The 82,390-nt window shown below is 61.6% G+C and carries 75 protein-coding genes and 4 tRNA genes; 42 read left to right on the top strand and 37 right to left on the bottom strand.

The genetic code is table 11. The annotated features are described in order from the left end of the window. Nucleotides 1-17 precede the first annotated feature (17 nt). Nucleotides 18-1,094 carry an S-methyl-5-thioribose-1-phosphate isomerase gene (gene mtnA, locus J5M56_RS18890; RefSeq protein ID WP_186476564.1) on the bottom strand — a complete coding sequence of 359 codons (1,077 nt, stop codon included), beginning with the start codon at nt 1,092-1,094 and terminating at the stop codon, nt 18-20. A 112-nt stretch (nt 1,095-1,206) separates the two neighbouring features. Between mtnA and ubiG the strand changes: the two genes are divergently transcribed. The 3 genes from ubiG (at nt 1,207) to J5M56_RS18875 (ending at nt 3,476) form a co-directional block, all read left to right on the top strand. After that, complete coding sequence (ubiG, locus tag J5M56_RS18885; protein WP_060480518.1) at nt 1,207-1,905, top strand: bifunctional 2-polyprenyl-6-hydroxyphenol methylase/3-demethylubiquinol 3-O-methyltransferase UbiG; 699 nt, start codon at nt 1,207-1,209, stop codon at nt 1,903-1,905. A 2-nt stretch (nt 1,906-1,907) separates the two neighbouring features. Then, on the top strand, nt 1,908-2,579 hold the full coding sequence (gene mupP / locus J5M56_RS18880) for an N-acetylmuramic acid 6-phosphate phosphatase MupP (RefSeq protein WP_060480519.1): 672 nt from the start codon (nt 1,908-1,910) through the stop codon (nt 2,577-2,579). Nucleotides 2,580-2,735: 156 nt separating this feature from the next. After that, the gene (locus tag J5M56_RS18875) at nt 2,736-3,476 is read left to right on the top strand and encodes a YciK family oxidoreductase (protein WP_060480520.1); all 741 of its coding nucleotides are present in this window, start codon (nt 2,736-2,738) and stop codon (nt 3,474-3,476) included. Nucleotides 3,477-3,593: 117 nt separating this feature from the next. On the opposite strand, the gene J5M56_RS18870 is transcribed toward J5M56_RS18875, so the two are convergent. The 7 genes from J5M56_RS18870 to J5M56_RS18840 all read right to left on the bottom strand — a co-directional run bounded on the left by J5M56_RS18870 (nt 3,594) and on the right by J5M56_RS18840 (nt 11,388). After that, entirely contained in the window at nt 3,594-4,379 is a 786-nt protein-coding gene (locus tag J5M56_RS18870) for an iron-containing redox enzyme family protein (protein WP_060480521.1), read from the bottom strand. 39 nt (nt 4,380-4,418) lie between these two features. Then, on the bottom strand, nt 4,419-6,875 hold the full coding sequence (locus J5M56_RS18865; RefSeq protein WP_186476562.1) for an EAL domain-containing protein: 2,457 nt from the start codon (nt 6,873-6,875) through the stop codon (nt 4,419-4,421). Between the two features lie 169 nt (nt 6,876-7,044). Continuing rightward, nucleotides 7,045-8,877: an ABC transporter ATP-binding protein gene (locus J5M56_RS18860; protein WP_207937533.1), complete on the bottom strand. Its 1,833-nt coding sequence runs from the start codon at nt 8,875-8,877 to the stop codon at nt 7,045-7,047. Further along, a complete protein-coding gene (locus tag J5M56_RS18855) occupies nt 8,870-9,502 on the bottom strand; it encodes a DsbA family protein (RefSeq protein WP_060480524.1) in 633 nt (210 codons plus the stop codon). Before J5M56_RS18855 ends, J5M56_RS18860 begins: the two co-directional genes overlap by 8 nt. Before the next feature lie 3 nt (nt 9,503-9,505). Then, entirely contained in the window at nt 9,506-10,438 is a 933-nt protein-coding gene (locus J5M56_RS18850) for a rhodanese-related sulfurtransferase (protein WP_207937532.1), read from the bottom strand. Nucleotides 10,439-10,556: 118 nt separating this feature from the next. Continuing rightward, on the bottom strand, nt 10,557-10,853 hold the full coding sequence (locus J5M56_RS18845; RefSeq protein WP_060480526.1) for a BolA family protein: 297 nt from the start codon (nt 10,851-10,853) through the stop codon (nt 10,557-10,559). A 10-nt stretch (nt 10,854-10,863) separates the two neighbouring features. Then, nucleotides 10,864-11,388, bottom strand: a complete 525-nt coding sequence (locus J5M56_RS18840; RefSeq protein ID WP_060480527.1) for a DUF2059 domain-containing protein — start codon at nt 11,386-11,388, stop codon at nt 10,864-10,866. Nucleotides 11,389-11,541: 153 nt separating this feature from the next. On the opposite strand from J5M56_RS18840, the gene J5M56_RS18835 reads away from it, so the two are divergent. Further along, complete coding sequence (locus J5M56_RS18835; RefSeq protein WP_207937531.1) at nt 11,542-12,936, top strand: class II fumarate hydratase; 1,395 nt, start codon at nt 11,542-11,544, stop codon at nt 12,934-12,936. Between the two features lie 105 nt (nt 12,937-13,041). On the opposite strand, the gene J5M56_RS18830 is transcribed toward J5M56_RS18835, so the two are convergent. Continuing rightward, nucleotides 13,042-13,995: a DMT family transporter gene (locus J5M56_RS18830; protein WP_207937530.1), complete on the bottom strand. Its 954-nt coding sequence runs from the start codon at nt 13,993-13,995 to the stop codon at nt 13,042-13,044. A gap of 119 nt (nt 13,996-14,114) precedes the next feature. Then, a complete protein-coding gene (gene pap, locus J5M56_RS18825) occupies nt 14,115-15,608 on the bottom strand; it encodes a polyphosphate:AMP phosphotransferase (protein ID WP_060479750.1) in 1,494 nt (497 codons plus the stop codon). A gap of 106 nt (nt 15,609-15,714) precedes the next feature. Between pap and mnmC the strand changes: the two genes are divergently transcribed. The 5 genes from mnmC to J5M56_RS18800 all read left to right on the top strand — a co-directional run bounded on the left by mnmC (nt 15,715) and on the right by J5M56_RS18800 (nt 22,976). Continuing rightward, nucleotides 15,715-17,682 (top strand): bifunctional tRNA (5-methylaminomethyl-2-thiouridine)(34)-methyltransferase MnmD/FAD-dependent 5-carboxymethylaminomethyl-2-thiouridine(34) oxidoreductase MnmC, encoded by a 1,968-nt coding sequence (mnmC, locus tag J5M56_RS18820; protein ID WP_207937529.1) that lies wholly within the window; start codon nt 15,715-15,717, stop codon nt 17,680-17,682. A 185-nt stretch (nt 17,683-17,867) separates the two neighbouring features. Then, complete coding sequence (locus J5M56_RS18815; protein WP_207937528.1) at nt 17,868-19,655, top strand: N-acetylglutaminylglutamine amidotransferase; 1,788 nt, start codon at nt 17,868-17,870, stop codon at nt 19,653-19,655. Between the two features lie 3 nt (nt 19,656-19,658). After that, nucleotides 19,659-21,404 (top strand): N-acetylglutaminylglutamine synthetase, encoded by a 1,746-nt coding sequence (ngg, locus tag J5M56_RS18810; protein ID WP_060478826.1) that lies wholly within the window; start codon nt 19,659-19,661, stop codon nt 21,402-21,404. A gap of 105 nt (nt 21,405-21,509) precedes the next feature. Continuing rightward, nucleotides 21,510-22,694 (top strand): osmoprotectant NAGGN system M42 family peptidase, encoded by a 1,185-nt coding sequence (locus J5M56_RS18805; RefSeq protein ID WP_060478825.1) that lies wholly within the window; start codon nt 21,510-21,512, stop codon nt 22,692-22,694. Between the two features lie 54 nt (nt 22,695-22,748). Beyond that, nucleotides 22,749-22,976: a YheU family protein gene (locus J5M56_RS18800; protein WP_186476552.1), complete on the top strand. Its 228-nt coding sequence runs from the start codon at nt 22,749-22,751 to the stop codon at nt 22,974-22,976. A 33-nt stretch (nt 22,977-23,009) separates the two neighbouring features. On the opposite strand, the gene csrA is transcribed toward J5M56_RS18800, so the two are convergent. After that, on the bottom strand, nt 23,010-23,192 hold the full coding sequence (gene csrA, locus J5M56_RS18795) for a carbon storage regulator CsrA (RefSeq protein ID WP_060478823.1): 183 nt from the start codon (nt 23,190-23,192) through the stop codon (nt 23,010-23,012). A gap of 130 nt (nt 23,193-23,322) precedes the next feature. Next, nucleotides 23,323-24,132, bottom strand: coding sequence for an SDR family oxidoreductase (locus J5M56_RS18790; protein ID WP_060478822.1), 810 nt, complete (start codon nt 24,130-24,132; stop codon nt 23,323-23,325). 202 nt (nt 24,133-24,334) lie between these two features. On the opposite strand from J5M56_RS18790, the gene J5M56_RS18785 reads away from it, so the two are divergent. Then, the gene (locus tag J5M56_RS18785) at nt 24,335-24,487 is read left to right on the top strand and encodes a DUF3309 family protein (RefSeq protein ID WP_081016659.1); all 153 of its coding nucleotides are present in this window, start codon (nt 24,335-24,337) and stop codon (nt 24,485-24,487) included. A 51-nt stretch (nt 24,488-24,538) separates the two neighbouring features. Here J5M56_RS18785 and J5M56_RS18780 read toward each other — a convergent pair whose 3' ends face one another. From J5M56_RS18780 to J5M56_RS18770, 3 genes are all read right to left on the bottom strand, one after another. After that, nucleotides 24,539-26,203 (bottom strand): cation acetate symporter, encoded by a 1,665-nt coding sequence (locus tag J5M56_RS18780; protein ID WP_060478821.1) that lies wholly within the window; start codon nt 26,201-26,203, stop codon nt 24,539-24,541. Further along, nucleotides 26,200-26,511 carry a DUF485 domain-containing protein gene (locus J5M56_RS18775; RefSeq protein WP_110639578.1) on the bottom strand — a complete coding sequence of 104 codons (312 nt, stop codon included), beginning with the start codon at nt 26,509-26,511 and terminating at the stop codon, nt 26,200-26,202. The genes J5M56_RS18780 and J5M56_RS18775 overlap by 4 nt, the downstream gene beginning before the upstream one ends. Before the next feature lie 239 nt (nt 26,512-26,750). Further along, a complete protein-coding gene (locus J5M56_RS18770) occupies nt 26,751-27,611 on the bottom strand; it encodes a glycine betaine ABC transporter substrate-binding protein (RefSeq protein ID WP_186476551.1) in 861 nt (286 codons plus the stop codon). 196 nt (nt 27,612-27,807) lie between these two features. On the opposite strand from J5M56_RS18770, the gene J5M56_RS18765 reads away from it, so the two are divergent. Further along, complete coding sequence (locus tag J5M56_RS18765) at nt 27,808-29,373, top strand: beta (1-6) glucans synthase (RefSeq protein WP_207937534.1); 1,566 nt, start codon at nt 27,808-27,810, stop codon at nt 29,371-29,373. A gap of 49 nt (nt 29,374-29,422) precedes the next feature. Here J5M56_RS18765 and J5M56_RS18760 read toward each other — a convergent pair whose 3' ends face one another. Further along, a complete protein-coding gene (locus tag J5M56_RS18760; RefSeq protein ID WP_186476550.1) occupies nt 29,423-29,776 on the bottom strand; it encodes a hypothetical protein in 354 nt (117 codons plus the stop codon). A gap of 190 nt (nt 29,777-29,966) precedes the next feature. On the opposite strand from J5M56_RS18760, the gene J5M56_RS18755 reads away from it, so the two are divergent. Together J5M56_RS18755 and J5M56_RS18750 are read left to right on the top strand one after the other, a co-directional pair. Then, on the top strand, nt 29,967-31,265 hold the full coding sequence (locus J5M56_RS18755) for a serine/threonine protein kinase (RefSeq protein WP_207937527.1): 1,299 nt from the start codon (nt 29,967-29,969) through the stop codon (nt 31,263-31,265). Continuing rightward, nucleotides 31,258-32,088: a VacJ family lipoprotein gene (locus J5M56_RS18750; protein ID WP_186476548.1), complete on the top strand. Its 831-nt coding sequence runs from the start codon at nt 31,258-31,260 to the stop codon at nt 32,086-32,088. Before J5M56_RS18755 ends, J5M56_RS18750 begins: the two co-directional genes overlap by 8 nt. A gap of 64 nt (nt 32,089-32,152) precedes the next feature. On the opposite strand, the gene J5M56_RS18745 is transcribed toward J5M56_RS18750, so the two are convergent. Both J5M56_RS18745 and J5M56_RS18740 read right to left on the bottom strand, forming a co-directional pair. After that, on the bottom strand, nt 32,153-33,295 hold the full coding sequence (locus tag J5M56_RS18745) for a patatin-like phospholipase family protein (RefSeq protein ID WP_207937526.1): 1,143 nt from the start codon (nt 33,293-33,295) through the stop codon (nt 32,153-32,155). A 43-nt stretch (nt 33,296-33,338) separates the two neighbouring features. Further along, nucleotides 33,339-34,274, bottom strand: a complete 936-nt coding sequence (locus tag J5M56_RS18740) for a lipid A biosynthesis lauroyl acyltransferase (RefSeq protein ID WP_207937525.1) — start codon at nt 34,272-34,274, stop codon at nt 33,339-33,341. 111 nt (nt 34,275-34,385) lie between these two features. Here J5M56_RS18740 and minC point away from each other — a divergent pair, with 111 nt between their 5' ends. The 7 genes from minC (at nt 34,386) to J5M56_RS18705 (ending at nt 41,023) form a co-directional block, all read left to right on the top strand. Continuing rightward, nucleotides 34,386-35,144: a septum site-determining protein MinC gene (gene minC / locus J5M56_RS18735; protein WP_186476545.1), complete on the top strand. Its 759-nt coding sequence runs from the start codon at nt 34,386-34,388 to the stop codon at nt 35,142-35,144. A gap of 100 nt (nt 35,145-35,244) precedes the next feature. Further along, entirely contained in the window at nt 35,245-36,057 is an 813-nt protein-coding gene (minD, locus tag J5M56_RS18730; protein WP_054893840.1) for a septum site-determining protein MinD, read from the top strand. 3 nt (nt 36,058-36,060) lie between these two features. Beyond that, nucleotides 36,061-36,315 (top strand): cell division topological specificity factor MinE, encoded by a 255-nt coding sequence (gene minE, locus J5M56_RS18725; protein WP_021782476.1) that lies wholly within the window; start codon nt 36,061-36,063, stop codon nt 36,313-36,315. Between the two features lie 151 nt (nt 36,316-36,466). Next, nucleotides 36,467-37,102: an RluA family pseudouridine synthase gene (locus J5M56_RS18720; RefSeq protein WP_186476544.1), complete on the top strand. Its 636-nt coding sequence runs from the start codon at nt 36,467-36,469 to the stop codon at nt 37,100-37,102. 44 nt (nt 37,103-37,146) lie between these two features. After that, a complete protein-coding gene (locus tag J5M56_RS18715; protein ID WP_060478810.1) occupies nt 37,147-38,436 on the top strand; it encodes a M18 family aminopeptidase in 1,290 nt (429 codons plus the stop codon). Between the two features lie 221 nt (nt 38,437-38,657). Further along, nucleotides 38,658-38,825, top strand: a complete 168-nt coding sequence (locus J5M56_RS18710) for a hypothetical protein (RefSeq protein ID WP_207937524.1) — start codon at nt 38,658-38,660, stop codon at nt 38,823-38,825. A 44-nt stretch (nt 38,826-38,869) separates the two neighbouring features. Next, the gene (locus J5M56_RS18705) at nt 38,870-41,023 is read left to right on the top strand and encodes a mechanosensitive ion channel family protein (RefSeq protein ID WP_207937523.1); all 2,154 of its coding nucleotides are present in this window, start codon (nt 38,870-38,872) and stop codon (nt 41,021-41,023) included. A 4-nt stretch (nt 41,024-41,027) separates the two neighbouring features. Here the strand turns inward: J5M56_RS18705 and J5M56_RS18700 are convergent, their stop codons facing one another. Then, nucleotides 41,028-41,741, bottom strand: a complete 714-nt coding sequence (locus J5M56_RS18700; protein ID WP_186476542.1) for a UTRA domain-containing protein — start codon at nt 41,739-41,741, stop codon at nt 41,028-41,030. Between the two features lie 317 nt (nt 41,742-42,058). Between J5M56_RS18700 and J5M56_RS18695 the strand changes: the two genes are divergently transcribed. From J5M56_RS18695 to J5M56_RS18670, 6 genes are all read left to right on the top strand, one after another. Next, nucleotides 42,059-43,123 carry an ABC transporter substrate-binding protein gene (locus J5M56_RS18695; RefSeq protein ID WP_060478807.1) on the top strand — a complete coding sequence of 355 codons (1,065 nt, stop codon included), beginning with the start codon at nt 42,059-42,061 and terminating at the stop codon, nt 43,121-43,123. 88 nt (nt 43,124-43,211) lie between these two features. After that, on the top strand, nt 43,212-44,018 hold the full coding sequence (locus J5M56_RS18690) for an alkaline phosphatase family protein (RefSeq protein ID WP_186476540.1): 807 nt from the start codon (nt 43,212-43,214) through the stop codon (nt 44,016-44,018). Then, complete coding sequence (locus J5M56_RS18685) at nt 44,015-44,854, top strand: ABC transporter permease subunit (RefSeq protein WP_186476539.1); 840 nt, start codon at nt 44,015-44,017, stop codon at nt 44,852-44,854. The genes J5M56_RS18690 and J5M56_RS18685 overlap by 4 nt, the downstream gene beginning before the upstream one ends. After that, nucleotides 44,844-45,638, top strand: a complete 795-nt coding sequence (locus tag J5M56_RS18680) for an ABC transporter permease (RefSeq protein WP_207937522.1) — start codon at nt 44,844-44,846, stop codon at nt 45,636-45,638. The genes J5M56_RS18685 and J5M56_RS18680 overlap by 11 nt, the downstream gene beginning before the upstream one ends. Nucleotide 45,639: 1 nt before the next feature. Next, nucleotides 45,640-46,629: an ABC transporter ATP-binding protein gene (locus J5M56_RS18675; RefSeq protein WP_207937521.1), complete on the top strand. Its 990-nt coding sequence runs from the start codon at nt 45,640-45,642 to the stop codon at nt 46,627-46,629. Nucleotides 46,630-46,643: 14 nt separating this feature from the next. Continuing rightward, entirely contained in the window at nt 46,644-47,297 is a 654-nt protein-coding gene (locus J5M56_RS18670; RefSeq protein ID WP_207937520.1) for an HAD family hydrolase, read from the top strand. 107 nt (nt 47,298-47,404) lie between these two features. On the opposite strand, the gene J5M56_RS18665 is transcribed toward J5M56_RS18670, so the two are convergent. After that, entirely contained in the window at nt 47,405-48,367 is a 963-nt protein-coding gene (locus J5M56_RS18665) for an NAD(P)H-quinone oxidoreductase (RefSeq protein ID WP_207937519.1), read from the bottom strand. 144 nt (nt 48,368-48,511) lie between these two features. On the opposite strand from J5M56_RS18665, the gene J5M56_RS18660 reads away from it, so the two are divergent. Both J5M56_RS18660 and J5M56_RS18655 read left to right on the top strand, forming a co-directional pair. Beyond that, complete coding sequence (locus J5M56_RS18660) at nt 48,512-50,593, top strand: carboxy terminal-processing peptidase (protein WP_186476535.1); 2,082 nt, start codon at nt 48,512-48,514, stop codon at nt 50,591-50,593. A gap of 114 nt (nt 50,594-50,707) precedes the next feature. Continuing rightward, nucleotides 50,708-51,685, top strand: coding sequence for an EAL domain-containing protein (locus tag J5M56_RS18655; RefSeq protein ID WP_207937518.1), 978 nt, complete (start codon nt 50,708-50,710; stop codon nt 51,683-51,685). Here J5M56_RS18655 and J5M56_RS18650 read toward each other — a convergent pair. From J5M56_RS18650 to J5M56_RS18625, 6 genes are all read right to left on the bottom strand, one after another. Beyond that, nucleotides 51,667-52,035: a hypothetical protein gene (locus J5M56_RS18650; protein ID WP_060478798.1), complete on the bottom strand. Its 369-nt coding sequence runs from the start codon at nt 52,033-52,035 to the stop codon at nt 51,667-51,669. The two genes, J5M56_RS18655 and J5M56_RS18650, sit on opposite strands and share 19 nt — an antisense overlap. Further along, nucleotides 52,032-52,370: a helix-turn-helix transcriptional regulator gene (locus J5M56_RS18645; protein ID WP_060478797.1), complete on the bottom strand. Its 339-nt coding sequence runs from the start codon at nt 52,368-52,370 to the stop codon at nt 52,032-52,034. The genes J5M56_RS18650 and J5M56_RS18645 overlap by 4 nt, the downstream gene beginning before the upstream one ends. A 100-nt stretch (nt 52,371-52,470) precedes the next feature. Beyond that, the gene (locus J5M56_RS18640) at nt 52,471-52,911 is read right to left on the bottom strand and encodes a YkvA family protein (protein ID WP_060478796.1); all 441 of its coding nucleotides are present in this window, start codon (nt 52,909-52,911) and stop codon (nt 52,471-52,473) included. A gap of 277 nt (nt 52,912-53,188) precedes the next feature. Next, a complete protein-coding gene (locus J5M56_RS18635) occupies nt 53,189-53,947 on the bottom strand; it encodes an FKBP-type peptidyl-prolyl cis-trans isomerase (protein ID WP_060478795.1) in 759 nt (252 codons plus the stop codon). Nucleotides 53,948-54,163: 216 nt separating this feature from the next. Beyond that, the gene (pcaQ, locus tag J5M56_RS18630) at nt 54,164-55,096 is read right to left on the bottom strand and encodes a pca operon transcription factor PcaQ (RefSeq protein WP_186476533.1); all 933 of its coding nucleotides are present in this window, start codon (nt 55,094-55,096) and stop codon (nt 54,164-54,166) included. Nucleotides 55,097-55,106: 10 nt separating this feature from the next. Next, nucleotides 55,107-56,036, bottom strand: coding sequence for an AraC family transcriptional regulator (locus J5M56_RS18625; protein WP_060478793.1), 930 nt, complete (start codon nt 56,034-56,036; stop codon nt 55,107-55,109). A gap of 291 nt (nt 56,037-56,327) precedes the next feature. On the opposite strand from J5M56_RS18625, the gene J5M56_RS18620 reads away from it, so the two are divergent. The 4 genes from J5M56_RS18620 (at nt 56,328) to J5M56_RS18605 (ending at nt 60,222) form a co-directional block, all read left to right on the top strand. After that, complete coding sequence (locus tag J5M56_RS18620; RefSeq protein ID WP_186476532.1) at nt 56,328-57,668, top strand: MFS transporter; 1,341 nt, start codon at nt 56,328-56,330, stop codon at nt 57,666-57,668. A gap of 92 nt (nt 57,669-57,760) precedes the next feature. Next, nucleotides 57,761-58,471, top strand: coding sequence for a fumarylacetoacetate hydrolase family protein (locus tag J5M56_RS18615; protein WP_207937517.1), 711 nt, complete (start codon nt 57,761-57,763; stop codon nt 58,469-58,471). Nucleotides 58,472-58,487: 16 nt separating this feature from the next. Then, nucleotides 58,488-59,246, top strand: a complete 759-nt coding sequence (locus J5M56_RS18610) for an SDR family oxidoreductase (protein WP_186476530.1) — start codon at nt 58,488-58,490, stop codon at nt 59,244-59,246. A 25-nt stretch (nt 59,247-59,271) separates the two neighbouring features. Beyond that, a complete protein-coding gene (locus J5M56_RS18605; protein ID WP_207937516.1) occupies nt 59,272-60,222 on the top strand; it encodes a 2-hydroxyacid dehydrogenase in 951 nt (316 codons plus the stop codon). Nucleotides 60,223-60,251: 29 nt separating this feature from the next. Here J5M56_RS18605 and J5M56_RS18600 read toward each other — a convergent pair whose 3' ends face one another. Further along, nucleotides 60,252-60,428: a hypothetical protein gene (locus J5M56_RS18600; protein WP_186476528.1), complete on the bottom strand. Its 177-nt coding sequence runs from the start codon at nt 60,426-60,428 to the stop codon at nt 60,252-60,254. Between the two features lie 53 nt (nt 60,429-60,481). On the opposite strand from J5M56_RS18600, the gene map reads away from it, so the two are divergent. Further along, nucleotides 60,482-61,258: a type I methionyl aminopeptidase gene (gene map / locus J5M56_RS18595; RefSeq protein WP_186476527.1), complete on the top strand. Its 777-nt coding sequence runs from the start codon at nt 60,482-60,484 to the stop codon at nt 61,256-61,258. A gap of 78 nt (nt 61,259-61,336) precedes the next feature. On the opposite strand, the gene J5M56_RS18590 is transcribed toward map, so the two are convergent. From J5M56_RS18590 to J5M56_RS18575, 4 genes are all read right to left on the bottom strand, one after another. After that, nucleotides 61,337-61,413 (bottom strand) — tRNA-Asp (locus J5M56_RS18590). Nucleotides 61,414-61,431: 18 nt separating this feature from the next. Further along, nucleotides 61,432-61,507, bottom strand: a tRNA-Val gene (locus tag J5M56_RS18585). Between the two features lie 169 nt (nt 61,508-61,676). Beyond that, a tRNA-Asp gene (locus tag J5M56_RS18580) sits at nt 61,677-61,753 on the bottom strand. A gap of 13 nt (nt 61,754-61,766) precedes the next feature. Continuing rightward, nucleotides 61,767-61,842 (bottom strand) — tRNA-Val (locus J5M56_RS18575). A gap of 217 nt (nt 61,843-62,059) precedes the next feature. On the opposite strand from J5M56_RS18575, the gene rdgC reads away from it, so the two are divergent. The 3 genes from rdgC to sugE all read left to right on the top strand — a co-directional run bounded on the left by rdgC (nt 62,060) and on the right by sugE (nt 64,510). Continuing rightward, nucleotides 62,060-62,980 (top strand): recombination-associated protein RdgC, encoded by a 921-nt coding sequence (gene rdgC, locus J5M56_RS18570; protein ID WP_060478788.1) that lies wholly within the window; start codon nt 62,060-62,062, stop codon nt 62,978-62,980. A gap of 151 nt (nt 62,981-63,131) precedes the next feature. Continuing rightward, nucleotides 63,132-64,097: a bile acid:sodium symporter family protein gene (locus J5M56_RS18565; RefSeq protein WP_060478787.1), complete on the top strand. Its 966-nt coding sequence runs from the start codon at nt 63,132-63,134 to the stop codon at nt 64,095-64,097. 95 nt (nt 64,098-64,192) lie between these two features. Beyond that, on the top strand, nt 64,193-64,510 hold the full coding sequence (gene sugE, locus J5M56_RS18560) for a quaternary ammonium compound efflux SMR transporter SugE (RefSeq protein ID WP_060478786.1): 318 nt from the start codon (nt 64,193-64,195) through the stop codon (nt 64,508-64,510). Nucleotides 64,511-64,520: 10 nt separating this feature from the next. On the opposite strand, the gene J5M56_RS18555 is transcribed toward sugE, so the two are convergent. Next, the gene (locus J5M56_RS18555) at nt 64,521-66,398 is read right to left on the bottom strand and encodes a 1-acyl-sn-glycerol-3-phosphate acyltransferase (protein WP_207937515.1); all 1,878 of its coding nucleotides are present in this window, start codon (nt 66,396-66,398) and stop codon (nt 64,521-64,523) included. A gap of 266 nt (nt 66,399-66,664) precedes the next feature. On the opposite strand from J5M56_RS18555, the gene J5M56_RS18550 reads away from it, so the two are divergent. Beyond that, complete coding sequence (locus tag J5M56_RS18550; protein ID WP_207937514.1) at nt 66,665-68,584, top strand: methyl-accepting chemotaxis protein; 1,920 nt, start codon at nt 66,665-66,667, stop codon at nt 68,582-68,584. Nucleotides 68,585-68,640: 56 nt separating this feature from the next. On the opposite strand, the gene J5M56_RS18545 is transcribed toward J5M56_RS18550, so the two are convergent. The 3 genes from J5M56_RS18545 to J5M56_RS18535 all read right to left on the bottom strand — a co-directional run bounded on the left by J5M56_RS18545 (nt 68,641) and on the right by J5M56_RS18535 (nt 71,713). Further along, nucleotides 68,641-69,942, bottom strand: a complete 1,302-nt coding sequence (locus tag J5M56_RS18545; RefSeq protein ID WP_207937513.1) for an SLC13 family permease — start codon at nt 69,940-69,942, stop codon at nt 68,641-68,643. 31 nt (nt 69,943-69,973) lie between these two features. Next, a complete protein-coding gene (locus J5M56_RS18540; RefSeq protein WP_186476522.1) occupies nt 69,974-70,807 on the bottom strand; it encodes an amidohydrolase family protein in 834 nt (277 codons plus the stop codon). Between the two features lie 174 nt (nt 70,808-70,981). Then, a complete protein-coding gene (locus J5M56_RS18535; RefSeq protein WP_186476521.1) occupies nt 70,982-71,713 on the bottom strand; it encodes a GntR family transcriptional regulator in 732 nt (243 codons plus the stop codon). Between the two features lie 187 nt (nt 71,714-71,900). Here J5M56_RS18535 and J5M56_RS18530 point away from each other — a divergent pair, with 187 nt between their 5' ends. Together J5M56_RS18530 and J5M56_RS18525 are read left to right on the top strand one after the other, a co-directional pair. Beyond that, entirely contained in the window at nt 71,901-73,079 is a 1,179-nt protein-coding gene (locus tag J5M56_RS18530; RefSeq protein ID WP_186476520.1) for an MFS transporter, read from the top strand. 108 nt (nt 73,080-73,187) lie between these two features. Continuing rightward, nucleotides 73,188-76,664, top strand: coding sequence for a hybrid sensor histidine kinase/response regulator (locus J5M56_RS18525; RefSeq protein ID WP_207937512.1), 3,477 nt, complete (start codon nt 73,188-73,190; stop codon nt 76,662-76,664). On the opposite strand, the gene rmuC is transcribed toward J5M56_RS18525, so the two are convergent. Beyond that, nucleotides 76,636-78,009, bottom strand: a complete 1,374-nt coding sequence (gene rmuC / locus J5M56_RS18520) for a DNA recombination protein RmuC (protein ID WP_186476892.1) — start codon at nt 78,007-78,009, stop codon at nt 76,636-76,638. The two genes, J5M56_RS18525 and rmuC, sit on opposite strands and share 29 nt — an antisense overlap. 155 nt (nt 78,010-78,164) lie before the next feature. Further along, nucleotides 78,165-78,524 carry a sel1 repeat family protein gene (locus J5M56_RS18515; RefSeq protein ID WP_186476518.1) on the bottom strand — a complete coding sequence of 120 codons (360 nt, stop codon included), beginning with the start codon at nt 78,522-78,524 and terminating at the stop codon, nt 78,165-78,167. 954 nt (nt 78,525-79,478) lie between these two features. Between J5M56_RS18515 and J5M56_RS18510 the strand changes: the two genes are divergently transcribed. The 3 genes from J5M56_RS18510 (at nt 79,479) to J5M56_RS18500 (ending at nt 81,845) form a co-directional block, all read left to right on the top strand. Further along, nucleotides 79,479-79,703, top strand: a complete 225-nt coding sequence (locus tag J5M56_RS18510; RefSeq protein ID WP_186476517.1) for a hypothetical protein — start codon at nt 79,479-79,481, stop codon at nt 79,701-79,703. Between the two features lie 248 nt (nt 79,704-79,951). Next, nucleotides 79,952-80,434 (top strand): hypothetical protein, encoded by a 483-nt coding sequence (locus J5M56_RS18505; protein ID WP_186476516.1) that lies wholly within the window; start codon nt 79,952-79,954, stop codon nt 80,432-80,434. Nucleotides 80,435-80,579: 145 nt separating this feature from the next. After that, the gene (locus J5M56_RS18500; protein WP_186476515.1) at nt 80,580-81,845 is read left to right on the top strand and encodes an outer membrane protein transport protein; all 1,266 of its coding nucleotides are present in this window, start codon (nt 80,580-80,582) and stop codon (nt 81,843-81,845) included. Nucleotides 81,846-82,390 lie beyond the last annotated feature (545 nt).

Genomic DNA, 82,390 nt, shown 5'->3' with positions numbered 1-82,390 from the left:
CTCCCGCCCTACCCTGATCAATGCAGCCGCTTACGGCACACCAACTGAGCCAGCTTGGCGGTGTCTGGCCGCTCGACGATGCCGCGCTCGGTAACAATCACATCGATCAAATCAGCCGGCGTCACGTCAAAAACCGGGTTGAACGCCTCGACCTGCGGCGCCACACGGGTGCCGGCGTAATCCAGCAACTCGTCCGCTTCGCGCTCTTCCAGTGGAATGTCTTCGCCGGTGGCCAGATTGAGATCGATACTGGTGCTCGGTGCCACCACCATGAAGCGTACGCCGTGGTGCATGGCGCTGACGGCCAGCTGGTAAGTACCGATCTTGCTGGCCACATCGCCGTTGGCAGCAACGCAATCGGCCCCTACCACCACCCAGGTGATGCCCTTGGTCTTCATCAGATGTGCCAGCGCCGAATCGGCGCACAGGGTGACCGGGATGCCTTCGTGGGCCAACTCCCAGGCGGTCAGGCGCGAGCCTTGTAGCCACGGGCGGGTTTCGCCGGCATACACCCGCTCCACCATGCCTTCGAGATACCCGGCGCGGATCACCCCCAGGGCCGTGCCGATACCGCCGCTGGCCAGGGCCCCAGCGTTGCCGTAGGTCAGCAGGGTCTGGGCGTTGCCTTGGTGGCGACGGATCAGCTCGGTGCCGAGTTGGGCCATGGTCAGGTTGGCTTCGCGGTCGCTTTCATGGATTGCGATCGCCTCGGCTTCCAAGGCGGCCAGCACGCTCTGCTCGCCACGCACGCGCTGCAAACGCTCGCGCATGCGGTTCAGCGCCCAGAACAGGTTGGCCGCGGTGGGACGGGCTTCGGCCAAGGTGAGGAAGTCTTCTTCCAGGTCCATCTCCCAATCCCCACCCTGGGCCAGGCGCTCCTCCAGGGCCAGCACCAGGCCGTAAGCCGCGGCAATGCCTATGGCTGCGGCGCCGCGCACCGCCATGTCGCGGATCGCCTGGGCCACCTGTGTAACCGTGTCGCAGGTCAGCCAACGCTCTTGCGACGGCAGCGCACGCTGGTCGAGCAGGTGCAGGGCGCCGCCTTGCCAGCGCATCCCGGTCACCTTCTCTGCTCCCAAAAGTCGCTCGCGCATCGCCTCTCCCCGTCGTTCAGATATCAAAAGCCGGCGATTATAGCGACCCTGGCCCGCAGACGCTCGGTTATACTGCGCCCCATTTGAAGTGCAAGTTCCAGAGGATTGTTCAATGAGCAACGTCGACCACGCCGAAATCGCTAAATTCGAAGCCCTGGCCCACCGCTGGTGGGACCGCGAGAGCGAGTTCAAGCCGCTGCACGACATCAACCCGCTGCGCGTCAACTGGATTGACGAGCGCGTGGGCCTTGCGGGCAAGAAAGTGCTGGACGTCGGCTGCGGCGGCGGCATCCTCAGCGAGGCAATGGCCTTGCGTGGTGCTCGCGTTACCGGTATCGACATGGGCGAGGCGCCGCTGGCTGTGGCCCAGCTGCACCAGCTGGAGTCGGGCGTCGAGGTCGAGTACCGGCAGATCACCGCTGAGGCGCTGGCCGAAGAAATGCCCGAGCAGTTCGATGTGGTCACCTGCCTTGAGATGCTCGAGCACGTACCCGACCCCTCTTCGGTCATCCGCGCGTGCTGTCGCATGGTCAAACCTGGTGGCCAGGTGTTCTTCTCGACCATCAACCGCAACCCCAAGGCCTACCTGCTGGCCATCGTCGGTGCCGAATACATCCTCAAGATGCTGCCGCGCGGCACCCACGACTTCAAGAAATTCATTCGCCCGTCCGAGCTTGGCGCCTGGAGCCGCAGCGCAGGCCTTGAGGTCAAGGACATCATCGGCCTGACCTACAACCCGCTGACCAAGCACTACAAGCTGAGCAGCGATGTAGACGTCAACTACATGATCCAGACCCTGCGCGAGGAATGAGCATGCGTTTGCGAGCAGTACTCTTCGACATGGACGGCACCCTGCTGGACACGGCGCCGGACTTCATCGCCATCTGCCAGGCCATGCTCGCCGAACGGGGGCTGCCGGCCATCGATGATCAGGCGATTCGCGACGTGATCTCCGGCGGCGCACGCGCCATGGTCGCAGCGACTTTTGCAATGAACCCGGAAGATGAAGGCTTCGAAGCCCTGCGCCTGGAATTCCTCGAGCGGTACCAGCGTGATTGCGCAGTGCACAGCAAGCTGTTCGACGGGATGGGCGAGCTGCTGGCCGACCTCGAGAAGGGCAAGCTGCTATGGGGCGTGGTCACCAACAAACCGGTGCGCTTCGCTGAGCCGATCATGCAGCAGTTGGGCCTGGCCGAGCGTTCGGCGCTGCTGATCTGCCCGGACCACGTGAAGAACAGCAAGCCCGACCCAGAGCCTCTGATTCTGGCCTGCAAAACCCTGAACCTGGACCCTGCCAGCGTGTTGTTCGTCGGCGACGACCTGCGCGACATCGAATCTGGCCGCGACGCTGGCACCCGCACGGCTGCGGTGCGCTACGGCTATATTCATCCAGACGACAACCCTAACCACTGGGGCGCCGATGTGGTGGTGGACCACCCATTGGAGTTGCGCAAGGTCATCGACAGCGCCCTGTGCGGCTGCTGAACTCCGGTCGATGCCCCGGCCCTGAACCCTGCGTGAGCGGGTTCACCCGCGAAAGCGTCAGGCCGGGCAATACCGCCGCCTGATCATGCACAGTCGCGGGTATACCTGCCCCCACAAGGGGCCAGGGACGCCCCGACGAATTCAAAGGACAGAACCATGTTCGATTACACCGCCCGCCCCGGCATGCTCGCCGGCCGCGTCATCCTGGTTACCGGTGCCGGCCGTGGCATTGGCGCCGCCGCCGCCAAGGCTTACGCCGCGCTGGGGGCCACTGTGCTGCTGCTAGGCAAGACCGAAGCCAACCTCAACGAGGTTTACGACCAGATCGAGGCTGCTGGCCACGCGCAGCCTGTGGTCATCCCGTTCAACTTGGAAACCGCCCTGCCCCATCAATACGATGAGCTGGCGGTGATGATCGAGGAGCAGTTCGGCCGGCTGGACGGGTTGCTCAACAATGCCTCGATCATCGGCCCACGTACGCCGCTGGAGCAACTTTCAGGCGAGAATTTCATGCGGGTGATGCATATCAATGTGGATGCCACCTTCATGCTCACCAGCACCCTGCTGCCACTGCTCAAATTGTCCGAAGACGCTTCTGTGGTGTTCACCTCCAGCAGTGTCGGGCGCAAGGGCCGGGCTTACTGGGGCGCCTACGGCGTTTCGAAATTCGCCACCGAGGGGCTGATGCAGACCCTGGCTGACGAACTGGAAGGTGTCGCCCCAGTGCGCGCCAACAGCATCAACCCAGGCGCCACACGCACCGCGATGCGGGCGCAGGCTTACCCTAGCGAAAATCCGCAGAACAACCCGTCGCCCGAAGAAATCATGCCGGTTTACCTGTACCTGATGGGGCCAGACAGCAAGGGCGTGAACGGGCAGGCTTTCAACGCGCAGTAAGTATTGCGTCGCCTGCACCGGACGCTTGGCGGGTAACTCCGCTCCCAAGGCCTATACCGCCGTAAAGGCTTGTGTATTTGCTGTAGGAGCGGGTTAACCCGCGAACAACGCAGGGTTTCAGCCAGCTGCCAGAGCCGGGCGCAGGCGCCCTTGCTGGCGCCCTTCGAGCTGCATGCAGCGTTCCAGGAACAGGTACATGCAGTCGTAGCTTTTGCAGATTGCCTTGCGCAACTCGTTGCGCAACCCCTGGGTCGGGTTCTCGCCGGCCAGCGTGCAGATGATTTCCAGCGCCTCCCAGGGGTGTGCATCATCATACTGGGCATGCATCTTCAACCACTTCATCGCCCGCTTACGCTGATCCTCGGGGAACCCCATGGCGTAGGTATCTTCGGCGCACACTACCGCCGACCATTCGCCGGTCGCCCCCTCGATTGCATAGTTGGTCGCTGCCATGGCAATGGCCAGCGATTCGGTGGTGCACACGCGCCAGCACCAGTCGTTCAGGCCATTGAGTTCAGGCGGCACGTCCTGGGCCTGCAGATCGTGCAAGTGAACACCATGGGCCTGGCACCAATGTACCCAGTAATCGGCATGGTTGAGCTCTACGCGAATGTTACGCATCAGCCAACGCCGCGCCATGTCCTCGCCGGGGTGGCGAGCGTAGCGGGTCTTGGTGAGGTTGTAGGCCATGTACAGGGAAAACTGCTCGACCACCGGCCAACCACCGATCAGGTACTGGCGGATCGTCGACTGACGCAGCTGGCCATCACGCAGGCGCTGATAGAACTCGTGCTCGACCACCCGACGCTTGCTTTCGCGGCAGTCCTCGATCAACTGCTGGGCCCACTGGGGATAACTGGCCGGGTCCATCAAGGGCCCGATACGTACGAATGCGTCAATCACTTTCAGCTCCTTGATCCTTGTGATTTAGCGGACGTGTATTCAGCGAAATGTTCCTGGCGCCCGATGCAGCAAGGGCCGCGCAGCAATCCGTTGGCGCTGCAGACTGTCACAGGTGAACACCTGTGGTCGTTCAATCAAATAGCCCTGGGCGTAATCCACGCCGATCTCCTGCAAGGCCTGCTCGATCAACGGTGTTTCGACGAACTCGGCGATGGTCCGCTTGCCCATGACATGACCGATGTGATTGATCACCTCGACCATGGCACGATTGACCGGGTCGTCGAGCATATCTTTGACAAAACTTCCGTCGATCTTCAAGAAGTCGACGGGTAAATGTTTCAAATAAGCGAATGACGACATCCCGGCACAGAAGTCGTCCAGCGAGAACTTGCAACCTAGGCCTTTCAATTCGTTGATAAAGCGGATGGCACTACCCAGGTTGGCGATGGCACTGGTTTCGGTGATCTCGAAACAGATCATTCGGGGCGGAATGGCGTATTCGACGAACAACCGCTGCAGGTACTCGAGGAATTTGTCATCGCCGATGCTGGTACCCGACAGATTGATCGCGCACATCGCCAGAGGCCCGTCCCGGCCCTCGTCCAGGCACTGGCGAATGACCTGGAACACGCTGCGGACCACCCAACGGTCCAGCGCCGTCATCAACCCGTACCGCTCGGCCGCCGGGATGAAACTGTCCGGGAGGATGGTTCGGCCACTTTCGTCGTGCAGGCGTATCAATATCTCGATATGGCCGGGCCCTTCGCCGGGGTTGAGTGCGGCGATCTCCTGGCAATAGAGGCAGAAGCGGTTTTCTTCCAGAGCCACATGCAGGCGCTGTATCCAGGCCATTTCGCCAAAGCGCATGGACAGCTCGCTGTCGTCGGCATGGTACACCTGCACCCGGTTGCGGCCCTTTTCCTTGGCCATGTAGCAGGCCATGTCGGCAGCGCGCAGCGATGCCTCCAATGTGCACGGCGCCTGGGCCATGTGCACCAGCCCGATACTGACAGTGGTTACGAAGGGCCTGCCTTTCCACACGAAATGCAGGCTCTGCACGGCTTGGCGCAGGCTTTCGGCCAAGCGCTCGGCTTGCTCGGCCGGGCAGTTCTCCAGCAACACCCCAAATTCATCGCCCCCCAGACGGGCCAAGGTATCGCCTTCACGCAGCCCCGACTGCAACACTGCGCAGATGTGCCTGAGCAGTTCGTCGCCAGCGGCATGGCCGCAGGTGTCGTTGACCAATTTGAACTGGTCAAGATCGAGGAACATCAACGAGTGCCTGCCGGTCTGGCGCGCCAGGCCATTGAGGGCCTGTTCGAGGCGATATTCGAACTCGCGGCGGTTGGCCAGCCCCGTCAGGGCGTCATGGGTCGCCTGCCATGACAGGTTGGCGATGTACTGACGCTCCTGGGTCATGTCGTGCAGCACCAGCACGATGCCGGCGACCTGATCGTTATTGATGATCGGCGAGCCGACCAGGTTGACCGACACGGTACTGCCATCCAAGCGCTGGATCAGCCGGGCATGCTCGGCGCCACCTTTGAGGCTGCCGCTGAGCACCTGCTCGACCAACGAGCCGCTCTCGCATTGCTCCTGCTCGTCAAGCAGGCTGAACAGCGCTCCGAGCGGCAGGCCATGGGCCTGGTCAGATTGCCAGTTGGTCAACTGTTCCGCGGCCGGGTTCATGTAGCCGATGTTGCCATCGACATCGGCCGTGATCACCGCATCGCCAATCGACTCCAGGGTGATCTGCGCCCGCTCCTTTTCCTCGCGTAAGGCACTGGCGAACGCCTGCCGCTGGGCCAACAACTTGCTGGAACGGCGCCAGGCAATGGCAATCAGAAACAGCGCGGTCAGCAGATTGGTCACCAACAGTACCCGCAACAGCATGCGCGAGCCTTCGCCCAAGGCATCACTGAATGCTTTGGCAGCCGGCGTGACGCCTTCATTGATTGCCACGATGCGGGCTTTCCATTCGTCGAGCCGAGCTTGGCCAACGTTCCCGGCGGCGAAACCGCTGTGCATCTCGTCAGCCAGAACGTCGAGCTTGTTCAGGTACGCATCGCCAATGTTCCAGTAGTCGATCGCCGTCTGCATGTAGCTGACATGCCGGAAGTTGCGATAGAACCAGATGATGCTGTCGGCATCGTCAGGGTGATTGCCACCTTTGAGCACGGCCTGCCGAGCGCCTGCCAGGTCCGGGCTTGCCTGGTCGAGCAGCTCGCGCAACTCGTGGTCGCCCTGGGGAATGGTCATGACCTGGCGGTAACGCTGGTAGGTACCCTCGTCACGGTCATCGGCATACAGGTTGAGGTAGTAGATCGCGTCTTTCTGGGCCTTGGACCACAGGCTTTCCCCGGCCACATAGGCACGCACAGCCGAAAGCGCATAGAGGCTGAGGCTTCCCAAAAGCACCTGGAAGACGACGACGGCGATGAAGGGCCAAATGATACCCACCAGTCTTGGCGCTTCTAGAGTGCGATTTCCCTTCATTGAGTCCCTGTCACAGAGCAGATAAGACTTGAATCAACCCAGACCAGTTCAGCGTAGGCCATTTGCCATCGACAAGGAGAGGAATATTTAGACCTAAAAGCTGCGGTGCCGCGCAGCCGCAACACCGGGAGCGGGTCCACCCACCAACTGGCCCGCACCGGCCACGCTGTCAGGTCTGCTGCAAGTGCCCATACAACTTGGCATAAAGGCCGCCCTCGGCAATCAGCTGCTGATGGTCGCCATCTTCGGCCACACGCCCACCGTCGAACACCAGCACCCGATCGGCCTGCTTAACCGCCGACAAGCGGTGGGCAATGATCAGTGTGGTCCTGCCACTGAGAAAACGCGCCAGAGCCTGGTGCAAGTTGTACTCGGTAGCGGCATCCAGCGCAGAAGTGGCTTCATCGAGAATCACCACCTTTGGCTCGGCCAGCACCATCCGGGCAATCGCTAAGCGCTGGCGCTGGCCACCGGACAGACGCACCCCGGAACGCCCGACCACGCTGTCCAACCCCTGGGGCAAGGCGGCGATGGTGGCGTCCAGCTGGGCAATACGCAGCGCCTGCCAGCAGGCTTCATCGGTGCACTCGCGCCCCATGGTCAGGTTGGCACGCACGCTGTCGTTGAACAACGAGGGGTGTTGCAGCACCACGGCGACGTTTTCGCGCAGAGTTTCAAGGCCGATTTCCTGCAGGCTGGCCCCGCCAAAGCGGATGGTTCCCGCCTGGGCGCTGTAAAGGCCAAGCAGTAGTTGCACCAAGGTACTCTTGCCACCGCCACTGGCCCCGACGATGGCCACCTTCTCGCCGGGGGCAATGGTGAGATCCAGCTGGTCGAGCACCGGCTCATCGGCATAGGCAAAGCGCAGGTCGCGCACTTCGATGCCCACCGTTTCGCGACCGACGAACGGGTCGCAAGCGGCCGGGTACTGCGGCTCGTCAGCGCGCGACAGCAGCTCGTTGAGCCGGCTCAGGGCGCCGCCTGCGGCGTAGTAGGCGTATTGCAGGTTGAGCAGCTGCTCCACCGGGCCGATCATGAACCAGAGGTAGCTGAATACCGCCAGCATCTGGCCGATCGACAGGTCGGAGAACAACACGGTCAGCATCGCCGCCGCCCGGAAGATATCGATACCGAACTGGAACAGCAGGCCACTGGCGCGGCCGCTGGCATCGCTTTTCCATTGCGATTCCACGGCATAATCGCGCACTTCACGGGCGCGCAAGCCAAGACGGCCTAGGAAGTAGCCCTGGCGGTTGCCCGCGCGGATCTCCTGGATGGCATCCAGGGTTTCCGACAACGCTTGGGTAAAGCGCGAGGTGCTGTCGTTTTCGAGCTTTTTCAAGTGCTTCACACGCTTGCCCAACTGCACGGTGAAGTAGATCACCAGCGGGTTGAACAACAGGATCAGCAGCGCCAGTTTCCAATGCATCCAGATCAGGATCGCGGCGGTGCCGGTCAGCGTCAGCATGGCCACCAGAAAGCGGCTCAGGGTTTCCCCAACGAACTTGTCGAGGGTATCCAGGTCGGTGACCAGGTGCGTGGTCACGGTACCGCTGCCCAGGCTTTCGTACTCTTTCAGCGAAATGCGCTTGAGCCGCTCGATCAGGCGGATGCGCAGACGGTAGACGATATCCTTGGCAAGGCCCGCGAACAGCTTGGCCTGCACCACGTTGAACGCCAGCGCCGCAAGGCGCAGGCTCAAGGTGGCCGCGAGCATCAGGCCGATGTAGCCGGCCGCGACCTGCCACCCGCTGGGCAACAGATGGTTCATCCATTTCAGTGCGGCATCACCATGGCCCAGCAGCACTTCGTCGACCAGCAGTGGCAACAGAAGCGGAATTGGCACGCTGCAGCAGGCGGCCAGCACGGCCACCAAATTGGCAGCCCAGAGGTTTTTCTTGTGGTGCAGGGCCAGGCGGCGTATTTCTGCCCAGCTCAGACGATCAGCCGCAGCCGCAGGCTTCCCTGGCACAGGGTCTGGCGACCCTGGAAGGTCAAGCACAAGCAGCCTGCTGCAGCCAACGGCCCAGCAGCGGTTGCAGGGTGGCCTGTGACTGGTAGCCGTTGGTCAGCAGTGCCAATTGGCCATTGCGCTCAGCCAGCAAGGTTGGGAACCCAGCGATGCCCAAATCTTGCACCCAGGTGAAATCGGCGGCGGTGGCGGCGCGGATGTCGTGGCTGGCGAACTGCACAGCGAAGCGCTCGCGATCGAACCCCACCTGCTGGGCCAGCTCCACCAGTTGCGGCGCGCGGGTCACATCAACACCCTGCTCGTAGAAAGAACGCTGGATCAGCGTCAGCAGCGGCCACACCCGTTCGGCATCCAGCTCACGGGCGGCAACCAGGGCACGGCAGGCAGGCTCGGTATCGTAGACGAAGCCGTCAGGCATGGCGCCGTCGTAACGAAACGGCTGCCCCGTGGCCTCAGCCACGGCCTGCCAATGTTCCAGGATGTACTTGCGGGTCGAGCCATCCAATGCGTTGCCGCCCCTGCGCAGCCCACCTGGCACCACCCGCGTGGCGACGCCCGCCGCGGCGGCCTGGGCGATCAGGGCCTGGGCAACCGGCGCGAAACCCCAGCACCAGGAGCACATCGGGTCCATCACGTAGAGCAGGCGGGCAGTCATGGGTCAGGCCTCGGCTTTGTAGTTGTAACCGATCGGGTGTGGCAGGTTGCGGGCCTTGGCCAGTTCGATCTGCTTTTGCCGATCGATGGCGCTACGCCGGGTCTTTTCGCTCAGGGTGTCCCAGCAGTGTGGGCAGCTCACGCCTGGTGAATAGTGCTCGGACTCGCGATCCTTGGCATCGACCGGGTGGCGGCAGGCATGGCACTGGTCGTACTCGCCTTCGCTCAGGTCATGACGCACCGTGACGCGGTTGTCGAAGACGAAGCAGTCGCCGTCCCAGAGGCTTTCTTCCTGAGGCACTTCCTCGAAGTATTTCAGGATGCCACCCTTGAGATGATAGACCGCCTCGAAGCCTTCACCGAGCATATAGCTGGAAGCTTTTTCGCAGCGGATACCGCCGGTGCAGAACATCGCCACCTTCTTGTGCTTGCTCGGGTCGAAGTTGGCTTTGATGTAGTCGGGAAATTCGCGGAAGGTTTCGGTCTTGGGGTCGATCGCACCTTTGAAGGTGCCGATGGCCACTTCATAGTCGTTACGGGTATCGATCAGCAGCACTTCAGGGTCGCTGATCAGCGCATTCCAGTCTTTGGGCTCGACATAAGTGCCTACCGCCTGGTTAGGGTCGACGCCTGGCACGCCAAGGGTGACGATCTCTTTCTTGAGCTTGACCTTGGTGCGGTAGAACGGCTGCTCGTCGCAGTAGGATTCCTTGTGGTCGACATCCACCAGGCGCGGGTCGTTGCGCAGCCACGCGAGCAGGCCGTCGATGCCTTCGCGGGTGGCCGAAACGGTACCATTGATGCCTTCGTGGGCCAGTAGCAAGGTGCCTTTGACGCCGTTGTCGAGCATGGCCTTGAGCAACGGCTCACGCAGCTCGACGTAATCTTTCAGGGTGACGAACTTGTACAGCGCCGCCACGACGATAGCTTGGGACATTCAGGTGGATCTCCAGGTGGTTGCCCTCGTAAGGGGCAGACCGGGTTTGACGAAAAACGCGAGGGCCGCATAGCGGCCCCCGGATGTTGCAGAATTGTACCAGAACGAAAAAGCGGTTTCAGTGGCCACCACCGGCACACACCGGCGAGGCCGGTGCTACGCCCACCTTGGCCCACTCCTCGGCCGTATAGGTGTGAATCGCCAGGGCATGGATCTGGCCCATCAGCTCACCCATGGTGGCGTACACCTTCTGGTGCCGCTTGACGCTGTTGAGCCCGGCGAACTGCTCGCTGACGATCACGGCCTTGTAGTGGGTCTGCTGGCCACGGCTGTGCATGTGGCTCTCGTCGATCACTTCAAGGTGCTGTGGGGCCAGCGCGGCCAGTTGCTGCTCGATGCGTTGCTGCATGCTCATTGGCTGAAACTCACTTTTTCGCAGGGGCCGCGGCCTTGCCAGCGTTCGGGTCCAGCTCCTTGGTCATGTCGTCGAGCAGCTTGTTGACCACAGGGACCGCTGGTTCCAGGCTGGTCTGGGTCAACTGCGCCGATTGCTGGGTGACCTTGGGCATTTCACGCAGCACTTTCTTGCCCAGTGGCGACTCGTAGAACTTGACCAGGTCCTTGAGCTCCTGCTCGGTGAAGGTCTGAGTGTACAGGTCGACCATCTTCGGTTTGAGCTTGTTCCAGCCGATGGCGTTGTCCAGCGCGGCGTTGGCCTTGGCCTGGTAGCTCTCGAGCACCGCCTGCTTGGAAGCAGGAGCTTTGGTCTGGGCGAAGCGCTGAGCAAACATCTGCTGCACCTGCATGTACACCGGGGTGCCCAGTTTGTCGGCATTGGCCAGGGCCAGGAATTTCTCGGCGGCAGCGTTGTGGCTGGCGGTGGCAGCGAGCACCTGGCCGCTGGCACAAGCCAGGGCAACGGCAGCGCAGAGGACACGGAGACGGGTCATTGCATTTCCTTCAGGGAGGGAGGCGGTACCTCAGAGTGGAGCATTCTGCTCCCGCAGAGGCATAGCGCTCAAGTGGCACGACGAGCGAATGAACCGCTCGCCCATATGAGGGCCTAAACTGCTGATTCTGACTGACAATGGAGTGAATGCAGCATGAGCCGTATCGAGACAGACAGCCTGGGCCCGGTCGAAGTTCCTGAGGACGCCTATTGGGGCGCCCAGACCCAGCGCTCGCTGATCAACTTTGCCATTGGCAAGGAACGCATGCCGCTCGCGGTGCTGCACGCCCTGGCGCTGATCAAAAAAGCCGCCGCGCGGGTCAACGACCGTAACGGCGACCTGCCCGCCGACATCGCCCGGCTGATCGAACAGGCCGCCAACGAAGTGCTCAACGGCGAACATGACGACCAGTTCCCACTGGTGGTGTGGCAGACCGGCAGCGGCACCCAGAGCAACATGAATGTCAACGAGGTGATCGCCGGGCGTGCCAACGAGCTGGCCGGCCAAGGCCGCGGCGGCAAGGCGCCTGTGCACCCCAACGACCACGTCAACCGCTCGCAGAGCTCCAACGATTGCTTCCCCACCGCCATGCACATCGCCGCTGCCCAGGCGGTGCATGAAAAGCTGTTGCCGGCTGCCGCCGAGTTGTCCGCGGGGCTGGCCGAGCTTTCGGCGCGCCACAGCAAGCTGGTCAAGACCGGCCGTACGCACATGATGGACGCCACCCCGATCACCTTCGGCCAAGAAGTCTCAGCTTTCGTCGCCCAACTCGAGTACGCCCAGCGCGCCATCCGCGCCACCTTGCCGGCAGTGTATGAACTGGCGCAAGGTGGCACTGCTGTGGGCACGGGGCTGAACGCCCCGCATGGCTTTGCCGAAGCGGTTGCCGCTGAGCTGGCCGCTCTGTCAGGCCTGCCCTTCGTCACCGCCCCCAACAAGTTCGCGGCTCTGGCTGGGCACGAGCCGCTCACCAGCCTGGCCGGTGCGCTCAAAACCTTGGCGGTGGCGTTGATGAAAATCGCCAACGACCTGCGCCTGCTCGGCTCCGGCCCACGCGCAGGGGTGGCCGAAGTACGTCTGCCGGCCAATGAGCCGGGCAGCTCGATCATGCCAGGCAAGGTCAACCCGACTCAGTGCGAAGCGCTGTCGATGCTGGCCTGCCAAGTGCTGGGCAACGATGCGACGATCGGTTTTGCTGCAAGCCAGGGGCATCTGCAGCTGAACGTGTTCAAGCCGGTGATCATCCACAATCTGTTGCAGTCGATCGAACTGCTGGCCGATGGCTGTCGCAACTTCCAGCAGCACTGCGTGGCGGGGATCGAACCGGACGCCGAGCAGATGGCGGCGCACCTGGAACGGGGCCTGATGCTGGTGACGGCGTTGAACCCGCATATTGGCTACGACAAAGCAGCCGAGATTGCCAAGAAGGCCTATGCCGAGGGTAAGACGCTGCGCGAAGCGGCCCTGGAGCTGCAGTACCTGACCAACGAGCAGTTCGACCAATGGGTGCGGCCGGAGAACATGCTGGCGCCAGGCAGCAAGGGCTGAATGATAGTGCGCTTGTGCCCGCCTCTTCGCGGGTACCCCCGCTCCTACCGGCTGTGTGAGCTTTCGGGAGCTGCGGATTCATCCCTGAGGAGATAACCGACCCACTCAGGCCAGGCGCGCCCGCCTGGCCTTCCACCCCGCCACCAGCGATGGCCCAAGCGCCACCAAGCTCGAACCCGCCACCACCGTCACCGCACCCACATACCCCAGGGCATTGATATCTTCGGCGTGGACGTACTCAGGCCATGCCAAGGCCGCCAGCGCCACCGCAACGAAGGTCACCAGCGGTGTCAGCGCCAGGGTGGCACTGACCCGCGATGCCTCCCAGTGCGCTAGCGCCTCAGCGAATGCGCCATAGGCCACCAGGGTGTTCAAGCAACAGGCCAGCAGCAGCCAACCCTGCACCCCAGTCAGTTGCAACACCTGCAACGGGTGTACCCAGGGCGTCAGCAGCACTGCGCAGCTCAGGTAAATGACCATCATCACCTGCTGCGAATGCCACACCGTCAGCAACTGCTTCTGGCTCAAGGCGTAGAACACCCAGATACTGGTCGCCAGCAGAATGGTCAGCACGCCGGTGGTGTAGGTGCCCAAGGAGGTCAGGAGCTCCTCGAGCCGCTGGTTGAAGAACAAGCCAAACCCGCACAGCAATACGACCAAACCAATGCCCTGCCCCAGGGTGAACCGTTCCTTGAACACGAACACGCTGGTCACCAGCAACAGTACGGGGCCCATCTGCACCACCAGTTGGGCGGTGCCTGGGCTGAGCAACTTCAAGCCGATCAGGTACAGCACATAGTTGCCCATCAGGCCGAGCACAGCTAACGCTACCAGGCCTTTGCCCTTGCGCCCCAGCTTGCGGGCCAATGGCAAGCGGCGCTGGGCCGCCAGCCAGGCGAACAGCAACCCGCCAGAGACCAGCAACCGATACCAGGTGACGGTCAGTGGATCGACCACCTGCAACACCTGCTTGAGCTTGATCGGCAGGATGCCCCAGAGCAGTGCTGTCAGCAGCGCCAGGAATAGGCCATAGCCCCAGCGGCCGGAAGTTGTGTGCATACAGTCCTCGAACCAGAGCCCTTGATGGGTTTAGGCCGATTCTAAGGGCTCAGCGCTAGGCCCCGGTGGAAAATGCCGGGAAATAAATTCATAGGGTCATTCCGTGGCGGCATGCTGGGTCATTTCTTGCCTTTGGCGAAAGCGCCCTCCAGCGCCTCGTTGATCGTGCGCAGCACCTTCACCCGCGCCCAGCGCTTGTCATTGGCCTCAACCAGGGTCCAAGGGGCAATTTCGCTGCTGGTGCGGTCGACCATGTCACCCACCGCCTGGGTATAGTCGTCCCACTTCTCGCGGTTGCGCCAGTCGTCCTCGGTGATCTTGTAGCGCTTGAACGGAATCTGCTCGCGTTCTTCGAAGCGTTCGAGCTGGGTCTGCTGATCGATTGCCAGCCAGAACTTGACCACCACCACACCGGCATTGACCAGTTGCTCTTCGAAATCGTTGATTTCGCTATAAGCGCGCATCCAGTCGGCCGGGCTACAAAAGCCCTCCACCCGCTCCACCAACACGCGGCCATACCAGGAGCGGTCGAAGATGGTGAATTTGCCGCGCGCCGGGATATGCCGCCAGAACCGCCACAGGTAGGGCTGGGCGCGCTCCTCTTCGGTGGGCGCGGCAATTGGCACGATCCGGTACTGGCGAGGGTCCAGCGCGGCGGCGACCCGGCGGATGGCACCGCCCTTGCCGGCGGCGTCATTGCCTTCGAACACCGCCACCAAGGCGTGCCGGCGCATGCGTTTGTCGCGCAGCAGGCCAGCCAGACGCGCTTGTTCGGTGACCAGCTGTTCCTGGTAGTCGTGTTTGTCCAGGCGCAAGGTCATGTCCAGCGCGCCCAGCAGGCTGCGATCGTCGATGCTGTGACTGAGCGGGGCGACGTTGCCCTGGTGCTTGCCCTTCGGGTTGTTCGCCAGTGCCGCCTGCAGGCTCTCGAGCAGGATGCGCCCCACCGCCAGGCTGCGATAGTTCGGGTCGACGCCTTCGATGATGTGCCATGGCGCGTAGTCACGGCTGGTGCGGCGCAGCACGCGCTCGCCAAAACGCACGAAACGGTCGTAGGTTTGCGACTGCTGCCAGTCCAAGGGGCTGATCTTCCAGCTGTGCAGGGGGTCGTCCTTGAGCGACTTGAGCCGCGCCTTCATCTGCTTCTTGGACAAGTGGAACCAGAACTTGATGATCAGCGCCCCTTCGTCGCAGAGCATCTGTTCCAGCCGCTCGGCACCGGTGATGGCCTGGTCGAGCACGGCATCCTTGAACACACCATGTACCCGCCCCTGCAGCATCTGGCTGTACCAGTTGCCGAAAAACACGCCCATCCGCCCCTTGGGCGGCAAGGCCCGCCAGTAGCGCCAGGCCGGTGGCCGAGCCAGCTCCTCGTCGGTCTGCTGGTCGAAGGTGAGCACGTCGATCATGCGCGGGTCCATCCACTCGTTGAGCAGCTTGACCGTTTCGCCCTTGCCGGCACCTTCGACGCCGTTGATCAGCACGATCACTGGGAAACGTGCCTGCTGCTTGAGTTCGTACTGTGCATCAAGCAGTGCCTCGCGTAACGCGGGGACCTCTGCGTCGTAGGTGTCCTTGTCGATGCTGTGGCCGATTTGCGCGGATTCGAACATGCACTGGCTCCTTGATTGGATAAGCAAGACTAGCGGATTTGCGTTGTGCCTGTGCAAACCCTGCAGATGACATAAAATCCGCACATCCGCTGCAACCGAGCCAACCATGTCCACCCTTCTTCAGCATGCCCAGATCGACTGGGACGACCAGGGCCGCCCTCACTCGCGGCAGTACGACGACGTCTACTTCTCGAAAAACGAAGGCACCGACGAAACCCGCTACGTATTTCTCGAGCAGACCCGCCTGGCGCAACGCTTCGCCGAGCTTGAGCCACAGGCGTGCCTGGTGATCGGGGAAACCGGCTTCGGCACCGGCATGAACTTCTTCTGCGCCTGGCAGCTGTTCGCCGAAACGGCAGATCCCGATGCACGGCTGCATTTCATCAGCGTCGAAAAGTACCCCCTGGCCCATGACGACATGGCCCGCGCTGCGCGCCTATGGCCGCAGATGGCCGGTTTCACCGAACCTTTCCTGGCTCAGTATGTGGCGGTTCACCCAGGCTTCCAGCAGTTCAGCTTTGATAACGGCCGGGTAACCCTGACCTTGCTGATCGGCGACGTACTGGAACAACTGCCGCAACTGGATGCGCGCATCGATGTGTGGTTCCTCGACGGTTTCGCGCCCGCGAAAAACCCCGACATGTGGACCCCCGAGCTGTTCTCGCAGTTGGCGCGGCTGGCCCATGCAGGCACGGCGCTGGCGACCTTCACCACTACCGGGTGGGTGCGCCGGGGGCTGATCGAGGCCGGTTTCGCCATGAAGAAAATTCCTGGCATCGGCAAGAAATGGGAAGTGATGAATGGCCTGTACGCCGGGCAACCTCCAGCCACCGACAGCGCCCCTTGGTATGCCCGCCCGGCACCGCTAGTCGGGCCGCGCCAGGCACTGGTGATCGGGGCAGGCCTGGCGGGCAGTGCCACTGCCGCCAGCCTGGCCAGGCGAGGTTGGCAGGTGACGGTGCTGGAGCGCCACTGGGCTGCGGCCCAGGAAGCCTCCGGTAACCCTCAAGGGGTGCTGTACCTGAAACTGTCTGCCCATGGCACCGCCCTGTCGCAACTGATCCTGTCCGGTTTCGGTTATACCCGGCGCCAGCTCGAGCGCTTGCAGCGCGGCGAACAGTGGGACGCCTGCGGGGTTCTGCAATTGGCCTTCGACGGTAAGGAAGCCGAACGTCAGGCCAAGCTTGCCCAGGCCTTCGACAGCGGGTTGCTACAGGCATTGGAGCAGGCTGAGGCCGAGGCAGTTGCGGGGGTGGCGCTGCCAGCGGGCGGGCTGTACTACCCGGAAGGTGGCTGGGTGCACCCGCCGTCTTTGTGCCAGGCACAGTTGCAACACCCCAACATCCGCGTCCAGCCTCACCAGCATGTGCTGCAGCTGCGCAAAGTCCAAGGCCTCTGGCAAGCGTGGGACGGCGAGCGCCAGCTGGCCAGCGCGCCGCTGGTGGTGCTGGCCGCGGCTGCCGATGTACGCAGGTTCCCCGCCTGCTCGCAGTTGCCGCTCAAGCGCATTCGCGGGCAGATCACCCGCCTGCCGGCAACCTGCGCCAGCCGAGCACTGCGCACCGTGGTCTGTGCCGATGGCTACGTTGCGCCGCCCCGACAGGATGAACACACCTTGGGCGCCAGCTTTGACTTCAGCAGCGACGACCTGACGCCCACGGTAGCCGAGCACCAAGGTAATCTGCGGTTATTGAATGGGATTTCCGTTGACCTGGCATCTCGCCTGGGCGCAGACACACTGGACCCGACGCAGTTGCAGGGGCGTGCGGCGTTTCGCTGTACCAGCCCGGATTACCTGCCGATCGTCGGGCCCCTGGCAGACCCTGCCCTGTTCACAGAGGCCTATGCCGTGCTTGCCAAGGATGCCCGGCAGGTGCCCGATGTAGCTTGCCCTTGGTTGGACGGGCTGTATGTGAATAGCGGGCACGGCTCACGTGGGTTGATCACCGCGCCGCTCAGTGGCGAGCTGATTGCGGCCTGGGCCAGCGGGGAGCCACTGCCTTTGCCTAAAGCGGTGGCCGAGGCGTGCCATCCGAATCGATTCATGCTGCGACAGCTGATTCGAGGAAAGTGATCGGCAGAACTCAGAGCCGCTGCCAACCGGCGGATGCTCATGAACATCGATCGGTGAACATGACCTGCCACTTCGTCATTTATAACCAATCGATCTAAAACTCACACAAAGCGCATAGGTCAGTTCCTTACAGGGTGCCCTAATCCGGGGCACTCATTCCCCAACGGAAAAACCGGTAAGGACCTATGTGCGGATTAGCAGGAGAGTTGCGTTTCACCCCCATCGATCAAGCCCCTCGCCCAGCCGACTTGGCTGCGGTAGAGCGCATGACCCATCATCTGGCGCCGCGCGGCCCCGACGCCTGGGGCTTCCATAGCCTAGGCCCGATTGCCCTAGGCCACCGCCGGCTGAAGATCATGGACCTGTCCGACGGCTCGGCGCAGCCGATGGTCGATAACACCCTTGGCCTGTCGTTGGCGTTCAACGGCGCCATCTACAACTTCCCCGAACTGCGCCAGGAGCTGCTGGACCTGGGCTACAGCTTCTGGTCGGACGGCGACACCGAAGTGTTGCTCAAGGGCTACCACGCCTGGGGTGCAGCCTTGCTACCCAAGCTCAATGGCATGTTCGCCCTGGCCATCTGGGAACGTGACAACCAGCGCCTGTTCCTGGCCCGCGACCGCCTTGGCGTCAAGCCGCTGTATCTGTCGCGCAACGGCGAGCGACTGCGCTTCGCCTCAACCCTGCCAGCGCTGCTCAAAGGCGGCGACATCGACCCAATGATCGACCCGGTAGGGCTCAATCACTACCTGAACTTCCATGCTGTGGTACCTGCGCCACGCACGCTGCTGGCCAATGTCCAGAAGCTCGAACCCGGCACTTGGATGCGTGTGGACCGGCATGGCGAGGTCGAGCGCCAGACGTGGTGGCAACTGCAATATGGCCCGAACCCCGACGAGCGCGACCTCGACCTGGAAGGCTGGACCACCCGCGTACTCGACGCCACCCGCGACGCCGTGGCAATCCGCCAACGTGCCGCCGTGGATGTGGGTGTGCTGCTGTCTGGCGGAGTTGACTCAAGCCTGCTGGTCGGCCTGCTGCGTGAGGTGGGTGTGGATGACCTCTCCACCTTCTCCATCGGCTTCGAGGACGCAGGCGGCGAGCGTGGCGATGAGTTCCAGTACTCTGACCTGATTGCCAAGCATTACGGCACCCGCCATCACCAGCTGCGCATCGCTGAGCATGAAATCATCGAGCAACTGCCGGCCGCATTCCGCGCCATGAGCGAACCGATGGTCAGCCATGACTGCATCGCCTTCTACCTGCTATCGCGAGAGGTGGCCAAGCATTGCAAGGGCGTGCAAAGCGGCCAGGGCGCTGACGAGCTGTTCGCCGGCTACCACTGGTATCCGAAAGTGGACGGCGCTCAGGATGCTTTCGCAGCCTACCGTGATGCCTTCTTCGACCGCAGCCACGCTGAGTATCGCGACACGGTCCAAGCGCCATGGCTGCTGGAAACCGACGTGGCCGGCGACTTCGTGCGCGAGCACTTCGCCCAGCCGGGTGCACCGGAGGCCGTAGACAAAGCCCTGCGCCTGGACAGTACGGTGATGCTGGTGGACGACCCGGTCAAGCGCGTGGACAACATGACCATGGCCTGGGGGCTGGAAGCACGCACGCCGTTCCTCGATTACCGCCTGGTAGAGCTGTCGGCGCGTATTCCGGCACGTTTCAAGCTGCCTGACGGCGGCAAGCAGGTGCTCAAGCAGGCGGCCCGGCGGGTGATCCCACACGAAGTCATCGACCGCAAGAAGGGCTATTTCCCGGTGCCCGGCCTCAAGCACCTGGAAGGTGCGACATTAGGCTGGGTGCGCGAGCTGCTGACTGACCCCAGCCAGGATCGCGGCCTGTTCAACCCGACCATGCTCGACCGCTTGCTGAGCAACCCACACGGTCAGCTCACCCCATTGCGCGGCTCCAAGCTGTGGCAGTTGGCGGCACTGAACCTGTGGCTCAGCGAACAAGGAATCTGACCGATGAAAGCCCATGAAATCGCTTACGGTCAGCGTTTGCTGCGCGGCCAGGCACCGTCCTACGAGCGCCTGCAGGCGCGCCTGGCCGGTGATGGCAGCGAACCCCACGACCAGCCGCGAGCCTTGCACTGCGGTTGGGGGCGCCTGTTGATCGGCCACACCTACCCGGACCCTGCCAGCCTGGCAGCGGAGCTGCTGGACGAGCGCCCCGGCGAGCGCGACATCGCGCTGTATGTGGCCGCCCCCCAGCAGCTGCTGGCCCAAGCGCCGCAGCAGCTGTTTCTTGACCCCTCCGACACCCTGCGCCTGTGGTTCACCGACTACCGCCCAGCGCAGCGGGTGTTTCGTGGGTTCAGGGTGCGCCGGGCGCAAAATGCGGGCGACTGGCAGGCCATCAATACGTTGTATCAGGCGCGTGGCATGCTGCCAGTTGACCCAGACCTGCTCACCCCTCGTCACCTCGGCGGCCCGGTGTACTGGCTGGCAGAAGACGAAGACAGTGGTGCGGTGATCGGCAGCGTGATGGGCCTGAACCACAGCAAGGCCTTCGACGACCCCGAGCATGGCAGCAGCCTATGGTGCCTGGCAGTAGACCCACAATGCACCCGCCCAGGCGTCGGTGAGGTGCTGGTACGTCACTTGATCGAACATTTCATGAGCCGTGGCCTTGCCTATCTGGACTTGTCGGTACTGCACGACAATCGCCAGGCCAAGCGCTTGTACGACAAACTCGGCTTTCGCAATTTGCCAACGTTCGCCGTCAAACGCCGCAACGGTATCAATCAGCAACTGTTCCTTGGCCCGGGGCCTGCGGCCGGGCTCAACCCCTATGCCCGGATCATCGTCGACGAGGCGCTGCGCCGGGGGATCGAAGTGCAGGTCGACGATGCTGCAGGCGGCTTGTTCACCCTCAGCCTGGGCGGGCGACGCATTCGCTGCCGCGAATCGCTGAGCGACCTGACCAGTGCCGTGACCATGACCCTGTGCCAGGACAAACGCTTGACTCAACATGCCCTGCACAACGCCGGGTTGCAGGTTCCGGCGCAACAGTTGGCAGGCAACGCCGACGACAACTTGGCGTTCCTGGATGAGCATGGCGCAGTGGTGGTCAAGCCGGTCGATGGCGAACAGGGCCAGGGTGTCGCGGTGAATCTTACCTGCATCGAGGAAGTGACCCAGGCCGTAGAGACCGCCCGCCGCTTCGACAGCCGCGTGCTGTTGGAGAGCTACCATGCCGGTAGCGACTTGCGCATTGTGGTGATCGGTTATGAAGTCGTGGCTGCAGCCATCCGCCATCCTGCCCACGTGGTGGGTGATGGCAAGCACAGCATCCGCCAGCTGATCGAAGCGCAAAGCCGTCGCCGCCAAGCGGCCACCGGAGGCGAGAGCCGTATTCCGCTGGATGATGAAACCGAGCGCACACTGCAGGCCGCAGGCCTGGGCTATGAAGACATTTTGCCTGCGGGTAACCGCCTGGCGGTAAGGCGCACAGCCAACCTGCACACCGGCGGCACCCTGGAAGATGTGACCGACCGCCTGCACCCGGTGCTCGCCGATGCGGCTGTGAGAGCAGCGCGGGCGCTGGAAATTCCGGTGGTAGGCCTGGATTTCATGGTGCGCGATGCTGAGTGCCCAGAGTACGTGATCATCGAGGCCAACGAACGAGCTGGCTTGGCCAATCACGAGCCGCAGCCTACTGCGGAGCGGTTCGTCGATCTGCTGTTCCCCCAGAGCCGGCCGTTGGCTTAAGACAGTAAAGGCCCGTACACGGGTTAATCCGCTCGCATGGCCTTCGGCTTGCCGTGCGAGCGGGTTCAGCCGTGAACAGACCCGCAGAAGAACCAAGGAGTACCCATGTCTGAACGACTCCCCGAACCCGACCTCGATTACCTAAAGCGCGTGCTTCTGGAGATGCTCGCCATCCCCAGCCCGACTGGTTTCACCGATACCATCGTGCGCTATGTGGCCGAGCGCCTGGATGAACTGGGCATTCCCTATGAGCTGACTCGCCGTGGCACCATACGCGCTACCCTCAAAGGCCGGCAGAGTTCGCCTGACCGCGCCGTCTCGGCTCACCTCGATACCATTGGCGCCAGCGTGCGTCAGTTGCAGGACAACGGGCGCCTTGCCCTGGCCCCGGTCGGCTGTTGGTCGAGCCGCTTCGCCGAAGGCAGCCGGGTCAGTGTGTTCACCGACACCGGAGTATTTCGCGGTAGCGTACTGCCGCTGATGGCCAGCGGGCATGCGTTCAACACCGCCATCGACCAGATGCCGGTGAGCTGGGAGCACGTGGAGGTCCGCCTGGACGCGTACTGTGCCACCCGTGCCGATTGTGAAGCGCTGGGCATTTCCATCGGCGACTTCGTCGCCTTCGACCCACTTCCGGAGTTTACCGATAGCGGTCACATCAGTGCCCGCCACCTGGATGACAAGGCGGGTGTGGCAGCATTGCTGGCGGCACTGAAGGCAGTGGTTGAAAGTGGCCAACAGCCGCTGATCGATTGCCACCCGCTGTTCACCATTACCGAAGAAACCGGCTCGGGTGCGGCCGGCGCCCTGCCCTGGGATGTCAGTGAGTTCGTCGGCATCGACATCGCCCCGGTAGCGCCGGGCCAGGCCTCCAGCGAACATGCGGTGAGTGTGGCCATGCAGGATTCGTCCGGGCCTTACGATTACCACTTGTCACGCCACCTGCTGAAGCTGGCGGGCGATCAGGATGTACCGGTGCGCCGTGACCTGTTCCGCTATTACTTCAGTGACGCCCACTCGGCTGTGACGGCCGGGCATGACATACGCACCGCACTGGTCGCGTTTGGCTGCGACGCAACCCACGGCTACGAACGCACCCATATCGACAGCTTGTCCGCCCTCAGCCGATTACTAAGTGCCTACCTGCTCAGCCCACCGGTATTTGCCAGCGACTCGCAACCGGCCAATGCATCGCTGGAGCGCTTTAGCCACCAACTGGAGCACGATGCGCAGATGGAGAGCGACACCCGGGTGCCGGCCGTGGACAGCCTGCTAGGAAATAAAAGCTGATGGCACCGCAATCGCGTAGCATGCAGCGCTCATGACTTGGACTGTGCGCTGCCCATGCTGATCCCCTACGACCAACTGCAAGCTGAAACCCTCACCCGCCTGATCGAGGACTTCGTGACCCGCGAAGGCACCGACAATGGCGATGACACGCCACTGGAAACCCGCGTATTACGGGTTCGTCAGGCGCTGGCCAAAGGCCAGGCGTTCATCCTGTTCGATGTGCAAAGCCAGCAGTGCCAACTGCTGGCCAAGCATGACGTGCCACGGGAATTGCTCGACTGACCTCGGGCCTTGAAGCCACGCGGCCGAGGCAGGTCAATCAGCCTTGCGCTCGGCCTGCTCTTTGATGCGCCGATAGACCTCCGCCCGGTGCACCGGCACTTTGCGCGGCGCATCCACGCCAAAACGCACCAGCCCATTGTGGGTATCCACCACCTTGATTCGAATATCGTCACCTATGGTGATGACTTCGCCGACTTCTCGTGCGATCACCAGCATGCTGCGCTCCTTTTTGGCATCAGGAAAAACCGCAGCGTGCTTGGGGATATTCTGCTAGACAAGGGCTAGCCAGCAATTCAGAGCAAGCCTACGCGCCGTTGTAATTTTTCCTACGGGCTGCGCTGGGCAATCACCGGGGTTGCGCCTTAGCTCGCATTTTTACCGCCATCTCGGCCATCTCATCGTATAACCGCTCTGGCGCCTTACGCTTGAGCTCCCAGGCCAGGCGTCCGGCTTCATGGGGCAGAATCAGAAACTCGCCGGCCGCGACCTGCTGGTGAATGTAGTCGGCAATATCCACCGCGCTGATCGGGGAGCCTTCCAGCAACTTGCCGACCTGCACTTTCATCGCCGGGTTCGGGCCGCGGAAGGAGTCGAGCAGGTTGGTCTGGAAGAACGACGGGCAAACCACGTGCACAGCCACTTCGAGCTGGCGCAGCTCCACCAGCAGGCTCTCCGACAACGCAAGCACCCCCGCCTTGGCAACGTTGTAGTTGCTCATGCCCGGCCCCTGCATCAATGCCGCCATCGAAGCGACGTTGATGATGCGCCCTTTGCTGCGCTCCAGTTGCGGCAGGAACGCCTTGCACCCCTTGACCACGCCCATCAGGTTGACTGCGAGCTGCCAGTCCCAGTCTTCCAGGGACAGCTCGGCGAAAAAACCACCTGAGGCGACGCCGGCATTGTTGACGATTACATCGATGCCTGCGAAACGCTCTTCGCAGGCCTGGGCCAAGGCGGTCAGCTGGCTGTAATCGCGAACATCGCAGCGCTGGACGAAGCCATCGCCGCCTGCCGCCCGTACCCCCTCCAGGGTTTCGCGCAGGCCCGCTTCGTTGACATCAGCCAGCGCCAAGCGCCAGCCCTCCCGGGCCCAACGCAGGGCGATCTCCCGGCCAAGGCCGGAACCTGCGCCAGTGATCATGATGCGGTTTTGCATAGTGGCACGCCTTGTTCTGACGGGTTGTGTCAGGAGTCTAATCAAGGCCTTGGTCCACAGCAGGGTTAATCAGGATAGTGAATGGGCGAACATGACTGCATGGTGCTCAAGCAAATGGAATCTTTCACGAGCGGCAACGGTCGGAATTACAAGAGGCCGGCAGTGTGAGGCCCTTGACCCCTAAACACACAAGGATTTCTTCATGACCACGATTCTGATCATCATCCTGATCCTGTTGTTGATTGGCGGCTTACCGGTCTTCCCCCACTCGCGCAGCTGGGGCTACGGCCCGTCGGGTATCATCGGCGTGGTGCTGGTGGTACTGCTGGTGTTGCTGCTATTGGGCAGAATCTAGCCGGCAAGCAAAAAAAACCGCGCCTAGGCGCGGTTTTTTTTGCGTTATGAATCAGTGCGAAACGGCGCCGGAAGCCCCAAGGCCAGTCTGCGAGCGAACGAACTGTGGGAAGAACTTGGCACGTTCGTCATCCGCGGCTTTGGAGGTATCGGTGATCGAGAAGAACCAGATACCGACGAAGGCAATCAGCATCGAGAACAGCGCTGGGTACTCGTACGGATAGATGGCTTTTTCATGACCGAGGATCTGCACCCAGATGGTCGGGCCCAGGATCATCAGCGTCACCGCGCTCACCAACCCCAACCAGCCGCCAATCATGGCACCGCGGGTGGTCAGCTTCTTCCAGTACATCGAAAGCAGCAGCACCGGGAAGTTGCAGCTGGCAGCGATGGAGAATGCCAGGCCAACCATGAAGGCGATGTTCTGCTTCTCGAACAGAATGCCCAAGCCAATCGCCAACACGCCAAGGGCCACGGTGGTGATCTTCGACACCCGAATTTCATCCTTGTCGTTGGCCTTGCCTTTACGCCAGACGCTGGCATACAGGTCGTGGGACACTGCCGATGCACCGGCCAGGGTCAGGCCGGCCACCACCGCCAGGATGGTGGCGAAGGCCACGGCCGAGATGAACCCGAGGAACACGCTGCCACCCACGGCATCGGCCAGGTGCACCGCGGCCATGTTGTTGCCGCCGATCAGGGCGCCTGCGGCGTCCTTGAATTCAGGGTTGGTGCTGACCAGCAGAATGGCGCCAAAGCCAATGATGAAGGTCAGGATGTAGAAGTAACCGATGAAGCCGGTGGCATACAGCACACTCTTGCGCGCTTCTTTGGCGTCACTGACGGTGAAGAAGCGCATCAGGATATGCGGCAGGCCGGCAGTACCGAACATCAGGGCAAGGCCCAGCGAGAACGCCGAGATGGGGTCTTTCACCAGCCCGCCAGGGCTCATGATCGCCTCGCCTTTGGCATGGACCTTGATCGCTTCGGAGAACAGCGTGTTGAAGTCGAAGCCCACATGCTTCATCACCATCAACGCCATGAAGCTGGCACCGGACAACAGCAGCACAGCCTTGATGATTTGTACCCAAGTGGTTGCCAGCATGCCGCCGAACAGCACGTACAGGCACATCAGGATACCCACAAGGATCACCGCAACGTGATAGTCCAGGCCGAACAGCAGTTCGATCAGCTTGCCCGCGCCAACCATTTGCGCGATCAGGTAGAACGCGACCACTACCAGCGAACCAGACGCCGACAGGGTACGGATCTGCTTCTGCCCCAGGCGGTATGAGGCGACGTCGGCGAAGGTGTACTTGCCAAGGTTACGCAGGCGTTCGGCGATCAGGAACAGGATGATCGGCCAGCCGACCAAAAAGCCGATCGAGTAGATCAGGCCGTCGTAGCCGGAGGTGAACACCAGGGCCGAAATACCCAGGAACGAGGCGGCCGACATGTAGTCGCCGGCAATCGCCAGGCCGTTCTGGAAACCCGTGATCTTGCCACCGGCTGCATAGTAGTCCGCCGCCGATTTGTTGCGCTTGGAGGCCCAGTAAGTGATGCCGAGGGTGAAAGCAACGAAGGCCACGAACATGGCGATCGCCGGTACGTTCAACGGTTGTTTCTGCACCTCGCCGGTCAGGGCATCGGCGGCCCACACGGCGGGTGCGAAGGCTCCGCAGGCCAGTACGGCCAGGGCTTTGGCGTGGCGAATCATTGTTGCGCCTCCTTCAGGATGGCCTTATTCAGCTCATCGAACTCGCCGTTGGCGCGGCGAACGTAGATGGCGGTCAGGACGAATGCCGAAACGATCAGGCCCACGCCCAGGGGAATACCCCAGGTGATGGATGAATCAGGGCTGAGCTTGGTACCCAGAATCTGGGGGCCGTAGGCAATCAGGAGGATGAAGGCGCAGTAGAGGCCGAGCATGATCGCCGAAAGAATCCAGGCGAACCGCTCACGTTTGCTGACCAGCTCCTTGAAGCGGGGGCTGTTTTGAATCGAAAGGTAAATGCTGTCGTTCATTGTTTTTGTCCTAGCAGCACAAGTAGGGGAAACCCACACCCTTACTTTATGCGGCTAGCGAACACCAACCAGACGACCTTAGTCTTAGATGCAACGGTGTTTTACCGATTGCGTAACAAACTTTTGGGTGGGAGGGTGAGTGCTTTGGCTTGGGATGCGCGGTGGCGCGCAAATCGAGCGCCGCGCGGGCGGCGCTCGATCTCACAGGCGCTGAAACACCACCGCCGAACACCAGGCAATTACTTACCTGTCCACTCCTCCACACGCTCAGGGTGCTTGGCCACCCAATCCTTGGCGGCAGCATCAGGCTTGGCACCTTCCTGGATGGCCAGCATCACTTCGCCGATCTCATCCTTGGACTGCCAGCTGAATTTCTTCAGAAATTCTGCAACTTCCGGCGCCTTGGTCGCCAGTTCCTTGCTGCCGATGCTGTTGACCGTCTCAGACGCGCCATACACGCCCTTCGGGTCTTCTAGGAACTTCAGTTTCCACTTGGCGAACATCCAGTGCGGCACCCAACCGGTAACTGCAATCGGCTGCTGCTTGGCATAGGCGCGGCCCAGCTCGGCGGTCATCGCCGCACCAGAGCTGGCCTGCAGCTTGTAGCCAGTGAGGTCGTAATCCTTGATAGCCTGCTCGGTCTTGATCATCACCCCGGAGCCTGCATCGATACCGACGATCTTCTGCTTGAAGCCCTTGTCGTTCTTGAGGTCAGCAATGCTGACGTCCTTGACGTACTCAGGGACGATCAGGCCAATCTTGGCATCCTTGAAGTTCGGGCCGTAATCGACCACGTTGTCTTTGTTCTTGGCCCAGTATTCACCATGGGTGACCGGCAGCCAGGCCGAGAGCATGGCGTCGAGCTTGCCAGTGGCTACACCCTGCCACATGATGCCGGTGGCCACGGCCTGCAGCTTCACGTCGTAGCCGAGTTTCTGCTTGATCACTTCTGCGGCCACGTTGGTGGTCGCCACACTGTCAGCCCAACCATCCACGTAACCAATGCTTACTTCTTTGGCCATGGCCTGTGCAGCGCTCATGGCCAATACCAGGGCGCTACCCACACCCAGGAAACGGCGCATTATTGTAAAAGTAGCCATCAAAGCATCCCTCGTCAGGTCTTGGAGATTGCATCATCTTCCTGCAACAAAGCCGGACCTGCTCCCACTGCGACCTGTAACTGCCCCATATGCGACAGCACTGTGCCATTAGCGGCATAGAGTGACACGGCCCTGCGCGATCCTTGCATGCCAAAGCTTTGGCGCCGGGCTATCATCCTACGTTTTGCGCCTGATGATGGACCGCCCGATGCCCGTTGCTTCCCGCCTGCTGTGGCCGCTCTACCTGCTCGCTTGCCTGCTCGCCCTGCTTGGCCTTGGAGGGCTCTGGTATGGGCTGGGCAAGCCTGTGCTGCTGCCTGATGCGGCAAGCCCTACCCACAAACTGCAATGCGCGTCCTACACCCCGTTCGACAAGGACCAGTCGCCCTTCGACCAGCCTTTTCGCCTGCGCCCGGCGCGGATGGATGCCGACCTGGCGCTGCTGGCCGAGCGCTTTCGGTGCATCCGCACCTACTCGATGACCGGTCTTGAGGCAATCCCGGCGCTTGCTCGCAAGCATGGGCTGAAAGTGATGCTCGGGGCCTGGGTCAACGCCAACCCTGGCGACACCGACAAAGAGGTGAACGCGCTGATCAGCGCCGCCAATGCCAACCCGGATGTGGTCAGCGCAGTGATCGTGGGCAACGAGACGCTGCTACGCAAGGAAGTCACTGGCGAGCGTCTGGCCGCATTGATCGAGCGGGTAAAAAGCCAGGTCAAGGTACCAGTCACCTATGCCGATGTCTGGGAGTTCTGGCTGCAGCACCCGCAGGTAGCCCCGGCGGTAGACTTTTTGACCATTCACCTGTTGCCGTACTGGGAAGATGACCCCCGCGGTATCGACGATGCCCTTGCCCATGTTGCCGAGGTGCGGCAGGTTTTCGGCCAGCGCTTTGCGCCTAAAGACATTTTCATCGGCGAAACCGGCTGGCCCAGCGAAGGCCGCCAGCGCGAGACTGCCGTGCCGAGCCGGGTCAACGAGGCGCGCTTCATCCGTGGCTTCGTGAACATGGCCGAAGCCAATGGCTGGCACTACAACCTGATCGAAGCATTCGACCAGCCGTGGAAGCGTGCCAGCGAGGGCGCGGTGGGCGGCTATTGGGGGCTGTTCGATGCCGACCGGCAGGACAAGGGAGTGCTCGAGGGGCCGGTCAGCAATCTGCCGAACTGGCCGCAGTGGCTGCTGGCGAGCGGGTTGCTGGCAGCGCTGGCGTTGCTGATCGCAGGGCGCCCCGCTACTGCGCAGGCCGCCTTGCTGCTACCGCTGCTGGCAGGCGTAGGCGCGGGCTGCCTGGGGTTGTGGGGCGAGCTGATGCGCACCCATGCACGGTTCGCCGGGGAATGGGTTTGGGCAGTGCTGCTGGCTGCGTTGAACCTGGTGGTGCTGGCCCATGCAGTGCTGGCGCTGGCACGGCGCAGCGGATGGCGTGAACGGCTGTTCGCCTGGCTACAGGCACGGGCTGGCTGGCTGTTGCTGGCTGCCGGGTTCGCGGCGGCGGTGAGCATGCTGGCAATGGTGTTCGACCCGCGTTACCGCAGCTTCCCCACCGCAGCCTTGACGCTGCCGGCGCTGGTTTACCTATTCAGGCCGGTGCCTGTACGGCGAGCGGAAGTGGCGTTGCTGGCCTTCATCATTGGGGCTGGGGTGCTACCGCAACTGTATCGAGAAGGGCTGCAGAACCAGCAAGCCTGGGGTTGGGCGGTGGTCAGTGTATTGATGACAGCAGCCCTGTGGCGCTGCTTGCGTCTGCGCCAAGCTTGAGAAGGGGCTGGCGTCTTAGGGCGGGGTAGCACCGGCAACATACAGGCGTTTACCTGACCAACCGCAACCCCGCCAGCACCACAGCGAACACTGCAATGCTGGCGGTGTACAGCACCAATGCCGGTATCGCGAACACCAATGCCAGCACGGCCAGCCACCACCCGGCACGCCCGGCTACGAACTGGGCCACCAACGCCAGCCCTATCCCGCTCCACGCCAGCACCTGAAAGTGAATGGTCAAGCCAAGCAAGGCGCGCACCTGGCACTGCCAGTGGTCGCCTGGCCCGGCGCATAGGCCTACCCACTGCCCCGCTTCCATCAACTGGTAGCGCACGCCATAACTGGCGCTGAGCCAAAGGGCCAGAAACATTAGCGTTAGAGCGGCCGGCAGCGCTCGAGGCATGCTGTTCTCCAATACCCGTAATCGAAACCGTGAATGATCGCTTAAGACCTGCCTTAAGGCAAAATCGGCGACGCACCACTACATTTGCAGATAACCAGGGCACCAAAGGCCACCGCACTTGGCAACTTTGCCGAGGCCAGTGTGGTCATAGCCTGCGTACTGCACGAGCTTGAATCTTCTGGGGGAATACATGCTTCGATCTTGGCGCCTTGCCGCCCTTCTGGGTGGCCTGCTAATGGCTGCTGCCGCTTCGGCGCGGGATATCGACGCCGCGAGCTACGGCTACCCCTTGACCAACCCATTCGAGGCGACCATCGCCACCACGCCGCCGGAGCAGCGCCCGACCTTGCCCAGCGACGATGACATCGACCAATCGGACTACAGCCTCACCTTGCGCCCGGAACGGGAGTTCACCCTGCCCGACAACTTCTGGGCGGTGAAAAAACTCAAGTATCGACTGGCGCGCCAGAACCACCGAGCGCCGCTGATCTTCCTCATTGCCGGCACCGGTGCGCCGTACTCCAGCACCATCAACGAGTACCTCAAGAAGCTGTTCTACCAGGCCGGTTACCATGTGGTGCAACTGTCGTCGCCGACCAGCTACGACTTCATGAGCGCTGCATCGCGCTTTGCCACCCCCGGAATCAGCCAGGAAGATGCCGAGGACCTGTACCGGGTGATGCAGGCCGTGCGTGCTCAGCATCCGCGCCTGCCGGTCAGTGACTTTTACCTGACAGGCTACAGCCTAGGGGCGCTGGACGCGGCCTTCGTCAGCCGCCTCGACGAAACCCGCCGCAGTTTCAACTTCAAGCGCGTGCTGTTGTTGAACCCGCCCGTGAACCTGTACACCTCGATCAACAACCTCGACAAACTGGTGCAGACCCAAGTCAAGGGCATCAACCGCAGTACCACCTTTTATGAGCTGATGCTGACCAAGCTGACCCGCTACTTCCAGGACAAAGGTTACGTCGACCTCAACGATGCGCTGCTGTATGACTTCCAGCAATCCAAGCAGCATCTGTCCAACGAACAGATGGCCATGCTCATCGGCACCTCGTTCCGCTTCTCGGCAGCTGACATCGCCTTCACCTCCGACTTGATCAACCGCCGCGGTTTGATCATCCCGCCCAAGTACCCGATCACCGAGGGCAGCAGCCTGACGCCCTTCTTCAAGCGGGCCTTGCAATGCGACTTCGATTGCTACATGACCGAACAAGTGATCCCGATGTGGCGCGCCCGCACCGATGGCAACAGCATCCTGCAGCTGGTCAATCAGGTCAGCCTGTACGCGCTCGAAGACTACCTGCACAAGAGCGACAAGATCGCTGTGATGCACAACGCCGACGACCTGATCCTCGGCCCTGGGGACATCGGCTTTTTGCGTAAGGTGTTCGGTGATCGCCTGACCCTATACCCTCATGGCGGCCATTGCGGCAACCTCAATTACCGCGTCAACAGCGACGCCATGCTGGAGTTCTTCCGTGGCTAACAAATTTCTCCTTGCCAGCGCTCTATTGGTAGTCGCGGGTAGTGCCATTGCCGCTGAAACCGCGCCTCGGGCCAGTGTCGTCGAAGCCGATCCGCAAATTGCCGGGCCTGCGCCCCTGGCACCGGAATCCGACGGCTTTCTGGACCCACTGCGCGAGCTGAAATTCAACCCCGGGCTCGACCAGCGCGAGTTCGAACGCTCGACCCTGGAAGCATTGAACGTGTACGACCCACTGGAGTCGGTGAACCGGCGGATCTACCACTTCAACTACCGGCTTGACCAATGGGTGCTGCTGCCGCTGGTCAACGGTTACCAGTACGTCACACCCAGCTTCGTGCGCACCGGGGTAAGCAACTTCTTCAATAATCTGGGCGACGTGCCGAACCTGTTCAACAGCATTTTGCAGCTCAAGGCCAAGCGCTCGGCAGAAATCACCGCGCGGCTGATGTTCAACACCATCATTGGCGTTGGGGGGCTGTGGGACCCGGCAACCAGCATGGGCCTGCCGCGCCAGAGCGAGGACTTTGGTCAGACCCTGGGCTTCTACGGCGTACCGGAAGGGCCCTACTTGATGCTGCCACTGTTCGGCCCATCGAACCTGCGCGACACCGCCGGGCTGGCGGTGGACTACACCGGCGAGCAAGCCATCAACTACTTGAACGTGGCCGATGCCAGCAAGCGCTACCCGGAAATCTTCGCACTGCGCGTGGTGGACAAGCGCTACACCACCAAATTCCGCTACGGGCAGCTCAACTCGCCGTTCGAGTATGAAAAGGTACGCTATGTCTACACCCAGGCGCGCAAGCTGCAGATAGCCGAGTAGCCCACAGGCCGGGCAGGCATGGCGGCGCCAATACCGTCAAAGAGGTCGGCCGGCACAGGCGGCCTCAAAGGCCCAGGAACTGGCGCAACTCACGCTGTTTGGCCAACGCATCGCGCCGCCCCAGTTCGATCAGCTCGCTGCAGTAGCTGGCCTCGAACAGCAAATAACTCAGCACCCCGGCGCCGCTGGTGCGGGTAGCCCCCGGCCCACGCAGAAACAGGCGCAGCGCTGCCGGCAACTCGCTTCGGTGCCGTGCGGCAATCTCATCCAGTGGCTGACTCGGCGCGACCACCAGCACTTCGATCGGTGCCAACCCAAGACGCCGCGCGTCCAGGTGCGCGGGTAAGAGCCGCCCCAGGTGGTTCAGCCGCTGGAGCAGCTCGATATCGTCTTCGAGGCTGTCGATGAAGGTGCTGTTGAGCATGTGCGCGCCGATTTGCGCCAAACTCGGCTGCCGGCCGCTGTACACGCGCGGGCTGGGTAGCGGGGCGGTCGGGCCCTGCGGGTTGCCACTCACGCCAACTACCAGTACCCGGCTGGCCCCTAAGTGCAGGGCTGGGCTGATAGGCGCCGATTGGCGCACTGCACCGTCGCCATAGAATTCCTCTCCTAGCCGCACCGGGGCGAACAGCAGCGGGATCGCAGCACTGGCTAGCAGGTGGTCGAGAGTCAGTGCCGTAGGCACCCCGATGCGGCGGTGTCGCAGCCAGGGCTCGATGGTGCCCCGGCCTTGATAGAAAGTCACAGCCTGCCCACTTTCATAACCAAACGCCGTCACTGCCACAGCCCGCAGTTGCTCGGCAGCGATGGCGTGGCCAATGCCATCAAGGTCCAGGTGTTCAGCCAACAACCCCCGTAACGGGCTGCTGTCGAGCAAGGCCACCGGCACTTGGCTACCAATGCCCAGCAGGTTGTGGCTGACGAAGCGACTGGCCTGGCGTACTACGCCGGGCCAGTCGCTGCGGATCACCAGGTGGCTGCGAAAGTGCTGCCAGAAGCGGGTCAGGCGTTGGACCGCATCGCCAAAGTGAGTGGCGCCGCTGGCCAAGGTGACCGCGTTGATGGCGCCGGCCGAGGTGCCCACGATGACCGGGAACGGGTTACGTGCGCCCGGCGGCAGCAGCTCGGCGATCCCTGCCAGCACACCGACCTGATACGCGGCACGGGCGCCGCCGCCAGAAAGAATCAGGCCAGTGGTTGAGGTCATCGATGCCTTCCTGGATCAGTTGGTTTCAGGCCCCCGAACAGGCTCAGCGCTGTTTTTTGTCATACAGCCGCGGCTCACCCTCGGGCCGCGATTTGAAGCGCCGATGCGCCCACAGGTACTGCTCTGGGCACTCGCGCAGCACCCCTTCGACCCACTGGTTGATGCGCAGGCAATCGGCCTCTTCGCTTTCACCTGGGAACCCCTCGAGCGGTGGGTGGATAACCAGACGATAGCCGCTACCGTCTTCCAGCCGCCGCTGGGTGAACGGAATCACCTGTGCCTTGCCCAACCGGGCGAACTTGCTGGTGGCGGTGACCGTGGCTGCTGGGATACCGAACAGCGGCACGAAGATACTTTGCTTGGTGCCGTAATCCTGGTCCGGCGCGTACCAGATCGCCCGGCCCGAGCGCAGCAACTTGAGCATGCCACGCACGTCATCACGCTCCACCGCCAGCGAATCCTGATTGTGTCGCTCCCGGCCATTGCGCTGGATGAAGTCGAACAGCGGGTTGCCGTGCTCGCGATACATGCCGTCGATGGTATGGGCCTGGCCAAGCAGCGCGGCGCCGATTTCCAGGGTGGTGAAATGCACCGCCATGAGGATGGCGCCCTGCCCGGCCTGCTGCGCAGCCTGCAGGTGCTCGAGCCCCTCGATGTGGGCAAGACGCGCCAGGCGGGCTTTGGGCCACCACCAGCTCATGGCCATTTCGAAGAAGGCGATACCGGTGGATGCGAAATTGGCCTTGAGCAAACGCCGCCGTTCGTCGTCGGACAACGCCGGGAAGCACAGCTCCAGGTTGCGCGCTGCGATTCGCCGGCGCTCGCCAGCCACACGGTACATCAGCGCGCCCAAGGCACTGCCCAGCCATAGCAGGGCACGATAAGGCAACTGCACCACCAGCCACAGCAGACCCAGGCCAAGCCACAGGCCCCAGAAACGCGGGTGCAGAAAATAGGGTCTAAAACGCGGGCGGTCCATTGAAGCTTCCGGTAAGACAAAGGCCGAGCATTCTACATCGGATCGGCACCGGTTGCGGCCAACCGGTCTTATCGCTATAAGTCAGGGCACTTTTTTCGCAACAAGCCGTCTATGCAGACCATGAGCCCAAACCAAACACCCGACACCGCCTCCGTGTTCCAGCTCAAGGGCAGCATGCTCGCCATCACCGTGCTGGAACTGGGGCGCAACGACCTCGAAGCCCTCGACCGCCAGTTGGCGGCAAAGGTGGCACTGGCCCCCAATTTCTTCAGCAATACACCGCTGGTGCTGGCGCTGGACAAGTTGCCGGCCGACGAAGGGGCGATCGACTTGCCCGGGCTGATGCGCATCTGCCGCCACCATGGCCTGCGGACCCTGGCCATCCGCGCCAGCCGCATCGAGGACATCGCCGCAGCGATCGCCATCGACCTGCCGGTGCTGCCGCCGTCCGGCGCCCGTGAGCGGCCGCTGGAACCTGAGCCTGAGGTGAAAAAAGCCGAACCTGCCCCGGCGCCGGCCCCCGAACCCGAGCCGCAGGTACGCCCGACCCGCATCATCACCTCGCCAGTAAGAGGTGGTCAGCAGATCTACGCCCAGGGTGGCGACTTGATCGTCACCGCCTCGGTCAGCCCAGGTGCGGAACTTCTTGCCGATGGCAACATCCATGTGTACGGCGCGATGCGTGGCCGGGCATTGGCTGGCATCAAAGGCAACACCAGGGCACGTATCTTCTGCCAGCAGATGACCGCTGAAATGGTTTCGATCGCCGGCCAGTACAAAGTGTGCGAAGACCTGCGCCGCGACCCGTTGTGGGGCGCTGGCGTGCAAGTCAGCCTGTCCGGTGACGTGTTGAACATCACCCGTCTTTAACGGATACTTGCCGTCATTTTTAGAGCAACTTTTTTAACGGTTGCCATTATTTGCATTTTGCATGGGACATGCGTCCCAACTTATTTAGGGGTGAAACACCTTGGCCAAGATTCTCGTCGTTACTTCCGGCAAAGGGGGTGTGGGCAAGACCACCACCAGCGCCGCCATCGGCACCGGCCTCGCACTGCGCGGCCACAAGACGGTCATCGTCGACTTCGACGTGGGCCTGCGTAACCTCGACCTGATCATGGGCTGCGAGCGCCGCGTAGTGTACGACTTCGTCAACGTGGTCAACGGCGAGGCCAACCTGCAGCAGGCCCTGATCAAGGACAAGCGCCTCGAGAACCTGTTCGTGCTGGCTGCCAGCCAGACCCGCGACAAAGACGCGCTGACCCAGGAAGGCGTGGAAAAAGTGTTGATGGAACTGAAAGAACAGTTCGATTACGTGATCTGCGACTCCCCCGCCGGTATCGAAAAAGGCGCCCACCTGGCGATGTATTTCGCCGACGAAGCCATCGTCGTGACCAACCCTGAAGTTTCTTCGGTACGTGACTCCGATCGTATGCTGGGTATCCTGTCGAGCAAGTCGCGCCGCTCCGAGAACGGCGAAGAGCCGATCAAGGAACACTTGCTGATCACCCGCTACCACCCAGAGCGCGTCGAGAAAGGCGAAATGCTCAGCATCGCCGACGTCGAAGAAATCCTGGCGATCAAACTCAAGGGCGTGATCCCCGAGTCGCAAGCCGTTCTGAAGGCCTCCAACCAGGGTATCCCGGTGATCCTCGACGACCAGAGCGATGCCGGCCAGGCTTACAGCGACACGGTCGACCGCCTCCTGGGCAAAGAGAAACCCCTGCGTTTCATCGAAGTGCCGAAGCAAGGATTCTTCGCGCGCCTGTTTGGAGGCAAATAAACCATGAACCTTTTTGACTTCTTTCGTGGCAGACAGAAACAGTCCAGCGCGTCGGTAGCGAAAGAGCGTCTACAGATCATCGTGGCGCATGAGCGCGGCCAGCGCAGCGAGCCGGACTACCTGCCGGCGCTGCAGAAAGAACTGCTGGAAGTGATCCGCAAGTATGTGAACATCGGCAACGACGATGTGCATATCGAGCTGGAAAACCAAGGCAGCTGCTCGATTCTGGAGCTGAACATCACCTTGCCTGATCGCTGATTTGGCTTGAAGCTGGGGCCGCATTGCCGCCCTTTCGCGACCCAAGGCCGCTCCCACACAGGTTATGCATTGCCCTGTGGGAGCGGCCTTGTGTCGCCAAGGGCGGCAATGCGGCCCCGCTGTTTTTCCCCGATTTGACCGAGACCCTGCAATGCCGCTGTCGAACATCCAGATCCTCCATGAAGACGCCGCCATTCTGGTGATCAACAAGCCAACCCTGCTGTTGTCGGTGCCAGGCCGCGCCGAGGACAACAAGGACTGCCTGATCACTCGCCTGCAGCAAAACGGCTACCCGGACGCGCTGATCGTGCACCGCCTGGACTGGGAAACTTCCGGCATCATCCTGCTGGCGCGAGATGCCGACAGCCACCGCGAGCTGTCGCGACAGTTCCATGACCGCGAAACCGAAAAGGCCTATACCGCATTGTGCTGGGGCCAACCTGCGCTGGACAGCGGCAGCATCGACCTGCCGCTGCGCTACGACCCGCCTACCAAGCCGCGGCATGTCGTCGACCATGAGCAGGGCAAGCATGCGCTGACCTTCTGGCGTGTCGTGGAACGTTACCAGGATCACTGCCGGGTCGAGCTGACGCCGATCACTGGCCGCTCGCATCAGTTGCGCGTGCACATGCTTTCGATCGGCCACCCGCTGCTGGGCGACCGTCTCTACGCCAACCCGCAGGCGCTTGCAGCACATGAACGGCTGTGCCTGCATGCCTCGATGCTGAGCTTCACCCACCCAGTCAGCGGTGAGCGCTTGAAGTTCGAGTGCCCTGCCCCGTTCTGAAGTCAACTGCGTTAAACTCGCGCCACTGCTGTCTGGAGTGAGTTATGCGCGAAGCACTGAATACCGGCCTGATCGAATTCCTCAAGGCCTCCCCGACGCCTTTCCATGCCACCGCCAGCCTGGCCCAGCGCCTGGAGGCGGCCGGCTACCAGCGCCTGGACGAGCGTGACAGCTGGGCCACGGTGCCGGGCGGGCGCTATTACGTTACCCGCAACGACTCCTCGATCATCGCCATCAAGCTGGGCAAGCAGCCAGCGCTGCTCAATGGTATCCGCATGGTAGGCGCGCATACCGACAGCCCGTGCCTGCGGGTCAAGCCGCAGCCTGAGCTGCAACGCCAGGGCTTCCTGCAACTGGGCGTAGAGGTGTATGGCGGTGCGCTGCTGGCGCCGTGGTTCGACCGCGACCTGTCGCTGGCTGGGCGGGTCACCTTCCGCCGCGATGGCAAGGTCGAAAGCCAACTGATCGACTTCAAACTGCCGATAGCCGTCATCCCCAACCTGGCCATTCACCTGAACCGCACCGCCAACGAAGGCTGGCACATCAACCCACAGAACGAACTGCCGCCGATTCTGGCTCAGGTCGCCGGGGACGAACGCATCGACTTTCGCGCCGTGCTCACCGAACAGCTGGCTCGCGAGCACGAGCTCAATGCAGACGTGGTGCTCGATTACGAGCTGAGCTTCTACGACACCCAGGACGCCGCATTGATCGGCCTGCACGGCGACTTCATCGCCGGCGCCCGCCTGGACAACCTGCTGTCATGCTACGCCGGCCTACAGGCCCTGCTGGCGGCAGACAGCGATGAAACCTGTGTGCTGGTGTGCACCGACCATGAAGAAGTCGGCAGCTGCTCGGCCTGCGGCGCCGACGGCCCGATGCTCGAGCAGACCTTGCAGCGCTTGCTGCCGGACGGCGACGCCTATGTCCGTACGATTCAGCGCTCGCTGATGGTTTCGGCCGACAACGCCCACGGCGTGCACCCCAACTACGCCGACAAGCATGACGGCAACCACGGGCCCAAGCTCAATGCCGGCCCGGTGATCAAGGTCAACAACAACCAGCGCTACGCCACCAACAGCGAAACGGCCGGGTTCTTCCGTCACCTGTGCATGGCCGAGGAAGTGCCGGTGCAAAGCTTCGTGGTGCGCAGCGACATGGGCTGTGGTTCGACTATCGGGCCAATCGCAGCCAGCCACCTTGGCGTACGTACTGTGGATATCGGTTTGCCGACCTTCGCCATGCACTCGATCCGCGAACTGTGCGGTAGCCACGACCTGGCTCACTTGGTGAAGGTGTTGAGCGCGTTCTATCGTAGCCGCGAGTTGCCTTGACCCTGCGCAGGGCCCGCTGCAATCGCACCGGCGGGCCCTGTTGGCGAAGGGTCAGGCAAGGCGTCCAGGTTCAGGCGAACTGTGGGAGCCTGCTTGCGTGCTCGAACAATATTCACCAGCCATTCAGACCCTGCTGACACTCAGCCGGTAGGGCCATCTATCGCTCATGCGTCTGGACTATGCTCTAAGTACAGCCACGCGAACGCAGAAGGATTACTGCCATGTCCCCCTTCGTTTCACTATTCGTACCGGTATTTCTGTTTCTGATGCTGCTGACCATTGGCTTCAGCCTGCGCGAGCGCAATGCAGGGGTGGTGATGATGTGGATCGGCACCTTGGGCATCTTCAGCCTCACGTGTTGGACGATCCTGGAGAAACTGCCGGCATAAACCTCTACACTCGGGCAATCGTTTTACCTGAGGTAGATTTCCCGGTGCCAGCCTTCCTGCGTTGCCTAGCCCTGTTGCTGTTCTTCTTCATTGCCCCGGCCCACGCCGCGGGCTTACCCAGCCTGCTGGGCTCGAGCGCCCCCGCCCAGCCCGAAGCCACCGAGCCACTGGGCAAATCGTTGGACGAGGTGATCAAGAACCTTGAAAACGACCAACAACGCGCCAAGCTGCTCGCGGACCTGAAGAAACTGCGCGACGCCACCAAGCAGTCACAACCTAGCGTGGAACAGGGTGTTCTTGGCCTGATCGGCAGCGCCCTTGGTGACTTCGAAAAACAGTTCAGCGGCGACTCCAGCCCCTTCCATCGCTGGTCACAGGAAATCGAGCAAGCCCAGGCCGAGCTGGTCGAGCTGATCGTACCGGTGCATCAGTGGCCGGCCATTCTGTTCGGCTTTGCTGCCGTGATCGCGGTCTGGAGCCTGCTGGCCTATGCCTTCAACTGGGTCGGCCACCGCGTGCGGGTGCGGTTCGGCCTCACCGAAGAGCTGCCGCAACACCCACGTACCTGGGACCTGGTGCGCTTCGCTTTGCGCAAGCTGGGACCCTGGCTGGTAGCCCTTATCTTCACGGTATACCTAAGCTTCGCCCTGCCGCCGTCGCTGGGTAAGTCGCTGGCCATGGTGCTGGCCTATGCCTTGGTCGTGGGCACCTGCTTCTCGGCCATCTGCGTGATCGCCTTCTCGCTGCTCGACGGGCCCCATCGGCACCGCGCACTGCACATCCTGCGCCACCAGGCGTTTCGCCCGCTGTGGCTGATCGGCAGTTTCGCCGCCTTTGGCGAAGCCATGAGTGACCCACGCATGCTGGTCGCCCTGGGTACCCACCTGGCCCACGCTTTGGCAACCTTGGCCAACGTGATCGCAGCGCTGTCCTCGGGCCTGTTCATCCTGCGCTTTCGCAGGCCGATCGCTCACCTGATCCGCAACCAGCCGCTGAACCGGCGCCTGACCCGGCGTACCCTGAGCGACACCATCGAGATTCTCGGCAGCTTCTGGTTCGTGCCGGCTCTGATCCTGGTAGCCGTGTCGCTGTTCGCTACCTTCATCTCCGCAGGCGACACCAGCACGGCCTTGCGCCAGTCGCTGATGTGTACCGTACTGGTAGTGGTGTGCATGGTGCTCAACGGCCTGGTGCGTCGCCACGCGGCGAACCCCAAACGTGCCACCAAGCGCCAGGCGGTCTATGCCGAGCGCCTGCGCAATTTCGGCTACCTGCTGGTGCACTTGTTCATCTGGCTGATATTCATCGAGTTGGGGCTGCGCGTGTGGGGCCTGTCGATGATCGGTTTCGCCCAAGGCGACGGGCATGACGTAAGCGTGCGCCTGATGGGCCTGGCCGGCACTCTGATCGTCGCCTGGCTGGTGTGGATTCTCGCCGACACCGCCGTGCACCACGCCTTGGTGCGTTCGCGACGGGGCATGGCCAACGCCCGCGCGCAGACCATGATGCCGCTGATCCGCAACGTGATGTTCGTGGTGATCTTCATCATCGCGCTGATCGTCGCCCTGGCCAACATGGGCATGAACGTCACCCCGCTGCTGGCCGGTGCCGGTGTCATCGGCCTGGCCATCGGTTTTGGCGCGCAGTCGCTGGTGGCCGACCTGATTACCGGGTTGTTCATCATCATCGAAGACTCGCTGGCGATCGACGACTACGTCGATGTGGGTGGCCACTTGGGCACGGTGGAGGGCCTGACCATCCGCACCGTGCGCCTGCGTGACATCGACGGCATCGTGCATACCATTCCGTTCAGCGAGATCAAGAGCATCAAGAACTACTCCCGCGAGTTTGGCTATGCGATCTTCCGCGTGGCCATTCCCCACAGCATGAACATCGACCAGGCGATCACACTGATCCGTGAAGTTGGGCAGAAGCTGCGCAACGATCCACTGATGCGTCGCAATATCTGGTCGCCGCTGGAATTGCAGGGGGTGGAGAGTTTCGAGTCAGGCTCGGCAATCTTGCGGGCACGTTTCAAGACCGCGCCGATCAAGCAGTGGGAAGTGTCGCGGGCCTTCAACCTGGCGCTCAAGCGCCAGCTCGATGAGGCCGGGCTGGATCTGGCTACCCCACGCCTGTCGGTGCAAGTCGTCACCGCAGGTGGCGGTGGCATGGCCGAAACCGGCGACCGCAGCTAGCGCCTCAACCGGCCTGGGCACGAATGCAGATCGCATCGTGCCGCCAATACTCCAGGTCACAGTCGATCAAGCGCCCATGCTGGTCGCTGTTGACCCGGGTGATGTGCAAGCCTGGGCTCCCCGCCGACACCCTCAATGCTCCGGCTGCGGCCACCGGCAGCGCAGTCGGCAGGATTTCGAAACACACCTGCCCATAGCGGATGCCGTAGACGCGCTCGTAGAGCTCGGTCAGCGAGTGCGCCAGTTCGTGCTCGAGTATGTCAGGGAAATAATTCGGGTTGAGGTAGTGCTCGGCATACAACACCGCCCGCCCATCAATGCGCCGCAAGCGGCAGATGCGCACCACGCTCGATAACGCTGGCAACTGCAACCTTGCGCAGATCGCCGCAGACGCAGGTTGAAGGCGCGCCGAGAGCAACTCGGTACTCGCTACCCGCCCCTGGCTGCGCACCATCGCGTGAAAATGGCTACGCTCGATCAGGTCGTAGGTCAGCCGTTGCGCAGCGACGAACCAGCCGCGCCGCTCCTCCCGATAGATCAAGCCCAGCGCTTCGAGCTGCACCAACGCCTCGCGCAGGGTAATGCGGGTGGTGGCGAACACCTCACTGAGCTTGCGTTCGGCAGGTAGCTTCCCGCCCGGTGCCAACAGGCCGTGCTCGATCTGCTCCTGCAAGGCATGGCAGATAGCTGTTACCGCCCGTGGTGGCGTCGATTGCATCAAAAGGTTACCTATCTGGACTAGTCCAGCCCCATAACGGGGCCTTTGGAGAATAGTGCAAGCCTAGGCAGGGCTGATGAACATCCCATGACAAAGGCTGTGTCCAGCCATTGCCAGAAACGCGCCAAGCCAGCAAAACCGCGGGCGGTGCTTGGTCTACGCTGTAGCTTCAGGGCGGGCGACGGCCCCGCCCTACATCAAACTGTCACGCAAACGGCCTACCTTGGCTCAAGCTTTGCTGACCTAGACCAACGGTCGGCATTAACCGCTTCACTCATAACAACGATCGCTTTAGGCACCCACCCAAGGAGCTTCGGATGAAAAAGTTGTTCATGGCGTCACTGCTTGGCTCGGCCATTACCCTGTGCACCTCGGCGATGGCCGCCGGCCCCGACCTCAAAGCCCTGGAAGATGCAGCCCGCAAGGAAGGCACAATCAACAGCGTGGGCATGCCCGATGCCTGGGCCAACTGGAAAGGCACCTGGGATGATCTGGCCAGCCAATACGGCCTCAAACACAGCGATACCGACATGAGTTCGGCACAGGAAATCGCCAAGTTCGAAGCCGAGAAAGACAACGCCAGTGCCGACATTGGCGATGTGGGTGCCGCCTTCGGCCCGATCGCCGCCGCCAAGGGCGTCACTGCGCCGTACAAGCCCAGTACCTGGGACCAGGTACCGGTGTGGGCCAAGGATCAGGACGGCCACTGGGCGCTGGCCTATACCGGCACCATCGCCTTCATCATCAACAAGGACCTTGTGAAGGAAGGCGATCGCCCGACCAGCTGGCACGACCTGGAAAAAGGCAAATACAAGGTCGCCATCGGTGACGTCAGCACGGCTGCGCAAGCTGCCAATGGCGTGCTGGCGGCGGCCATCGCCTACAAGGGTGACGAGAAGAACATCGAGCCGGGTCTGCAGTTGTTCACCAAGCTGGCCCAACAAAAGCGACTGTCGTTGGCCAACCCGACCATCCAGACCATCGAGAAAGGCGAGGTCGAAGTGGGCGTGGTTTGGGACTTCAACGGCCTGAGCTACCGAGAGCAGATCGACCCCAAGCGCTTCGAGGTGCTGATCCCCTCCGATGGCTCGGTGATCTCCGGCTACACCACCATCATCAACAAGTACGCCAAACACCCCAATGCCGCCAAGCTCGCGCGTGAGTACATTTTCAGCGATGCCGGGCAGATCAACCTGGCCAAGGGGCACGCCAGGCCGATCCGTGCCGAGCACCTGAAGCTGCCAGAGGACGTGCAGGCCAAGCTGCTGCCTAACGAGCAATACAAGGCCGCCCAACCGATCAAGGATGCCGCTGCATGGGAAACGACTTCCAAGGCGCTGCCGCAGAAATGGCAGGAGCAAGTGATCATCGAGATGGAGTGAGGCGCCGGCTTCTCTAGTGCCTGACCCGCCCCTTTCGCGGTGGTTCATCGAGTGCCGAACCACCGCGCAAAGCCTGATTGGAGTAAGCATGCAACACAACGTCATTCTGGTCCTGCTCGACGGCCTCAACTATCAGGTGGCCCACCATGCCATGGGCCACCTGCACGCCTACGTCGAGGCCGATCGCGCTGCGCTGTACCGCGTGGAATGCGAGCTGCCGTCGCTGTCCCGGCCGCTGTACGAGTGCATCCTCACGGGCGTGGCCCCCATCGACAGCGGCATCGTGCATAACAACGTCAACCGCCTGTCCAACCAGCGCAGCGTGTTCCACTATGCCCGTGAAGCCAACCTGGGCACCGCGGCGGCGGCCTATCACTGGGTGAGCGAGTTGTACAACCGCTCCCCTTTCGATCCACAGCGCGATCGACACACCCATGCGCCAAAGCTGCCGATCCAGCATGGGCTGTTTTACTGGGACGACCGCTACCCGGATTCGCACCTGCTGGCCGATGCCGAGTATTTGCGTCGCCGGCATGCGCCCAATTTTCTCCTGGTGCACCCTATGAGCATCGACGATGTCGGCCACCACCACGGCCTGGACAGCAGCCAGTACCGTAACGCCGCGCGCAGCGCGGACATCCTGCTGGCCGACTATTTGCCCGGCTGGCTGGAGGAGGGTTATCAGGTGATGGTCACCGCCGACCACGGCATGAACAATGACCGTTCGCACAACGGCCTGCTGGCTGAGGAACGTGAAGTACCGCTGTTCGTGTTCGGCGATGGCTTCAGCCTTGACCCGGCCGCCAAACCCCTGCAGACCGAGTTGTGCGGCACCATCTGCGAACTGCTGGGTGCGGCCCATGACAAGACCGTCTGCCGGGAGCTGCTCAAGTGAAGGCCGGCAATCGTAGCCGTTATCTGGCGCTGCTGTGTCTGCTGCCGTTCGCAGTGTTCTTCATCATCTTCCAGATCGCACCGCTCGCCTGGGTGGCCATCAACAGCCTGCAATCGCAAGCAGGCTGGGGCACGGAAAACTTCAGCAAGGTGTTCGCCTCGAAATTTTATTTGCAGGCCCTGCAGCGCAGCCTGGAGATCAGCTTCTGGTCCAGCCTGTTCGGCATCGTCATCGCAACCCTTGGCGCCTACTCGCTGCGCCAGGTCGACTCGAAGCTGCGCGACTTCGTCAGTGCCTTCGCCAACATGACCAGCAATTTCGCCGGGGTGCCGCTGGCCTTCGCTTTCATCATCCTGCTCGGTTTCAACGGCGCGCTGACTCTGCTACTGAAACAGGTCGGCCTGCTGGAGGACTTCAGTATCTACTCCAAGAGCGGACTGATCCTGGTGTACACCTACTTCCAGATCCCCCTTGGCGTATTGCTGCTCTACCCCGCCTTCGACGCCTTGCGCGAGGACTGGCGTGAATCGGCGGCGCTGCTGGGGGCCAGCCACTGGCAGTTCTGGCGCCATATCGGCCTGCCGGTGCTGACCCCAGCGCTGCTCGGCACCTTCGTCATCCTGCTGGCCAACGCGCTGGGTGCATACGCCACCGTGTATGCCCTGACCACCGGCAACTTCAATGTGCTGCCAATCCGTATCGCCGGCCTGGTGGCCGGTGACATCAGCCTTGATCCGAACCTGGCCAGTGCCCTGGCGATGGTGCTGGTGGGCCTGATGACAGTGGTGACGGTGGTTCATCAATGGCTGCTCAAGAGGAGCTACCATGCGCGCTGAAAAATCATCTTCCGGGCTCTACCACCGGGTGGTGGTGTACTTGCTGTTCCTGATCTTGCTGCTGCCGCTGGCCGGTACGCTGTTGTATTCGCTGGCAACCAGCTGGTCGGCGAGCCTGTTGCCCAGCGGCCTTACCTTCAAATGGTACGTCGCACTGTGGAGCGAACCGCGCTTTCTGGCTGCATTCGGCCAGTCGCTGCTGGTCTGCGTGGGTGCACTGCTGCTCTCGGTGGTGCTGATCCTGCCGCTGTTGTTCGTGGTGCACTATCACTTCCCGAAGCTCGACGCGCTGATGAACATCCTCATCCTGCTGCCCTTTGCCGTACCGCCAGTGGTGTCGTCGGTAGGCCTGCTGCAGCTTTACGGCAGTGGGCCCATGGCAATGGTTGGCACGCCGTGGATCCTGATCGGCTGCTACTTCACCATCGCCCTGCCATTCATGTACCGAGCCATCACCAACAACCTGCAGGCGATAAACCTGCGCGACCTGATGGATGCCGCTCAGCTACTCGGCGCCAGCACCTGGCAGGCCGCCATACTGGTGGTACTGCCAAACCTGCGCAAAGGCCTGATGGTCGCCCTGCTGCTGTCGTTTTCATTCCTGTTCGGCGAGTTCGTGTTTGCCAACCTGTTGGTCGGCACTCGCTACGAAACCTTGCAGGTGTACCTGAACAACATGCGCAACAGCAGCGGGCACTTCAACAGCGCATTGGTGATCTCGTACTTCGCTTTCGTGCTGGTGCTGACCTGGGTCGCCAACCGCCTGAACAAGGACAAAACCTGACATGAGCTTCGTCAGCGTACAGAAATTGCAAAAAAGCTACGCCGGCAGCCCGGTGTTCGAGAACATCGACTGCCAGATCCAGCGGGGCGAGTTCGTCACCCTGCTGGGCCCCTCCGGTTGCGGCAAGTCCACCCTGCTGCGCTGCATCGCCGGGCTGACCCCGGTGGACGCTGGGCAGATCCTGCTGGACGGTGTCGATATCGTGCCCTTGAGCCCGCAAAAGCGCGGCATTGGCATGGTTTTCCAGAGCTATGCGCTGTTCCCCAACATGACCGTGGAACAGAACGTCGCGTTCGGCCTGCGCATGCAGAAGGTCAAGGCCGATGAAAGCCAGCAGCGGGTGCGCGAAGCCCTGGAACTGGTAGAGTTGGGCAGCTTCGCCGGGCGCTACCCGCATCAGCTGTCAGGCGGCCAGTGCCAGCGCGTGGCCCTGGCCCGTTCGCTGGTCACTCGCCCACGTCTGCTGCTGCTCGATGAGCCGTTGTCCGCGCTCGATGCACGCATCCGTAAACACCTGCGCGAGCAGATCCGGGCGATCCAGCGCGAGCTTGGCCTGACGACCATTTTCGTCACCCATGATCAGGAAGAAGCGCTGACCATGTCTGACCGGATCTTCCTCATGAACCAGGGCCGCATCGTCCAGAGCGGCGATGCCGAAACACTCTATACAGCGCCAGCGGACCTGTTCGCCGCAGGCTTTATCGGCAACTACAACCTGCTTGAGGCCGACAGCGCCAGCCGCCTGCTGCAGCGCACGGTGACCAGTCGCCTGGCGATCCGCCCGGAGTCGATCACCCTGGGTGCCCACGGTGAACTGGACGCCCAGGTGCGCAGTCACAGCTTGCTGGGCAACGTCATCCGCTATCGCGTAGAGGTGCGTGGGGTGGAACTGGTGGTCGATGTGCTCAACCGTTCGCCTGAAGACCTGCATGCCGATGGCCAGCGGGTGTCCCTGTCGATCGACCCCACGGCGCTGCGTGAAGTGGCCTAAGGAGACTCAACACCATGGCACTGGCAATTTTCGATCTGGACGAAACCCTGATCAATGGCGACTGTGCGTCGCTGTGGAGCGAGCAGATGGCCCGACTGGGCTGGGTTGACGGCAAGACCTTCCTGCGCCGCGACCATGAGCTGATGCAGGCTTACGGCAAAGGTCACCTGCAGATGGAAGACTATATGGCGTTCAGCCTGGAGCCCATCGCCGGGCGCACGCTGGAGGAAGTGGAGCACCTGGTTGAGCCGTGGGTCGAGGAGGTGATCGAACCGATCATCTACAGCGATGCGTGCCGTTGCATCGCCGAGCACCGCCAGCGCGGCGACCGGATTCTGATCATCTCGGCTTCTGGCACACACCTGGTCGGGCCGATCGCGGCGCGGCTAGGGGTGGATGAGTACTTGGCGATCGAGCTGGAGGCGGTGAACGGTGTATTCACCGGCAGGACCCATGGCGTGCTGACCTACCGCGAAGGCAAGATCACCCGGTTGCTGGAGTGGCTGGACCAGGAGCAGGAAAACCTGGAGGGCGCGAGTTTCTATTCCGACTCGCGCAACGACCTGCCGTTGTTACTGAAGGTCGATCATCCATATGCGGTGAACCCGGATGCGGTCTTGCGCGAGCACGCCCAGATAAATGGCTGGCCGATCTTGAACTGGAGCTGAAGCATTCAAAGGGCCGGCCCGGCCTGCTCGCGGGCGAACCCGCTGCCACCGGGCCAAGGCCTGTGATTTCGGTGACGGCGGGTTCACCCCGAAAGCATCAAGCCCGCTCAAGAAAGGCTTGGGTCAATGACCATTACCAGCTTGCCGGAGACCTGATTGCTTTCGAGCTCTGCATACGCCGCCTGGGCAAACTCCACCGGGTAGGTATCGACCAGTTGCGGCGACAGGCGCCCTTCGCTGAACAGCGGCCATACCTGCTGTTGCAGTTCGCGCAGCAACTCGGCCTTGAAGCCATCGTCGCGGTTGCGCAAGGTAGAGCCGGTGATTTCCAGGCGCTTGCCGAGCACCTGAGCCAGGTCCAGCTCGAACGTGCGCCCGCCCATCAGGCCGATGATCACCCAGCGGCCATCCCGGCCCAACAGCTTCAGGTTCAGCTCGCCGTAGCTCGCACCGACCGGGTCGAGAATCACGTCGAACGGGCCTATGCCCTCGAGCGCGTCGAGGTTTTCGTTACGCACCACGCCACCGGCGGCGCCCAGCGCCTCGCAGTAGTTCAGGCGATCCTTGGAGCCGACGCTGACCCACACCGGGCTACCAAAAGCCTTGCACAGCTGGATCGCTGCAGAGCCCACACCACTGGCACCGGCATGCACCAGCACTTTCTCCCCTGCCTTCACCTTGCCCAGCTGGAAAATGTTCAACCACGCCGTGGCATACACCTCCGGCAGCGCCGCCGCTTCGTGCAGGCTCAGGCCTTCGGGCACCGGCAGCACATGGCGGGCATCGACCACCACCTCTTCGGCCATGGCACCGCTGGCCAGCAGTGCGCAGACGCGGTCGCCCACCCGCCAGTCGGAGCCGGCACCCACCTCCTCGATCACCCCGGCGCACTCCAAGCCCATGTAAGGGCTGGCGCCTGGCGGTGGCGGATAAAGACCCTTCATTTGCAGCAGGTCGGCCCGGTTCAGACCGGCAGCAGCCACGCGAATGCGTACTTGGCCCGCGTCACAGGCTGGGCGCTGCGCTTCGACCCAGTCCACATGTCCTTCAACGCCTTGCAATGCCTTCACAGTGCCTCCATAGTTGAATCACAGACTGAGCCTGAGGAGCCCGCTCCTCAGGCTTTTTTGCAGTATTTGACCGGTTCCCATGGAACCGGCGAACGGAAAAGACGGCCTACTATGCGTGATCAATTGCCTCCACGTCGAATCAGCATGAAGCATTTCCTTCCAAGCACCGCCCTGGCCATGATGATCGGCCTGGGTAGCCTCACGCTCGGCGGCAATGCGGCGGCCGCCAATAAATGGGACAGCCTGCAGCCGGATCGTGACGAAATCGTCGCCAGCTTGAACGTGGTGGAGTTGCTAAAACGCCACCACTACAGCAAACCACCGCTCGATGACGCCCGTTCGGTGATCATCTACGACAGTTACATCAAGCTGCTCGACCCGGCTCGCAGCTACTTCACCGCAGCCGACATTGCCGAATTCGACAAGTGGAAGACGCAATTCGACGATTTCCTCAAAAGCGGCAATCTCGAGCCCGGTTTCACCATTTACAAGCGCTACCTCGACCGGGTCAAGCAGCGCCTGGACTTCGCCCTGGCCGAGCTGGCCAAGGGCGTCGACAAGATGGACTTCACCACCCACGAGACCTTGCTGATCGACCGTAAGGATGCACCGTGGGAGAAGGACCAAGCCGCGCTCGACGAGCTGTGGCGCAAACGCGTAAAGGATGAGGTACTACGCCAGAAAATCGCCGGCAAAGAGCCCAAGCAGATCCAGGAGACCCTCACCAAGCGCTACAAGAACCAGCTCGCACGTCTGGACCAGACACGCGCCGAGGATATCTTCCAGGCCTATATCAATACCTTCGCGCAGTCCTACGACCCGCACACCAATTACCTGTCGCCAGACAATGCCGAGAACTTCGACATCAACATGAGCTTGTCGCTCGAAGGCATCGGCGCAGTGCTGCAAAGCGACAACGACCAGGTCAAGATCGTCCGCCTGGTGCCTGCCGGCCCGGCCGCCAAGACCAAGCAGGTAGCGCCAGCCGACAAGATCATCGGTGTGGCCCAAGGCAACAAGGAAATGGTCGACGTGGTCGGCTGGCGCCTGGACGAAGTGGTCAAGCTGATCCGTGGCCCTAAAGGCTCGGTGGTCCGCCTGGAGGTAATCCCGGCCAGCAATGCGCCAAGCGACCAGACCAGCAAGATCGTCTCGATCACCCGTGAGGCGGTCAAGCTTGAAGAACAGGCGGCGAAGAAGTCGGTGCTCAAACTCAAGCAGGACGGGCGCGATTACAAGCTGGGCATCATCGAAATTCCGGCCTTCTACCTGGACTTCAAGGCTTACCGCGCCGGCGACCCTGAATACAAGAGCACCACGCGTGATGTGAAGAAACTGCTCACCGAACTGCAGAAGGAAAAGGTCGACGGGGTTGTCATCGATCTGCGTAACAATGGCGGCGGCTCTTTGCAGGAGGCCACCGAACTGACCAGCCTGTTCATCGAGAAAGGCCCGACCGTGCTGGTACGCAACAGCGATGGGCGTGTCGATGTACTGGAAGACGAAAACCCAGGCGCCTTCTACAAAGGCCCGCTGGCGCTGCTGGTCAACCGCTTGTCTGCCTCGGCTTCGGAAATCTTCGCCGGCGCCATGCAGGACTATCACCGTGCGCTGATCATCGGTGGCCAGACCTTCGGCAAAGGCACGGTCCAGACCATTCAGCCGCTCAATCATGGCGAGCTGAAACTGACCCTGGCCAAGTTCTATCGGGTTTCCGGGCAGAGCACCCAGCACCAGGGCGTGCTGCCGGACATCGATTACCCGTCGATCATCGACACCAAGGAAATCGGCGAAAGCGCTCTGCCAGAAGCCATGCCATGGGACACCATCCGCCCGGTGGTCAAGCCGACGTCCGACCCGTTCAAGCCGTTCCTGGCTGACCTGAAGGCCAAGCATGATGCACGCAGCGCCAAGGATGCCGAGTTCACTTACATCCGCGACCGCCTGGCGCTGACCCAGAAGCTGATGGACGAGAAGACCGTAAGCCTCAACGAGCAGGAACGCCGTGCCCGCCACGATGAAGTCGAAGCCAAGCAATTGGCCATGGAAAACATCCGCCGCAAGGCCAAAGGCGAAGAACCACTCAAGGAACTGAAGAAAGTCGACGAAGATGCTCTGCCGGAAGAAGACGACAAAACCAAGCCGGAGGATGACGCCTACCTGGCTGAGACCGGCCGCATTCTGATCGACTACCTCAGCGAGAGCACGAAGATGGCGAAAAAGTGACTCGACCGATGATGGCAGATTAGTACGACCTGTCATCAAACAGTCATGCCACTGTCGTGAAATAGAGGGGCCGGGTGTGCAAATGCCCGGCCCTTTCATTTTCAGGATATCGTCATGACCATCGCCGAACAGCTCAGTGCCTTGAGCGCCATTCTGGCTCAGCGCAGCATCCACAGCTTGTTCCAGCCGATCGTTTGCCTGCGTGAGCGGCGCGTCCATGGCCATGAAGCCTTGAGCCGCGGCCCTTCCAACAGCCCACTGCATTCCCCCCTAACCCTGTTCGCGACCGCCCGCCAGGCCGGGCGTTTGACTGAGCTGGAAGCCGTCTGCCGAGAAAGCGCCTGTCGCGGGTTCAGCGCACAACACCTTGAGGGCAAGCTGTTTCTCAACATCTCGCCTGAATCGCTGCTGGAGCCTCACTACCCTTCCGGGCGCACCCTTAAGCTGCTCGAGCAAATGGGTATTGCGCCAAGCCGGGTGGTGATCGAATTGACCGAGCAGACTCCGACCGACGATATCCGGCTACTGTCCAATGCGTTGCACCACTACCGCGACATGGGTTTTTCCATCGCCCTGGACGACCTCGGCGCGGGCTATTCCAGCCTGCGCCTGTGGTCCGAGCTGCGTCCGGAGTATGTGAAGATCGACCGCCACTTCATTGACGGCATCCACCACGACCCACTCAAGCGCGAGTTCGTCGGCTCCATTTTGCAGATAGCTCGGGCAGCGAACACACAGGTGATAGCTGAGGGTATCGAATTACCAGAAGAACTCGCGGTGTTGACCGACATGGGGATCAACCTGGTACAGGGGCATTTGCTGGGGCGGCCGCAAGCACTGGGTGTGCGGGCAGATCAGCGGCTCTTGGCGCAGGTGCTGCCCGCCGCGCTGATGCAACAGCCGACAGTCCGGCTCAATGCTACGCTTGGCCAGATCATGGAGTTGTTTGGTCGCCATGAAGAGCTGACCACTCTGCAGATACAGGCGCCTGACGGCACGCACTGTGGCGTGATTCATCGAGATGCATTGTCAGTGCTGGCCTTGGAGTGCCCACCGCCCATGGCCGGGAATGCTCAGGCATGCGCAGGGTAGCTGTACTCGAATACCCTGACTACCTCCGAAGCATGCCAGGACGCCGCTTCCATCCCATCGACCGGCCCCGAGAAACGCCCCAGGCGCTCGACACATTCGAAAAAACCGGTGCGCGGCAAACGGCTGGCACCTTGGCTGATCACCAGCGAGCTGCGCAGCGGCTGCTCGGCTCTGGCATCGATCACCGCCAGGTATTCCAGTGCGGCAGTCAGCGTCTGCATCGCCGGGCTGGGCAGTTGCAGGCGCTCGATCAATGCGCGATAGGTGAGCAAGTGACGTTGACGGCGGGCCATATCAAGCTCGTCCAGCAGGTTTTGCCAGTGCTCTCGGCTGATCCTGACCTGGCTCATGAGGGCTCGCTCCAGCCGGCCACCCCCAAGTGCCAGGCCAAAGCGCGGCGGATCGCAGCGTCCGGTTGGCGCTCGCCCGATTCGATCATGGCAAGGTAAGCCGGGCTGACCCCGACATTGCGCGCTAGCTGCTCAGGTGCAATCCCCTTCGCCTGACGCAGCTGCGCCACTTCACTGAATGCTGGCAGGTTGGCTGGCTGGGAACTTTGCGGCGGCGATTCGTCGGTTACCTGCGCAGGTGCCTGCCCAGCCGCCTCGAGCAGTGCCTGATACTGCTCCCAGGGAACGACCGCGTACTCGGGCTGACCGTCCCGGCTGATGACCTGAATACCCATGACAACCCCCTTTGTTAGGACTACCGCATGTAATCCGTAGGCATAATGCTTATGCCAATTATATTAGCAAGCGTGGCAGTCTGTGAGGGCTTGCACGTATTCAGTGCGTTTTGCGCTCTAAGCGCAGCGCTTCGGGAGTATCTGGAAGGCGCTCGACCACCCGCAGGCGCTCGGGTGCCTGGCTGTCACGCCAGGCCTTGAAACGCGCCAATTCATCCGCCACGGTCTTGAGCACCCAGCCAAGCACGGCAATGTCATCAAGAAAGCCTACGCCAAGAATCCAGTCAGGGATGGCGTCGATTGGGCTAACGAAGTACAGCAAGCCGGCGACGATGGTTACCAACGCCTTGGGGCTGATAGCGCGGTACTCACCACGCCACCAGGCTAGGCATAACGACTGCAACAGCTTGACGTCGCCGCGCAACTGGCCGATGCGCGGGCCTTTGCGTGCCACGGCGAACAACAAGGCTGGCAGCCGACCGCGGCTGAGCAAGCGCTCGGCCAAAGGCAGAAAACGGGCGAAATTCCAAGGTGCGCTCATAAGGCCTCCAGCACGGGGAGGTTATCCACATTTATTGTGGATAACCTTGTGAACAGGGTGAAGTTTGTGACGGCGCGCGCCCACAAGGCAAGGGCCGCGGTCAGATCGGGCGTTTTTTACACAGTCGTTTCAGACTCGCAAACGATTTGCGTCAGAAGCTTCCGGCTTCTTCACACTGCACTTGCTCGGACAATGCTCACCTCGTGAGGTTCGCAGAATCCTGACTCACAAACGACAACGCCCCGTCAGGACGGGGCGTTGTGCAGGTGAGCGCGGCTTATTGCTTGGCGGGGGCTTCAGCTGGAGCTTCAGCCTCTGGCGCTTCGCCACCCTGCAACTGGGCTGGGTCTTTGATGGCGATCAGTTCCAGATCGAATACCAGCACCGAGTTGGCCGGGATCAGCGGGCTCGGGCTCTGCGCACCGTATGCCAGCTCAGCCGGAATGAACAGCTTGTACTTCTCGCCAACGTGCATGAGCTGCAGGCCTTCGACCCAGCCTGGGATGACGCCGCTGACAGGCAGGTCGATCGGGCTGCCGCGCTCGACGGAGCTGTCGAACACCTTGCCGTCGATCAGCTTGCCTTCGTAGTGAACGGTGACCACGTCGGTGGGCTTGGGCTGAGGGCCGTCGGCCTTTTTCACGACTTCGTACTGCAGGCCCGAAGCGGTCGTGACCACACCTGGCTTCTTGGCGTTTTCTTCGAGGAATTTCTTGCCGGCGCTGGCAGCTTCTTCGCTAGCCTTGGCCAAGCGTTCTTCGGCGCGCTTTTGCAGCGCGGTGAAGGCCTCTACCAGCTCTTCGTCCTTGATACGTTGCTCTTTCTTGCTGACAGCGTCATCGATGCCCAGAGCGACCGCTTTGGAATCAAGATCTTCCATGCCTTCCTGAGCCAGGCTCTTGCCCATGTTCAGGCCTATACCGTAGGAAGCTTTCTGTGCCGGGGTCTTGAGCTCCGGGGTGCTGGCTTGTTTATCACAGCCAGCCAGTACCAGGCCTACCAGGGCAACCGCAGCCGCCAGACGATGCTGTTTCATGCTATTTCCTTGTTCATGCGCCATAAGGGCAATCAGGGTAAAGCCGCGAGCTTAGCAGCGGCCATCACCAATGGCTACCGGCATAGGAGCGGGTTTTCGTAAGGAAGTTCAGTACTTAAAGCCTTATTCATCAAAGCCAATGAGCCATTGGCCAGTATTGATGCTTCAGGAGGCTTTTGCCGGATTTTTGTGGCTGTTTGTTTCTTCAACCAACCGTCACGGATATTGGCCTTGGCGATACTGTTCAGCCAGCTCTCGCAGTACCTCGCAAACCCATTGCCCAGGCAGACTCAATGGCAATGCAGCGTTGCGGCAGATCCCCACCGAACCACCCGGCTCACGCACGCCCAGGTCGAGCTCGGCCAACTCACCCCGGCGCAGATCCAGCAGTACCGCATCCCGCGGGGCAACCCACAGTGCATCGCTCCCCAGCAGATAACGCCGGCTCAGCGCCAGCGACAAGGTCTCAAGGCGCTGGGTGGGCATTTGAATACCACACTGCACGAACAGGCTGTCGGCGTGCTTACGGATGGTGGTACCTGGGGGTGGCAGCACCAGTGCGAACTGACCAACGCGCTGGCGCTCCACGGGCGTACTTGCCAGCAATGGATGGCCAGGACGCACCACCAGAGCCATGGACTCGCTGTACAGGTGCTCGAATGACAGCCCTTGAATCTGCGGGCTTTCGGTCATGCGCCCGACCACCAGTTCCAGCTCACCGACGTGCAGTTGGCTGAGCAACTGCGCGCTGACCCCGGTCACTACGCTGATCACCAACGCTTGGTGACGTTGATGCAAACGGCACAGCACCTCTGGCATCAACAGCCCCTCGACGGTCGACAGCACGCCGATGCGCACCTGCGAAGGCGCCAGCGCCTCACCGCGCAGGCTGCTGACACCATCGCGCAGCGCCTGCACGCTGGGGCCGGCGTAACGCATGAAGCGGGTACCGGCCAAGGTCAGTTCGACCCCCTGACGGCTGCGCTCGAACAAGCGCGCCTGGAGCAGATCTTCGAGTTCCTTGAGCGTCTTGGATATCGCGGGTTGGCTGATGGCCAGAATATCGGCTGCCCTGGCCAGGCTGCCTTGTCGAGCAATCTCCAGAAAACACAAGAGGTGGCGATACTTGATGCGGCTGTCGAGGTTCATGCCAGCAAGCTTAACGCATCGCAGCCTGTGGCGTATCCGGGTCACGTTGCTGGCGGCGAAACTGCCCAGGCGGTAGCCCGTGGATCTGGCGAAAGCGCCGGGAGAAGTAGGCTTCGTCGGCGAAGCCACACAGCCGCGCTACCTCGCCCACAGGGCGGCTGCCATTGAGCAGGAAGTTGCGCGCGGTGTGCATGCGCCGCTCCAGCACCAGTTCGCTGAAGCTTTTGCCGATTTCCTTGCGCAGCCAATGGGTCAGGTAGGTTGGCGACAGGTAGGTGGCCGCAGCAACTTTCTGCAGGTTGAGGTCCGGGTCATCGATATGTCGGCGCAGATACTCGCTCATACGGCCTAGAGCGGCGCGACGGCTCAGTTGTGCCGCATTACTGTCGGCCAGTTCTCGCAACGGCTCGGCGTACAGGCTGCAGACCTGGCCGATCAACTGCAGCAGCAGGCCCTTGAGGACTTCGCGGCTACCGAAACGGCGGTTGGCATCGAGCTCGCGCATGCGCTCAAGCATCTGCCGCACTTCGCTGAAGTTGCTGTCATCCAGGCAAAAGTCCAGATGCTCCTGAAAGCGAAACGGTGAAAGCTCCGGCGCCTGCAGGATCGATACTTCTTCAAGGTCCATCGGGTCGCAGGCCAGGTGCGGCAGCAAGAACGTCTGGGAAAAGTTGATCACCACGAAATCGCTGTCGGCCGGGTGCGGAATCACATGCACCCGATGGGGCAGGATGAAGGCCAGGGTGTTGCGCTTGAACGGGCGCTGCACGCTGCCGATGTGCTGCACGGTGTCAGCGCCGAAGTTGATCTGGATCTGAAAGTACTCGTGACGATGCGGCGCAGTTTCGGCAGGCCGGCCGCGCTGGTCGCGGATGTAGAAATCCATCAACTCACTGCGCTGCTGCATGAAGTAGGTCGGAACCTCGCGCTTGGGGGGCATGGGTCATCTCCGGTTAGCAGAGCGATAGTTGTACGATGTCTAAGCTTTGCCATTAAACATCTTCTGCAAAAACCTGTGCAACAGCAAAATCACAGGGCCCTTGTAATACGGGGCTTCTAGCGAAAATCGCAGGCCAAACCCTCACTAGGTTTTTTTTGGACGCCGCAGCCTCACCTCGCTGGATGTGGAAAAAACGGTCTAAAACCCGCATTGCATTCACTTCGTTGTACGATCACCCTGAATAAGGGACTGCAGCCCACCTCTACCAACAACAACAAACGAGGTCGACTCATGTCGAGCACGCCTACCCCCCGCGCCGCGTCTTCGTACACGCTGGACGCGGCCCCTGCCCAGCGCCTGCCTACCCGCCGCCGCTGGTTCATGCTGTCGCTGCTGCTGGTGGCGACCATCATCAACTACGTCGACCGGGTGAACATCTCCATCGCAGCGCCGTTCATGGCCAAGGACCTGGGCCTGGACAAGGTCGAGATGGGCTTGATCTTTTCGGCTTTCGCCTGGACCTACGCCCTGGCCCTGGTGCCGGCCGGCTTCATTGCCGACCGATTCGGCTCGCGCCTGACCTATGGGGTATCACTGATCAGCTGGTCGGCAGTCACCGTGGCCCAGGGGCTGGCCAGTGGCTTTGCCTCGCTGTTCGGCCTGCGCCTGGCGGTCGGTGCCATGGAGGCCCCGGCCTTCCCGGCCAACAGCCGTGCGGTAACGGTGTGGTTTCCCGCCCGCGAACGCGGCATGGCCAGCAGCATCTACGTGTGTGGCCAGTACCTGGGCACCGCCCTGTTCACCGGCGCGCTGCTCTGGCTGGCCACCACTTATGACTGGCGCCATGTGTTCTACAGCACAGGCCTGGTCGGCATTGTGTTTGGCCTTGTGTGGTTGTGGCTGTACCGCGATCCGCTGAACTGCAAGAAGGTCAGCAAGGAAGAGCTCGCCTATATCGAAGGTGGCGGCGGGTTGGTGAAAAGCAGCCAGGAGCGAACCCGCTTCGACTGGCGCCAGGTCGCCGAGCTGTTTCGCTATCGCCAGGTCTGGGCCATTTGCCTTGGCAAGTTCGCCAGCACATCGGCGCTGTACTTTTTCCTCACTTGGTTCCCCACTTACCTGATCGAGGAGCGCCATCTGACCCTGATCAAGGTGGGCATCTTCGCGGTCATGCCGTTCATTGGCGCAACCGCCGGCATTCTGCTGGCAGGCATCGTGTCGGACCTGCTGATCCGCAAGGGCTATTCGTTGTCGTTCGCTCGCAAGTTACCGCTGGTGATCGGCTCGATGCTGGGTATGTCGATCGTGCTAGTGAACTTCACCGACTCCAACGTGCTGTGTATTGCCATCCTTACCCTCGCGTTCTTCGCTCAGGGTATCGCCTCGTCATCCTGGGCAGCGGTATCAGAAGTGGCGCCCAAGCAGTTGATCGGCCTGACCGGTGGGATCACCAGCCTGGCAGCCAACATTGGCGGGATCGTCACGCCGATCATGATTGGCATGATCGTGCATGCCAGTGGCTCGTTCGCCATGGCGTTCTGGTTCATTGGTGGGGTGGCACTGATGGGCACCCTGTCTTATTCGCTGCTGCTTGGAAAGCTCTACCGCATCGAGCTCAAGTCGGCGGCATGAGCCCCGATTAGTCCAAGCCGCCCCCGCTTTCGTCCAACTTTGCCGGCCAGCCTCTGCCTTACGCTGGCCACTCCATTACGGAGGACTCACCCATGACCTACCTGTTCGACCCGCCGGCCATCGTCAGCCTGCCGATCCGCGGCAGCGCTGCGCACTTCCCGGTCGGCCGGGTGTTCTGCCTGGGGCGCAATTACCCTTGGCCGGACGCCTACGGCCCAGCCCCCTTGGAGCCGGTGTTCTTCATGAAACCGGCAAGCAACGTGGTCCTGGCTCAGGGCGAGCTGCCGTTCCCGCCGCAGACCGAAGAGTTCTGCCACGAGATCGAGCTGGTCGCTGCTATCGCCACAGGGGGTGTCGATATTGAACCGGAGCATGCCCTGCGCCACGTGTTCGGGTTTGCAGTCGGGCTGGACCTGACACGCCGCGACCACCAGCGTAAAGCCAAAGCCCAGGGCCTGCCTTGGGAAAGCGCGAAAGTGTTCGAAGCCTCGGCACCGATGAGCGCCATCGTGCCAGCCAGCGAATGCGCCTGGCCGCTGGATGCCGACCTGTGGTTACAGGTCAACGGGCAGCCGCGCCAACGTGCCCACCTGAGCCAACAGACCTGGGCCCTGGCCGAGGTCATCAGCCGCTTGTCCCGCCAGCTGCCCCTGCGCCCAGGCGACCTGATCATGACCGGCAGCCCCCCGGGGGTAGCGACACTCAACCCCGGCGACACCCTGCATGCCGGTATCGACGGCATTGGCGAACTTAGCCTGCGCGTCGGCCCCCGCCCGGCCCGGCAAACGGTCAACGCAGCCTGACACGATGGAAGCCAACATGACACAACACAAGAAAATCGCGCTGGTGACCGGCGCCGGCAGCGGTATCGGCCGCGCGGTCGCCCTTGCCTTGCTACAGGACGGCTTCAGTCTGGTCCTGGCCGGACGCCGCGCAGAACCGTTGCAGGCACTGGCGGAACAAGCGCGGGCAGCGGGGGGCGAAGCTTTGGCGGTGCCCACCGATGTACGGGATGAACACAGTGTGGCCGAGCTGTTCGCGACCATCGAGCAGGTGCATGGCCGCCTCGATGTCATCTTCAACAATGCGGGCGTCAATGCCCCGGCCGTGCCGATAGACGAACTGGCACTTGAGAACTGGCGCAACGTTATCGCTACCAACGTCGATGGTGTCTTTCTATGCGCCCGTGCAGCCTTCGGCCTGATGCGCCGGCAGCAGCCACAAGGTGGGCGGATCATCAACAACGGCTCGATTTCGGCGCACACCCCAAGGCCGTTCACCGCCCCCTACACCGCCAGCAAACATGCAGTGCTGGGCTTGACCAAGGCCCTGGCGCTGGATGGCCGGGCCTACAGCATCGCCTGCAGCCAAGTGGACATCGGCAACGCCCTGACCGAGCTGTCCGAACGCATGACCCGTGGCGTACGCCAGGCCAACGGCCAGATCGCCGCCGAGCCAATGCTCGACGTACGCCATGTGGCAGACGCTGTGCGCTATATCGCTGCGCTGCCGCTGGAGGCCAACGTACTGAACATGACGGTGATGGCCAGCAATATGCCATTTGTTGGCCGCGGCTGAACCCCTTTCCCTGATGGAGTGACCGATGAAACCTGAAGTCCTGCAACTGAGCCCGATCCTCATCCCGCACATTCGCGAGCGCCTGGAGCAGCTATTCACCTTGCGCCGTTACTACGAACAGGCCGACAAGGACGCCTTCGTCAGCCAGCATGCCGAGCAGATCCGCGGTGTGATCACCGGTGGGCATACCGGTATCAGCCAGGCCCTGATGGCGCGGCTGCCTAACCTGGAGGTGGTCGCGATCAATGGTGTTGGCACCGATGCCGTTGACCTGGCCTACGCCCGCGACCGCGGTATCCAGGTCACTGCCACCATCGGCGCCCTCACCGAAGATGTCGCCGACCTTGCCATTGGCCTGCTGATCAGCCTGTGCCGGGGTATCTGCACGGGCGACCGCTTCGTCCGCGCAGGCCACTGGGCTACCAGTACCACGCCCTTGGCACCGCTGCCGCTGGCCCGCCAGGTATCGGGCATGCGTGTTGGCATTGTAGGCATGGGGCGGGTCGGGCGCGCGGTGGCTCAACGTGCGGCAGCGTTTGGTTGCCCGATTCGCTACACCGACCTACAGGCACAGCAAGTACCTTATGAATTCGAGGCTGATCTGCAACGGCTTGCGCAAGACAGTGATGCGTTGATCCTGGCGGCGGCGGCCGACAAGGGTGAAGCGCTGATCAATCGCCAAGTGCTGCAAGCGCTGGGTTCGCAGGGCTATCTGATCAACATCGCGCGCGGCAAGCTGGTGGACGAGCCGGCGTTGATCGCCGCGCTGGAGGCTGGCCAGATCGCGGGCGCGGCATTGGATGTGTTCGATGACGAACCACGGGCGCCAGAAGCCTTGTTCGGACGCGAAGATGTGGTGCTGCAGCCCCATCGCGCCAGCGCAACCCTACAGACTCGCACACGCATGGGCGAAATGGTCGTGTCCAGCTTGGTAGAGGTATTCGCCGGGCGCAAACCTCAAGGGTTGGTCGTCTAGCCAATGTAGCGGCTACCCGCGCAGGCGGGTTAATCGTCGAGCAACCCCGGTAGCGCACTCCAGCCATCGGTGTGGCGAGCGATGAAGGCTTCTTCGCGGTTAAACCCACCCACCGGTAATGCGCAGCCTGCAAACCGGTAGCGAGCCCGAGGCAGCGGGTTCACACGCGAAGAGGCCAGCACAGCCAGCACGCCAGGTGCTGGCAAGCGGGTTGTCCATGGCGCTATGCTGGACTGCACCCCAATACGAGCCTCTGCCTGTGTCCAAGGTAATCCTCAAGACCCCCGCACAACTAGCGCTGATGCGTAACGCAGGGCATCTACTGGCCCAGGTGTTCGTCGAACTCGACCGTTTCGTGCGCCCCGGGGTGACGACCCTGCAGATCAATGACCATGCCGAGGCGTTCATCGTCGACACCCTCAAAGCCCGCCCGGCCAGCAAGGGCCAATATGGCTTCCCCTACTCGCTCAACACTTCGGTGGACCACGTGGTCTGCCACGGCATTCCCAAAGCCCATGAGGTGCTCGAAGAGGGCTCGATCGTCAACGTGGATATCACCCTGGAGCAGGGTGGCTACATTGCCGATTCGTCGAAGATGTACGCCATCGGGGCGATCAGCGATGACGCCAGGCGTTTGGTCGATACCACCTACGAGGCCCTGTGGAAAGGCATCGAGCAAGTACGCCCAGGGGCGACGCTGGGTGATATCGGCCATGCCATTGAAGTGCACGCGCAAACCGCAGGCTACAGCGTGGTGCGCGAATACTGCGGCCATGGCATCGGCCAGCAGATGCACGAAGCTCCTGAAATCCTGCACTTCGGCCAACGCGGCATGGGTATGAAGTTGCAACCGGGGATGGTATTCACCATAGAGCCGATGATCAACCAAGGCGGGCGCGGTACGCGAACGCTCAAGGATGGCTGGACAGTGATCACCCGCGACCACAGCCTTTCGGCGCAGTGGGAGCATACCGTGGCGGTGACCGCAGAGGGCGTGGAAGTACTGACGTTACGCCCCGAAGAACGTCGCGGCTGAACGCCAGAAACAAAAAAACGACCCTAAGGTCGTTTGTTTGTGGCTTCCGGGTGTTCAGTGGGCCCTGGAAGCGGAATATGGCGCAGCGGACGGGACTCGAACCCGCGACCCCCGGCGTGACAGGCCGGTATTCTAACCGACTGAACTACCGCTGCGCTAATCATCGAAACGAGTGGTGGGTGATGACGGGATCGAACCGCCGACCCTCTGCTTGTAAGGCAGATGCTCTCCCGGCTGAGCTAATCACCCATTCGTCTCGGTGAGGCGCGCATTCTACGGACGAAGCAGACGGCTGACAAGCCATTTATGAGATTTTTCGCAAAAAATATCACTGCCAAATCGCAGGCACAAAAAAAGCGACCCTAAGGTCGCTTTCTTCGTTACTTCCGGGTGTTCAGTGGGCCCTGGAAGTGGAATATGGCGCAGCGGACGGGACTCGAACCCGCGACCCCCGGCGTGACAGGCCGGTATTCTAACCGACTGAACTACCGCTGCGCTATACATCGAGTGGTGGGTGATGACGGGATCGAACCGCCGACCCTCTGCTTGTAAGGCAGATGCTCTCCCGGCTGAGCTAATCACCCTTCGTCTCGGTGTGGCGCGCATTCTACGGACGGGCCGCTACCCTGGCAAGCACTTTCTTGATCTTTTTATAAAAAAAATCTCAAATCTTTCAAAGACCTAGCGCAGCCGAGGGTTTTGCATACCCATGACTTTCTAATGGCCCTCTGACAGGGCTGGCCTCAGAGCACCGCTCGGAGAATAATGCCCGCCTTATGCATTAAGGAGAGATTGCCCCTCATGTGGTTCAAGAACCTGCTGTCCTACCGCCTGACCCAGGAAGTACCGTTCGAGGCACAAGCGCTGGAAGACGCGCTGGCCAGCAAGCCGGCCCGCCCCTGCGCCAGCCAGGAGCTGACCACCTATGGCTTCATCGCGCCGTTCGGCAAAGGTGAAGACGCTCCCCTGGTGCACGTCAGCGGCGAGTTTCTGCTGATTGCCGCGCGCAAGGAAGAACGTATTCTGCCAAGCAGCGTGGTCAACGATGCGGTGAAAGAGAAGGTCGAAGAAATCGAGACCGAGCAGATGCGCAAGGTCTACAAGAAAGAACGCGACCAGATCAAGGACGAGATCATCCAGGCATTCCTGCCACGCGCGTTCATCCGCCGCTCGATGATCTTCGCCGCCATCGCCCCGCGCCTTGGGATGATTCTGGTCAACTCGGCCAGCGCCAAGCGTGCCGAAGACTTGCTGTCGACGCTGCGCGAAGTGATGGGTTCGTTGCCGGTACGTCCGGCCACCGTGAAAATCGCACCCACCGCGACCATGACCGACTGGGTCAAATCGCAACAGGCCGCCGAAGGCTTCTATGTCCTGGATGAATGCGAACTGCGTGATACCGCCGAAGACGGCGGCATCGTACGTTGCAAGCGCCAGGACCTGACCGGCGAGGAAATTCAGCTGCACCTGAGCACCGGCAAGATGGTCACCCAACTGGCGCTGGCCTGGCAGGACAAGCTGTCGTTCGTGCTTGACGACAAGATGGTGATCAAGCGCCTGAAGTTCGAGGAGCTGCTGCAGGAGCAGGCCGAACAGGACGGTGGTGATGAGGCCGCCCAGCAGTTCGATGCCAGCTTCCAGCTGATGATGATGACCTTCGCCGAGTTCCTGCCAGCCTTGTTCGAAGTGCTGGGTGGTGAAGAGATCCCTCAAGGGGTCTGATGTGAGTTGAAGTAGCACCGCAGGCCTCTATCTGAACGGTAGCCAGCAGTGGCCCATAGGCGGTTAAACCCGCTGTCACCCAGTGGCAGCGGGTTTAACCGCAAGTGGCCAATGAAATACTCAAAGCTATAAATAGAAAAGGAATTGCCCCATGCGCGCACTCGCCGCCCTCAGCCGCTTCGTCGGCAATACCTTCGCCCTGTGGGTGCTGGTGTTCGCCGTGCTGGCCTTCCTTGAGCCCCAGTGGTTCATCGCGCTCAAGGTCGCCATCGTGCCACTGCTGGGGCTGGTGATGTTCGGCATGGGCCTGACCCTCAAGCTCGACGACTTTGCCGCCCTCGCCCGCCAGCCCTGGCGCGTGGCGCTCGGCGTGGTGGCACACTTTCTGATCATGCCGGGCGTGGCTTGGTTGTTGTGCCAGCTGTTCCACCTGCCGGCAGAAATTGCCGTTGGCGTGATCCTGGTCGGCTGCTGCCCCAGTGGTACGGCGTCGAACGTGATGGTATGGCTGTCCAGGGGCGACCTGGCGCTGGCAGTTGCGATCGCCGCGGTGACTACCCTGCTCGCTCCCCTGCTGACCCCGGCACTGATCTGGTTGTTGGCATCGGCGTGGCTGCCGGTGTCTTTCATGGATATGTTCTGGTCGATCCTGCAACTGGTGATGCTGCCGATCGTGCTCGGGGTAGTGGCCCAGCGCCTGCTGGGCGCGCGGGTGCAGGTAGCGGTGCAGGTGCTGCCGCTGGTTTCGGTGGTGAGCATCGTGATGATCGTTTGTGCCGTGGTTGCCGCCAGCCAAGCCAAGATCGCCGAATCGGGGCTGCTGATCATGGCCGTGGTGGTGCTGCACAACAGCTTCGGGTTTGTGCTGGGCTACCTTACCGGCCGGCTCTGCAAGCTGCCGCTAGCCCAGCGCAAATCCTTGGCGCTGGAAGTGGGCATGCAGAATTCAGGGCTTGGGGCGGCGTTGGCGGCAGCGCATTTCTCGCCGCTGGCAGCGGTTCCGAGCGCGCTGTTCAGCGTATGGCACAACATCTCAGGGGCCTTGCTTTCGACCTGGTTCCGCAAGCTGGAGGAGCCATCGGCTGCCACGCAAGAGGTTGGACCGGCTCGCCATTGATGTGTACCCTGAGGGCAACGGTGAGGACGACCTCACGACGCACCGCGTGACCCTCCCGGGGACGGCCCCATCCTTTGCAACGATGGAGACGCATCATGTCCTGGATCATCCTGTTCTTCGCCGGCCTGTTCGAGGTCGGTTGGGCCGTCGGCTTGAAGTACACCGACGGCTTCAGCAAACCCCTTCCTACCGTGCTCACCGTCGCTGCCATGGCGGTCAGCCTGGGCCTGCTGGGCCTGGCCATGAAAGAGCTGCCGTTAGGCACCGCCTACGCCATCTGGACTGGCGTCGGTGCCGTCGGCACAGTGATTGCCGGGATCATCCTGTTCGGCGAGTCGATGGCACTGGTCAGGCTGGTCAGCGTGGCGCTGATCGTAACCGGCCTGATCGGCCTGAAAGTCAGCGCCAGCTGATACCCCTGCCTTAGCGCAGCCCCCCGCGCAGTCGGCTGACTTGCTCTCGCAAGGCTTCCGGCTGCGCAGCCTCCACCGCAATGGGTGCGCCTGCCACGATGGTCACCCGTGACCACAGGCGCTTGAAAAAGCCCTTGCTCGGGTCACGACTGAAGAAGCTCCCCCATAACCCCTGCAACGCCAACGGGATCACCGGCACCGGAGTCTGTTCGAGGATGCGGCTGACCCCGCCCTTGAACACATCGATCTCGCCGTCACCGGTCAGTTTGCCTTCCGGAAAAATACACACCAATTCACCGTCGGCCAGGTATTGAGCGATGCGTGCGAAGGCGCGCTCGTACGTGGCGAGGTCTTCGTTGCGCCCCGCAATGGGAATGGCGCCAGCGGTACGGAACACGAAGTTGAGCACCGGCAAGTTGTAGATCTTGTAGTACATGACGAAGCGAATCGGCCGGCGAATCGCCCCACCGAGCAGCAGCGCATCGACGAACGATACGTGATTGCATACCAGCAAAGCTGCGCCTTCATCTGGAATGCGCTCAAGGCCCCGGTGTTGTACGCGGTACATCGAGTGGCTAAGCAGCCAGATCAAAAAACGCATGGTGAACTCAGGCACGATCCTGAAGATGTAGGCGTTGACCAGCACATTCAGTAACGACACGACCAAGAACAACTGAGGGATAGTCAGCTTGGCCACACTCAGCAGAACGATGGTCAGTACTGCTGAAACCACCATGAACAGTGCATTGAGGATGTTGTTCGCAGCAATCACCCTCGCCCGCTCATGCTCGGCAGTGCGTGCCTGGATCAAGGCATACAACGGCACGATGTAGAAGCCGCCGAAGACCCCTAGGCCGACGATGGACAGCAAGATCCACCAGGCCTGATGCATGCCCAGCAGCGCCAACCAATCGTGAGGCGTGGCAGCGGCCGGAACGTCCCCGGAGTGCCACCACCAAAGCAGCCCGAACAGGGTCAGGCCAAACGAGCCGAAGGGCACCAGACCGATTTCCACCTTGCGTCCACTGAGCCGCTCGCACAGCAAAGACCCCACAGCAATCCCCACCGAGAACAAGGTCAGTACCAGGGTGACCACGGTTTCGTCACCGTGAAGCCATTCTTTGGAATAGGTTGGAATCTGGGTGAGGTAGATAGCGCCGACGAACCAGAACCACGAGTTACCGACGATCGAACGGGACACCGCCGGGGTCTGCCCCAGCCCCATGCGCAGGATCACCCACGATTGCTTGAAGATGTTCCAGTCCAGTGCCATCTGTGGCGAGGCAGCCGCGGCCCTGGGGATCCAACGGCTGGCCAGGTAGCCCAGTACCGCGGTGCCGACCACGCCACCGGCCACCACCATGGCGTAGCTGTCGGCGGACATCATCACGCCCGCGCCGATCGTACCGACCAGGATGGCGAGGAAGGTGCCCATCTCCACCAGCCCATTACCGCCGACCAGCTCGCCCTCGCGCAGCGCCTGCGGCAGGATCGAGTATTTGACCGGGCCGAACAGCGCCGAATGGGTGCCCATGCCGAACAGGGCCAGCAACATCAGTGGCAGGTGGTTGCTGACAAAGCCGAGGGCGCCGACCGCCATGATGCCGATTTCGGCCAGTTTGATCGCGCGGATCAGTGCGTCCTTGGCAAATTTTTCGCCGAACTGCCCGCCAAGAGCCGAAAACAGAAAGAACGGCAGAATGAACAGCAGTGCACAGAGGTTGACCCAGATCGAACGGTCGCCGTCGCCCAGGCTGAGCTTGAACAGGATCGCCAGGATCAGTGATTGCTTGAACAGGTTGTCGTTGAAGGCACCCAGCAGCTGGGTGACGAAGAACGGCAAGAAGCGCCGCTTGCCGAGCAAGGTGAATTGCGAGGGGTGACTCATCGTCCTTGTTCCTGAGTGTCTTTTGTCATTGGAGGTACGCACAGCGCCACAAGCCACAAATCTGCACGGGAAGGATGTGCCCTGACAAGCGACTAGCGCTGAAGGCATCCCCTCACGGCATCGATCCTCAGGGTGCCAACAACTTCTGAACCCAAACGGTTCAGATTTGGTTACACATGCCGATAATTCATACAGATGACTATATCTGAAATAAGGAATGGACCTCAGGTCTCCTCCATCGCGCAGGAAAAGGAGCTCGGCAGTATATGTTTACTTGGTTCGGCAACCTCAGAATCGCCCACAAACTCTTGCTCGGTTTCGGTCTGGTACTGGGCCTGACCCTGGTGCAGTCGCTCATCAGTTGGGATGGCATGGGCAGCCTGGTAAGGCGCAGTGAAGTGATCAGGGACGTGTCGCGGCTCAACGATGCGCTGGGCGACCTGCGCGAAGCGCGTCTGCGTCACGCCATGACCAATGGCGCCCCGGAGCAAAGCGAACAGCTGCAAGCCGCACTGCAAGCGTTGAAACCGACCTTGGCAAAATTGCGCCAGGTGATGCAGAGGGCGAAGAACCAGGCTCTGCTCAGCTCTGCCGAACAGAGCTTGCAGAGCTATGCCGATAACCAGGCTGCCAGCATGGGTGCGTATGAGAAAATGCACGCCGCGCAAAAGCAGATGGGCACGCTGGCAAGCCAGTCCTTTGCCAGCATCGAGCAGATTCGCAATCAGCTGCGGGCCATGGCCGACCCTGAACAGCGCCTGGTGCGTAGCGAGGCCATCAACCAAGTCCGCGAGAACCTGATTCTGTTGCGTTACCAGGTGCGCGGCTACACGGGCAATACCAACGCTCAGACCGAGAAATCGATGAACGCGCAGATCGCCACCACGGTGAACGAACTGCCTGGGCTCATCGCCCGCTTCAACGGGGCTTTCTCACAGCAATTCCAGCAACTGCAACAGCAGGTAACCGCTTACGCCAGTGCCGTCGAGGTATTCCGTGGCGAGGCTAGCAAGCTGGTCGGCTACCAGGCTGCCATGGGTAAGGATATCGACACCCTCACCGCCGTGATCGGCCAATTGCTCGATGACCAGGCCGAACTGGTTGCCAGCGACAGCCGCTTTGCCCGCATTCTGCAAACCGCCACAACGTTGCTCGCCTTGCTGATCGGTGCCTTGGCCGCAGTCATCATCGCCCGGCAGATCAGCCAGCCGCTGCGCCAAGCTCTGGCCGCCATGGAACAGGTCGCCGCCGGAAACCTCAGCGAACAGCCGTCCAGCCGCCGCCGCGACGAGGTGGGCCAGTTGCAGAATGCCTTGCAGGGCATGACGTGCAACCTGCGTGAGTTGATCGCCCAGGTACGCGACGGCATTTCGCAGATAGCCAGCGCTACCGAGGAGCTGTCGGCGATCACCGAACAAACCAGCGCTGGGGCTAATAACCAGAAAGTGGAAACCGACCAAGTGGCCACAGCCATGCAAGAAATGGCCGCCACCGTGCACGAAGTCGCACGCAATGCCGGTGAGGCCTCGGTGGCCGCCAGCGCCACCGATGAAGAAGCCCGTGAAGGTGACAGCGTGGTCAACCGCGCAGTCGCACAGATCAGCCGCTTGGCAAGCCAAGTGGATGCCACAGGCCAAGCGATGGGGGCGCTACGAAGCGAGAGCCAGCGTATCGGTAAGGTGATGGACGTGATCAAGGCTGTGGCCGAACAGACCAACCTGCTGGCGTTGAATGCGGCCATCGAGGCGGCGCGGGCGGGTGAGGCTGGCCGTGGGTTTGCCGTGGTGGCCGATGAAGTGCGCAGCCTGGCCCAGCGCACCCAGGCATCGACGTTGGAAATCGAGTCGGCCATTGGCAGCCTGGAAGAGGGTACGCGCTCGGTCAGTGAACTGATGGAACAGAGCCAGAGCCTGACCGAAAGCAGTGTGGCCTTGGTGCGTGAAGCAGGCGTGGCGCTGGAGGGGATCACCCGTCGGGTGTCGGCCATCGAGTCGATGAACCAGCAGATTGCCGCAGCCTCCGAGCAACAAAGCGCTGTAGCCGAAGAGATCAGCCGCAGTGTGGTCACCGTGCGGGATATCTCAGAACAGACAGCCCAGGCCAGCCTGCAGACCTCGGCATCGAGCGTCGAACTGGCCCGCCTGGGCGGGCACTTGCAGCAGATGATTAGCCGTTTCCGCCTGTAACTCAGCGCAACGAAAAAACCGCAGCCAGGCTGCGGTTTTTTTTCGAGTACCCGTATTCAGAGCACGAAGGTCAGCAGCACATTGAACGCCAGTGCGGCCACGAAGCCAATCGGCGCAGCCTTCAACAGCAGCTGCGGGAACAGAGAAGCACGGTGCTGCTCATTAGTGCACGAACCCAGGATCAAGCTGCCACCTGACGAGAACGGCGATATCGAGGTGGCTTGCGCGCCAGCGACGATGGCGATGAACAGGATCATCGGCTCGATGCCCAGGTTGTTGGCAATCGGCAACACCATCGGGAATAGCGCCGGGGTCACGACACCCAGAGTACTGGAGAAGATCGACATGAACGCCGCCACCGCACCGAACACCACCGGCACCATGATTGGTGGGATACTGCCCCCGATCCACGAAGCAAGGATGCCGATGGTGCCTGCCTTGATGGCTACCGAAATCAGCATGCCCACACCACAGATCATGATCAGCGTGCCCCAGGGGACTGTCGCCATGGCCTTGCGCTCGTCGCCCAGCTTCAGCAACAGCGCGATCACCGAGAACACACTGGCAATCAAACCGATGTCCATCTTCGCGTTGATAAATGCCACCGTGGCATTGCCCGGCAAAGCGATAGCCGCCACCGGTGCGACCAACACGATAAGCATCATCGCCAAGGTCAACCACAAAGTAGTCTTCTGCTGGCTGTTTAGCGGCGCCGGTGCCACGGCGGTGAAGGCCGAAGCTTTCAGGGCGCGCCCCTGCCCGGCAACGAAGACGAACACCGCAATGACCAGCAACGGGATGATCAAGGTGCTGAGGAAAATCCCGGTTGCGTTGATGAACGCTTGGTTGTCACTCACGCCGGCATTGGTCATCAAGCCACGGAAGATGATACCGCTCTGGCTGGACATGAAATTGGCCCCGCTCAGCGCCCCGTAGTTCACCGCCATGCCACCGACGATCAGGCTCATGCCCGTGCGCTCGCACAGCAGCAAGGTGATCGGCGCCATGAAGGCCAGCACGGTGTAGTAGCCCGCGCCCATGGCGGCGATCACGGTGGCTGCGAAGAACACGGCGAAGGGCAGCAAATGGGGCATGCTGCGGCAGCGGTAGATCATGTGTTCGGCGAGCTTCTCCAGCGTGCCGTTGACCGAGGCGAAGCTGTAGAACAGGCAGACCGAGAAAATCACGAAGAAGATCTTCAGCGGCCACATGCCGATGACTTCAGATGGGCTCAGGCCCATGCCGAAACAGCCAATCAAGTACGCAAAGGCGATGGCGAACAGACCGATGTTGATCTTGGTCTTGTAGCCAAGGGCGACGGCGGCGACGATGGCCGCGACGACGAGCATGCTCATCATGGTGAGGTGTCCTGTTGTTGTTATCGGATTATCAGCGGGAACGGTCGAAGCCGAACAGCTTCGCCGGGTTGTCGCGCAGCACCTGGGCACGCTCCGCGGCATCGGGCAGCAGCGCTTGGAAGAAAGCGAACTGTTGGCCATAGTCGGTGTGCTGTTCGAACTGGGTATGCGGCCAATCGCTACCCCAAAGCAGACGCTGTATACCTCCGGCAGCCTCGCGTATCTGCGCCAGCAGCCCTTTGGCCTTGGCCAGGTCCGACTGGCTGCGGTAACCGGCAGACACCTTGAGCCACACCTTGGGCTCGGCAAGCAGGTGCAGGAAGATCCGGTGGCTGTCCAGGCTCGGGTCTATGCCTTCGTTGGGCAGGCCGAAATGATCGACCACCACGTCCACACCGCAGGCAAGAATCGCTGGCACGATCAGCGCCAAATCGTCGAAGCCGCGCTGAATTTCCACCTGCCAACCGCGCTTGGCCAGGCGCTTGAACAGCGAAGTCCACTCGGGGCCTGCGTAGTCGGCAAGCCGCTTGCCGATCAGGTTCAGACGAATGCCGACCACACCGGCGTCGGCCAGCGCGTCCAGTGCCGGGTCGCTGATGGCGGCATCTACCACGGCCACCGCGCGCAGGCGTTGGGGATAACGGCGCAGGGCCTGAAGCATGTAACTGTTGTCGGTCCCCAGGAAGCTGGGCTGGATCAACACACCGTGAGACAGCCCATGATGGTCCAAGTGCGCAAGATACTGCTCCACCAAGGCGTCGTAGGCCGGGCTGTAGCGACGGTTGGGCACCATCGGCAGGTCTTGGCGAAAGATGTGGGCATGGGTATCGATGCCGGTGAGGGCGGGCAGGAGGGGGCTGGTCATGAAGATCACCCTGGTCGATTTGTTATGGCAACGTGGGCACGCCGCGGTTTTTATATAAACATACAGTCATATATATGAATGAATGACCATATATTCAGCCACCCGGATCTGTCAATCCGGGTGCCGACGCATGGCGGGGAAAGCGCAGCTGTGTTTCGGAGGGTGGGAACGCGGTCAGCGAATGTCGACGCGGTAGCGGAAGTGCTGGGCGTGACCTACGGATCGGCGCCACTCCAGAGGCTGGCCTGCATAATTGCAAGCCAGCCGTTCGATCACCACCACCGGGCTGCCATTGGCCAGTTGCAGCAGCCGAGCATTGGCAGCATCGACCGCTTCGGCGGTGAGCACTTCCTGGGCGGATGCAACCACCTGCCCGCAGAGTTCTTCATAAATGGGGTAAAGCAAAGGACCTTTATGATTCAGGTCGACTTCCAGCAGCGGCTGAAACGGCTGACGCGGCAACCAGATTTGCTCGGCCAGCACAGGTTGAGCACCGAGCGAACGGGTACGCAGTATACGAATGGCAGCGCCACCTTCGGGCAAGTCCAAGGCCTGTGCGACCTGCTCGGGGGCTGATACGGGCTCGACGCTGAGGATCTGGCTGTCAGGCATCAGCCGCTCGCCGCTCGCCGCTTCAAAACGGAAAAAGCGAAACAGCGAGGACTGGAACTGTGGGCGGCGAATGAACGTTCCACGGCCTTGCTGGCGCTCCAACACGCCCTCGGCGACCAGCGCATCGACCGCCTTGCGCACCGTACCGACAGACATTTCGAACTCACTGGCCAGCGCAGCTTCGGTAGCGATGGCCTCGCCTGGGCGCCAACGGTTGTTGGCGATCTGGGCAAGCAAGTGATCGCGCAACAGTTGATAGCGAGGCAGTCGAACGTCACCGGACAGTTGGGGCATGTTATGCAGACATCTATATGTGAAATTGTCCGAAAGGATTCCTGCTGAGCGCAGTGCTGTCAATCCTTCGCCATTTTGTCCGGATAGCCACCTACAACTACCGCCGGCCCGGCACCCAAGCCATGGGTTACGTCCTGCGCATGGCATATGCTTGTAGCCGGCAAATTCGAACAACAAGGACGTAGCAATGCTCGCTGCCTTAAAAGGCTACCCCGCCAGCATACGCCTGCTGCTGGCGACCACGTTCGCACTGACGGTCGCCCGAGCGCTCACCCTGCCCTATCTGGTGGTCTACCTGGCTGAAAACTTCCAGCTCTCGATCGCCAGCATCGGCTTGCTGGTCGGTGGCGCGCTGCTCGTCGCGTCCGTGCTGAGCCTGTATGGTGGGCATCTGGTCGACACTGTTCACAACCACACTTTGATCAGCGCCAGTACGCTGATTTTTGCCTGCGCCTTCATGGTTGCCGTTGCCAGCCGAACGGCGTGGCTGTTCTTTCTCTGCCTGGTGCTGATCAACCTGGCCCTGGCAGTAGTCGACATCGCCGCCAAGGCCGGTTTCTGTACGCTGTTGCCCGTGGCGCAACGCGCCGAGGCGTTTGCCATCAAATACACCCTGAGCAACGTTGGGTATGCCGCCGGCCCTTTGCTCGGCGTGGCAATGTTGGAGCTTGACGACCATCTGCCATTTTTTGCCTCTGCGCTGACCGGGCTCGGTACATGCCTGGCCTACTGGCAACTTGGCGACCGTGGGCTGCAAACCACCGCCGTGACCGAGCCAAGCGCGGGCTTCACTCAGGTGGCAGTTAGCCTGGTACGTGACCACCGGCTCGTGTGCTTCACCGTCGGTGGCGTACTGAGTGCGGTCGTGTTCGGCCAGTTCACTGCCTACCTGTCGCAGTACCTGGTGGTGACCAGCAGCGCCAGCGAGGCGGCAAGGCTGATTGGATACCTGGTGACCACCAACGCGGTAACGGTGATCGCCTTGCAGTACCTGATTGGCCGGCGTATCGGCCGCCAAAAGCTGATGGCTTGGTTACTGGCTGGCATGGCGCTGTTCATCGTCGGTTTGCTGGGTTTCGCCATGGCGGGCTCAGTGGTGGCCTGGTGCCTGGCGATGCTGGTGTTCACATTGGGCGAAATCATCGTGATACCCGCCGAGTACATGTTCATCGACCTGATTGCTCCGCAGCATCTGCGTGGGGTGTATTACGGGGCTCAGAATTTGTGCAACCTGGGGGCAGCGCTCGGGCCGATGCTGGTGGGCTTCGCCCTGGGGCACTGGTGGCCGGGAAGCATCTTCTACCTACTGATGCTGTCGGTGGTATTGGCGGGGATGTTCTACTGCCTGGGTACACGCAACAGTTGAGCCCGCCTGCGACGACGCGCCGCTGCGACCATCGTCTGCGCTGACGAACCGCCGCCAGCGTGCCAGACTGTTCGACCGGGACCGCTATCTTATTGCTTCGGAGTTTTCATGTCGTTGTCCAGCGGGCTGATCGCCATGGTCGCCTTGGCCTATATGGCCGTGATGTTCGCCATCGCCTTTTACGGCGACCGGCGCAGCACTGCGTTGCCACCGCGCCTGCGGGCGTGGGTATACAGCCTGTCGCTTGCGGTGTACTGCACCAGTTGGACCTTCTTCGGCGCGGTCGGCCAGGCCGCCGAACAGCTCTGGGCATTCTTGCCAATCTACCTCGGGCCCATCCTGCTGCTGATCTTCGCGCCTTGGGTGCTGCAGAAGATGGTGCTGATCAGCAAACAGCAGAACATCACCTCGATCGCCGACTTCATCGCCGCCCGTTACGGCAAGTCACAGTCCCTGGCCATCGTGGTGGCGCTGATCTGCCTGGTCGGGGTACTACCCTACATCGCGTTGCAGCTCAAGGGCATCGTGCTCGGTGTCAATCTGCTGATCGGCGCCAATGCCGACGCCACCGGCACCCGCGTGCAGGACACGGCCCTGGTGGTTTCGCTGGTTCTGGCCCTGTTCGCCATCGTTTTTGGCACGCGCAGCCTGGACGTCACCGAACACCATCGCGGCATGGTCCTGGCCATCGCCTTCGAGTCATTGATCAAGCTACTGGCGTTCCTGGCCGTGGGCGTGTTCGTGGTGTTCAACCTTTACGACGGCTTCGACGACCTGCTCACCCAGGCGCGCCAGTCGGTGCACCTGGACAGCTACTGGCAGGAGACCATCAACTGGCCGTCGATGGTGGTGCAAACCGCCGTAGCAATGATGGCGATCATCTGCTTGCCACGGCAGTTTCATGTCACCGTGGTGGAAAACATCGAACCCCAAGACATGCGCATGGCGCGTTGGGTGTTCCCCCTGTACCTGGCCCTGGCCGCGCTGTTCGTGGTACCGATTGCCCTGGCCGGGCAGATGCTGCTGCCGGGCACGGTGATATCCGATTCATTCGTCATCAGCCTGCCGCTGGCCGAAGCGCACCCAAGCCTGGCCCTGCTAGCCTTCATCGGCGGTGCGTCCGCCGCGACCGGCATGGTCATCGTCGAGGCCGTGGCGCTGTCGACCATGGTTTCCAACGACATGCTGCTGCCCTGGCTGCTGCGTCGCACCAACGCCGAGCGGCCGTTCGAGGCCTTCCGCCACTGGATGCTGACCGTGCGCCGGGTGACCATCGTGGTGATCCTACTGTTGGCATACGTCAGCTATCGCCTGCTCGGTTCCACCGCAAGCCTGGCGACCATCGGCCAGATCGCCTTTGCCGCGGTCACCCAGCTGACCCCAGCCATGCTGGGCGCGCTGTACTGGAAGCAGGCCAACCGTCGAGGTGTGTTCGCTGGGCTGACGGCGGGCATCTTTCTGTGGTTCTACACCCTGGTGCTGCCGATCATCGCTCACAGTCTGGGCCTGCCATTGAGCGTGTTCCCCGGCTTGGCGTGGCTTCACGGCAACCCGCTGAATTTGCCGATCAGCCCTTTGACCCAAGGCGTGGTGCTGTCACTGGCGGGCAACTTCACGCTGTTCGTGTGGGTATCGATGCTGTCGCGTACGCGGGTCTCTGAGCACTGGCAGGCTGGCCGTTTCATCGGCCAGCAGACCAGCGCCCGCCCCAGCAGCAAACCATTGCTGGCGGTACAGATCGATGACCTGCTCAACCTGGCTTCGCGCTTTGTCGGTGAGGACCGCGCGCGGCAGAGCTTCATCCGTTTTGCCTACCGCCAGGGCAAAGGCTTCAACCCCAACCAGAATGCCGACGGCGACTGGATCGAACACACCGAACGTTTGCTAGCTGGCGTGCTGGGCAGCTCCTCGACCCGCGCGGTGGTCAAAGCCGCCATCGAGGGGCGCGACATGCAGCTGGAGGACGTGGTGCGGATCGCCGACGAAGCCAGCGAGGTTCTGCAGTTCAACCGGGCGCTGCTGCAGGGCGCCATCGAGAACATCAACCAGGGCATCAGCGTGGTCGACCAGAACCTGCACTTGGTGGCCTGGAACCGCCGTTACCTGGAACTGTTCAACTACCCCGAAGGCCTGATCAGCGTTGGCCGGCCGATCGCCGATATCATTCGCTACAATGCCGAGCGCGGCCTGTGCGGGCCTGGCGAAGCACAGGTGCATGTGGCAAGGCGCCTGCACTGGATGCGCCAAGGCCGGGCACATTCTTCTGAGCGGCTATTTCCCAACGGGCGGGTCATCGAGCTGATCGGCAACCCGATGCCCGGCGGCGGCTTCGTGATGAGCTTCACCGACATTACCCCATTCCGCGAGGCCGAACAGGCCCTGCGCGACGCCAACGAGGGCCTGGAGCAGCGCGTGGCCGAGCGTACCCATGAGCTGTCGCAACTGAACCAGGCGCTGTCGGAAGCCAAGAGCCAGGCCGAGGCGGTGAGCAAGTCCAAGACCCGTTTTCTGGCGGCCGTCAGCCATGACCTGATGCAGCCGCTCAACGCCGCCCGGCTGTTCTCCGCCGCCCTGTCCCAACAAGCTGAGGGGCTTAACGAAGAAGCCCAGCAATTGGTGCAGCACATGGACAGCTCGCTACGCTCGGCCGAAGAACTGATCAGCGACCTGTTGGACATTTCGCGCCTGGAAAACGGCAAGATCACGCCCGATGCCCAGCCGTTCGAGCTGTACCAACTGTTCGACACCCTCGGCGCAGAGTTCAAGCTACTAGCAGCCGAAAAGGGCCTGGAGTTTCGCCTGCGCGGCAGCCGCCTGCGGGTCGATAGTGATATGAAACTGCTGCGCCGGGTGTTGCAGAATTTCCTGACCAATGCCCTGCGCTACGGCAAGAGCCCGATCCTGTTGGGCGTGCGGCGCGAGGGCGCAAGCCTGTGGCTGGAGGTCTGGGACCGCGGGCCGGGGATAGCCGATGACAAGCTGCAGGTGATTTTCCAGGAGTTCAAGCGTCTGGACAGCCACCAGACCCGCGCCGAAAAGGGCCTGGGCCTGGGCCTTGCGATCGCCGACGGCCTGTGCCGAGTGCTTGGCCACTGGCTGCAAGTGCGCTCTTGGCCAGGCAAGGGCACAGTCTTTCGGGTCAACGTGCCAATTGCCCGCACCGGTGCGGCGGCTCCCAGTGCCGCCGCAGAAACCGCGAGCCAGCCCCTGGCCGGCTTGCGGGTACTATGCGTGGACAACGAAGACAGCATTTTGATTGGCATGAACAGCCTGCTCAGCCGGTGGGGCTGTCAGGTCTGGACCGCACGTAATCGCGCCGAATGCGAAGCGCTGTTGGCCTCCGGCATGCGCCCGCATCTGGCCTTGGTGGACTACCATCTGGACGACGGTGAAACCGGCTCGGGGCTGATGGGCTGGCTACGCGCGCGCCTTGGCGAACCGGTACCCGGGGTAGTGATCAGCGCCGACGGCAGCAAGGAAACCCTGGCCACCGTTCATGCCGCAGGCCTGGACTACCTCGGCAAACCGGTCAAGCCAGCGGCCTTGCGTGCCCTGCTCAACCGCCATCTGAGCCTGGTTCAGTAACCGCCATCTCTGCCAGTGCTTGATCCGCCAGGGCCCGCTCCAGGAGCTCGGCCGGCAGACTCTTGCTGGCGCGAGCCCCGAGCATTTTGAGCTGCTCGCTGCGGCTGACCAGGTTACCGCGCCCTTCGCAGAGTTTGTTGCGGGCTGCGGCATAGGCCTTGTCGACCTGTTGCAAGCGATTGCCCAGTTCGTCCAGGTCCTGAATGAACAACACGAACTTATCGTAAAGCCACCCGGCGCGCTCGGCGATTTCACGGGCATTTTGGCCTTGGCGTTCTTGCTTCCACAGGCTGTCGATCACCCGCAAGGTCGCCAGCAGGGTCGTTGGGCTGACAATCACGATCTGCCGGTCAAAGGCCTCCTGGAACAGGTTCGGTTCAGCCTGCAGAGCCGCTGAGAAGGCCGCTTCGATGGGAACGAACAGCAGCACGAAATCCAGGCTGTGCAGGCCTTCGAGGCGGCTGTAGTCCTTGCTGGACAAGCCTTTGACATGGCTGCGCAGCGATTGCACGTGCTGTTTGAGCGCGGCCTCATCGTTGTTGCCGACAAACTGCTGATAGGCCGTGAGGCTGACCTTGGCATCGACCACCACCTGCTTGTCACCGGGCAGCATGATCAGTACATCCGGCTGGAACCGCTCGCCATCGGCGCTTTTGAGGCTGACCTGGGTCTGATATTCACGGCCCTTCTCGAGCCCCGCATGCTCCAGTACCCGCTCAAGAATCAGCTCGCCCCAATTGCCCTGGGTCTTCTGGCCTTTGAGTGCCTGAGTCAGATTGGTGGCCTCGTCCGAGAGGCGCAGGTTCAGCTGCTGCAGTCGCTCCAGCTCCTTGCCCAACGAGAAGCGCTCACGGGCCTCTTGCTGGTAGCTCTCCTCAACGCGCTTTTCGAACGCTTGAATGCGTTCCTTGAGAGGGTCGAGCAACTGACCAAGATGCTGCTGACTGGTCTGTGCGAAACGTTGCTCACGCTCGTCGAAGATTTTCGTGGCCAGGTCGGCGAACTGCGCACGCAGGGTATCACGGGCCTCCTGCAGGTCCTCGAGACGCTGTTGATGGCTGTCCTGCTGCTCGCGCAGCTCTGCTTCCAGGCGCGCGGCCTGGACTTCCAGGCGGCGCAATTCAGCCTCACGCGTGGCCCGCTCAAGGTGCCAGGCGTGGGCAGCATCGCGGGCATTGTCGCGGTCGATCTGCAGCAGTTCCAGTTCTCGGCCCTGAGCGGCCAACTGCGCCTGCTTGAGCGCATTGGCTTCGCTCAGATCGCTGACTTCGTCGCGGCTGGCCTCCAGCTGTGCCTGCAGCCCGGCCTGCGCCAACTGCGCGCCGCTCAGGCGTTCCTCGAGCAGCGCCTGTTCGCCCAGGCGCGCAGCCTGACGGCGCTGCACCAGCAGGACCCAACCCAGGCAAGGCAAGCCGCCTGCCACCAACCCCAGCACAACGCTGGTCAGATCCACTGCCATGCTTGACCCCGATCACACCGTTGCAAGTTGCACGCAGCTTATCAGTCTGCCGGGGCAGGCGCCTGCTCCGCCTGAGCATCCTCGAACAGCCGCGCATACTCCAGTTGCGCGCGGCGATCGCCGGCGCGCGCGGCCTGGCGCAACAATTCATGGCCAATACGCCGGTCTCGAGCGTTGCCGCAGTCACGGCAGAGCATTTGCCCAAGCCGGCTCTGCGCCACCACCACGCCTTGACGTGCAGGTTGTTTGAGTAGGCGCCCGGCAATGTGCTTGACCTGCTGCTTTTCACCAAGCCGCGGGCTGTCGAGCAACCAAAGAGCAACTTTCAGGGAGAACCGCTTGGGCGTTGATACCGACGAGGCGACAGCGGAGCTGGCGAGGGATTTACCGCGAAACTTCATGACGACAGGGATAGCAGTTCGAAAAGCGCGCCACTGTACTCCTTTTTTTCGTGCATGACGCTGGTGATTTACAGCGCAGCGGAATTATTTTTTGTGATTTTTTCTTGACGTTTTCAGGTGAGTGGCGAGCCGATTGCCAGATGCCGACAGATTGTAGGACAGTTCGCTAAATTGCTGGTACGCCCGTCCTAGAGCAAGCGCTTGGGACAATCCACAGTTCCTGTGGATAACTCGGTGGACAACCCCCTCTAGGCGCCCGCAAACCCCCGTGAAATGGAGCTTACAGTCAAACTGACGATTTTTTCACCAGCTAAAATTAGTGTTTTTTTTCATTGACTTAAGCTATCAGTCAAGTCATTGGCGGGGTCCCCGGGATGTGTTGCCAAGCCGTTACAAGTGCTGCCTCAGATGTGAACATCTGCACCGAAAGCCTGCATTTGCGTGCACGAACATGGGACATCCCGCCAATCGAGCCCGTTGCTACCCCCTTCACATCGCGCTAAAGACGCGCCATACTGCTCGGCTAGCTTCGAGAAGAATTTTAAGCTTGCATTAACCGTTCAACGGCGGTAAGGTGCACCCCGTTAGTACCAAGCTGAAAGTCAATTCAGGCCTAAAGCGTCCTTGCAGCCCAATCGCTCTCCCGACCGATAGCTGCTGAAACCAGGACCGGCCCACTCGATGATTCCCTCGCCAGCACAGCGCTGGTCCAGAACGAATCAACCGGAAGATTGATCAGGATCCCACCCCGACGGCCTAGAACCTTGGCCCCGGTGTGCTGCCTGCCTTCTGAAGTACCTACCAGTCAGCCCAAGCGCCCAAACATTGATTGCGCTCTCTCTGGCTGCCCTGTTCCAGTCAGGTTCGTTCGTCCCTTAATAAAGGCGTCACTGGAACGTTTCTATCATGCACGGATCCTAATCCCCGTGTTTAAAGCAGGAACATCCAAACAATATGCAAACTCATCAGCAAATTCAGGCTGCCATTGGCACCCTTTCCCAGGCCTTCTCGCCACTCAAGTGCCTAATCACCGCTCCACGCAAAGGTAACTTCAGCTTCACCCTGGTAGACGAACATGGCGTCGCTTGCCACACCGAACGCCTGTACCCCGACCAGTACAGCCGCTCGGAGCCTTTGCAGGCCGTGATCGCCCGCACTCGTCAATCCTTGACCGCGTGAATGGCGAATATCAGGGTATTCACTCCCTGAATCGCGCCGCTATAGAGCTGTCTGACTGTTACTGGGCTAATTGCTGTAGGGCATATGGCACCGATGGTCAGGCAGCAATCGATTTAAAAACAGCCCTTTACACCACGATTATCACACTACACTTCAACTCGAGCGGTGCTTGCCGCTTCCGGCGGGCCTGACCGAATACCAGCTGCCAAGCTCCAGTGCCCGTCGGCCCTTACCTGCTCGAGGCCATCATGGGTATTGCGGCGAATGAATTGTGTCAGTACGTGATTCGACCAACCCTGGTCTATCTGAACCGCCATTGCGCCAGCGCTGAGGCCCTGCTTCTGGGAATAGCCGCCAGCCAGTCGGCTCTGGGCTCAGCCTTGCAGGACCGCCGCGGCCACGGCCTGTATCGTATTGGCGAAGCCCGTCACCAGGCCGTCTGGGACCATTTTCTGGCCCGTGATCCGGAGTTGGCCAGCCTGGTGCGTGGCCTGGCCAGCCAACACGCCTTCCTGGGCGGGCCGCACCTGGAGCTTACGGTAAACCTGCGCTATTGCACTGCCATTGCCTGGATGCTCATCGAGCAGCAGTCCCTGCCAATGCCAGCAGTGGACGACCTGCTGGGTCAGGCACGTATATGGCGGCAGATATTCAATCCGCATGGGCGCCTGCGTGACTTTGCCAATGCCTGGCATTCCTGCGTGGAGCAGAAAGTGCCCCAAGCATCTTAGGAAGCACCCTACATAGTTTTCGAACAAAAGGAATTCTGGTCGGATTGTCCTACAAAACCGCTCTATCTCCTGCGATCTGGGCTATAGCGCGGCGCGTGATTTGTTGGTAGCTTTTCGCCTCGGAGATCACAAGGAGTTTCTAATAATGAAAAAAGCAATGCTCAAAACCTCCCTCGGCGTAGCCGTTGCCCTGGCATCCAGCCAACTCTTCGCTGCCGGCTTTGCACTCAACGAGCAAAGCATCAGCGGTATGGGTACAGGTTTCGCAGGTCGGTCTTCTTCCGCCGATGATGCCAGCACCGTTTATGGCAACCCGGCCGGTATGTCGCGTCTCAAGCGCCAGCAAGTGACGGTCGGGGGCGCTGCCGTTATCGCCAAAACCGACATTTCTGGCCGTGGCAGCAGCCCGCTGCCCGGTGAAACCGACGGTGACATGGTGCCAACGGTAGGTGTTCCGATGGGCTACTACGTCAAGCCTATCGATGAACACTGGAGCGTCGGCTTCGGCATGTACGTCCCGTATGGCCTGGTGACCGATTACGGCAGCGGCGATGCTGCGCGCTACTGGGGCAAAAAGAGCCACGTTGAGGTCATCACCTTCCAGCCAACCGTCAGCTATGCCTTCAACGACAAGGTATCGATCGGTTTCGGCCCTACGATCAACAAGATCAAGGGTGAACTGGGTTCGAACACCATCAACCGCTTCACGCCTGGCACCAATGATGGCGAGGTGAAAATCAAGGGTGACGACACCGCCGTCGGCTACAACGTTGGTATCCTTGTACAGGCTACGGATCGCACCCGTGTCGGCCTGACCTACCACTCGATGGTGGACTACAAGCTCGAGGGCAACACCAAGGTCAACAACGCACTGATCGGGCCTTACAGCGGCAGTAAGTTCGACGCCACCTTGAAGATCAAGACACCGGAGTCTGTCGACTTCTCGGTCACCCATGAGCTGGACGACCACTGGACTCTGTATGCTGGCAGCACCTGGACCCGCTGGAGCCGCCTGAAAGACATCACTGTCAACAACGAAGTACCGGCACCGCTGGCCGCTCAGTTCGGTACCATCACCGAAGAGCAGAACTGGCATGACACGTGGGCTCACGCCATTGGCGCGTCCTACAAGGTCAACAAGGAGTGGGTACTGCGTACCGGCTTCTCCGTCGACCAGTCGCCAACCAACAACACTGACCGTTCGCCACGCATTCCAACGGGTGATCGCAAGGCGATCAGCATCGGTGCCGGTTACAGCCCAACCGATGACATGACCATCGATGTGGCCTACTCCTACCTGTGGGAAGAAGACACCAAGGTCAACCTGGCAAGCGCCACCAAAGGGCGTTACCAAGCCAAGTACGAAAACAGCGCTCACGGTATCGGTGCATCCCTCACCTACCGTTTCTAAGTTGTAATCGCTGCGAAAGAAACCGCCCTAGTGGCGGTTTTTTCAATTCTGGCCACCCAAACTCCGCTGTGGCTATTGCTGTTGTTTTTGCTGTTGTTTTTGCTTTAAAGCGCGCGGTGGTGCAGCAAACGCCGAATGCGACTTCAGGAGGCCGAGCGCAGGTCTTGCGGAGGGAGGTGACGGGCATGGGCCCGTCAAGCGCTGGGCCCCAGGATGGGGCCTGCAGCGCGGTCCTCCCGGGAGCAAGGCCGGAGCGAGGGAACCCCGGAGCGCAGCGTAGGGGCCGGATGATGGGAGCCAGCGTTTTTTGGTTACTTTTTGTCGCGTCAAAAAGTGACCCGCCGTAAGGGCGGAAGGGTGACTGTGCGTCGCCACCGCAAATGAATGTTTTCAGCTGAGTCAAAACCGCTGCGGTTTGGCTTTTGGCTTTTGACTTTTGACTTTTGACTTTTGACTCCGGGGATGGGGCCTTGAAAGCGCACACACATTCAATTGCGATGCTGGCGCACAGTCACCCTTCCGCCCTTACGGCGGGTCACTTTTTG

This window comes from Pseudomonas sp. 51_B, from assembly GCF_017491595.1.
Taxonomy (GTDB): domain Bacteria; phylum Pseudomonadota; class Gammaproteobacteria; order Pseudomonadales; family Pseudomonadaceae; genus Aquipseudomonas; species Aquipseudomonas promysalinigenes.
Note: the sequence above shows the minus strand (reverse complement) of the source record. Positions and strands in the feature narration are given on the sequence as shown.

Bases quoted from the DNA above. Each gene is read 5' to 3' on its own strand.
- J5M56_RS18545 (WP_207937513.1), bottom strand. From the start codon at position 69,942: ATGATGAGCATGCTCGTCGTCGCGGCCATCGTCGCCGCCGTCGCCCTT.
- J5M56_RS18565 (WP_060478787.1), top strand. From the start codon at position 63,132: ATGCGCGCACTCGCCGCCCTCAGCCGCTTCGTCGGCAATACCTTCGCC.
- csrA (WP_060478823.1), bottom strand. From the start codon at position 23,192: ATGCTGGTGATCGCACGAGAAGTCGGCGAAGTCATCACCATAGGTGAC.
- mupP (WP_060480519.1), top strand. From the start codon at position 1,908: ATGCGTTTGCGAGCAGTACTCTTCGACATGGACGGCACCCTGCTGGAC.
- J5M56_RS18720 (WP_186476544.1), top strand. From the start codon at position 36,467: ATGCCGCTGTCGAACATCCAGATCCTCCATGAAGACGCCGCCATTCTG.
- J5M56_RS18675 (WP_207937521.1), top strand. From the start codon at position 45,640: ATGAGCTTCGTCAGCGTACAGAAATTGCAAAAAAGCTACGCCGGCAGC.
- J5M56_RS18840 (WP_060480527.1), bottom strand. From the start codon at position 11,388: ATGACCCGTCTCCGTGTCCTCTGCGCTGCCGTTGCCCTGGCTTGTGCC.
- J5M56_RS18535 (WP_186476521.1), bottom strand. From the start codon at position 71,713: ATGCCCCAACTGTCCGGTGACGTTCGACTGCCTCGCTATCAACTGTTG.
- J5M56_RS18510 (WP_186476517.1), top strand. From the start codon at position 79,479: ATGCAAACTCATCAGCAAATTCAGGCTGCCATTGGCACCCTTTCCCAG.
- J5M56_RS18655 (WP_207937518.1), top strand. From the start codon at position 50,708: ATGACCATCGCCGAACAGCTCAGTGCCTTGAGCGCCATTCTGGCTCAG.
- J5M56_RS18670 (WP_207937520.1), top strand. From the start codon at position 46,644: ATGGCACTGGCAATTTTCGATCTGGACGAAACCCTGATCAATGGCGAC.
- J5M56_RS18875 (WP_060480520.1), top strand. From the start codon at position 2,736: ATGTTCGATTACACCGCCCGCCCCGGCATGCTCGCCGGCCGCGTCATC.
- minC (WP_186476545.1), top strand. From the start codon at position 34,386: ATGCAGACCATGAGCCCAAACCAAACACCCGACACCGCCTCCGTGTTC.
- J5M56_RS18765 (WP_207937534.1), top strand. From the start codon at position 27,808: ATGGACCGCCCGATGCCCGTTGCTTCCCGCCTGCTGTGGCCGCTCTAC.
- J5M56_RS18855 (WP_060480524.1), bottom strand. From the start codon at position 9,502: ATGACTGCCCGCCTGCTCTACGTGATGGACCCGATGTGCTCCTGGTGC.
- J5M56_RS18680 (WP_207937522.1), top strand. From the start codon at position 44,844: ATGCGCGCTGAAAAATCATCTTCCGGGCTCTACCACCGGGTGGTGGTG.
- J5M56_RS18640 (WP_060478796.1), bottom strand. From the start codon at position 52,911: ATGAGCGCACCTTGGAATTTCGCCCGTTTTCTGCCTTTGGCCGAGCGC.
- J5M56_RS18615 (WP_207937517.1), top strand. From the start codon at position 57,761: ATGACCTACCTGTTCGACCCGCCGGCCATCGTCAGCCTGCCGATCCGC.
- J5M56_RS18865 (WP_186476562.1), bottom strand. From the start codon at position 6,875: ATGAAGGGAAATCGCACTCTAGAAGCGCCAAGACTGGTGGGTATCATT.
- J5M56_RS18710 (WP_207937524.1), top strand. From the start codon at position 38,658: ATGTCCCCCTTCGTTTCACTATTCGTACCGGTATTTCTGTTTCTGATG.
- J5M56_RS18530 (WP_186476520.1), top strand. From the start codon at position 71,901: ATGCTCGCTGCCTTAAAAGGCTACCCCGCCAGCATACGCCTGCTGCTG.
- J5M56_RS18780 (WP_060478821.1), bottom strand. From the start codon at position 26,203: ATGATTCGCCACGCCAAAGCCCTGGCCGTACTGGCCTGCGGAGCCTTC.
- J5M56_RS18620 (WP_186476532.1), top strand. From the start codon at position 56,328: ATGTCGAGCACGCCTACCCCCCGCGCCGCGTCTTCGTACACGCTGGAC.
- J5M56_RS18610 (WP_186476530.1), top strand. From the start codon at position 58,488: ATGACACAACACAAGAAAATCGCGCTGGTGACCGGCGCCGGCAGCGGT.
- rdgC (WP_060478788.1), top strand. From the start codon at position 62,060: ATGTGGTTCAAGAACCTGCTGTCCTACCGCCTGACCCAGGAAGTACCG.
- J5M56_RS18700 (WP_186476542.1), bottom strand. From the start codon at position 41,741: ATGCAATCGACGCCACCACGGGCGGTAACAGCTATCTGCCATGCCTTG.
- J5M56_RS18645 (WP_060478797.1), bottom strand. From the start codon at position 52,370: ATGGGTATTCAGGTCATCAGCCGGGACGGTCAGCCCGAGTACGCGGTC.
- J5M56_RS18815 (WP_207937528.1), top strand. From the start codon at position 17,868: ATGTGCGGATTAGCAGGAGAGTTGCGTTTCACCCCCATCGATCAAGCC.
- J5M56_RS18605 (WP_207937516.1), top strand. From the start codon at position 59,272: ATGAAACCTGAAGTCCTGCAACTGAGCCCGATCCTCATCCCGCACATT.
- J5M56_RS18755 (WP_207937527.1), top strand. From the start codon at position 29,967: ATGCTTCGATCTTGGCGCCTTGCCGCCCTTCTGGGTGGCCTGCTAATG.
- J5M56_RS18830 (WP_207937530.1), bottom strand. From the start codon at position 13,995: ATGCACACAACTTCCGGCCGCTGGGGCTATGGCCTATTCCTGGCGCTG.
- mtnA (WP_186476564.1), bottom strand. From the start codon at position 1,094: ATGCGCGAGCGACTTTTGGGAGCAGAGAAGGTGACCGGGATGCGCTGG.
- J5M56_RS18555 (WP_207937515.1), bottom strand. From the start codon at position 66,398: ATGAGTCACCCCTCGCAATTCACCTTGCTCGGCAAGCGGCGCTTCTTG.
- J5M56_RS18790 (WP_060478822.1), bottom strand. From the start codon at position 24,132: ATGCAAAACCGCATCATGATCACTGGCGCAGGTTCCGGCCTTGGCCGG.
- minE (WP_021782476.1), top strand. From the start codon at position 36,061: ATGAACCTTTTTGACTTCTTTCGTGGCAGACAGAAACAGTCCAGCGCG.
- J5M56_RS18775 (WP_110639578.1), bottom strand. From the start codon at position 26,511: ATGAACGACAGCATTTACCTTTCGATTCAAAACAGCCCCCGCTTCAAG.
- J5M56_RS18525 (WP_207937512.1), top strand. From the start codon at position 73,188: ATGTCGTTGTCCAGCGGGCTGATCGCCATGGTCGCCTTGGCCTATATG.
- pcaQ (WP_186476533.1), bottom strand. From the start codon at position 55,096: ATGAACCTCGACAGCCGCATCAAGTATCGCCACCTCTTGTGTTTTCTG.
- ngg (WP_060478826.1), top strand. From the start codon at position 19,659: ATGAAAGCCCATGAAATCGCTTACGGTCAGCGTTTGCTGCGCGGCCAG.
- J5M56_RS18660 (WP_186476535.1), top strand. From the start codon at position 48,512: ATGAAGCATTTCCTTCCAAGCACCGCCCTGGCCATGATGATCGGCCTG.
- ubiG (WP_060480518.1), top strand. From the start codon at position 1,207: ATGAGCAACGTCGACCACGCCGAAATCGCTAAATTCGAAGCCCTGGCC.
- J5M56_RS18540 (WP_186476522.1), bottom strand. From the start codon at position 70,807: ATGACCAGCCCCCTCCTGCCCGCCCTCACCGGCATCGATACCCATGCC.
- J5M56_RS18845 (WP_060480526.1), bottom strand. From the start codon at position 10,853: ATGAGCATGCAGCAACGCATCGAGCAGCAACTGGCCGCGCTGGCCCCA.
- J5M56_RS18800 (WP_186476552.1), top strand. From the start codon at position 22,749: ATGCTGATCCCCTACGACCAACTGCAAGCTGAAACCCTCACCCGCCTG.
- J5M56_RS18625 (WP_060478793.1), bottom strand. From the start codon at position 56,036: ATGCCCCCCAAGCGCGAGGTTCCGACCTACTTCATGCAGCAGCGCAGT.
- J5M56_RS18835 (WP_207937531.1), top strand. From the start codon at position 11,542: ATGAGCCGTATCGAGACAGACAGCCTGGGCCCGGTCGAAGTTCCTGAG.
- J5M56_RS18745 (WP_207937526.1), bottom strand. From the start codon at position 33,295: ATGACCTCAACCACTGGCCTGATTCTTTCTGGCGGCGGCGCCCGTGCC.
- J5M56_RS18740 (WP_207937525.1), bottom strand. From the start codon at position 34,274: ATGGACCGCCCGCGTTTTAGACCCTATTTTCTGCACCCGCGTTTCTGG.
- J5M56_RS18650 (WP_060478798.1), bottom strand. From the start codon at position 52,035: ATGAGCCAGGTCAGGATCAGCCGAGAGCACTGGCAAAACCTGCTGGAC.
- J5M56_RS18505 (WP_186476516.1), top strand. From the start codon at position 79,952: ATGGGTATTGCGGCGAATGAATTGTGTCAGTACGTGATTCGACCAACC.
- J5M56_RS18760 (WP_186476550.1), bottom strand. From the start codon at position 29,776: ATGCCTCGAGCGCTGCCGGCCGCTCTAACGCTAATGTTTCTGGCCCTT.
- J5M56_RS18635 (WP_060478795.1), bottom strand. From the start codon at position 53,947: ATGAAACAGCATCGTCTGGCGGCTGCGGTTGCCCTGGTAGGCCTGGTA.
- J5M56_RS18500 (WP_186476515.1), top strand. From the start codon at position 80,580: ATGAAAAAAGCAATGCTCAAAACCTCCCTCGGCGTAGCCGTTGCCCTG.
- J5M56_RS18550 (WP_207937514.1), top strand. From the start codon at position 66,665: ATGTTTACTTGGTTCGGCAACCTCAGAATCGCCCACAAACTCTTGCTC.
- J5M56_RS18770 (WP_186476551.1), bottom strand. From the start codon at position 27,611: ATGGCTACTTTTACAATAATGCGCCGTTTCCTGGGTGTGGGTAGCGCC.
- J5M56_RS18515 (WP_186476518.1), bottom strand. From the start codon at position 78,524: ATGAAGTTTCGCGGTAAATCCCTCGCCAGCTCCGCTGTCGCCTCGTCG.
- sugE (WP_060478786.1), top strand. From the start codon at position 64,193: ATGTCCTGGATCATCCTGTTCTTCGCCGGCCTGTTCGAGGTCGGTTGG.
- J5M56_RS18805 (WP_060478825.1), top strand. From the start codon at position 21,510: ATGTCTGAACGACTCCCCGAACCCGACCTCGATTACCTAAAGCGCGTG.
- mnmC (WP_207937529.1), top strand. From the start codon at position 15,715: ATGTCCACCCTTCTTCAGCATGCCCAGATCGACTGGGACGACCAGGGC.
- J5M56_RS18715 (WP_060478810.1), top strand. From the start codon at position 37,147: ATGCGCGAAGCACTGAATACCGGCCTGATCGAATTCCTCAAGGCCTCC.
- J5M56_RS18690 (WP_186476540.1), top strand. From the start codon at position 43,212: ATGCAACACAACGTCATTCTGGTCCTGCTCGACGGCCTCAACTATCAG.
- pap (WP_060479750.1), bottom strand. From the start codon at position 15,608: ATGTTCGAATCCGCGCAAATCGGCCACAGCATCGACAAGGACACCTAC.
- J5M56_RS18695 (WP_060478807.1), top strand. From the start codon at position 42,059: ATGAAAAAGTTGTTCATGGCGTCACTGCTTGGCTCGGCCATTACCCTG.
- J5M56_RS18785 (WP_081016659.1), top strand. From the start codon at position 24,335: ATGACCACGATTCTGATCATCATCCTGATCCTGTTGTTGATTGGCGGC.
- J5M56_RS18850 (WP_207937532.1), bottom strand. From the start codon at position 10,438: ATGTCCCAAGCTATCGTCGTGGCGGCGCTGTACAAGTTCGTCACCCTG.